Source organism: Limimaricola pyoseonensis, assembly GCF_900102015.1.
GTDB lineage: Bacteria > Pseudomonadota > Alphaproteobacteria > Rhodobacterales > Rhodobacteraceae > Limimaricola > Limimaricola pyoseonensis.
This window is the reverse complement of sequence record NZ_FNAT01000009.1, coordinates 56,050-143,526: the sequence shown is the minus strand read 5'-3', so window position 1 is coordinate 143,526 and position 87,477 is coordinate 56,050. Positions and strand designations below refer to the sequence as shown.

General features: G+C 68.4%; 75 protein-coding genes and 1 pseudogene (1 of these 76 only partly in view). 43 read left to right on the top strand and 33 right to left on the bottom strand.

Annotation, left to right across the window (positions count from 1 at the left end; all coding sequences use genetic code 11):
- The 12 genes and pseudogenes from BLT43_RS16375 to BLT43_RS16315 form a co-directional block, all read right to left on the bottom strand.
- A pseudogene (locus tag BLT43_RS16375) lies at positions 1-287 on the bottom strand (transposase); the annotation flags it as partial.
- Positions 288-505: 218 nt separating this feature from the next.
- On the bottom strand, positions 506-1,267 hold the full coding sequence (drmC, locus tag BLT43_RS16370) for a DISARM system phospholipase D-like protein DrmC (RefSeq protein ID WP_090114605.1): 762 nt from the start codon (positions 1,265-1,267) through the stop codon (positions 506-508).
- Positions 1,267-3,108: a DUF1998 domain-containing protein gene (drmB, locus tag BLT43_RS16365; RefSeq protein ID WP_090114604.1), complete on the bottom strand. Its 1,842-nt coding sequence runs from the start codon at positions 3,106-3,108 to the stop codon at positions 1,267-1,269. The genes drmC and drmB overlap by 1 nt, the downstream gene beginning before the upstream one ends.
- Positions 3,105-7,094, bottom strand: a complete 3,990-nt coding sequence (gene drmA, locus BLT43_RS16360) for a DISARM system helicase DrmA (protein WP_090114602.1) — start codon at positions 7,092-7,094, stop codon at positions 3,105-3,107. Before drmA ends, drmB begins: the two co-directional genes overlap by 4 nt.
- 2 nt (positions 7,095-7,096) lie before the next feature.
- Positions 7,097-11,350, bottom strand: coding sequence for an Eco57I restriction-modification methylase domain-containing protein (locus BLT43_RS16355; protein WP_090114600.1), 4,254 nt, complete (start codon positions 11,348-11,350; stop codon positions 7,097-7,099).
- Positions 11,347-14,463, bottom strand: coding sequence for a DISARM system SNF2-like helicase DrmD (gene drmD / locus BLT43_RS16350; RefSeq protein WP_242652322.1), 3,117 nt, complete (start codon positions 14,461-14,463; stop codon positions 11,347-11,349). The genes BLT43_RS16355 and drmD overlap by 4 nt, the downstream gene beginning before the upstream one ends.
- Positions 14,460-14,894 carry a very short patch repair endonuclease gene (locus BLT43_RS16345; RefSeq protein WP_207497624.1) on the bottom strand — a complete coding sequence of 145 codons (435 nt, stop codon included), beginning with the start codon at positions 14,892-14,894 and terminating at the stop codon, positions 14,460-14,462. The genes drmD and BLT43_RS16345 overlap by 4 nt, the downstream gene beginning before the upstream one ends.
- Entirely contained in the window at positions 14,866-15,960 is a 1,095-nt protein-coding gene (locus tag BLT43_RS16340) for a DNA cytosine methyltransferase (protein WP_090114596.1), read from the bottom strand. The genes BLT43_RS16345 and BLT43_RS16340 overlap by 29 nt, the downstream gene beginning before the upstream one ends.
- 30 nt (positions 15,961-15,990) lie before the next feature.
- Positions 15,991-16,179 (bottom strand): methylation-associated defense system helix-turn-helix domain-containing protein MAD1, encoded by a 189-nt coding sequence (mads1, locus tag BLT43_RS16335; RefSeq protein WP_090114594.1) that lies wholly within the window; start codon positions 16,177-16,179, stop codon positions 15,991-15,993.
- A gap of 577 nt (positions 16,180-16,756) precedes the next feature.
- The gene (locus BLT43_RS19485) at positions 16,757-16,957 is read right to left on the bottom strand and encodes a helix-turn-helix domain-containing protein (RefSeq protein ID WP_090114591.1); all 201 of its coding nucleotides are present in this window, start codon (positions 16,955-16,957) and stop codon (positions 16,757-16,759) included.
- Between the two features lie 603 nt (positions 16,958-17,560).
- Positions 17,561-18,457, bottom strand: a complete 897-nt coding sequence (locus BLT43_RS16320; protein ID WP_090114589.1) for a DUF305 domain-containing protein — start codon at positions 18,455-18,457, stop codon at positions 17,561-17,563.
- Positions 18,458-18,548: 91 nt separating this feature from the next.
- Positions 18,549-20,900 (bottom strand): heavy metal translocating P-type ATPase, encoded by a 2,352-nt coding sequence (locus BLT43_RS16315; RefSeq protein ID WP_090114587.1) that lies wholly within the window; start codon positions 20,898-20,900, stop codon positions 18,549-18,551.
- Positions 20,901-21,049: 149 nt separating this feature from the next.
- Here BLT43_RS16315 and BLT43_RS16310 point away from each other — a divergent pair, with 149 nt between their 5' ends.
- Positions 21,050-21,328, top strand: a complete 279-nt coding sequence (locus tag BLT43_RS16310) for a metal-sensitive transcriptional regulator (protein WP_090114585.1) — start codon at positions 21,050-21,052, stop codon at positions 21,326-21,328.
- An 84-nt stretch (positions 21,329-21,412) separates the two neighbouring features.
- On the opposite strand, the gene BLT43_RS16305 is transcribed toward BLT43_RS16310, so the two are convergent.
- Positions 21,413-22,489 carry a polyheme membrane-associated cytochrome C gene (locus BLT43_RS16305; protein ID WP_207497622.1) on the bottom strand — a complete coding sequence of 359 codons (1,077 nt, stop codon included), beginning with the start codon at positions 22,487-22,489 and terminating at the stop codon, positions 21,413-21,415.
- Positions 22,490-22,622: 133 nt separating this feature from the next.
- On the opposite strand from BLT43_RS16305, the gene BLT43_RS16300 reads away from it, so the two are divergent.
- The 9 genes from BLT43_RS16300 (at position 22,623) to BLT43_RS16260 (ending at position 29,812) form a co-directional block, all read left to right on the top strand.
- Positions 22,623-23,714: a hypothetical protein gene (locus BLT43_RS16300; protein WP_090114584.1), complete on the top strand. Its 1,092-nt coding sequence runs from the start codon at positions 22,623-22,625 to the stop codon at positions 23,712-23,714.
- Positions 23,711-24,499 carry an RnfABCDGE type electron transport complex subunit D gene (locus tag BLT43_RS16295; RefSeq protein WP_165612649.1) on the top strand — a complete coding sequence of 263 codons (789 nt, stop codon included), beginning with the start codon at positions 23,711-23,713 and terminating at the stop codon, positions 24,497-24,499. The genes BLT43_RS16300 and BLT43_RS16295 overlap by 4 nt, the downstream gene beginning before the upstream one ends.
- Complete coding sequence (locus BLT43_RS16290; protein WP_090114580.1) at positions 24,492-25,253, top strand: FMN-binding protein; 762 nt, start codon at positions 24,492-24,494, stop codon at positions 25,251-25,253. The genes BLT43_RS16295 and BLT43_RS16290 overlap by 8 nt, the downstream gene beginning before the upstream one ends.
- Entirely contained in the window at positions 25,250-25,897 is a 648-nt protein-coding gene (locus BLT43_RS16285; protein WP_090114578.1) for an NADH:ubiquinone reductase (Na(+)-transporting) subunit D, read from the top strand. Before BLT43_RS16290 ends, BLT43_RS16285 begins: the two co-directional genes overlap by 4 nt.
- Entirely contained in the window at positions 25,894-26,493 is a 600-nt protein-coding gene (nqrE, locus tag BLT43_RS16280) for an NADH:ubiquinone reductase (Na(+)-transporting) subunit E (protein ID WP_090114576.1), read from the top strand. Before BLT43_RS16285 ends, nqrE begins: the two co-directional genes overlap by 4 nt.
- The gene (gene nqrF, locus BLT43_RS16275; protein WP_090114574.1) at positions 26,490-27,701 is read left to right on the top strand and encodes an NADH:ubiquinone reductase (Na(+)-transporting) subunit F; all 1,212 of its coding nucleotides are present in this window, start codon (positions 26,490-26,492) and stop codon (positions 27,699-27,701) included. Before nqrE ends, nqrF begins: the two co-directional genes overlap by 4 nt.
- A gap of 2 nt (positions 27,702-27,703) precedes the next feature.
- Positions 27,704-28,678 carry an FAD:protein FMN transferase gene (locus tag BLT43_RS16270; protein ID WP_090114572.1) on the top strand — a complete coding sequence of 325 codons (975 nt, stop codon included), beginning with the start codon at positions 27,704-27,706 and terminating at the stop codon, positions 28,676-28,678.
- 124 nt (positions 28,679-28,802) lie between these two features.
- Positions 28,803-29,195 (top strand): CBS domain-containing protein, encoded by a 393-nt coding sequence (locus BLT43_RS16265; protein WP_090114570.1) that lies wholly within the window; start codon positions 28,803-28,805, stop codon positions 29,193-29,195.
- 155 nt (positions 29,196-29,350) lie between these two features.
- On the top strand, positions 29,351-29,812 hold the full coding sequence (locus tag BLT43_RS16260; protein WP_090114568.1) for a DUF2267 domain-containing protein: 462 nt from the start codon (positions 29,351-29,353) through the stop codon (positions 29,810-29,812).
- A 236-nt stretch (positions 29,813-30,048) separates the two neighbouring features.
- Here BLT43_RS16260 and BLT43_RS16255 read toward each other — a convergent pair whose 3' ends face one another.
- The 7 genes from BLT43_RS16255 to BLT43_RS16225 all read right to left on the bottom strand — a co-directional run bounded on the left by BLT43_RS16255 (position 30,049) and on the right by BLT43_RS16225 (position 36,452).
- Positions 30,049-30,786, bottom strand: coding sequence for a VIT1/CCC1 transporter family protein (locus tag BLT43_RS16255; protein ID WP_090114566.1), 738 nt, complete (start codon positions 30,784-30,786; stop codon positions 30,049-30,051).
- A gap of 2 nt (positions 30,787-30,788) precedes the next feature.
- On the bottom strand, positions 30,789-31,202 hold the full coding sequence (locus tag BLT43_RS16250) for a c-type cytochrome (protein ID WP_090114564.1): 414 nt from the start codon (positions 31,200-31,202) through the stop codon (positions 30,789-30,791).
- A gap of 311 nt (positions 31,203-31,513) precedes the next feature.
- Positions 31,514-32,137, bottom strand: a complete 624-nt coding sequence (locus BLT43_RS16245) for an ABC-type transport auxiliary lipoprotein family protein (RefSeq protein ID WP_090114562.1) — start codon at positions 32,135-32,137, stop codon at positions 31,514-31,516.
- 10 nt (positions 32,138-32,147) lie between these two features.
- Entirely contained in the window at positions 32,148-33,866 is a 1,719-nt protein-coding gene (locus BLT43_RS16240; RefSeq protein ID WP_090114560.1) for an MlaD family protein, read from the bottom strand.
- A gap of 3 nt (positions 33,867-33,869) precedes the next feature.
- Positions 33,870-34,643, bottom strand: coding sequence for an ABC transporter ATP-binding protein (locus BLT43_RS16235; RefSeq protein WP_090114624.1), 774 nt, complete (start codon positions 34,641-34,643; stop codon positions 33,870-33,872).
- Between the two features lie 14 nt (positions 34,644-34,657).
- A complete protein-coding gene (locus tag BLT43_RS16230) occupies positions 34,658-35,779 on the bottom strand; it encodes an ABC transporter permease (protein ID WP_090114558.1) in 1,122 nt (373 codons plus the stop codon).
- Positions 35,780-36,095: 316 nt separating this feature from the next.
- Positions 36,096-36,452: a RidA family protein gene (locus tag BLT43_RS16225; RefSeq protein WP_090114556.1), complete on the bottom strand. Its 357-nt coding sequence runs from the start codon at positions 36,450-36,452 to the stop codon at positions 36,096-36,098.
- A 98-nt stretch (positions 36,453-36,550) separates the two neighbouring features.
- Here BLT43_RS16225 and BLT43_RS16220 point away from each other — a divergent pair, with 98 nt between their 5' ends.
- The 6 genes from BLT43_RS16220 to BLT43_RS16200 all read left to right on the top strand — a co-directional run bounded on the left by BLT43_RS16220 (position 36,551) and on the right by BLT43_RS16200 (position 44,045).
- Positions 36,551-37,435 carry a LysR family transcriptional regulator gene (locus BLT43_RS16220; RefSeq protein WP_090114554.1) on the top strand — a complete coding sequence of 295 codons (885 nt, stop codon included), beginning with the start codon at positions 36,551-36,553 and terminating at the stop codon, positions 37,433-37,435.
- A 121-nt stretch (positions 37,436-37,556) separates the two neighbouring features.
- The gene (locus tag BLT43_RS19265) at positions 37,557-39,017 is read left to right on the top strand and encodes an aldehyde dehydrogenase family protein (RefSeq protein ID WP_207497626.1); all 1,461 of its coding nucleotides are present in this window, start codon (positions 37,557-37,559) and stop codon (positions 39,015-39,017) included.
- Positions 39,014-40,021 carry a membrane dipeptidase gene (locus tag BLT43_RS16215; RefSeq protein WP_207497617.1) on the top strand — a complete coding sequence of 336 codons (1,008 nt, stop codon included), beginning with the start codon at positions 39,014-39,016 and terminating at the stop codon, positions 40,019-40,021. Before BLT43_RS19265 ends, BLT43_RS16215 begins: the two co-directional genes overlap by 4 nt.
- Positions 40,022-40,069: 48 nt before the next feature.
- Positions 40,070-41,629 (top strand): BCCT family transporter, encoded by a 1,560-nt coding sequence (locus tag BLT43_RS16210; protein ID WP_090114550.1) that lies wholly within the window; start codon positions 40,070-40,072, stop codon positions 41,627-41,629.
- Positions 41,630-41,700: 71 nt separating this feature from the next.
- Positions 41,701-43,404 (top strand): hypothetical protein, encoded by a 1,704-nt coding sequence (locus BLT43_RS16205; RefSeq protein ID WP_207497615.1) that lies wholly within the window; start codon positions 41,701-41,703, stop codon positions 43,402-43,404.
- Positions 43,401-44,045, top strand: a complete 645-nt coding sequence (locus BLT43_RS16200; RefSeq protein WP_090114548.1) for a DUF3726 domain-containing protein — start codon at positions 43,401-43,403, stop codon at positions 44,043-44,045. The genes BLT43_RS16205 and BLT43_RS16200 overlap by 4 nt, the downstream gene beginning before the upstream one ends.
- 115 nt (positions 44,046-44,160) lie before the next feature.
- Here BLT43_RS16200 and BLT43_RS16195 read toward each other — a convergent pair whose 3' ends face one another.
- From BLT43_RS16195 to BLT43_RS16170, 6 genes are all read right to left on the bottom strand, one after another.
- Positions 44,161-44,838: an anti-sigma factor gene (locus BLT43_RS16195; protein WP_090114546.1), complete on the bottom strand. Its 678-nt coding sequence runs from the start codon at positions 44,836-44,838 to the stop codon at positions 44,161-44,163.
- Entirely contained in the window at positions 44,835-45,377 is a 543-nt protein-coding gene (locus BLT43_RS16190; protein WP_090114544.1) for a sigma-70 family RNA polymerase sigma factor, read from the bottom strand. The genes BLT43_RS16195 and BLT43_RS16190 overlap by 4 nt, the downstream gene beginning before the upstream one ends.
- A gap of 124 nt (positions 45,378-45,501) precedes the next feature.
- Positions 45,502-45,915, bottom strand: coding sequence for a DUF7282 domain-containing protein (locus BLT43_RS16185; RefSeq protein WP_090114542.1), 414 nt, complete (start codon positions 45,913-45,915; stop codon positions 45,502-45,504).
- 406 nt (positions 45,916-46,321) lie between these two features.
- Positions 46,322-46,783 carry a peptide-methionine (R)-S-oxide reductase MsrB gene (gene msrB / locus BLT43_RS16180; protein ID WP_090114540.1) on the bottom strand — a complete coding sequence of 154 codons (462 nt, stop codon included), beginning with the start codon at positions 46,781-46,783 and terminating at the stop codon, positions 46,322-46,324.
- Between the two features lie 72 nt (positions 46,784-46,855).
- Complete coding sequence (locus tag BLT43_RS16175) at positions 46,856-47,419, bottom strand: fasciclin domain-containing protein (protein WP_090114538.1); 564 nt, start codon at positions 47,417-47,419, stop codon at positions 46,856-46,858.
- Between the two features lie 436 nt (positions 47,420-47,855).
- Positions 47,856-48,770 carry a hydrogen peroxide-inducible genes activator gene (locus BLT43_RS16170; RefSeq protein ID WP_090114536.1) on the bottom strand — a complete coding sequence of 305 codons (915 nt, stop codon included), beginning with the start codon at positions 48,768-48,770 and terminating at the stop codon, positions 47,856-47,858.
- Positions 48,771-48,862: 92 nt separating this feature from the next.
- Between BLT43_RS16170 and BLT43_RS16165 the strand changes: the two genes are divergently transcribed.
- Together BLT43_RS16165 and fnrL are read left to right on the top strand one after the other, a co-directional pair.
- Positions 48,863-49,837, top strand: a complete 975-nt coding sequence (locus BLT43_RS16165; protein WP_090114534.1) for a sodium-dependent bicarbonate transport family permease — start codon at positions 48,863-48,865, stop codon at positions 49,835-49,837.
- Positions 49,838-50,084: 247 nt separating this feature from the next.
- A complete protein-coding gene (fnrL, locus tag BLT43_RS16160) occupies positions 50,085-50,813 on the top strand; it encodes a transcriptional regulator FnrL (RefSeq protein WP_090114532.1) in 729 nt (242 codons plus the stop codon).
- Positions 50,814-50,847: 34 nt separating this feature from the next.
- Here fnrL and BLT43_RS16155 read toward each other — a convergent pair whose 3' ends face one another.
- Both BLT43_RS16155 and BLT43_RS16150 read right to left on the bottom strand, forming a co-directional pair.
- A complete protein-coding gene (locus BLT43_RS16155; RefSeq protein ID WP_090114530.1) occupies positions 50,848-53,535 on the bottom strand; it encodes a cation-translocating P-type ATPase in 2,688 nt (895 codons plus the stop codon).
- 86 nt (positions 53,536-53,621) lie between these two features.
- Complete coding sequence (locus BLT43_RS16150; protein WP_090114528.1) at positions 53,622-54,035, bottom strand: c-type cytochrome; 414 nt, start codon at positions 54,033-54,035, stop codon at positions 53,622-53,624.
- Positions 54,036-54,173: 138 nt separating this feature from the next.
- Here BLT43_RS16150 and BLT43_RS16145 point away from each other — a divergent pair, with 138 nt between their 5' ends.
- The 13 genes from BLT43_RS16145 (at position 54,174) to BLT43_RS16085 (ending at position 69,431) form a co-directional block, all read left to right on the top strand.
- The gene (locus BLT43_RS16145; RefSeq protein ID WP_090114527.1) at positions 54,174-55,028 is read left to right on the top strand and encodes a universal stress protein; all 855 of its coding nucleotides are present in this window, start codon (positions 54,174-54,176) and stop codon (positions 55,026-55,028) included.
- A 14-nt stretch (positions 55,029-55,042) separates the two neighbouring features.
- Positions 55,043-55,870: a universal stress protein gene (locus BLT43_RS16140; protein WP_090114525.1), complete on the top strand. Its 828-nt coding sequence runs from the start codon at positions 55,043-55,045 to the stop codon at positions 55,868-55,870.
- 228 nt (positions 55,871-56,098) lie between these two features.
- On the top strand, positions 56,099-57,124 hold the full coding sequence (locus BLT43_RS16135) for a 1-phosphofructokinase family hexose kinase (protein WP_090114523.1): 1,026 nt from the start codon (positions 56,099-56,101) through the stop codon (positions 57,122-57,124).
- Positions 57,125-57,269: 145 nt separating this feature from the next.
- Positions 57,270-57,545, top strand: coding sequence for an ATP-binding cassette domain-containing protein (locus BLT43_RS16130; RefSeq protein ID WP_131802682.1), 276 nt, complete (start codon positions 57,270-57,272; stop codon positions 57,543-57,545).
- A complete protein-coding gene (locus BLT43_RS16125; RefSeq protein ID WP_090114519.1) occupies positions 57,542-58,585 on the top strand; it encodes a DmpA family aminopeptidase in 1,044 nt (347 codons plus the stop codon). The genes BLT43_RS16130 and BLT43_RS16125 overlap by 4 nt, the downstream gene beginning before the upstream one ends.
- Positions 58,586-58,885: 300 nt before the next feature.
- The gene (locus tag BLT43_RS16120; RefSeq protein WP_165612647.1) at positions 58,886-60,481 is read left to right on the top strand and encodes a GAF domain-containing sensor histidine kinase; all 1,596 of its coding nucleotides are present in this window, start codon (positions 58,886-58,888) and stop codon (positions 60,479-60,481) included.
- Between the two features lie 73 nt (positions 60,482-60,554).
- Positions 60,555-60,869: an Hpt domain-containing protein gene (locus BLT43_RS16115; protein ID WP_165612646.1), complete on the top strand. Its 315-nt coding sequence runs from the start codon at positions 60,555-60,557 to the stop codon at positions 60,867-60,869.
- A gap of 13 nt (positions 60,870-60,882) precedes the next feature.
- Positions 60,883-62,808 (top strand): cellulose biosynthesis cyclic di-GMP-binding regulatory protein BcsB, encoded by a 1,926-nt coding sequence (locus tag BLT43_RS16110; protein WP_090114513.1) that lies wholly within the window; start codon positions 60,883-60,885, stop codon positions 62,806-62,808.
- Positions 62,809-62,811: 3 nt separating this feature from the next.
- Positions 62,812-64,701, top strand: a complete 1,890-nt coding sequence (locus tag BLT43_RS16105; protein WP_090114511.1) for a glycosyltransferase family 2 protein — start codon at positions 62,812-62,814, stop codon at positions 64,699-64,701.
- Positions 64,698-66,113, top strand: a complete 1,416-nt coding sequence (locus BLT43_RS16100) for a hypothetical protein (RefSeq protein WP_131802681.1) — start codon at positions 64,698-64,700, stop codon at positions 66,111-66,113. Before BLT43_RS16105 ends, BLT43_RS16100 begins: the two co-directional genes overlap by 4 nt.
- 3 nt (positions 66,114-66,116) lie before the next feature.
- Positions 66,117-67,049 (top strand): response regulator, encoded by a 933-nt coding sequence (locus tag BLT43_RS16095; RefSeq protein ID WP_090114507.1) that lies wholly within the window; start codon positions 66,117-66,119, stop codon positions 67,047-67,049.
- The gene (locus tag BLT43_RS16090) at positions 67,039-69,066 is read left to right on the top strand and encodes a cache domain-containing sensor histidine kinase (protein WP_131802680.1); all 2,028 of its coding nucleotides are present in this window, start codon (positions 67,039-67,041) and stop codon (positions 69,064-69,066) included. The genes BLT43_RS16095 and BLT43_RS16090 overlap by 11 nt, the downstream gene beginning before the upstream one ends.
- Positions 69,063-69,431 (top strand): response regulator, encoded by a 369-nt coding sequence (locus BLT43_RS16085; protein WP_090114503.1) that lies wholly within the window; start codon positions 69,063-69,065, stop codon positions 69,429-69,431. The genes BLT43_RS16090 and BLT43_RS16085 overlap by 4 nt, the downstream gene beginning before the upstream one ends.
- Positions 69,432-69,504: 73 nt before the next feature.
- Here the strand turns inward: BLT43_RS16085 and BLT43_RS16080 are convergent, their stop codons facing one another.
- Entirely contained in the window at positions 69,505-69,726 is a 222-nt protein-coding gene (locus BLT43_RS16080) for a YdcH family protein (protein ID WP_090114501.1), read from the bottom strand.
- Positions 69,727-70,013: 287 nt separating this feature from the next.
- Here BLT43_RS16080 and BLT43_RS16075 point away from each other — a divergent pair, with 287 nt between their 5' ends.
- From BLT43_RS16075 to BLT43_RS16050, 6 genes are all read left to right on the top strand, one after another.
- Positions 70,014-70,949 (top strand): LysR family transcriptional regulator, encoded by a 936-nt coding sequence (locus BLT43_RS16075; RefSeq protein ID WP_090114499.1) that lies wholly within the window; start codon positions 70,014-70,016, stop codon positions 70,947-70,949.
- Between the two features lie 322 nt (positions 70,950-71,271).
- Positions 71,272-71,517, top strand: coding sequence for a YdcH family protein (locus tag BLT43_RS16070; protein WP_090114497.1), 246 nt, complete (start codon positions 71,272-71,274; stop codon positions 71,515-71,517).
- A gap of 221 nt (positions 71,518-71,738) precedes the next feature.
- Entirely contained in the window at positions 71,739-72,596 is an 858-nt protein-coding gene (locus tag BLT43_RS16065) for an XdhC family protein (protein WP_090114495.1), read from the top strand.
- A gap of 280 nt (positions 72,597-72,876) precedes the next feature.
- Positions 72,877-73,860, top strand: coding sequence for a TRAP transporter substrate-binding protein (locus tag BLT43_RS16060; protein WP_090114492.1), 984 nt, complete (start codon positions 72,877-72,879; stop codon positions 73,858-73,860).
- A gap of 85 nt (positions 73,861-73,945) precedes the next feature.
- The gene (locus tag BLT43_RS16055; protein WP_090114490.1) at positions 73,946-74,533 is read left to right on the top strand and encodes a TRAP transporter small permease; all 588 of its coding nucleotides are present in this window, start codon (positions 73,946-73,948) and stop codon (positions 74,531-74,533) included.
- Positions 74,530-75,789, top strand: coding sequence for a TRAP transporter large permease (locus BLT43_RS16050; protein WP_090114487.1), 1,260 nt, complete (start codon positions 74,530-74,532; stop codon positions 75,787-75,789). Before BLT43_RS16055 ends, BLT43_RS16050 begins: the two co-directional genes overlap by 4 nt.
- A 75-nt stretch (positions 75,790-75,864) precedes the next feature.
- Here BLT43_RS16050 and BLT43_RS16045 read toward each other — a convergent pair whose 3' ends face one another.
- The 4 genes from BLT43_RS16045 to BLT43_RS16030 form a co-directional block, all read right to left on the bottom strand.
- Entirely contained in the window at positions 75,865-76,335 is a 471-nt protein-coding gene (locus BLT43_RS16045; RefSeq protein WP_090114485.1) for a MarR family winged helix-turn-helix transcriptional regulator, read from the bottom strand.
- Positions 76,336-76,444: 109 nt separating this feature from the next.
- Complete coding sequence (locus tag BLT43_RS16040) at positions 76,445-77,587, bottom strand: FAD-dependent monooxygenase (RefSeq protein WP_278245676.1); 1,143 nt, start codon at positions 77,585-77,587, stop codon at positions 76,445-76,447.
- A gap of 81 nt (positions 77,588-77,668) precedes the next feature.
- Entirely contained in the window at positions 77,669-81,085 is a 3,417-nt protein-coding gene (locus tag BLT43_RS16035; protein WP_090114481.1) for a molybdopterin cofactor-binding domain-containing protein, read from the bottom strand.
- A complete protein-coding gene (locus tag BLT43_RS16030) occupies positions 81,078-81,572 on the bottom strand; it encodes a (2Fe-2S)-binding protein (RefSeq protein ID WP_090114621.1) in 495 nt (164 codons plus the stop codon). The genes BLT43_RS16035 and BLT43_RS16030 overlap by 8 nt, the downstream gene beginning before the upstream one ends.
- A gap of 175 nt (positions 81,573-81,747) precedes the next feature.
- On the opposite strand from BLT43_RS16030, the gene BLT43_RS16025 reads away from it, so the two are divergent.
- The 6 genes from BLT43_RS16025 to BLT43_RS16000 form a co-directional block, all read left to right on the top strand.
- A complete protein-coding gene (locus BLT43_RS16025) occupies positions 81,748-82,509 on the top strand; it encodes a maleate cis-trans isomerase family protein (protein WP_479724260.1) in 762 nt (253 codons plus the stop codon).
- Position 82,510: 1 nt separating this feature from the next.
- The gene (locus BLT43_RS16020) at positions 82,511-83,284 is read left to right on the top strand and encodes an alpha/beta hydrolase (protein ID WP_090114477.1); all 774 of its coding nucleotides are present in this window, start codon (positions 82,511-82,513) and stop codon (positions 83,282-83,284) included.
- 43 nt (positions 83,285-83,327) lie between these two features.
- Positions 83,328-84,359 (top strand): 2,5-dihydroxypyridine 5,6-dioxygenase NicX family protein, encoded by a 1,032-nt coding sequence (locus BLT43_RS16015; RefSeq protein WP_090114476.1) that lies wholly within the window; start codon positions 83,328-83,330, stop codon positions 84,357-84,359.
- A gap of 2 nt (positions 84,360-84,361) precedes the next feature.
- Positions 84,362-84,991 carry an isochorismatase family protein gene (locus tag BLT43_RS16010; protein WP_090114474.1) on the top strand — a complete coding sequence of 210 codons (630 nt, stop codon included), beginning with the start codon at positions 84,362-84,364 and terminating at the stop codon, positions 84,989-84,991.
- A gap of 218 nt (positions 84,992-85,209) precedes the next feature.
- Positions 85,210-86,538 carry a chromate efflux transporter gene (gene chrA, locus BLT43_RS16005; protein WP_090114472.1) on the top strand — a complete coding sequence of 443 codons (1,329 nt, stop codon included), beginning with the start codon at positions 85,210-85,212 and terminating at the stop codon, positions 86,536-86,538.
- Positions 86,539-86,683: 145 nt separating this feature from the next.
- A protein-coding gene (locus BLT43_RS16000) for an alpha/beta fold hydrolase (protein WP_090114470.1) crosses the window boundary here: on the top strand, positions 86,684-87,477 show its 5' portion. It continues 10 nt past the right edge of the window; the window shows 794 of its 804 coding nt (coding positions 1-794); the start codon lies at positions 86,684-86,686; the stop codon falls past the right edge of the window.

Here is an 87,477-nt window from a genome sequence, read left to right as displayed (position 1 = left end):
TTCCCGCCTGACGCCGGGCGCTACCATTTTTTTGCCGCGACATCCCGCAGGATGGCGTTGTCCAGCATCTGCTCGGCCAGCAGCTTCTTGAGCTTGGCGTTCTCGTCCTCGAGCGCCCGCAGACGGCGCGCGTCCGACACCTCCAGCCCGCCGAAGCGCGCCTTGTATTTGTAGAAAGTGGCCTGGCTGACGCCGTGCTTGCGGCACACCTCGGCCGTCGACAGCCCAGCTTCCTGCTCTTTCAGCATTCCGATGATCTGTTCTTCTGTGAAACGCGATCGCTTCATGTCCGTCTCCAAAGTTGAACGGACTCTACCTCAAACTGGAGGAGGAACAGGGTCTCAGGTCAACATCCCGGCCGCGACGCAACTCCTGAGCCCGCGCAACTTCATGAACAACGGCGCCACGGCGGCGGCGGTCGCATATGATTGCTCGGGCGTATATGTCGAGACAGATTATTGACTTACGTGCCAAGCAATCGTCACACTTGGCCGATTTGAATGGACTAAATTTTGCGGATGACCTTGGTTTCAATCAACGCATGGAGGTGCGCGCGAAGCCCTGTTGGCACATGCCCACCGTTGATCACGACGCCCGCTTCCATATTCTTTTCTAAGGCATGTCCAGTGAGATTTGCGCTGGTCAGAAACGCGGCTTTGCCGTCTGCTACCGCAACTTTCGCATGAACTCTCCCCTCAGTGAAAGGTGGCGGTCGCTCAGTCCAAACAAATAGCGCTGCCGAAGGCACATAACGCCGCATGGTTGCAATCGGATCTACAGATAGGCTGCCCCCGTGACTCGATGACGTTTCCAAAAGAATTTGAATGTTGACGCCGCGATTTGACGCTGCATTCAACGCGTCTACGACCGAAGAAACGTCGTAGACCACGAAGCTCACGAGAAAGAGGTCGCTTTGCGCTAGACCGATGATGTCTAGAAGGACCTGTTCGGTGCGCCGGGTAGGAACGAATGGCGTAGTCGGACCTGTCCAGACAAGCTCGACTGTACTCTCTCGCTGTGACTTCTCTCGGGCGAAAGTCGCTCCGATCAGTATTCCGGCGAGTACATCTCCTGAGATGTCGGTCTGTTCCCAAACAGCGATGAGGCGATCAAGCGCTGCTCGAGCTGGCGGAGTTGTCACAAGTTGACGCAGGCCCCCAACACTCCCTGTCGCGTCCGATTTGCGGACACGAGCAGCGAGGGCTTCAATCCTAGAGGGTGACAACAGGGTCACGAGGTCTGCGGCAGCAATTAGCAAGGCATCCATCAAATGCTCCCGAAGAATGCCGCATCGGGGTATTCGAGCGTGGATACGACAAGCGCGCGATCAAGGTGGCGGTTCCCTCGCTCACACGACGTCTCAGAGACGAACGAACAGGCGTGGCATGCTGCTCCGTGAAGAGACTGGTCCTTGCTCGGGTCGTGTTCTGCACAGAGTGGATCCGAGGCGCAGATGTGGGCGCGATCCAGGGCTTGGCGCAGAAGTCTCCCGAGATTCTCAGGCTTCCCGAGCTCCACGAGACCACCGAGAGTTCCATCCGAGTCCGCAGCGGCCGTGTAAATGAGAAACCCGGCTTGATCCCTGCCGCCATCTACGTCTGCATAAATGCGCTCACGAATACTAGCGGCATTGTATCCGCATTCCAACGCCAACTCCCGGATCAGCATGTGGGCTAGAGTGTGCAGCATGACATAGCGCACCCCTGGATAACCTTCGTTTGGATCCAGAATCCTCTTTTGGCGCCAGCCGCGATGACCTTGTCGGAGCCGCGAATCGAGAGCTTTTACAGGGTCTTTATCTGCCCAAGCCTTCAAAGCATCCGTGTCGAAGCGAATGAAAATGCCTTCACCGTGAACTTGGGTCGCGGGCACCCAATTCGGTGCTGCGCGTGCGAGAGGCGCTCGCGGGGCGGCCTGGTCTCCTGTGCCCTCGTCGGGTGACTCGATCCTCGTGAATCCAAGAAGGGCATTTACCTCACGGAGCCGCTCCAAGAGCAGCACGCGTTTGATTGCCGAACCGAAGCCCGCGGGAATTCCAACTTTCGTACTCATGAAATGGGGGTAATCGGTAGGAGGATTCTCAGCGGTGAGCACGTCCCATTCTGGTCCTTTCAGGTCACGCTGATCGACGTCCGATCCGCCGTTGCGATGGTTTTTAATAGCAGACCAGATTTGCTCGTCAGTGAACTGCTCGATGCCTGGCAACTGAGCGGTCTTTTTCAGCGTCTTGACGACAAACGCCACTTCCGCTGCTGAGGCAACGTCGTCAAAGAATGTCCAACCGTCCGCGACGAGTTGCGCAAGAGGGCTTCCGACTTGCGGGATGGCGAGGACCGAAAGCGTAACCGGAAACCAGCTGTTGGTCGCGCCTAAGAGGATGGCACGAGGATCATTGGCACAATCATCGTCGTAGCGGTCGATATGCGGGTGTCGGCCACGACAGGCTGGTAGATTGTCGCGTCCTGCTTGACCGAAGGCCTGCGACATATTTTTGGATGCACCGCAGCCATCGCATTTGACCCAGAGGTTTTCAGTCTGCAGCGAAGCTCCGCTCTCGAAGAACCTCAGTGTTGCACGGCAGGTACTGGGCCCGCCGTGAACGAACCAGTGCCAGGCAAAGTCATCCAAATGACCGGCGCGACAAGCCATCAGGAAACGCGCCGGAACAGCGTCCGCATCCCTGGCCCGTTGATCGTTGTTTGACCCCCGGCACCCTTCATGAACGAAACGCGTCAGCTCAGGACGGTATCTATTTTCCTTCAGCTTGAACAAGCCTGCGTCATAGGGCGAAAGCAAACCGCATTTGACGCAGCGAAGCCATCGAGGGAAGGGCTTAACCGGCACGCCGATCAGGGCCGCCGCCGAAAACGGGTCGGTGATTTCCCTCTCGCCCACGGGTGGCATGCGCAGCGACTCGACCTGCGGCCCGAGCACGCTTCTGACATTGGCGAGCAAACGAGCCTCTTGAATCGGCTGGCACCTGTCTTTTTCCCAGCGGTCGATCCCCATCGTGACAACCGACATATTCGGTAGGTCGATGAGGGCGCCTGGTCCATAAGTCCAAAGCAACTGGCTCGGACGAATTTCTCCTACGGGTGTCCTAATCATTGCTGATCCTCCTCGGGCTGCGTCACCCGGGGGCGCCAAGTCGGATCACTTGTCGAGCGGTCGTCTTCCATTACGAGCCGGACTCCTGGTTCGACTTCGCGCATGGACATTGGAACCGTCCAATTGGTCCAAGGCTTTGTTCCCGGCACTGACAGGAGCGGATAGGACGTGGGGCCCGCGCCATGCTTTTGATAGACGAGCGTGCGGCCACCGACGCCAGATTCTTTGGCCCATTCGTCAGCACGACTCTTCATCGCGTCTTCAGTGAGCTTCTTCTTTTGCGAGTCCTCGGTCACTTCCCACGTCCGGGCAGCGACGGCACCTACCGTCTCCAGCATTTCATTGCGACTGGGACTGTTCATTGCGCCAGCGCCGTCATTGGGTGCAAAGGGGTCATACGCGTGGCGCATGATGGAGAGCATCGCCCCTGTGAGACCGCGATCCAGAGCTCGCGGAGAGAACGGGGTTACGGACTGGGCCTCGACATGTTGATAGAAGGTCGCGTGATAATGCTCGAAGGTCTCATAGTGCGACAGATCACGAGGCCGTGCCCACGTCAGCACGGTGGCTACGAGGCCCGGCGGTGTCCGGCCAACACGGCTGGTTGCCTGAATGTACTCTGCCGTGCCCTTCGGTTGACCATTTACCACCATGACGCCGAGACGATTCACGTCGACACCGACAGACAGCATGTTCGTTGCAAGAACTGCATCGATTGGCCGGGCATCTCCGGGTTTCCTGTTGTTTACCCACTCTCCAAGTGACGGGTCGAACATGCCGTCGAAGGGGACCTCGAGCCGGTCAAGGTATCGAGGAATGTCTTGGCTAGAGACGCGAGAAGTTAGTTCGCTGATTTCCTCCACCCTACGCTGCGAAAGCCCGGGCCGGTCCACTAAGCTCATTTCGACACGGAAGGAGCGCGTTTGGACGTCGTCTTCCGCCAAACGCTTCATCCCACCGAGTTCTCGCAGCGAATTGAAGTAGCCTACGAGGGTCATGTAGGGGTCGGCAACCGGGCCGAACCGGTCAAACAGCGCCTGTGCGGCGGTGAGGAATGCCGTGTAGGTCCTGATCAGAACCGCAGGGCGGGAGCTGCCGGGTGCGCAGATTCCCATGTACCGTCGGCCCGGCTTCTCGCCGATAGATCTCTGGACCGAGAAGAAATTGTCCTCGACGTCCAGGCCGGAAGGCGGAAACACGGAAATGCGGCGCATGAACACATTACGCACCTGGTCGTCGGCCCGCCGTACGGTGGCTGTCGAAGCGACGACCTTTGGGCGGACCTTCTTGTCGCCCAGAGCCCAACTGCTCAGCTCGTCGACGGCCGTTTCGTAGAGCCCTACCATGGTGCCCAACGGACCGCTGATGAGGTGGAATTCGTCCTGGATGATCAGATCTGGCGGTCGGATTACGCGAACCGGCTTCACACTGGCAGCCGGATACATCCCCCTTGCTCTGTGCCCGGTACCACAGTCGTGACTCGGCCAGAGCAAACCATGTCGCCCGCATTCCTGCTCCACGCGGCCGAAAAGATTCCGAACCTCGGGGCGCCACGCCATCATCGCGAACTTGTCCACGGTTGCGATCATCATCGTCGGCGGGCGGTGATAGATTTCCTCATCGACGACTTTCACGGGAAGACCCGGATGGGGCTGCCCGCTGGATTTGGCCTTCGAGAAATCGCAGCTGCCAAGCTTATCGCCGCAGTGAATCAATGTCCGGCCCGCAATCCTGTCAACCTCTATGTCGCGCCCGCCTGAAATCTCCGAACCACACCAAGGGCAGCTCGTCAGCTGCGCTGGTGATGCAATGCCTGACTTGTTGCGGTCGTTGTTTCGAATGGCCTCGACAGCCTGGTGTGACGCCTCGGTAGTGCCCGGCGTAACACGATTGCCGACCCAGAGGCCGAGAGTAAAAGGTTCCTTGCCCCAGATCTTGTCGTCTGCACGACGGATGACCTCCATCGCGCAGAGCAGCGTCGTGGCCCGCTGGAATTGCTGTAGCGTCAGAAGGCGCAGTGTGTAGCGCATGATGACTGCGAGACCGCGTGAAGCGTCGAGGCCGCCTAGATCATTTTTCAATCGGCGCATGGCCATGGCGAAGGCCGCCACACCGAGATAGGCTTCGGTCTTCCCGCCACCCGTCGGGAACCAGAGGAGGTCCGCGAACGCCTCGACCGGCTTCGTCCGGTCCGGATGAGTGGGATCGGCCAGGGACGGGATCGATAGCAGCAGGAATGCCAGCTGGAACGGGCGCCACGACCTGTTCTTGGGCACGTCCAATGTGCCCACGTCGACGGTCTCGTTCCGTCGGCGCTTCAGGGCGTAGATGCTTCGGACACGCTGCATCGCCATGGAGCGGTTGGCGAAGCGGAATGCCTCCAGCGCCTTCGGATCAGCAAAGAGTGTTTCCATGCCATCTCGTAGACGACGCAGGATCTCTTGGCAGCGCTCGATGACGTCTTTACCTGGATCATCGAAGCCGGTGATCTCCGCACCCAACCGGGCATTCTGTTCGCCGATCCAAACGGCATAATCTTCAACGAGACACGAAAGGGCGTCGCGCAGCGCGTCCGGCGCCATCTCCGCCAGCCGCTTCATGTCGAGCCAGCCCTCGTCAACCATGCGTTGCATGGCTGCGCGATCCCTGGGATCGGAGCCGGGCGTTTCGGTCACGGCTACTTCGTAGCGCGGGATGATCTCGGTTCGGACGCGGTGCGCTTTCGTCGGGTCGTCTGAAGTCGTATCGGCGTGAACGGAAACGCCGTGTCCAACCGAGAACTCCAGCCGGTTGCGATAGATGAGGGCGAGACGGTCACGCTCGGGATCATCGACGATCACTTCGTTGGAGGGGCGACGCCGGAAGACCGATTTGTCATGATGATCTTCAGGGGCCTCGACGGTGATCTCGGGCTGGAAGAGCCATGCGCTATCTTTGTTGTCCTCGGGCTCCAGCTGTCCGTTCACGAGGAACAGAGTCACCAGACGCTCACCCTTGTTGTTCGTCCGAACCGTGCCTTGAAGCCGAACATCCGGCTGGTCGGGGTCGGGGATAGACGGAGGGAGCGGTCCATCGATCAACGGCAGGGGGACGACACCGCCACACGGGACGCGCTGCCATACCTTGACCTTCACCTGTTCTTCTCGGCCGGTCTGGCGATTGCGCCGGGTCTTGGTGATGTCGTGCTCAGCATTGGGGACCCGTTCGTAACGCCCCCACCGGGCGTCTACCGCCAACGATTGAACATCTGCGGCGACGCAGAAGGTCAGTCCCATGCTCGAGGGCACCAGCGATTGGTTGTTCGTCGTGTCGATCTCGTCGAGCGCGTCGTCTTCGGGCTCCACCCGGCCGGTGGCAGTCGGAAACTCCGCCCCGGGCTCGTGCAGCGGTGCGGTCCGCTCTTCCTCGAGGTCGCCAGCCTCATCGGCACCGGAAGCCGGTTCCACCTGCGTGGCCTGATCGTCTCCCGGGCGTCGGGGCGCCAACTTGCCGACGAGGTAACGATCGCGGACGCTCATGTCCTTGATCAACTCGTGCGGCCCTTCCGCGGGGCCGAGCAGGTCATCGCGCACGGAAAGCTCGAGAAGATCGCGCACGTAGGTCACGTCCTGAATCAGTGGCACCGCGTCGGGGGAAGCCGCGCCGAGCAACGGAAGGGCGCGAAGAAAATCACCCCAAGGCAGCCGTGTTGCCGGCGCGCTCGGCGCGGTCAGGCCGAGCGCGGTCAGGGGAACCGCCGGATCAACGGCCAGAGCTTGGTCGAAATAGATGGTGCGACCGCCGGTATCTGACCGAACACGCAGAATGCGTCCGACGATCCTCACCGCAGCGTCGGACCCTACGACGACTGCCCAGTCACCAGGAGCGACGGCGGTTTCGTCGGTCGGGCCGAGTTCGATCCGGAGTGCACGTCCGTTGGTGGCAGGCTCGCCGCGAATGATCCACGCAGCATTCTGGAGGGCGGCTTGTTCAATCAACTCGGTCATTTTCAATCACTCTCAGAAATGCGGTAGCGGGCGCTTCGGCGTTCGCCTTTACGTTCGACTGTACCGCGCGCCAACAAATCATTGATCGCGGCATTCCACTGGCCATCCGGTATGTCGACATAGGCAAGGATGTCTGACTTGCTCAGCCAGGAGCGACGCGCCTTGAGGTGAGACAATATCTTGTCTGCCGCGGAGCCTACGCTATTTATTGACCTCGGCCTGTTCTGCGCAGGGGCGTCGAATCCGAGCTCGGCTTGACCTGATACTTTGGGGGCTCGTGCCCGTGTAGTTCCGCTTGATGTAGTGGCTGGCGCGTCTTCAACCTCTTCATCATGGCGGCGCTTGTTCAGCTCAGAGAGACGGCGAAGAACTTCAACACGCGCGGCCTCTGAGATTGTGAAGCGAGTGCGGTCGTTTTCAGGAAGATACGGAACGTCATGGAAGCCATGGCCAAGATCAAGATCGTGCCAACCGTATGCGAGAACAACAACATTATCGAGATGGATCTGCATTTCTCGTAGCTTTACAATATCAGCGCTCACGTCGGTTTCATCATGCATCGCATTATATATTTCCGTGATGCCTAACTGTTTTGAGGCATGAATTTCTTGCCTTGCAGCGTAATATGAAACAGCAGCCTCCTCACGCTCGGCGCCCAATGCCTCAGGGAAAGGAAAGGTCTCAAAGGAGGACGAGATTGTGTATTTCAAGGTGTCGCCCAAGCGCGAGCTGGTTTGCCGCGTCCAAATGTCGTGTATGTTGCTTTGAAGTGAGCAAAACAGGGCCCAATCATCCGCTGCTACGACAACAATTGTGTCCTGAAAGACTTGGCGAGAAGGTACGCTTGCGAAGGCGAGGTGCTTCGTAGCGCGCGAGATGACGAAAACAGAATCGAGATTAAGTGATTTGGCATAAAGAGCAGGCCGCTTATCCCCATGGTGCCACCAGTATTTGCGGTGAGCCTCCCGATTGACCTCGTCCCTCTGCGGTTTAACCAACTCTCGAATGCGAGACATTAGCTCAGGCCATTTCGCCTCACAGATAGAAAGCGAGCGGTCACGAAAATCGATTGCCCATCGGCTAGCTGACTGGGTGGGCGAGGTGTTTAGATCGTTCCCGCCCAAGAGAGCCCGAATGACTTCTGAGTTTTCCTTTCTGTTGTCTAAAAATCCCTTTGCTTCAGACTCTGAGAGGATGAACCCACTGCCAACCAAAACAGAGCCCTGAAAGCAAAGACCCTTATTTTGATTCAGAACTACGGGTTCCCGCCAGTCTCCTAGATTTGACAAAGCCGTAGAAATGGAGGCGACAGGGCGACCATCGAGTAATTTTTTTCCTCGCCAGATACCCTTCCAGACAACCACCGTTGCTACAACAACCGCTGCGCTACCAGGCCACCTGAACGCAGATTGGGCCCGTATTATCGCTGCATTTTGTTCGCCAACAATTTTTTCAAGACCCGTTCGCTTCGTATCCCCCTCACCAATTGACTTCGTGGCTAGAAATCCGAAGCAACCAGCTTTGCTGACAACTTCGTTGGCGCGCAAAAAGAAGAAGGCACATAAATCGGCATTGAGGCTGGCGTCCGGTTGGTATTGAGAAAGGTAGTTGAGGAAGCCATCTCCAAATGCAGATCGCATCCTGCGTCCGCCCAAGAATGGCGGATTGCCAATTAAGGCATCAAAGCCCTTCTTCTCATTACTGAAGACCTCAGGGAACTCGAGCGACCAATGGAAAGGATCGCGTGCAAAACCATCAGGCGCATCAACGCAGAGGTCGGTCATCGCATCCCGACGAAGCCGATCCAACGCAGCCTCGGTCCCGTTTGCCGCCGCATCGGCCAGGGTCTCGAGGGCCTGCAGCCGATCCGCGCGCTCGTTCGCGCGCGCTTCCGCCAGAATGATCCCGACGAAGGCATCGGCAACGGCCTGCGGCAAGAGAAGCGCGCGTCGTGACTCGGCATCGAGCGCGGCCATCGCATCGACATCCCCGATGTCCCGGATGGGGATGGAGCGAAGACGGGTGCGCAGGTCGATGGCCCTCTCCACGGCAGCCTGAATGCTCCGCCCGAACAACCTGAGCTGCGTCGACCCTTTCGGGGACATGCTGAGTTCGGTCAATTGCCGGATATCATGGATCCCGAGGAGGCTGTCACCGCTGCGCAGGTTGTGGTCGAGGAAGCCGAAGGGCCGCCCCTTGGACATGGTGGTGAGCCAGAGCGAGAGCTTGGCCAGCTCCACGGCGAGCGGGTTCTTGTCGACGCCATAGAGGCACCGTTCCGCCACGAGGCGACGTGCGACGATCGCGCGTTCCTCGACGTCCTGCGATAGAGGGTCGAACTCCTCGGTCGCATCACCGAAGATGCGTCCCTCGCTGTCGATCCGCTTGCCGATGGCCTCGGCCGCCGCCCAGGCCTCGACCAAGCGGTCGGAGAGCCAACGGCACGCCTGCACCAGGAAGGCCCCGGAGCCCATGGCAGGGTCGCAGATCTTCAGATCCAGCAGCTCCTCGGCGTTCTTCAGTTCCCAGTCCTCGGGCGCCTTGCCTTCGGCCGGGCCGCGGTAGGCAACCGGAGTTAACGTTTCCGCGACGATCTTCTCGGTCAGGCTCTTGGGCGTATAGTGAGTGCCGCTCTCGCGTCGGTCGGCACCGAGGACCACGACGAACGCGCCCTTGTGGTGCACGAGCGGATAGCCCCAGGGATCGGTCCGCAGCAGGGGGGCATAAGGTAGAATGCGGTCGCGCAGACCAACGTCACCACGACAGACGCTTAGCAGACGTGCGGAAAGGCGGTCGTCGGCCGCCCGATCGAGGGCGTTGCGGATGGCAGACTCCGATCGTTCGCTCCGCTCCTTGAGCAGTTCGGCCACTTTGACAGCGCCATCGAGCCGCGCCGACTCCATTTCGCCGAGCGTCACACGCGGGCTCTTCGCCTTCGATCCGCTATCGAGTTCGAGTGTGACGTCATCGACGCGCTTCACCGTGCGCTCGAGGAGGCCCTCGTAGACATGCCCGATCTGTTCCACGTCGAGCGCGCGGTAGGACAGCGTGCGACCTTCGAAGATCTGGATCGCGTCCAACAGCAGGAGAACCGTGCGATCGTCGATCGGCAGTGGTTCGGCCGGATCGCTTCGCCAACTCGTGCCCTTCTTCCGCCCTTCGAGGAAAGGATAGCGATCCGGGTCAAACAGCGAACCTCCGAGCGCCGGTAGCTGCAGGGTCGGGTGATCGATCCCGCCATACACGCCGCGAAACAAAGCGAGCAGCCGCGACCACGCGGACCGACGGCGCTCGAGGATTTCCTCGGAATCCGCGCGCAGCTGCATCCGGAGGCTGGAGATGGCGTAGAAGGCGACGTAACGCGGGTCGCCGAGCAGCAGTAGGGCGCGTTCCTCGGCAGCCAGCAAGAATACGAGCCGCATCATCACGGTCAGGCCGGCCTCATAGAGCTCTCGCGGATCTACGTCACGCAAGAGTTCGCGATTTCGGTCCTGGTCGGCGCGGTCGAGAGCCTGGACGAGCACTTCGACGGCGCGGCGGACTTGTTCTCCTAGCGCTTCGGTAACTTCATCCTGATGCTTCAGGGATCGTTCATAGAGAGCCGGAAGCTTGCCGTCGTCGGGGCCAAAAAAGCGGCGGACGCCCAAAAGACTGACGAATGCCCGCAACGTTTCCGGTTCCTGCCCCCAAAGGCGCGCATACCAGCTCGCGAAGCTTGCCACGGCGCCTACGGGCGCGTGGACGAGCATCCAGCGCTCGCCATTGGTGACGACGCCAGTTGGACATCCAGTCGCCCGGAGCAGAGCGACCATCCGATCGGCCGGGGTGATCGCGAGGCCATCGAAGCGGCGCGTCGCATCAAGATCAGTATCGGGCCCGTAGACTTGGATGAGCAGGAGCGGCTCGTCGGAGTTCGTGGGGTTCACGATAGCCAGATCGGGCGCGACTTTGACCCCATGTTCCGGCAACGAGACAGTCAGCTGCTCGGGCAGCGCCACCCCCCTGCGAAGCACCGTCTTGTCCATCTCGAGCGCATTGATCAGCACATCATCTATCCAGGCCGCGTGCAGCGCGGAAAGGTCGAGATCGTCTGTGTCGACGGCATCACGCCATTCCTCGTAGGTACGACGAAGTCGCTGAGGCCGCCCCGAGGGCAGCGCCTCAAGGCTTTGCGGAAAGACGTCGCGCAGTACCGGCACCGCGAGGAAGGGCCCTGATACTTCGATCAGGTTCAGCCATTCGTGATCGTTGCTCATCTGCGCTTCTCCGTCGCGAGGGAATCCGGAACCAGCAGAACGAGGGCCACGGGGAAAGTATGGTCGACGGCATTGGAATGCCGTTCCTCGATCGCCTTCAGCTCCTGATCGCGCTCGTTCGGAATTCTGGCCAGGCGTGCTTCTAGGGCTGCAAGGTCCCGCTTGAGCTGCGTCCGTTCGTCTTCTGAGAAAAGTAAGAGCTGGACGGGTTTTTGCTCTGCGGCGATCTCGGTTTTCAGCGCCTTTTCGAGGTCGTCCAGAACTTGGCGGATGTCCTCGGCTTCCTTGCGCTTGCGGGTCTCGATCGTGTTCACCAGAAAACGGAGACGGTCCTTGGATCGAGCATCGACGGCCGCCAAAATGTTATCACGCTGCTTGTCGAAACGTGTCCGCAAGGCGTCGAACGTTGCATCCGACAGTGCCGCAGGCTGAGATTGTTCTAGCCAACGCCGAATTTCCGTGACCCCCTCACGTCGGAAACCGGTATCACGCATATAGCCGCCAGCCTCCGTGAGCTCCTCGTGCAGGCGGTGATGGTTCCCGCCGGTTACGACGAGCCGGGACATCACCACCACGGCTGGTCCTTCGATTTCCCCGTCCGGAAGAGAGCGTACGGTTGCCCGGTGGAGCTTCTTTACGTCGTCACGGGCCCAGATTTCCGCGCGCAAGAGCCGCAGGCTCATCTGAACAAGTCGATGGTTGAGGTGAATGAGGACGACGTCATCTCGTCCCTTAGCCACATCGTGGTCGAAGGTGATGGGGCGGACCTTCTGTGTATACGGGTGTTCGAGCCCCTCAAGGCAACGGGACCAGGAACCCGAGAGCGGCGGCATTCGGAAAACCGTGCCATCCGGAGCGCCCGTCAGGGAAACGGGTTCCAGGTCAGGTTTGTCCGCGAGACGAAGTGCGGTGCTGACGGCGCGCTGAATGTGGTCGGGCACGAGGCTTTGTTCACGTCGAGTCTCGCTCAGCCGTTCGTGGAGTTTTGCCACACGATCGCGAAGATCGCGTTCAGCCTTCACGAAACGGCGAGACTTCTCCATGCGTATTTCTGCTTCCCTCGTGTCCAGATCACGGAGGCGTCCTTCAAGCAAATCAGGTAGTTGCGGCGCAATGACTGGATTTACGCTGCCCATGTCGGCGCGCATCGCATCCAGCTTGCGGAGCGCGCGCAGGATGTCGTCGCCTTGGCCGCCTTCGGCATCTACCGGATGCCATATGACGACTTTGCCGGCGCGTTGCCCATGGCGGTCGATGCGGCCGTTCCGCTGTTCCATTACATTCGGGTTGTATGGGATTTCGAGGTGGATCATCAGATGGCAATGGTTCTGGAGGTCGATGCCTTCTGATGCAGCATCTGTCGCCAGCAGAATCCTGACCGGGGATTCCGAGGGGTTGGCTTGGAACGCGGCCTTCACGCTCTCGCGTTCTTTCGGGTCCATGCCGCCATAGATGAGAGCCAACCTATCGCCCCCGAAGCCGTTCGATGCGAGGATCTCCTGCATCCACTGCTGAGTGGCGCGATACTCCGTGAACAGGATCACTCGCTCATTCGTCCATCTGTCACCGTCTTTCAGGTGACTGGCCAACCAATTCAGTACGGCGGTGGCCTTGGCGTCGGCCCGACGAGCTGCCTGGTGTGCCCAGGACCGCAACCGGTCGAGCATCCGGCGTTCTTCGTCGGTCGGTGGCCGGACATGCTTGCCCGCTTCCTCGATCGCCTCAGCCTCGGCGGCGTCGCGCTGCGCGTCGTCCGCGTAGTCCTCTTCGGTCTTAGCTATCGCTCGCCGAAGAATGCGGTCATCGAATTTTTTCTGGCCGCGGTCGCTAACCGAGCGACCTTCGATCGTCGCTATATGCCGCTCCAGCGTGGCCGCGAACGCAGCAGGAGACGATGATAGACGCTTGCGCAGCAACTGGTGTACGAAGTGATCGACGGCCCGTCCTCCATCAGCACCGCCTTCGCGGCTCTTGACGTATGCGTCGAGTTGGCTCCGGGCATTCCTCTCGTCGCCCTCATATTCTACCGGCAATGCCTCAAGTTTCCGCTCGGGATAGATGTGCTTGCCGTTGGGGTCGACCAGATCGCTCTTTAGTCGACGGACCATAACGCGGGTCAACTGGGGGTCACTCGGAAGGACATTTCTCGCGAACCTCTGATCGTCGAGAAGCTCAAGGAGCGCGGTGAAGGATTCAGTGTAGCCGTCATGCGGCGTGGCTGTGAGAAACAGCTTGTGCTGGAAGTGTGGCGCGGCCAGCCGAACGAGCCGCGTCCTGAGGCTTTCGACGGCATAGCGGCCGACGGACGGGGCGACGTTGTGAGCCTCGTCGATGATGAGCAGGTCGAACTTCCTAGGATGGCTCACATGCGGGGGCAAAGCGTCCCGCAGAAGGCGCAATCCTTCGCCCTGTTTGGCCCAGTCCATTGAAGTGATCAGACGGGGAAAAGACGTCCACGGATTAGCGTGGAGGCCGCGCTCGCGGCGCAAACGCTTGACATAGTCCGTATCGACGATCCGGAACTCGAGCCCGAACTTCTCCTGCATCTCGACTCGCCACTTTTCCTGCAAGGAAGCAGGGCAGAGTACGAGTACCGTGCGGGCGCGGTGACGCAGGAGCATCTCTTGAATGACGAGCCCAGCCTCAATGGTCTTGCCGAGGCCGACGTCGTCGGCGATCAGAAGATTGGTGCGCGCCATGTCGATTGCTCGCACGAGCGGATCCAGTTGGTAATCTTCGATGCCTACACCGCTGCGGAATGGGGCCTGCAAATAGCCGCGATCAGCGTTCGTCGCTGCACCCCATACGACCGCATCAAGGAACGCTTGCAGTGTCGAAGGGTCGTCCAAGCCGGTCAAGCGAGGCAAACCGGCCTTCTCAATGACATGAGCTCCTGGCTCGAGCTCCCAGAGGACCTCAATCTCTTCGCCGAGCGCATCCTCGTCGATGGAGGCCAACCGGACGAGATGCCGTTTGGGCAAACCGGGTGCGACCGACCCGCCGTTGACTTCCGAGACCATCCATTGGCGACGACGAGCCTCGACGAGCTGGCCCGGTTCCGGGGCAGCAGAGTGAGCTACCGCGGCCATCAATTCGTCTGCTGTCATGGTCATGGTTGGGCCCCATTCTTTCTGCGTGCGCGTACGAGTTCTGCAATGCGGCTCGCGGCGTGGTTGGCATCTTCATGCTCCCAGATGCGAACCGACTCCCACCCAAGAGCCTGCAGCCGTTGGTCAGTGTCTGCGTCCCGTGAGCGATTGGTTTCGATTTTCTGGCGCCAGAAATCAGCGTTGCTCTTAGGCCAAGAGGCATGCTCGGGACACCCGTGCCAAAAGCATCCATCGACGAACACGGCAATCTTGGTCGCAGGAAACACGATATCTGCGACGCGTCTGGGCTTCGCCAGAAGTGGAACATGGAGTCGATAACGCAGGCCTTGGGCATGCAGAGCCTTGCGGAGATTCAGCTCCGCTCGCGTGCCCTTTTGCCGTACGCGCGCCATTCTACGGCTGGCCTCAGGCGACGAGGGGTTTGCATTCGCCATTGATCGATTGTCTTTCCGAATTCAGGTCGGCATCAGAAAATTTCTGAAGATGGGCAATGATGCTTCGCCCAATCACTTCTCCCAAAGTTACTGGGACGGCGTTACCAATCATTCGACCCAAGGATTTGAAATGAATAAGCTCGCCCTCAGGCACGAATGAATAGGTCGTAGGGAAGCCTTGGAGGATCGCGCCCTCTCTCAATGAAATTGCTCTGTCTTGGTCCGGGTGCCCAAATCGTCCGTTCCCGAACCCGTAATATTGAGTAGTCAGAGTCGGCGCAGGGTTGTCCCACTCCATCCTGCCGTAAACGCCAGGGTACGTCTTGCCGCTATCTTTCTTATGACACGCGGCGACCAGATGCTCTGGCCAATCACGCCAAGAACCGCCGGGCTTGGAAGCACGAATACGTTCGACGTTTAGCGGCGACAGCCGCGATGCGGTATGTAACGGGTCTGCGGCGTAACTCTCGCCATGGGAAATCGGCGGCAGATCTCCAATTGCATCACGTACACTTCGCGCATGTTCCAGATCAGGTGCGGCGGTGCGAATGGGCCCAAATTTTGAAGCAAGCAAGACCATGCGTCGTCTCGTCTGGGGAAGGCCGTATTTGATGCAGTCAATGACCTCTCTATGAACGAAGTATCCCTGACTTTCGAGCGAAGCTGAGAAATCGTCGAAGACGGCGTGTTTAGCAACGGTCGGGACATTCTCCATGGTAACGATGTCTGGACGCGTCTCTTTCACCAATCGGTCGAACTGATAGAGAAGCCCCCAGCGTGGGCTGCTGAGCACGTCGTACCTCTGTGAATATGTAGAGAAGGGCTGGCACGGAGCGCATCCGGCAAGGACCTTTACCCCGCCATTTCCGAAAAGCTCGTCGAGTCTCGCACCGGACACCTTGCTGATGTCCTCTTTGATGAAAATGGCATCATTATTAAACTCGAAAGGGTGTCGGCAACTTTCCTCGATGTCGACGCCAGCTGCGACATTGATGCCCTCTTTCTGGAGGCCGTGGGTCAATCCACCGGCACCGCAAAAAAGGTCAATGCAAGTAACGTCCTTCATTCATCTTCTCACTTTTCGCCTGGTCTGCGATCAGGCGCCTAGGTCGTCGGCGGCCTTTCCGTTTCTGACCCATTCATCGATTTCGTCGGTCTTGAATTTCCAAAGTCGACCGACCTTGTGCGCTGGCATCTCGCGCTTGGAAATCCACCCGTAAACAGTATCCTTGCTGACACCGAGATAATCAGCGATCTCCTCGACGGAGAGCCAGCGATCGGTCATGGTGCGGCCCTTCCAAGTGCAGCTTGCGTATTTGAACACAATCTTTACACCCCCCGTTGGCCGAGTAAACCGGATTTAGGCGGATTAGACCGGTTTTGTTGTGCTTGGACTCGAGCCTCCGTGCCCGGCGTCGGCACTCGCTGCGAAGAGGGCGTGCCGGATCGACCAACGCGCCCTGAGCCTCGTGGAAGCTGGCTCGGCAGTGCGATGTATCCTGCATAGGCCGTGCTATACCGATCCTGGCGTCCAGATGACGTCGGGCAATCTGTATGGTACAAGCCCCGGCCTTGTCCGGTGCGATCTCGCTGAGCTCCCGGTTTTCGAATGCCACGAGATCCTCCATCCGGTAGATAACGCGGCGTCCGATCTTGATGAAGCGAGGCTCGTCACCAAGGGAGCGCCAGTATTCGAGGGTGCTGTGGCTGATCCTCCATGGTGCTGCCAGCTCAATTTGGGTCAGACGTATGTCAAACATTTTCGTTCCCTTTCGTGCGATCTCAACCGCCGCAACGCAAATTCCCTGCGCGTCCAACACGATGCTTCGCGCAGGGTTTTCCTGACAATGCCCGCGCCGGATTCAGCGCCCGACCTTTATCTCCTCCAAGTCGCGAAGCTCTTGATTTTCGAACGCCATCACATCTTCGAGGCGGTAGATCACGCGCCCGCTGAGCTTCATGAAGCTCGGTCCTTCGCCAGTCCACCGCCACCGCTCAAGTGTCCTCGGGCTAATTCTCCATCGGGCAGCCAGATCGATTTGACTGAGGCAAATTTCTCGCATTTTCGTTTCCTTTCGAACGACCTCCATGGTCGCAAGACAACGAATGCGTAGAAAGAAAACGTATTCAAGTCAGTGTGTTGCTGGGCTTTTCGCGTTGCGGGCGCGTTCCGTCGGACGGTCGGCGCAGCAGCGAGTTTCAGGCCAGCGTCATGTCAGATCACGCAATTTCCGTCAGAACATCGCAAGACACGTTAGCCTGCCGGAGCTTCCTCAGGGGTCACAGGAGAGGGTCCAGTTGGAAGGGCATTTCCTCCGCCATATTCCCTCGCGATAGTGTTCTCCCGGTTTTCGAGGGTTGTCAGGTTCGAGCTGAACACTGTTCGTTTCTCGGGGTAGCCAGAATCGTTCCTCTTGGCGCCGTATCCTCTGAGCCGCATGACTACGCCGAATGGAGACAGGGTTTGTAGGCCCTCAATATCTCTCGGCTTTTCGTGCTGACTATCCGAGCATCTCCGACGCTACTCGCGCTCGCCAAGATGGAACGGAGATTGAACCCTTGTCGTTGCGGCCGTTCGATGCGGGCGCGCGGTCAACGCTGCGCCCGCGAGCCAGATGGACGAGAGGGCGGAGAGCGGCCAATCTCTGCGCTTTACGCAATGTCAGTCATGCGGCGCAGTCCAGAAATCCTCGATAGCCCACCCGCAAGCCCTGCTCGAGATGGAAGGTCATCTCGGCCTCGGCGCGGCGCAGGCTGTCGTCGGTGTCGGTCCAGTCGGCGCCGGGGTCGGGCCTGACGGAGATCTCGATGTCCTCGGCGGCGAGCCGGATGCCGTCGTCCAGCGCCTCGACCGCGACAGGCGCGCCGGCGGCGAGCGGGATCAGCACGCCCGACAGCTTGATCGCACCGCTCTCGCCGGCCATGGCGAGCACCGGCTCGCCCTCTTTGGTGCGGCGGAAGGCGCAGGTCGCGTCGCTTGCCAGCGCGGTCTCGATCTCCTCGGATGTCAGCCCTGCCGGGTCGAGGCTGGCCAGCTGCGCGGCGCCGAGCGCCTCCTCGACCGTGCCTTCCTCGGCGGGGGCCTCGGATTCGCCCAAGGCCGGATCGTTGGCGATGCCGTTCTCCTCGATGTCGGCGATCAGGTGGCGCATCTCGCCGATCTCCTTGCGCTGCGCGGCGATGATCTCGTCGGCGAGCTTGCGCACCCGCGGATCCTCGATCTGCGCGCGCTCCGAGGTCATGATCGCGATGGAATGGTGCGGGATCATCGCCGCCATGTAGCTGGTGTCGTCCACCGTCTCCTGGCTGCGGATCAGCCACAGCGTCACGCCGAAGACCGCGACGGCGCCGGCGTAGATCGCGATGTTGATCGCAGTGCTCGTATACATCGACAGCATGAAGCTGAGCATGATCACCGCCATCACCGCGCCCATCAGGAGCGCCATGTAGGTCCGGGTCTCGCTGAAGAAGACGTGCTCGAAGGCGTAGGTGTTGAGATACATCAGCCCGAACATCACCACCGTCGAGGTGGCGATCATCGCGGCGAAGCGCCAGTAGGACATCGGTTTCTCCTTTCACTGCCGGACCGGGGAGGGCCCGCTTGCATGCGAAGGGGCGCCGCCGGACCGGTGGTCCGGCGGCGCCCCGGGTGGTTCAGTCCGTCTCGAAGCCGACCCGCGCGGCGCGCAGCCTGAGCGCGTTGCCGATCACCGAGACCGAGGACAGGCTCATCGCGGCCGCCGCGATGATCGGCGAGAGCAGCAGCCCGGTGAACGGGTAGAGCAGGCCGGCCGCCACCGGCACGCCGAGGCCGTTGTAGAGGAAGGCGAAGGCGAGGTTCTGCTTGATGTTGCGGACCGTCGCGCGGCTCAGCCGCCGGGCGGTCACCAGCGCCGTCAGGTCGCCGCGCACCAGCGTGATGCCGGCGCTCTCGACCGCGACGTCGGCGCCGGTGCCCATGGCGATGCCGACATCGGCGGCCGCCAGCGCGGGCGCGTCGTTCACCCCGTCGCCGGCCATCGCGACGGTGCGGTCCTCCGATTGCAGCCGCCGGATCGCCGCCTGCTTGTCGGCGGGCAGCACCTCCGCGATCACCTCGTCGATGCCGAGATCGGAGGCCACGGCGCGGGCCGTGACTTCGTTGTCGCCGGTCAGCATGACGATCCTGAGGCCCTCATCGTGCAGCGCCGCGATGGCGCGAGGCGTGGTTTCCTTGATCCGGTCGGCCACGGCGACGAGGCCCGCCGCACGGCCGTCCGCGGCGACGAGGATCGCCGTCTGTCCCTTGCGGCGCGCGGCATCGGCGCGCTCGGACAGGGTGGTGGTGTCAGCGCCCGCATCCCGCATCATGGCGAGGTTGCCGATCGCGACGCTGCGGCCCGCGACGCGGCCCGAAATGCCCTTGCCGGTGGTGCTGTCGAAGCTCTCGACCTCGGGCAAGGAAACGCCGCGCGCCGCAGCGCCCTCGACGATGGCGCGGGCGAGCGGGTGCTCGGAGCGCGCCTCGAGCGCCGCGACGAAGCCCAGCAGCTCGTCCTCTTCCATGCGCTCGGCCACCACCTCGACCAGCGCCGGGCGGCCCTCGGTCAGCGTGCCGGTCTTGTCCACCACCAGCGTGTCGACGGCGGCGAAGCGTTCCAGCGCGGCGGCGTTCTTGATCAGCACGCCGTAGCCCGCGCCCTTGCCGACGCCGACCATGATCGACATCGGCGTCGCGAGGCCGAGCGCACAGGGGCAGGCGATGATCAGCACAGAGACCGCCGAGACCAGCGCGAAGGCCATGGCCGGATCGGGGCCGAAGATGCTCCAGACCACGAAGGCGAGGATCGCCACGCCGACCACGGCGGGCACGAAGTAGCCCGAGACCTTGTCGGCGAGCTTCTGGATCGGCGCCTGGCTGCGCTGCGCCTCGGCCACCATGGCGACGATGCGGTTGAGCATGGTCTCGGCGCCGACCTTTTCGGCCCGCATCACGAAGCTACCGGTCTGGTTCAGCGACCCACCGGTGACCGGATCGCCCTCGGCCTTCTCGACCGGGATCGGCTCACCGGTGATCATGCTCTCGTCGATCGAGGAGCGGCCCTCGACCACCACGCCGTCGACCGGCACGCTCTCGCCCGGCCGCACCCTGAGCCGGTCGCCTGCGCGGACCATGTCGAGCGGCACGTCGCGCTCGCCCCGCGCGTCGACCAGCCGCGCGGTCTTGGGCGCGAGGTCGAGAAGCGCGCGGATCGCGCCGCCGGTGCGCTCTCGGGCGCGCAGCTCCAAGAGCTGGCCCAGCAGCACCAGCGTGACGATCACCGCCGCCGCCTCGAAATAGACGCCGACCTCGCCCTCGTGGCCGCGGAACTGCGGCGGGAAGAGCTGCGGCGCGACGGTGGCGACGACCGAGTAGGCATAGGCCACGCCGACGCCGAGCGCGATGAGCGTGAACATGTTGAGGCTGCGGCGGACGATCGACGCCCAGCCGCGTTCGAAGAAGGGCAGCGCCGCCCAGAGCACCACCGGCGTGGCGAGGATCAGCTCGATCCAGTCGAGCATCGGCGCGGAGATGATGGCGAAGGCGTGCGGTGCGAAGTGCCGGCCCATGGCGATGATCGCCAGCGGCACGGTCAGCGCCGTGCCCAGAACGAAGCGGCGGCGGAAGTCGAGATACTCCTCGCTCGGCCCCTCGGTCATCGGAATGCCCTTGGGCTCCAGCGCCATGCCGCAGATCGGGCAGGAGCCGGGGCCGACCTGCTCGATCTCGGGATGCATCGGGCAGGTGTAGATGACGTCCTCGAGCTCGGGCGGCGCGGCCTTCAGCGCCGGGTCGAGGAAGATTTCGGGCCGCGTCTCGAACTTCTCGCGGCACTTGGCCGAGCAGAAGTAGAAGGTCTCACCCTCGTGCTCGGACACATGCTTCGCGGTCTCGACATCGACCGACATGCCGCAGACCGGATCGGTCGCGGTGCGGTCGGCGGGCAGGTCGTGGTGATGCGCATGCGCATGGCAGCCGTGGCCCATGGCGCGTCCTCCTGTGCTCCCGAGGCGCCGACTCGGCGCCTCGATGCCCGAACATACCCCCTATGGGTATATGCCGTCGAGATACCCATATGGGGTATGTCCGCAACGGGCCGGGCGACGTATGGTTCCATGAGCCGGAGGTGCGAGAGATGCAGGAGAGGCGGAACAAGGCGGCGATCCAGAAGCGGCTGGCGCGGCTCGAGGGCCAGATCCGGGGGATCTCGCGCATGGTCGAGGCGGACCGCTACTGCGTTGACGTGCTGGCCCAGACCGCGGCGGTGCGCTCGGCGCTGAAGGCGGTCGAGCGGCTCCTGATCGAGGACCACGCCGATCATTGCATGGAGGCGGCGATCCTCTCGGGTCACCCGGACGAGCAGCGCACCAAGTTCCGCGAGATGGTCGCGCTGCTCGAGAGGGCGCGGCAGTAGGTCAGCCGCCGGCGCCGGTGCGGCCGGCCCTCGAGATCGGCGCCTTGGCAGGGCACGCAGTTGTCGAGGTAAGGCTGGCGGCTATCATGGCCGCTCGACTTCCAGCTCTTCAGCCAACACGCTCGACAGATCGGCGAGGCTGTCGATGACCAGCTGCGCCGCGTAGTGCGGATTGTGGGCATAGGCTCCGTGGTCCTTGGCGACGAACTGGTAGTTGTAGGCCGCCCGCAAGAGGCGCGGCGTCCATGCGGCGTAGGCGTTTCCTCGCTGCAGCTCATCCTCGTCGCCGATGCCGTCGCCGTCGAGATCGGCGAAGAAATAGGGATAGGCCGCCGGATCGTAGAGGATCGGGCGATCCGAGATCTCGGCCGCGTAACGCGTGATCGCGGCGCCGAGACGATCGTGCAGGGCTGCGAGTTCGTGGCCGATGCCGGTGTCGGCAGTCCCGTCCCCGTCGAGATCTTGGGCGGTCGTGCGAATGTCGTCGAACGCCCGGATGCCGGCATGGCAGTCCGTGCAATCGGCGATCTCGAGGCTCGTGTCGTGCGGGCCGTGGCATCCGACGCAGCTTTCGAGCCCCGGCACGTGGTTGAAGCGGCCGGCATAGTCCCGGTCGGGATATTCGTATCCGCCGGCGACCTCGGACCCCATCTGCGTGGTGGCGGCCGCCGAATAGTGCACGTTGATGAACGACAGCTCGGGCACGACCTCGTCGGGCGGCATGTTCGCGGTCGCGGCATCGACATCCCCGCCCCAGGCCCGACCCTGGTGGCAGATCGCGCAGGCGGTCGATGTTCCGAAGCTGGCGGTATCGCCCGAGGGAAACAGCACCTCCTCGATCCTAGAGACGGCCGGGTCATGGCAGCTCTCGCACTCGACCAGTGAGCCGGTCGGCACGGGGTGATCGATCCGGCCCGGCGATTGGCGCGGGCCGTTCGCATAGGCGACGAAACCGGGCGTCGAGTGGCACACGGCGCAATGGCCGGGGATCTCGCCTTCGGCATCCCAATGGCGGAAGGCTTCCGCCGCCGTCTTTGCATGGGCGGAACCGAGCCAGTCCGAGACGATCTGCTCGGGGCTCGGCGCGGCGTCCTGAGCGGCCGGGGGCGAGCCGAGCCCACCCGCGGCGATGACGATGACCGTGATCGTGAGCCGTGACATGACCTGACCCTCCACGCTGCGATCGCGGTTTCGAATCTAGGGAAGCCGTCAGGCGCGGCCTTGACCTGAATCAAGGCGCGTGCAGCGGGGTGGGGGAGATACTCGTCGGAACGGTTTCCGGGCGGGAAGGCCGATGTTTCACGAGCACCCGAATCCACGCGACGCTGCCACGACGCAGTTCGACCGCTCCGCGGCGCCGGATCTGGTCCTCGACGCCTCGGCCCTGCCCGGATTGCGGCTGCGCTGCGATCTGCAGGCGGGCGATCGCATCGCGATCGGCGACGAGATCGCGCATGACAGGTTGCAGCCCCGATTGCGCCTGGTCGCGCCGGCGACCGGCCGGATCACCGATCTGAGGCGCGGCCTCGGACGGCGGTTGGAGCGCGTGGTGATCGAGGTGGATCGCGACGCGCCGACCGAGGTTCGGCTCCGACCGGCCGAGGACCCGCGCGAGGCGTTGCTGGCCAACGGGCTGTGGCCGGTCTTCCGCCGCCGTCCCTTCGGTCGCGTGCCCGGCGTCGAGGATGTGCCGGACGCCATCTTCGTGGATGCCCTTGGCGGGCCCGAGGCCGCCGGCGCCGCGGCGATGCGGGCCCGTCCGGACCTGCTCGAGCCCGGCCTTGCCGCGCTCGGCCAGCTCTCGTCGGGGCCGGTGTTTTTCTGCCGCGATGCCGGCGCGGGCAATCTGCCCATCGGGACGGCGCGGGCCGAGACCGGCGCCGGCGCCACCATGGGACACCGCGTGGCGCGCCGGCACAGCGTCGCGCGGCAGGGCGCGGTCTGGACCGTGCCGGTGCAGTCTGTCCTGACGATCGGCCAGCTCGTCTCGCCGGGGCGGCTGGACTTCTCGCGGTTCCGGGCATGGCCGGGGGATCGTGCGCCGCGCCGCGTGCTGCCGGGGGAATGGTGCGGGCGCGAAGCAGGGCGGGTGCCGTGGTTCGAGTCCCCTCACGGCGCCGATCCGGGGCGCGTGTCGCCACCGGGCAGGCAGGTGCCGCGGCCCATCGTTCCCGTTCCGGCGCTGGATGCGGCCTTGCCACGGCAGCTGCGGGCGGTTCCGCTGCTGCGCGCGCTGTCCGTCGGAGATGCGGAGGCGGCGCGGCGGCTCGGATGCCTCGACCTGCTGGAGGAGGACATGGTCGAGGCCAGCGCGATCTGCGCCAGCGGGTCGGATTACGGGCGCCTGCTGCGGCGCGTGCTCGACCGGCTGGAGGCGGAGGGATGACATACGCCGCGCCCCTGGCGCTGCGGCGGCACGCGGCGCGGTTCGAACTGCGGCTGCGGCTTGCCGCGCTGCTGCCGCCGGTCGCGGTGCGGCTTGCCGTCGAGCCGGGCGCGGCTGCGGCGCTGCTCGTGGCGGTGACGGTCGCGCTGGGCTGCGACCTGGTTTTCGCCGAGCTGCGCCGCAGGCCGGTGCGCGGCAGCGGCCTCGTCGCGGCCCTGATCCTGGCGCTGCTCGCGCCAGCCGAGGCCGGGCTGGGCGAGATCACCGTCGCGATGGCGCTGGCCGTTGTGCTGGGCGAACTGGTCTTCGGCGGGGTGGGGTTCGGCTTCGTCAGCACCGGCGCGCTGGCGCTGGGCATCCTGTCGCTGTCGTTCCCGCATCTCGCGCCGGTGGCGCCGCCGCCCCCCGCGCTCTGGGCCGCGCTGCCCGGCGCGGCGCTGCTTCTCTGGTGCGGGCTGGCGGCGATGCCGGTCGTGCTCGGCATGGGGGTCGGCGTGGCCGTCGCGGGCGCGGTGGCGGGCTGGCCGGGCTGGCCTGCCGCCGCAGTGCTGGCCTTCGGCGCGGTCTTCCTGGCGGCCGATCCGTTCGGCGGGCCCGTGACCGCGCTCGCCCGCTGGCTCTTCGGCGCGGCGGTCGGGGCGCTCGCCCTGCTGCTCGCCCCGGCCCAGGGCGCCGTCGCACCGGCGCTGGTCTTCGCCGTCCTGTTCGGCAATGTCGCGGCGCCCTTGGCCGATGCGGCCGTGCTCGCCGTCGACGATCTGAGGCGGGGAGGGCGGCATGGCTGAGACCCGAGGGATCTGGGGACGCTTTCTCGACCGGCCGAACGAGGACCCGGTCAAGGCGATCGGCATGGCCGGGATCGTGGCGCTCTGCGCGGCGCTGGTCCTGTCGACGACCGCGATCCTGCTGCGGCCGTTGCAGGAGGCGCATCTCGAGGCCGCCCGCGCGGCCCGGATGGAGGAGATGCTCGACACGCTGCCGGGCCTGCGCGACCTGATGCGCGAGGCCGGGGTGGACGCGCTGGAGACCCGTCTCGTCGCGCTGTCGGACGGCCGCTTCGTCGCGGTCGGGGACGGCGCGATGGAACCGGTGCCCGAGGCGGAGGACATCGCCGGGCTGGGCGAACGCCCCGCCGTGGTCCCGGTTCACCTGCTCGAGCGCGACGGGCGGCTGGCACTGGTGGTGCTGCCGGTGAGCGGTCAGGGCTACCAGTCGCGGATCGAGGCGCTGCTGGCGCTCGAACCCGACCTCAACACCGTCGCCGCGCTCGCGATCACCGCGCAGGGCGAGACGCCCGGCCTCGGCACCCGCATCACCGAACCCGACTGGCTCGCGCTCTGGCCGGGCCGCGAGATCGCCGACGAGACCGGGGCGATCCGCATCGCCGTCACCCGAGGCGATGCCACGGGGCCGCACGAGGTCGACGGCATCTCGGGCGCGACCCGGACCGGCAACGGCGTCGCGAACATGGTGCGGTTCTGGATGGGGCCATGGGGCTACGGCCCGTTTCTCGACCGGCTGCGGGAGGGGGCGGCATGAGCGCGCGCGACCGCCTGGTGTCCCCGCTGATCCGCGACAACCCGGTGACGCGGCAGATTCTCGGCATCTGCTCGGCCCTTGCCGTCACCACCTCGATGACCACGGCGCTGACCATGAGCGCGGCGCTGGTCTTCGTGCTTTGCACGGCCGCGGCGCTCATCTCGGCGATCCGCCGGCACATCCCGCGCGCGATCCGGCTGATCCTGCAGATCACGATCATCGCCACGCTGGTGATCCTCGTGGACGAGCTGCTGCGCGCCTACGCCTTCGCGCTGAGCGAGCGGTTGTCGATCTTCGTCGGGCTGATCGTCACCAACTGCCTCGTGCTGGGCCGGGCCGAGGCCTTCGCGATGCATCACCCGGCGGGCGCGGCCGTTCTCGACGGGCTGGGCAACGCGCTGGGCTACGGCCTCGTGCTGATGGTCGTGGCGGCGATACGGGAACTGCTCGGCACCGGGGCGCTGTTCGGCCGGACCGTCCTGCCGCTCGCGGAGGAGGGCGGCTGGTTCGCGCCGCTGCGGCTGATGCAGCTCGCCCCGGCGGCCTTCTTCGTGCTCGGCCTGCTGGTCTGGGCGATCCGGAGCGCCCGGCCCGAGCAGGTCGAGCGGCCCGAGCATCGCCTCGCGCCGGAGGCGGAGCCATGAGCGGCATCCTCTTCGACGCGATCTTCGCGGACAATCTCGCGCTGAGCTTCTTCCTCGGCATCTGCACCTTCCTCGCGGTGTCGCAGAAGCTCTCCACCGCGGTCGGCCTCGGCCTGGCGCTGATCGCGGTGCAGGGCGTCACCGTGCCGCTGAACGCGCTGATCTACCACGCGCTTCTCGCGAAGGGCGCATGGGGCTGGGCCGGTCTGCCGGAGGTCGATCTCACCCATCTGCGGATCATCGTCTTCATCGGCGTGATCGCGGCGGTGGTGCAGGTCTTGGAGATGGCGCTCGACCGCTTCGTCCCGGTGCTGCATCGCGGCCTCGGGATCTTCCTGCCGCTGATCACGGTGAACTGCGCGATCCTCGGCGGCAGCCTGTTCATGGTCGAGCGGCGCTACGACATCGCCGAGGCCGCCATCTGGGGGATCGGCAGCGGCATCGGCTGGGCGCTGGCCATCGCCGCGCTCGCCGCGATCCGCGAGCGGCTGCGCTATGCCGACATGCCCGAGGGGCTGCAGGGGCTCGGCGCCGCGTTCATCGTCACCGGGCTGATGTCGCTCGGCTTCACCGCCTTCGGCGGGCTGGCGCGATGAGCGCCCTGGCCGGAGCGCTGCTGCTGACGGCGCTGCTGCTCGCGCTCTCGACCGCCGTGCTGCTCGCCCGGCGGCTGCTGGTGCCGCAGCGGGCGGTCCGTGTCTCGGTCGAGGGTGGCCCGGGCTTCGAGGCCAGCACCGGCGAGACGCTGCTTGCCGCGCTGGAGCAGGAGGGCATCGACCTGCCGGCCGCCTGTGGCGGTACCGGCACCTGCGGGCTGTGCCGGCTCAGGGTGACCGAGGGCGGAGCCGATCCGCTGCCGACCGAGACCGCGCGGCTGAGCCGGGCCGAGCTGCGCGAGGGGGCGCATCTCGCCTGCCAGGTGGTGCTGCGCGGCGACCTGACGGTGGCGCTGCCCGAAGGGCTCGCCCCCGTGGCGCGGCTCGACGCGGTGGTGGCCGCGACGCGGATGCCGAGCCCGCTGATCCGCGAGATCGAATTGGCGCTGCCCGAGGGCGAGGCGCTCGACTGCGAAGCGGGCGCCTTCGTGCAGGTGACGGCGCCGCCATTCGCACTCGACTTTGCCGAGATCGCGGTGCCTGACCGCCACACCGAGGCTTGGCGCGGGTTGCGCGGGCTGAGGGTGTCGACGGATGTGCCGGTGACGCGCGCCTACTCGGTGGCGGGCCGCCCCGAAGACGCCGCCGCGGGCCGGATCGTCCTGATGATCCGCCTCGCGCTGCCGCCGCCCGGCCTGCCGGGCGTGCCGCCGGGCGTGGTCTCGTCCTGGCTGATCTCGCGCCGCGTCGGAGATCGCGTGGCGCTGTCGGGGCCGCATGGCGGGTTCCGCGCGCGCGAAAGCGGGCGCGAGATGGTCTTCGTCGGCGGCGGCGTCGGACTGGCACCGCTCAGGGCGATCATCCACGACCGGCTGACGCGCGCCGGCGACAGACGGCAGATGAGCTTCTTCTACGGCGCGCGGGGGCCGGGCGACCTGCTGCATGCCGACGAGTTCGAAGCGCTGGAGCAGGGCCATCCGAACTTTTGCTACACGCCGGTCCTGTCCGAGCCCGAAGCGGGATGGGCCGGCCCGGCCGGCTTCGTCCACGAGGCGCTGCGGGACCGCTTCCTCATGGATCATCCGGCGCCGGAGCGCTGCGACTACTACCTGTGCGGCCCGCCCCTGATGACGGCGGCCGTGCGGATGCTGCTCGAGGAGGCGGGCGTGCCGCCCGGGCAGGTCTTCAGCGACGATTTCGGAGTTTGACCATGCAGATGACGCGCAGATCCATGCTCGCAGGTGCGGCGATGACGTTCCTCGCGGGGCCGGCCTTCGCACGCGATGCGAGGGTCATCGGCGGGCGGGCCTTCGGCAGCTACTGGCGCTGCGTTCTGCCCGGCGGCGCCGATGCCGGTCGGGCCGCGCGTGGTCTGCGCCGTGAGTTCGACCGCATCGACAGGGCCTTGTCGCCCTGGCGCGCCGACAGCGCGGCGAGCCTGCTGAACACCGCGCCCGGAGGGCGGTGGATCGAGACGCCACCCCTGCTCGATACGGCGCTGCGGGAAGCGGAGGCCGCCCACGACGCCAGCGGTGGCGGTTTCGATGCCCGCCTCGGCCCGGCGGTCCGGCGCTTCGGGTTCGGACCGATCATGGGCCGGGTGGAGACGGGGTGGTTCGAACTGCGGGGCGACGCGGCGCGCAAGTCCTTCGGCCTCCTGACATTCGACGCCTGCGGGCTGGGCAAGGGGCTGGCGCTCGACCTCGCGATCGCGGCGCTGCGGCGCGAGGGATGCGGGCAGGCACTGCTCGAGATCGGCGGCGAGGTGAGAGCCATCGGCCGCCATCCCTCCGGGCGGCCATGGCAGATCGCCGTCGAGCGACCGGGCGGCGGCGTGCAGCGCCTTCTGCAGACCGGAGACTTGGCGCTCGCCACCTCCGGCCATGCGCCCAACGGCGTGGCGGAGCTTAGGCTGGGCCATGTCATCGACCCGCGCAGCGGCCGCCCGGCGGAGCCGCGGCTGGCGCAGGTCTCGGTCCTTGCCGAGACCGGCGCGCGGGCCGATGCGCTGGCCACCGGCCTGCTGGCGCTCGGGCCGGTCGCGGGGCCATGCCAGGCCCGCAAGACCGGCATCTCGGCGTTGTTCCTCCTGCGCAGGGAGGACGGTTTCCGGGAGATCGTCACCGGCGGCTTCGACGCGATGCCCGCGGATCGGGAGGGCCTGAGATGGCGGTCTTCGCTCTGAGCCTGCTTCTCCTGCTCGGCGCGATGGCCGGGCTGGCCATCGGCCTCCTTGCCGGCCGGGGCGCGCCGCGCGCGGGCTGTTGCGGCGGCGCCTGCGATGCCTGCCCGAAAGGAGGGCGAGGCTGATGCGCCGGGTCGCGGACATCATGTCGCGTGACGTCGTGAGCTTCGCGCCCGAGACCGAGATCCTGCGCGCCGTGGAGGTGCTCGTGGCCCGGGGCATTTCCGGAGCACCGGTGGTCGATGCCGATGGTCGCGTGCTCGGCATGCTGTCGCAGAAGGATTGCCTCCGCGCGGCGATCGAAGGCGCCTATCACCGCGAATGGGGCGGCCCGGTCTCGGCGGTGATGAGCCGGGACGTGAAGAGCCTGCCGCCGGATCTCGATCTGCTGGGGGCCGCGCGGGTCTTCGCGCAGGACCCTTACCGTCGCTACCCGGTGGTCTCGGACGGCCGGCTCCTGGGCATGGTCAGCCGCAGCGACGTGCTGGCAGGCCTGTTGGCAAGCTGGGCCGAATAGGAATCCGGCCCGCATTCGCCTTCGCGCGGCGGTCCGATGGCTTCTCGACCGGCCCGAACGGCCTGATCCGGCCGGCGGCGCTTGATCAGGATCAAGGTCCGGCCCGGCCGCGGGGGTCATGCTCAAGGCCATCCAGACAGCGAGGAGGGGGAGCCATGACGACGACGGGAATCACGGCCCTGGACCACGGACCGCAGGTGGTGGCCGAGTGGCTGAACGAAATCTGCCGGGATCTCGACTGGGACGGCCGCAAGCCGCGCGCCTACATGCTGTTGCGCGCGACATTGCACACGCTGCGGGACTTCCTGCCGCTCGACGAGGCGGTCGATCTCTCGGCCCAGCTGCCGGTGCTGGTGCGCGGGATCTATTTCGAGGGCTGGGACCCCTCGAAGGCGGTGCCGCGCCCGCGCGACAAGACCGAGTTCCTCGACCGGATCGGCGCGCATTTCACCAAGGAGGCGCTGGACGACCCGGAAACGGCTGTCCGTGCCGTCTTCGGGCTGCTGCGCCGCAAGACGTCCGCAGGCGAGATCGATGATGTGGCCCACGCGATGCACAAGTCGCTGCGCGAGATGTGGGAGGTGTCGAGTCGCCCGGTCGCGCTGGGCGGGGCCTAGAGCGCGGCCGGTCGGTCCGGACCCGTGCCGAGTCAGGGGAAGGGCGATGAGCAATGGGGCCATCGCGGCCCGCCTCGCCCTGATCCGGGCCACCTCCGATCTCGAGGCCGAGATCGCGGCAGTTGCGAGGGAAGAACGCACCGGTCACGAGATCCTCCGACGGGCGCTCAACGCGTTCTCGCCAGATCGCCGAGAACGCGTTGGTGGATGGAGGGGTGCTGGTAGCCGGATCGCTTCTAGCCGATCCCGCGGAACAGCGATCCGACCAGGTAAGCGATCGCCGCCGCCGTGCCGCCGATCGCCAGCGTCTCGGCGCCAGAGCGCCACCACGGCGCCAGCGACCAGCGGCTCTTCAGCGCGCCGATCGCGAAGAAGGCGGCCGCGGTCATGGCGACCGACAGGCCGAAGGCCGCGTCGAACCCGAGCGCGAAGGGCGCGAGCGGCACCAGACCGGCGACGAGGAACGCTGCGAAGGTCACCAGCGCGGCGGGCAGGGGGGCCGGTGTCTTCGGGCTCAGCCCGTATTCGTCGACCAGCATCAGCTCCACCCAGGCGCGGCGGTTGCGCGAGATCGCGGTCACCGCGCGCTCGAGCACCGAGCCGCCGAGCCCCTTGGCCGCGAGGATCTGGCGGATCTCCTCGCGCTCGCCCTCGGGGTAGAGGTCGATGTGGCGTTCCTCGACCGCTCTGAGCCGTGCGGCGTCGTCGCGCTCGGCCTTGGTGCCGGAATAGTTGCCCGCCGCCATAGAGAAGCCGTCGGCCAGCAGGTTGGCCGCGCCCAGAGCGAGGATAATTTTCGGAGACAGCCCGGCGCCCTGCACGCCCGCGACGATGGCGAATGTGGTCACGGCCCCGTCCATCGCGCCGTAGATCGCGTCCTTCAGGTGGCCGCCATGTCCGGCGCGCGCCAAGCGCTGCGCGATCTCGGCGCGGCCATGGCCATGATCGGCGGGAGGCCTGCCGAAGCTCAGCATGGTCAGCCCGCAACCTGGATGGTTTCGAGCCAGTGGATCAGGTCGGTGATCGACTGGCTGGTCAGCACCGGCTGGCCGGACTGGGCGGAAAGCGCCCCGAAATCGCTGTCGAAGACCGGCCCGAAGATCGGCATCTCGCCGCCATGGCCGGGCAGGGGGTCGCGGCCGTCGATCTGGCGGGTGGCGCGGGCGACCGGGAAGCGGCCGCCATTGCGCTCGGACAGCCGGGTGAGGTCCGGCGGCGCCTCCTTCAGCACCTCCGCGAAGGGCCCGTCGCCGCGCGCCTCCGCGCCGTGGCAGGACTGGCAGAACACCATGTAGAGATCGTGCCCGGCTTGGATCGAGAGCGGGTCCTCGACCTCCTGCGCCTGCGCCGCCCCGGCGATGAGCAGGATGATGGGGAGAAACGGTCGCATGATCGGCTCCTGTGTTGCGGCCCCAGCTTCGCCCGGGACCGCGCCGCCCACCTTGACCTGCATCAAGCCGGAGAGGGGGGCCTCGGACCGGCCGAAGGCAGGGGCGGTGTGGGCCGCAGTCCGAAGGTCGCCGGCATGAAGCGGATACTGGTCGTGACGGATCTGACGGGGCAGCGCGCCCGCAGCGCTGGGGCGGTCGGCGGTGATCGGTCGCAGCGAGGCCATGCTTGCGCCTACGACTTCGTGCCCGGCACCGTGACCCGGGGTCTCCTGCGCGGTGCGAAGCGAACCGTGCCGTTCTGCAAGAGACCTCAGCTGCCGGCGCCCACAGCGCCGAGCAGCCAGCCGGTGAACTCCCCGAGCGCGGCGCGGCTGGCCCGGTCGAAGGCCGCGGCCAGCGCCGGGCTGTCGGTCGAGGGCGCGTCGGCCCCGGCCTCGATCCGGCGCGTCGCGACGACCGCAGCGTCGCTTTCGCGCACAAGCCGGACCAGCAGCGCGACCTCGATCCGCGCGCCTTCGGCCGCGAAGGCTTCGGCGTGGAAACCGGCGATCTCGGTCAGCACCGCATAGTCGCCGCCGACCCCCAGCGGGCGGCGCCCGGCATAGCGCAGCGCGCCGCTGTCGCCGAGACTGCGCACCATCAGCGTTTGCATCATCTCGGGCACCGGGTCGGCCCAGCGCGCGTCGGGAAGGTACTGCGCCCTGAGCGGGTCGGGGCGGATCATGATCCGGTCCGTCGCGATGCTGCCCCCGGCCTCGGGCAATTCGACGATCACGTCCAAGGGCAGCGGCGCGGTGGCGGTCGCCGCGATCTCGGGCGGGCGGAGGTCGTAGACCTCGAGCGGCGCCGCGGCCCGGTCGAAGACATCCAGAGCACCGCACCCGGTCAGCATCGCCATCAGCCCGAAACCGGCCACACCTCGAACCCAGCCCATCGCCTTCCCTTCACCTGCGGAAGGCCGGGGCCCGGTCGTCCAGCAGGAAGCGGGCGGGGTCCCGATCCATCCGGCCGACCATGCGGTCGATATTGCCGACCAGGGCGCGCGCCTCCTGTGCCAGCCGAGCATAGCCCGGGAGCGCCTCGGCCGTGAAGCCGTCCAGCGCGGCCCCCGACCGCGCCACCGTGGCGGCGAAGGTCTCGAAGGCCAGCGCCGCGGCGCGGCTCGCGACGCGCAGATCCTCGCCGATCCGGGGCAGTTCCGCCGAGACGGTGCCGATGGCGGCCTCGAGGCCCGACGCGGCGCTGCGGACATCCGCGACCAGCGGCGCGATCTCCTCCTCCGCGATCCGGGCGGTTTCGGTGAAGGTGCGGTCGGCCGAGGCGAAGGCGGCCTCGCCACGCTGCATCGCCGTGTCGAGGGACCGCATCGCGCCTTCGGCCGCCGCCAGCCCGTCCGCCGCCCCGGCGACGAGGCTCTCGGCCGAACGGGCGAGCCGGCTGGCGCTTTCCGCCGTGCTCGCGATGTCGGGTCCGAGTGCCGCCACCAGATCGCCCATGGCCTGCCCGGTGCCGCGCAGCTCGGACAGCATCGGGGCTAGTTCCTCGTCGACCAGCCGACCGGTGCGCGCGATCAGCTCTCGGGCGGATCGCGACAGGGCCGCGATCTCGCGGTCGGCGACCCCCTCGATGGCGACCGCGGCGCGCTCGGCGGCCTCGACCGCGGGGCCGATCCGGGCCAGGGCGCCCGCCGTGCCCTCCATCAGCCCGGCGGCCTCGTCGAGGCGGGTCCGGGCCACGTCGCCCGCCGTGGCGAGGCTGTCGATCATGCGCCGCGCTTCCGGCCCGAGAAGCCCTATCTCGGCCCGCAGGTCCTCGAGCATCAGCCGCAGCGCTTCGCTCGCCGCGCTCGCCTCCTCGGCCATGTAGCGGTCGGCCTCGTCCACGAGGTCGCCCACCGCCTGCAGGGTGTCCGAGCCGCTGTCCAACGTGGTCCCGGCGGCATCCGCCAGCGCCTCGATCCGGGTCATCGTGGTCTCGGCCCGGTCGGACAGGGCCACCAGCCGCCCGGCCAGCGCCTCCCACGCGTCGTTGAAGCGCCGGGCCTCGTCTGTCACGCCGGTGATCGCCTCCGCCGTGCCGGACAGGTCGTCGAGCGTCTCTGCCAGCGCCGCGCTGGCGCTTTCGGTGTTGTCGAGGATGCGCGCCACACGGTCGCGGTTCGCCTCGCCCAGAAGGTCGTCGAGCCGCTGCATGACCGAGAGCGCCTCGTCCATCAGCTCGGGCGCGCCGCGCGTCAGCGATTGCAGCATGGAGGGGCCGGCAATGATGCGGGGCGGCGCCTCGCCCGGATCGGCGGAGAGCAGCGGCGCGTCGAATGACCCGGCCTCGATCGCGACGTAGGACACGCCGGTCACGCCCAGCGCCTCGATCCGGGCGACGCTGTCGCGCCGGACCGGGGTGTCGGCCTGCACCTGCACCACCACCCGGATCGCGCCCGACTGGTCGGGCGCCAGTGCGAGGTCGGTGACCTGGCCCACGAGCAGCCCGCCGAAGCGCACCTCCGAGGCGCGGCCCAGCCCGGAGACGCTGTCGAACTCGATCTCGTAGGTGGCGAACTGCCGGTCCAGCTCGATCCGCGCGAACCACAGCGTGAAGAGCAGGATGCCGACAAGACCCGCGAGGGTGAAGGCGCCGACCAGCACGTAGTTGGCCTTGGTTTCCATGCCTCACCTCCCTCCCGGTCCGGATGGGGCGCGGCGGGCCGCCCGTCCGCGGGGCCCGTGGAAATAGTCGCGCACCCAGGGGTGCTCGACCGCCAGCATGTCGTCGAGCGTGCCGGTCGCGAGCACGCGGCGTTCGGCCAGAACCGCCACGCGGTCGCACAGCGCGTAGAGCGTGTCGAGATCATGGGTCACGAGGAACACGCTCAGCCCCAGCGCCTGCACGAGATCGCGCATCAGCCGGTCGAAGGCCGACGCGCCGATCGGGTCGAGCCCGGCGGTCGGCTCGTCGAGGAAGACGATCTCGGGATCGAGCGCCAGCGCCCGCGCGAGGCCCGCGCGCTTGCGCATGCCGCCCGACAGCTCGGCGGGGTAGGTATCGGCCGCGTCCGGGGGCAGGCCGACCATGGCGATCTTGAGGTCGGCCAGCGCGCGCCGCGTCTTGGGGTCGAGCCCGTCGATCGCGCGCAGCGGCACCTCGACGTTCTCGCGCAGCGTCAGCGAGGAGAACAGCGCCCCGTCCTGGAACATCACCCCCCAGCGCGCCGCGATGCCGGCATGGCGGGTCTCGTCGATGCCGGTCATGTCCTCGCCGAACACCTCGATCCGCCCGGCGCTGGGCCGCCTGAGCCCGACGATGCTGCGCAGTAGCACCGACTTGCCGGTGCCCGATCCGCCGACCACGCCCAGCACCTCGCCGCGCCGCATGTCGAGGTCGAGCCCTTCATGCACGACATGCGGCCCGAACCGGTTCTCCAGCCCGCGGATGCGGATCACCATGTCGGCCGCGCCGGTCACAGCCCCACCTGCGCGAAGAGGATCGAGAACAGCGCGTCGGTGACGATGACGGCGAAGATCGCGGTGACCACGGCGCTGGAGGTCATCCGGCCGAGCGACTCGGCGCTGTTGCCGACCTGCATGCCGGCGCGGCAGCCGACGATGCCGATGATCAGCGCGAAGACCGGCGCCTTGACCAGCCCGACCACGACATGGATCGGGTCGGTGCCCTCGATCAGCCGGGTGCGGAACATCGCGGGCGAGATGCCGAGCTCGGCCCATGACATGAGCGCGCCGCCGATGAGGCCGCTGACATCCGCCACCAGCCCGAGGATCGGCAGGGTGATCACCAGCGCGACGAGCCGCGGCAGCACCAGCGCGTCGGCCGGGTCGATGCGCAGCGTCCGCATCGCGTCGATCTCCTCGCGCATCTTCATCGAGCCGATCGCGGCGGTGAAGGCCGAGGCGGTGCGCCCCGCGACGATGATCGCGGTGAGCAGGATGCCGAGTTCGCGCAGGATCGAGATGGCGATCAGCTCGACCACGAAGATCTCAGCGCCGAAGGGGCGCAGTTGCGTCGCGCCTTGGAAGGCGAGCACGACGCCGATCAGGAAGGCCATCAGCGCCACGATCGGCACCGCGCGCAGCCCGACCTCCTCGCAGTGATGCACGAGCGCGGTCAGGTGGAAGCTACGTGGCCGCCGCAGGGCGTTCGAGAGCCGGGCCGCGAAGAGCCCGAGATATTGCAGCAGATCGCGCAGGAAGGCGCCGGCATCGGCCACGCGGCGACCGATCCGGTCGAGCAGCATCGCCGGGGAGAGCGGGCGGTGCGGCTTCGCCTCCGCCCCGTCGAGATTGGCCCGCACCGCCTCGATCAGCGGCAGGGCATGCGGCGGCACCGACGCGATGACGAGTTCCGTTCCGGCCTGCCGCAGACGCTCCTGCTCGGCCAGCAGCAGCCACGCCGCGGCGCAGTCGAGCCGTTGCAGCCCGGCCAGCGAAACGGTGGCGCGCGGCGCCCCGCCGATCCCGGCGAGCAGCCGCCGGAGACGATCGAGGTCCGTCAGTCCGATCTGGCCGTCGAGCGCGAGGACCGGACCCTGGGGGTGTTCTGGTTCGACCGTTGCCAATATCGAGATCCTTCGGGGCCGCCCGGCATGGCCCGCGCCGGAATGCGGGACCGAGCGGGGCCTCGATGGCGATGATGGCGCGGGGCTTCGCGCGGGCCTTGATCCAGATCAATTGCCGGAAAGGTGCGCCGGAATGTTCACGGTCGAGGCTCCCTTCGCCCTCGCCATCCGCCGTCGCGAAATCGATCGCCCGAGCAGGCTGCGGTCGACGCAGCGCGCGAAGGCATTTCGACCTCCCCTGTATCGCACGACAATGCGATGGTACGCGTCGTCGGCCCTGCGCGCGGATCCCACCCATCGAGGCGGGATGCCGCCCGATATCCGGTCAACGCTCCGCGGCGATGGCCAGCACCTCAATGCGGTAGTGCGGCTGCGCCATGCGAGCCTCGACGCAGACCCGCGTCGGCGGCGTGACGGAGGAGACCCACTCGTCCCAGACCGCGTTCATGCCGGCGTAGTCGGCCATGTCCGAAAGCCAGATCTGCACCGAGATCAGGTCGTCGCGGCCGCAGCCCGCCTCCGCGAGAAGCGCGTCGACCTTGGCGAGGACGTCGCGCGACTGCACCGCGATGTCGCCGTCCTTGAGCTGCGACACCTGCCCGGCGAGATGCACCTGGCCATTGTGGACCGCGATCGCGGAGAAGCGGGATGAGCCGCCGATTTTCCTGAGGGTGCCGGTCATGTCTCGCTCCTTGCAGCTGGCATCTGCCGGTCTTGTAGACAGCCCCATCCGCTTCAGGCAAAGTTCATTATCTGAAATCTACTTCAGGGAGTCTGAAGTTGGCCATCAAGATCGAGATGCTGCGCTGCTTCTGCGCGGTGGTGCAGCAGGGCAGCCTGAACGAGGCCGCCAACCAGCTCGGCCGCACTCCATCGGCCGTCTCCATGATGCTCAAGCAGTTCGAGGAGCATGTCGGCGCCGCCCTGTTCGAGACGGCGCGCAAGTCGCGCCTGACGCCACTGGGCGGGATGATCTACGGCGAGGCCCGGCGCGAGATCGAGCATTTCGGCCGCACGGTCGAGGCGATCGAGGGGCTGTCGCGCGCCGAGGCGGGGCAGGTGCGGCTGGCAGTCACGCCCTCGGTGGCGACGGCGATCCTGCCCGCGGTGATCCGGCATTTCCGCCGCGATCATCCGAAGGTGCGCATCGACATGCGCGACATGGACAGCGCCTCGGTGCAGCGCGAACTCGAGAGCGAGCGCGCCGATATCGGCCTCGCGAGCATCGCGGCGGCGCCGGGTTTCGAACGAAAGCTGCTGTTCTCGGACCCGTTCGGCGTGGTCTGCACGCCGGGCGACGCGCTTGCCGCGCGCGGCGACGCCGTCGGCTGGGACGATCTTGCCGGGCGCGACTTCATCGCCAACGGGCTGTGCCGGCTGATCGAGGACGCGGCCTTCGCCCCGATCCTCGACGGCGCGCTGATGTCGGTGCCGAACACCGCCTCGCTGCTGGCGCTGGTGCGCGGCGGCGTCGGTCTGACGCTGCTGCCCCGCCGCGCCGTGCCGCGGGACGACGAGGGGCTCGCCTTCCTGCCGCTCGCCGAAAGCGAGGCGCGCCGGCATCTCTACCTCGTGTCGCAGCCGCGCCGCCTGCTGCCACCGGCGGCCCGCGCCTTCCTGCGGGTGCTCGAGACCGAGACGGCGGATCTGCGCGACGCGGCCTGAATTCAGTTTGGCTGAAGAAAATTCAACCTAATCGCGTTTGATTGAATCCGCCCGCTCGGGCCTACTGTCTCCAGCCACGTCCGGGACGCCCGGTCCAGACAGGAGACAGCAGATGAACGCGATGACCGACCTCAACCGCAACTACATCGCAGGGGCCTGGGTCGCCGGGGTCGGCGAGATCGAGAACCGCAACCCGTCGGACCTGTCCGAGCTCGTCGGCCGCTATGCGCAGGCCAGCGCCGCGCAGCTCGACGAGGCGCTGGCGGCGGCGAAGCGGGCGCAGGCCGTCTGGGCGAGCTATGGCCCCGAGCGGCGGCACGACGTGCTGATGGCCATCGGCACCGAGATGATGTCGCGCGCCGCCGAGCTGGGCGAGCTGCTCTCGCGCGAGGAGGGCAAGCCGCTGGCCGAGGGCAAGGGCGAGATCCACCGCGCGGGCCAGTTCTTCACCTATTACGCCGCCGAATGCCTGCGCCAGATCGGCGACACCGCCGACAGCGTGCGCGCGGGCGTCGAGATCGACGTGCGACGCGAGCCGGTGGGCGTGGTCGCCGTGATCAGCCCGTGGAACTTCCCGACCGCGACCGCGAGCTGGAAGATCGCCCCCGCGCTGGCCTTCGGCAACGCCGTGATCTGGAAGCCCGCCAACCTCACCCCGGCCTCGGCCGTGGCGCTGACCGAGATCATCTCCCGCCAGGACATCCCCGAGGGTCTGTTCAACCTCGTCATGGGGGCGGGCCGCGAGATCGGCCAGGCGCTGGTCGAAAGCCCCGCGCTCGACGCGATCTCCTTCACCGGCTCGGTGCCGGTCGGGCGCGGCATCGCCCGCGCGGCGGTCGAGAACTTCACCAAGATCCAGATGGAGATGGGCTCGAAGAACGCGCTGGCGGTGATGGACGACGCCGATCTCGACCTCGCCGTCAGCCTCGCGCTCGGCGGCGCCTTCGGCGGCACGGGGCAGAAATGCACCGCCTCCTCGCGGCTGGTCGTGCACGCGGCCGTGCACGACGAGTTCGTGAGAAAGCTGGTCGCCGGCGCCAAGGCGCTGAAGGTCGGCCACGCGCTCGAGGCGGGCACGCAGATCGGCCCGGTGGTGAGCGAGGCGCAGCTGCAGGCCAATCTCGACTACGTCGCGCTGGGCCTATCCGAAGGCGCGACGCTCGAATGCGGCGGCGAACGCCTCAGCCTCGCGACCGAGGGCTACTACATGTCGCCCGTCGTCTTCACCGGCACGACCAACGACATGCGGATCAACCGCGAGGAAATGTTCGCCCCCATCGCCTGCGTCATCAAGGTCAACTCCTATGCCGAGGCGCTGGAGGTGGTGAACGACACCGAGTTCGGATTGACCTCCGGCATCGTCACCCGCTCCATCGCGCGGGCCACGCATTTCCGCCGCAACGCCCGCACCGGCTGCGTGATGGTCAACCTGCCCACCGCCGGGACCGACTACCACGTCCCCTTCGGCGGGCGGGGCAATTCCTCCTACGGCCCGCGCGAGCAGGGCGCCTACGCGGCCGAGTTCTACACCACGGTCAAGACCGCCTACATCGCGGCCGGCACGCCGGAGGAGTTGAAGTGAGCCACCGGATCGACGGCCTGCAATACGCCAACTGGTCGGAGAAGATCTTCCGCCAGATGCGCGCGGGCGGCGTGGACGCGGTCCATGTCACCATCGCCTATCACGAGAACTTCCGCGAGACCGTGCTCAACATCGAGGCCTGGAACCGCCGCTTCGAGGCGTTCCCCGATCTGATCTTCCAGGGCCGGACCGGCGACGACGTGCGCCGCGCGAAGGCCGAGGGGCGCACCGCGATCTTCTTCGGCTTCCAGAACCCCAGCCCCATCGAGGATGATATCGGCCTGGTCGAGATCGTCCACACGCTGGGCGCGCGCTTCATGCAGCTGAGCTACAACAACCAGTCGCTTCTGGCGACGGGCTGCTACGAGGCCGAGGATCCGGGCCTCACCCGCATGGGCCGCGAGGTGATCGGGGAGATGAACCGCGTCGGGCTGGTGGTCGACATGAGCCATTCGGCCGAGCGCTCGACGCTGGAGGCAATCGAGCACTCCGCGCGCCCCATCGCCGTCACCCACGCCAACCCGGCCTTCTGGGCCCCGGCGCGGCGCAACAAGAGCGATGCGGTGATCCGGGCGCTGGCCGAGACCGGCGGCATGCTCGGCTTCTCGCTCTACCCGCATCACCTCAGGGACAAGTCGGACTGCACGCTGGAGAGCTTCTGCGAGATGATCGCGCGCACCGCCGACATGGTGGGGCCGCACTGCCTCGGGATCGGTTCGGACCTGTGCCAGGACCACCCCGACAGCGTGGTCGACTGGATGCGCATGGGCCGCTGGACCAAGCGGGTCGATTACGGCGAGGGCTCGGCCGCCGCGCCCGGCTTTCCCGACATGCCGGCCTGGTTCGAGGACAACCGGCATTTCCCGAACATCGAGGCGGGCCTGCGGGCCGTGGGCTTCGATGCGGCGGAGGTGGCCGCGATCATGGGTGAGAACTGGCTGCGCTTCTTCGACACGAGTTTCGGCGCCGCGGGGGAGGCGGGGCTGAGGGCGGCGGCGGAATAGCGCCGCCGGACCAGAACGGACCTGCGAAATTCCTTCAGGGAGGATGGAATGACGGACCAGACCCAGAGCCCGGCCGCGGCGGCGACGCCCGGCCCCGGCCATATCAACAAGCCGCTCTTCGCGATCACCGGCGGCTTCATCGCCGTCTTCTGCCTGATCGCGCTTCTCGACCTCGAGCTTCTGTCCTCGATCGTGGATGCGAGCTTCGCCTTCTCGGCCAGGTATTTCGGCCTCTACTGGCAGGTCCTGCTGCTGGCGACCTTCCTGATCGGCCTCGTCCTGATCGTGCTGCCCGGCGGGCGGGCTATCATGGGTGGCCTCGCGCGGCCCGAATTCTCGGTGTTCCAGTGGGGCGCGATGATCATGTGCACGCTGCTGGCCGGCGGCGGCGTGTTCTGGGCGGCGGGCGAGCCGATGGCGCATTTCCTGTCCTCGCCGCCGCTGTTCGGCGCCGAGGCCGGCACGGCGGAGGCCGTGGCCCCGGCGCTGGCGCAGAGCTTCATGCATTGGGGCTTCCTGGCCTGGGCGATCCTCGGCGCGCTCTCGACCGTGATGCTGATGCATTACCACTACGACAAGGGCCTGCCGCTGGCGCCGCGCACGCTGCTCTACCCGCTGTTCGGGGACCGAGCGATCCGCGGGCCGATCGGGCTCGTCGCCGACGCGTCCTGCATCATCGCCGTGGTCGCCGGGACCGTCGGACCGATCGGCTTTCTCGGCCTGCAGGTCAGCTACGGCCTCAACGCCCTGTTCGGCATCGCCGACGGCTTCTTCACGCAGGCCACGGTGATCGCCGGGCTGGTCACGCTCTACACGCTGTCGGCGATCTCGGGCCTGACCCGCGGCATCCAGCTCCTGAGCAAGATCAACGTGATCCTCGCCGGTGCGCTGCTGCTGTTCATGCTGGTCTTCGGCCCGACCGTCTTCATCTTCCAGAGCTACTTCGCGGGCTTCGCCGACTACATCGGCAACTTCTTCGGCATGGCGCTCCACCGCGGCGAGGCCGGGCTGTTCGGCGAGCCGGGCTGGCTCGGCTGGTGGACGGTGTTCTTCTGGGGCTGGTTCATGGGCTACGGGCCGCTGATGGCGATGTTCATCGCCCGGATCTCGCGCGGCCGCTCGATCCGCTCGATCGTGATCATGCTGTCGCTGGTCGCCCCCGTCATCACCACCTTCTGGTTCACCATCATCGGCGGCTCGGGCATCGCCTTCGAACTGGCCGAGACCGGCTCCGTCTCGACCGCCTTCGAGGGGTTCAACCTGCCCGCCGCGCTGCTGGCGATCACCCAGCAGCTGCCGATGGGCTTCATCGTCTCGCTGCTGTTTCTGGTGCTGACGACGATCTTCGTGGCCACGACGGGCGACTCGATGACCTACGTGATCTCGGTCGCCATGTCGGACGAGGACCGCTCCTCGATGCCGGTGCGGGTGTTCTGGGGCATCGGCATGGGGCTGATGGCGATCATCCTGATCTCGCTCGGCGCGGGCGGCGTCGGCAAGCTGCAGAGCTTCATCGTGGTGACGGCGGTGCCGGTCTCGCTGGTGCTGCTGCCCTCGCTCTGGGACGCGCTCAGGATCACCGTCGCCAAGGGTCGCGAACGCGGCTGATCCGGTCGCCGGGCGGCCCGCGCCGGGCCGCCCGCACCGATACGTGGTAACATGCGAAGAGGAGGCGCGTGATGAAACTCGACCAGCTGAGCCCCGACCACGTGGCGCTGCGTCGGCCCGAGACGGTGATGCGGCTGGCGCGGATGGGCTCGTTCCACCAGTCGCGGCTGTCCTTCATGCGGGTGCTGCTGCGGCGGCTGAAATCCGAGAACTGGCGCTTCGAGCGCCGCGCCTTCGAGATCGACGCGCGGGGCGTGGGGCACGCCGTCTACACCATGCACGGCCCCGCGCGCAGCTACAGCCTCGTGGCCTTCGCCCAGGACCTCGCCCCCGAGCAGCGCTCGGACCGGGTCATCGCCACCGCCTGGGACGCCACCTTCACCCTGTTCGACGGGCTGCCCTCGGCCGCCGACATCGCGCGGCTGTCGCGCAACGTGCCCCTGCAGGAGGCCGGCCGCGTCACCGCGCGCGAGCTGACCGTGTCCCGCGCCAACCGCTCGGTGCGGCTGTTCGACCACGTGGTCGACTGCCTGAGTCGGGGCGAACAGCCCGAGGCGGGCCGGGTCGACGAGGTGGGCTACCTGATGCGCACCACCGCCGTCTACGGCTCCGGCAAGCTCGGCGCCGCCGATCGCGAGAGCATCTGCGACCGGCCCGAATTCGCGGCGCCGTTCCAGGCCGAGATGCTGACCGTGTTCCTGATCCGGGGCTTCGTGCTGGACCTCGTCGAGCATCTCGCCGCCCTGAGGGGCGGCGACCGCGCGGTCGCGCTCGACCCGTCACTGCGCCGCCGCATCGGGATCGGCAACTCCACCGGTCTCGGCATGGCGCCTTTCCTGCTCAACCACCCGATCCTGCTCAACAACTGGATCGAGGCGCGCGAGACGGCGCTGGCCCGGATCCGGGCGCTGCCCGCGATCTCGCCCGCCGAGGCGGCCGCCTTCCGGGTCATGCTGCGCCGGGGCCGACGCAACATCGACGACTGGCATTCCGAGCACCCGATCCAGCGCGACAAGATCTCGGGGTTGAAGGCCGATCTCGACCGGCTCGACGCGCATGTCGAAAGCGGGGCGCTCGAGGGCGCGTCGCCCTGGGACCGCCTCTACCTCTGGTCCGAGACCGCCTTGGGCCTCGAGGGGCAGGAGCTTCTCGTGGCGCTGATGATGGAGCCCTACGGCGCGCTGGTCGACGATCTGCCGATGCGCATGAGCGCGGATGAAAGCGCGGGCTTCCGGATCGATGGCGGCATGAGCGTGGCGCGGCTGCGCGACATCCTCGAGCGCGACTACGCCTGGGTGCTCGGGATCGACTGGAACAGCCCCGAAGCGCAGGCCCGCGCCTGGTACGTCTCGGCCGAGAAGCTCGAGCCGCGCCTCGGCGAGCGCCATCTGGAGCCGGTCGCGGCCTACGAGCAGCCGCTTGCGCCGGGGCGCGACGCGGCGCTGCTGTTCGCGGCGCTCGGGCGGGAGGCCAGCGACGCGAGGGTCGCGGATTTCCTGCTGCGCCACCCCGAGCATCGGCACATCCTGCGCCGGGTGCAGATCGCGGCGCGCCATCCCTATGCCGAGATCCGCGACAACACCGTGGGCGCCGAGGTCCTGCCCATCGATCTGTTGCGCGCGAAGCTGTCCTTCTTCGGCGCCTGCCACTTCGACCCCCGCTCCGATCGCTGGGTGCGGATCAACATGTTCCGCAACGCGCCGTTCCCGCACGAGCTGGCCGAGATGGAATTCGCGGGCTGGACCTATCCCGCGCTGCCGGAGGCGCTGTCATGATCTGTTCGCTCAACGAGATCGAGGCGCTCGCCCGCAAGGCGGCGCGCGGCGCCGGCATGAGCTGGGGCCTGGCCGAAGAGGCGGGCAAGGCGGTGCGCTGGCTCAGCGACCACGGGTTTCCCGGCCCGGACCTTCTCGCCGAACTTCTGCGCCGAAACGACGGCAAGCCCTATTCCGATCTTGCGCCGCGGCAGCTCGACGGGGTCTGGCGCGCCCGGCGCGGCCCGCTCTGTCCGATCGTCGCGGGCGCGCTGATCTGCGACCGGGCCGACGAGCTGGGGCAGGGGGCGACACTGCGCCTGGGAGAGATCGCGGTGCCGCTCCTGCTGGCCCCGTTCGCATACGAGGCCGCCCGCACCGCCGGGATGACCGTGGCACTGGAATGGCAGGGCGTATCGCTCGTTCTGGGCGGTGCCGCCCCGAGACTTGCGGGCGACGAGACGGCGCTGGTCGTGGCGGACGCGGGATCGGTGGCGTTGTTTCCGGCCGATGACCGGGCGACCGCGTCGGTGCGGACCAGCGCGGGTCGTCAGGTGTCCGCCGAGACCATGCGCGCACTGGAAGGCTTCGCGACGCGCACCTACGCCCCCGCCACCGAGGCCAGCCGTGCCGGGGCGGGCGCCGGTCGGGAGGGCGACTGACGGCGGCCGTCCTTCGCTGCCCGTCCTCGAAGGTTTCGCAGGGCCGGGCAACGGTCCTCGAACCCCTGCACTCGGGCCGTCGCGGAGCAGTGGCTGACAGGCCGCTCGGGGCCGGTCAAAGGGAGGCGAGACGCGCGGTCGCCACCACGGCCCCCGTCGGCGCGCCGGTCGGGGATCCGCCCGGCGGCTCCTCCGACACGGCAAGCACCCCGGTCGGCACGCTCGGGGCGAGGGCCGCGGGCAGGGCAAGTCGCGTGGTCCGCCCGGCTTCCAGAACGCCGAGGGACACCGGCGCCTCCGCCCCTTCGGCAATCAGCCAAAGTTCGAAGACGTGACCTTCGGGTGGCCTGCCCGAACGCTGTTCGACGACGATCTCCTGCGTGTCGGCCGCGACGCCCGCGACAAGCACGACCGCGCCGTCTTCGCTCACGAGTTCTGCCGTCAGCCGGGGCTGGCCCGACGGCTCGAACAGGCCGCCGCCGAAGATCAGGATCGCGGCGAGGCCCGCGGCGGCGAGCCCGCCGAGAAGCATCGCCCAGAACCCGGGCCGCCGCGCGCTTGAGGGCGAGACCGCCTTGAGGACGCCCGCCTTGACGCGTGGCGGCGGCGCGATCTCCTCGACCTCGTCCGCCATCCCGGCGAACTGCGCTTCCCAGTCCAGGACGAGATCGCGAAGTGCGGGCTCGTCCTTCAGGCGGGCCTCGAACGCAGCCCGGTCCTCTTCGCTCAGAAGACGCAGGACGTACTCTGCCGCGAGGGCCTCGTCGTCGTTTCTGTCTTCCGCGTCGCTCATCGGGTCAGGCAATCCTTCAGTTTCAGCAGGCTGCGCCGCAGCCACGTCCGCATGGTGTTCAGCGGGACATCGAAGCGATGCGCGAGATCGGCATAGGTCTCGCCCTCGAGATAGGCGCGCCGCACGGCCTCGGCCCGGTCGGTGTCGAGCGTCTCGAGACAGGCCTTGATGGCCGCCCGTTCGGAGCTTGCGAGCGCGGCCTCTTCCGGTCCGGGCCGGTCATCGCGGATCTCGGCGGCTTCATCCATCTGCCCGCGCGGCTGCCTGCGTGACCGCAGCCTGTCGATGGCGAGGTTGCGGGCCACCGTGATCAGCCACGTCATCGGGCTGTGGCCGGTGACCGCGTATCTGTCGGCCTTGCGCCAGACCCGGATATAGACCTCCTGCAACGCGTCCTCGGCCTCGGCCCTGTCCTTCAGGACACGCAGGCAGACGCCGAAGAGTTTCGCGCTGGTCGCATCGTAGAGATCGGAGAACGCGGACGTGTCGCGCAATGCGACGCGCGCGATCATTGCCTCGATATCCGCGGGTGTTGTCATCGCGCCAGCAGAACCTGCGCCCGGATGGCGTGTCAACTCCGGGGCCGACACACGCCATGAAGGGACCGCGCCCCTGTGCTCTCGGGCCAGCGGCGCGGTCGCCATTGGTGAAGACGGCGCGGCGCTACTGCGCGGTGATCACGTTCATCACCAGCTCGCCATCGACACGGACGGGGCCGTCTTCCTTGGCGCCGAGCGTGTACTCGAAGATGCCGGTCGCGACGCCGCCGTCCTCGGCATGCACCATGAGCATCAACATGTCTCCGGGCGCGACCGGCTCGGTCAGGATGGCCGCGACGTCGAGGTTTTCCCCCTCGCGGAGCGGCGCGTGCCCGACCACCACACCGGGCGCCATCTCGGCATCGGTGCGGTGGACGACCAGCCAGCCGTTCTCGCCGGCAACGACCGTGTCGGCGCTCACGGTCCCACCCGCGACGGATTGGTCTTCGGCCTCGATCATGGGCGCCATCGCATGACCTGCGGCCAGCGCCGCCGAGGCCGTCATCGCAAGACATGTGGCGAGGATCACTGTTTTCATCGTCTCGTCCTTTCCGATTGCAGATCCCGTCGTTCGGATCGGAAGAAGCCACGAGACGCGCGCCGCCGGAGTTTCAGAACGGCCCTCTTTTTCGTGGCGCGTGTCCGGGTGGGGGTGAAGGGCACGCACGCCATGTCGCGGGTGCCGATCGAGATCGGGGTGAAGGAGCGATGTGGCGGGGCGGTATCTCGCCAAGGCGATGGCGGCCCAGACGCGCTTATCTCCGGCCAAGTGAATGAGGCCCGCCATAAACCTGAAACCCATGGCGGGCCTGACCAGTCGGACCTGTGCGCGGCAGGCAGTGCTCGGCCGTCACCCGGAGGCACGGCCGGCTGCGCAGTCCCTCAAAAGAAAGAGTAGAGCGATCAGCCCAGAGCCGACATGGACCCGCCCGACATCGCCGCGATCATGCAGGCTTGAAGACGAGGCTGACCCCGTTGAGACAATGCCGCTTGCCCGTGGGCTGCGGCCCGTCGTCGAAGACATGCCCCAGATGGCTGCCGCAGCGGCGGCAATGGACCTCGGTTCGGGTCACGAACAGGCTCCTGTCCGGGCGCGTCCCGATCGCGCCGGGCAGGCTTTCCCAGAAGCTCGGCCATCCCGTGCCGCTGTCGTATTTCGCATCGGACGAATAGAGCGGCAGATCACAGCCGCGGCAGTGATAGGTGCCGGCCCGTGTCTCGGCATCGAGGGGGCTGCTGCCGGGGCGTTCGGTCGCGTGCTTTCGCATCACCCGGTATTCGGCATCGCTCAGACGCGCCCGCCATTCGGCCTCGCTGCGCGTGATCTCGAATTCACCCGTGGCCGCCGCCGCGCGGAGCGGGAGGAATGCGGCGGCACCGGACAACAGGAATGTTCTGCGTTTCATGGCGAGGACCTCTCCCGTATCGGGTCGTCGCCGGCGGCGACGACCCCGTGTTCACTCTCCAGGCGCTGCAGATTACTGCGGCAGCAGCACCGTGTCGACGACATGGATGACGCCGTTCGACTGGTTCACGTCGGCGATCGTCACGCGACCGGCATTGCCGCTTTCGTCGTAGATGTAGACGTTGCCGCCGCGCACCTGCGCCGAAAGCGCGTCGCCCGACACCGCGTTGAAATGGTAGAAGCCATCGCTCGACGCGCGCGCCTGCTTCATGATCTCGGCGGCCGAGATGTCGCCGGCCACCACATGCGCGGTCAGGACCTTGGTCAGCATGCCCTTGTTCTCCGGCTGCAGCAGCGTCTCGACCGTCCCGTCGGGCAGCATCTCGAAGGCCGCGTTGACGGGGGCGAATACCGTGAACGGGCCGTCCGACTGCAGCGTCTCCACGAGGTCCGCGGCCTGAACCGCGGCCACGAGCGTCGTGTGATCGGCGGAATTGACCGCGTTCTCGACGATGTTCATTTCCGGGAACATCGCGGCGCCGCCGACCATCGGGTTGCCGGTCTCGGCGTGGCTTTCGGCATGCGCGGCACCCGCGGCGAGCAGGGCGATGGCGGCAAGTGTCTTGGACAGTGTCATTCTCTCGTTCCTTCCTGTGCGGCGGTGTGTTCCTGCCGCCAATGCCCAAGACACGGACCGGCGCACGAAAGAGTTTCAGGGAATTTTTGGAGCGTCGGATTGCAGTGAAGGTCGACGGAAACGCGGAAGATTTTCCACGGTGGGCCGACCGTCCTGGGGGAGGCTCGGACTCTCCGATCGGGATGTAGACGGCGGTCCAGCGCATTCGGGTGACGCTGTCGAGCATTGCACCCTTGGCAGAAGCCCTGGGCGGGAACGCCCTGGCCAAACATCTTGAACCTCGGATGACAGGGCGCGACTGAACGGACCCCGAGGCGGCAGGCCCTCGGGTGTCGCGGTCAGGTTCGAGAGGCCCGATGCCGGAGCTGCCTCATCTCGACAAACCGGCGCGCGCGCCACGAGGCCGGGCATCGCGCTCCGTGAAACTTCCAAGCCCCTACGGTTCGGACACCGCCAGATCGAGCGACCTCGCGGCGTCCCGGATGGCGCCGATCAGGTGGTCGTGGCTGTCGTCGGCGGGCTGGTCCCTCGGGAACAGCAGGCTGATGCCGCGGTTCGCATCCGGCATGACCAGCGGCCTGACGACGACCTCCTTGCGGTGGACCGCCTGGCGGCGGGCGAAGAGATCGGGCAGCACCGCGACACCGGCGCCGGTGGCGGCCATCAGCAGGATGGAATCGAGGCTCGTGCCCTCGTAGTCGTCCGACACGATGCCGCCGCTGAGGCCCGCGAGGCCGTAGACGATCCGCGCCAGCCGATGCCCGGTGTCGAGCGTCAGCAGGCGCTGGCCGGCCAGGTCGGCGGCGCCGACGCACTCGAGCGCGGCGATCGGGTGATCCGTCGTCACCGCCACCCAGAGCGCCTCGGTGAACAGCGGGTGCTGCCAGGTGTTCGGGTGATCCTCCGGCGTCGAGATGATGGCGTCGAAGCGCCCGTTGCGGATGCCCTCGTCGAGGCTCAGGGTGTTCTCCTCGCGCACGACGACGCGCAGATCGGGCTGGTCGCGGTGCAGCGAGTGCATCACCTGCGGCAGAAGGTAGGGCCCGATCGACGGCAGCACCCCGAGCCGCAGCCGCCCGCCGAAGGGCAGGGCGGAGGTCAGGACGCTGCGCAGGTTCTCGACCTCGGCCAAGATGCGCCGCGCCCGGTGGACGCATTCGAGCCCCTTCGCCGTCGCCTGCGTGCCGCCGCGCCCGCGCTGGAACAGCCGCACGCCGAGATCGGCCTCCACCGCCGCGACCTGGCTCGAAAGGCTGGGCTGGCTGACATGCAGCGTGTCCGCGGCCAGGCTGAAGCTGCCGAGCTGGTGCACCGCGACGATGTATTCCAGCTGGCGAAGGGTCGGCCTCATCCATAGCTCCAGGCTATATATAATGCTGTTACAAAGTATTTAAGCTATGCGGATTTCTGCGGCAATGGGGGCGAAACCGAAAGGAGCTCGCCTTGTCCGCCGTCCTCGACACCCTCACGGGCAACCTCATGGTGCCCACCATCCTGTTCTTCGTGCTCGGCCTGATGGCCGCCTTCGTGCGCAGCGACCTGTCCATTCCCGAGGGCGCGGCGAAGTTCATGTCGCTCTACCTGCTTCTGGCGATCGGCTTCAAAGGCGGCCATAGCCTGGCCGAGCACGGCCTGCGCAGCGAGCTGCTGGTCGCGATCCTGGCCGGGCTGCTCCTGTCCTTCCTGATCCCCTTCCTCGCCTTCGTGCTGCTGCGGGTCATGGCCCGGCTCGACGCGATGAACGCCGCGGCGGTGGCCGGGCATTACGGGTCGATCTCGATCGTGACCTTCGTCGCCGCCACCAGCCTGCTCGAACTGTCGGGCGTGGCGTTCGACGGCTACATGGTCGCGGTGGCGGCCAGCATGGAGGTGCCGGCGATCCTCTCGGCGCTGTGGATCGCGCATCGGTATTCCGGCGACAGGGAGGCCACCGGCAGCGTGCCGGCCCGCGAGCTCTTCGCCAACGGCTCGGTGCTGCTGCTCACCGGCGCCTTTGTGATCGGCGCGGTCACGCAGGACAAGGGCATGGAGATGATCGCCCCCTTCGTCGTCACGCCCTTCGTCGGCATCCTCTGCCTGTTCCTGCTCGACATGGGGATCTCGGCGGGCCGGAGCCTGTCGGCCAACCGGCACATGCTGAACCCCGGCCTGTTCTCCTTCGGGCTGGTGATGCCGCTCACCGGCGCGCTGCTGGGCTGGGCGGCCGGGTCGGCGATCGGGCTGCAGACCGGAAGCCTGTTCCTGCTGATGGTGCTGGCCGCCTCTGCCTCCTACATCGCGGTCCCGGCCGCGATGCGCATCGCGCTGCCCAAGGCCGAATCCGGGATCTACCTGACGCTGTCGCTGGGCGTGACCTTCCCCTTCAACATCACGGTGGGCCTGCCGCTCTACCTCTGGCTGGCCGGCTTCGGGGCGTGATCTCCGCGCCTTGGCCGGCCGACATCGGATGTCTCGTGATCGGCCCGGATGCGGCGGCGCGTTCGGGCCGGGCCTGGCCGGCGAGCGTGAAGGGCATCGGGCCATGTCGCAGGGCTTCGGCCTGAGCCGCCGCTGACCCTTTTTCCGCTCGTTTCATTCTGCAGGCCGGGCGTGATGACGCCCGGCCTGCATTTGCCTTCGGGTGGATGCCGGTTCGTGCTAGCGTCTGTGGCAGGGAGACGTTGCCATGGCCCGGGATCCGCTCAGCCCGCGTTGCGCCGATTGCGGCATCCGCCACCGGGCGGTGTGCTCGCGCTGCGACGCGGCCGAGCTGGCGCGGCTCGAACAGGTCAAGTTCTACCGCAGCTACGAGGCCGGGCAGCGCGTCGTCTGGGCCGGCGACGAGATGGCCTTCGTGGGTTCGGTCGTGACCGGCGTCGCCACGCTGTCGCACAGCCTCGAGGACGGGCGCGTGCAGGTGGTGGGGCTGCTGATGCCCTCGGATTTCGTCGGCCGGCCGGGGCGCGAGACCGCGCCCTTCGACGTCACGGCGGCGAGCGCGCTAACGCTGTGCTGCTTTCGCCGCGCGCCGTTCGAGCGGTTGATGGCCGAGATGCCGCATGTCTCCGAGCGGCTCCTCGAGATGACGCTGGACGAGCTCGACGCGGCGCGCGACTGGGCGGTGGTGCTCGGCCGCAAGTCCGCGCGCGAACGGGTGGCGAGCTTTCTCGCCTCGGTGGCGCGGCGCGAGGCGAAGCTCGAACTGGTGCCGCCGCCGCGGCCGCAGCGGCTTGCCCTGCCGCTGACCCGCGAGGCGATGGCCGACCATCTCGGGCTGACGCTGGAGACGGTGAGCCGACAGCTCGGCGCGCTGGCCCGGGCCGGGGCGATCGCGCTCGACGCGAAGCGGCGGATCTCGATCCTCGACCCCGCCCGGCTCGCCGCCGAGACCGGGGACGACGCGACGGCCGCCTGAGCGGGGCCGAGCAGAGGCCGGCGCAGGATCGGGTTCATGCGACCGGGACGGTGCGGCCGCGGCGGCGCAGCAGCTTCTCGGCCTCGAGCACCACCAGAAGCACCACCCCTATCCCGAGCACCACGGCCCCGTCGGCCAGCGACACCGGCCGGCTGCCGAACACCGCCTGCAGCGGCGGGGCGAAGGTGAAGAGGAGCTGCGCGACCACCGCCAGCGCCACGCCGAACCAGACGGCGCGGGTGCCGAGCAGCCCGGTCCGGGTGACGGAGGTCATGTGCAGGTAGCGCACCGAGAAGAGGTAGAAGATCTCCATCACCACCAGCAGGTCGACGGCCAGCGTCCGCGCATAGGCGAGATCCGCGCCGCGCGCCGCGACCCAGGCCGAAAGCCCGAACACCGCGAGGCCGAACAGCACCGAGACCAGCGCCACGCGCCAGATCATCTCGCCGTCGAGCAGCGCGGCGCCGGGGCGGCGCGGCGGGCGCTGCATCACGCCCTGCTCGGGCGGCTCGAAGGCCAGCGTCAGCCCCAGCGCCACGGCGGTCACCATGTTGATCCACAGGATCTGCACTGGCGTGATCGGCAGCGGCAGGCCGATCAGGATGGCGAGGATGATCACCAGCGCTTCGCCGCCATTGGTCGGCAGGTTCCAGGCGATCACCTTGCGGATGTTGTCGTGGATGGTCCGGCCCTCGCGCACGGCGGCGACGATCGAGGCGAAGTTGTCGTCGGTGAGCACGACGCGCGCCGCCTGCTTGGCGGCCTCGGTGCCCTTGATGCCCATGGCGATCCCGGCATCGGCGCGCTTGAGCGCGGGCGCGTCGTTCACGCCGTCGCCGGTCATCGCCACGACATGCCCCTCGGCCTGCAGCGCCTCGACCAGCCGCAGCTTGTGCTCGGGCGCGGCGCGGGCGAAGACGCTGGTCTCGCGCGCCATGCGGCGCAGCTCGGCCTCGCTCGCCGCCGCGATCTCGCCCCCCGTGAGCGCGCCGCCCTGCGTGTCGAGGCCCAGCTCGGCCGCCACCGCCAGCGCGGTGAGGGCATGGTCCCCGGTGATCATCTTCACCGCGACGCCGGCGCGGCGGCAATCGGCCGCCGCCGCGATCGCCTCGGGCCGGGCCGGGTCGATGAACCCGGCAAGACCGAGCAGCGTCAGCCCGGCGATGTCGGCATGGCCGATCCCGTCCGGCCCCTCGAGAGGTTTCGCGGCGAAAGCCAGCACGCGATGGCCGCTGGCGGCGAGCGCCTCGATCCGCGCGGCCCAGGCCGCGCGATCGATCGGCACCGGGCCGTCGGGGCCGGATTGCCGCGTGCAGTGCGGCAGCAGCCGGTCCGGCGCGCCCTTGACGTGAAGCGTCGTGCCGCCCGGGCCCTCGGTCGCCACGGCCATGTAGCTCCACGCGGCGTCGAAGGGGATCTCGTGCCGGCGGCGATGCGCGGCGCGCTCGGTCTCGGCGTCGAGCCCGGCCTTGGCCGCGAGCGCCAGCAGCGCGCCCTCCATCGGGTCGCCCTCGACATGCCAGGCGCTGCCGTCCGCGCGCAGATGGGCGTCGTTGCACAGCAGCCCGGTCCGCGCCAGCGCCGCGACGGCGCTGCGGTCGCCGGTCACCGTGCCGTGCGGCGCGTAGCCCTCGCCGCCGATCTCCGCGGCCGGTCGGTCCGGGGCGGTCACGACCTGTCGCACGACCATCTCGTTCAGCGTCAGCGTGCCGGTCTTGTCGGTGCAGATCACCGTCACCGCGCCCAGCGTCTCGACCGCCGGCAGCCGCCGCACGATCGCCCGCCGCGCCGCCATGCGCTGCACGCCCAGCGCCAGCGCGATGGTGATCACCGCCGGCAGCCCCTCGGGGATCGCGGCGACCGCCATGCCGACCATCGCGAGGAAGGCCTCGTCCCATTCGTAGCCGCCGGGCCCGACCGCGTAGCCGAAGACCAGCAGGCAGACGGCGAGGATCACCGTCGTCAAACGCCGCGCGAAGCGGTCGATCTGGCGCAGAAGCGGCGTCGCCGTGGTCTCGACCGCGCCGAGCAGGGCGCCGATCCGCCCGATCCGGCTGCCCGGGCCGGTGGCGACGACCACGCCGGTGCCGCGCCCGGCGGCGACCAGCGTGCCCGAGAAGGCCATGGAGCGGCGGTCGCCAAGCGGGGCGTCGGGCGGGACTGGGTCGGTGTGCTTGTCGATGGCGGCCGACTCGCCGGTCAGCGCGGCCTCCTGCGTCCGCAGCCCGCGCGCCTCGATCAGCCGCAGATCGGCCGGCACCCGGTCGCCGGGCTCGAGCAGCACGATGTCGCCCGGCACCAGATCGGCGGCCGCTATGCTGTCGCGCCGGCCGTCTCGGCGCACCGAGGCCGTGTCGGACAGCAGCCGCCGCACCCCGGCCAGAGCGTTCTCGGCGCGGCCTTCCTGCCAGAGGCCGATCGCCGCGTTGAGCACCACCACGGCGAGGATGACGCCCGAGTCGGTCCAATGGCCGAGCAACGCGGTGACCGCGCCCGCCGCGATCAGCACGAGGATCAGAAGGTTCTCGAACTGGCCGCGGAGCCGGGCGAGCAGGCCGCGGCCGGGGGCCTCGGGCAGGCGGTTCGGACCGTGCCGCCGCAGCCGCGCTGCCGCCTCGCCCGATGACAGCCCCTCCGGCCCGACACCGGCCCGCGCCAGGGCCTGCCCGGCGTCCAATGCATGCCATGGCGCCGTGCCGTTCGCCGCGTCCTTCAAGCGCACGTCATGCCCGGTGGGTGCCAATGGCCGCGCGCTTCCGGCGCGGCCATGGGCGTGATCGCGGCGGCGCTGGCCGAGACCGGGCATGGTCAGCCCGAAACCTGGATGGTTTCGAGCCAGTGGATCAGGTCGGTGATCGACTGGCTGGTCAGCACCGGCTGGCCGGACTGAGTCGAGAGCGCCCCGAAATCGCTGTCGAAGACCGGCCCGAAGATCGGCATCTCGCCGCCATGGCCGGGCAGGGGGGCGCGGCCGTCGATCTGGCGCGTGGCGCGGGCGACCGGAAAGTTGCCGCCGTTGCGCTCGGACAGCCGCGTGAGATCCGGTGGCGCCTCCTTCAGAACCTCGGCGAAGGGCCCATCGCCGCGCGCCTCCGCGCCGTGGCAGGACTGGCAGAACACCATGTAGAGATCGTGGCCGGCCCGGATCGAAAGCGGGTCTTCGACCTCCTGCGCCTGCGCCGCCCCGGCGATGAACAGGATGATGGGGAGAAACGGTCGCATGATCGGCTCCTGTGTTGCGGCCCCAGCTTCGCCGGGGACCGCGCCGCCCACCTTGACCTGCATCAAGGCGGCCCCGGCGGCGGCGGCCCAGACTGGTCGGCAGCAAGGGGCGCGTATCGCCCCGTGGAGGTCGCCGGCATGGAGCGGATACTGGTCGCGACGGATCTGACGGAGCAGGGCGCCCGCGCCTTGGGCCGGGCGGCGATGCTCGCCGAGGCGCTGGGCGCGCGGCTCGAGATCCTGCACGTGCTGCGCGACGACCTGCCGGCCGACCTGCGGGCCGAGTTCGAGCGCGTGGCGGGCGCGCGCCTTTCGCTGGAGGCCGAGGGCCTGCGCGCGAGGCTCGGTGACCGGGTCCGCGGCCGGCTCGAATTCGGCACGCCATGGATGGCGATCCTCGCCGCCGCGGCGGAGGCGGACCTGCTGGTGATGGGCGCGCATCGTCATGCCGGGATCGCGGAGCTGTTCCGCGGCACCACGGTCGAGCGTGTCGCCAGGGCCTGCGACACGCCGCTGCTCGTGGTCCGCCGCGACGCGGTGAAGCCCTACGCGTCGCTGCTCGTGGCCACCGATTTCTCGCTCGCCGCCCGCGCCGCGCTCGAAGCCGCGCTGCACCTCGCGCCCGGTGCGGCGACCCGGCTGCTGCACGCCCACGACGTGCCGTTCCGCTTCCTGCTGGGCGGCGAGAGCCGGCGTTCGCTGCTGCATGCCGAGCGCCGGCGCCAGCGGGAGGCGGCCGGGCGCGACATGGAAACCTTCCTCGGCGGGCTGGAGCCGCGGCTCGCGGGCGCCGAGCGCATCCTGCTCGACGACCGGCCCGGGGCCGCGATCCGCCGCACCCTTTCGACCGCGCCCGCGGACCTGCTCGCGGTCGGCACGCATTCGCGGCCGCGGCTTTCGGAGGCGCTGCTGGGCAGCGTGGCGCGCGGGCTGATGGCGGATCCGCCCTGCGACCTGCTCGCCGTGCCGCCGCCGTTCCGCAGCACCGTATAGAAGGAGACCGAGACATGACCATCAGGACCATCGCGCTGTGCTTCACCGACGCCACCCGGGCCGAGACGCTCGCGCGCGCCGGGGCGGCATTGGCGCGCGAGAAGGGCGCGCATCTGCTCGGGCTCTACGTGATGCCCGACCCGCAGATCTACCCGGCGGTTTCGCTGCACATGACCGGAGAGATCCTGTCGCAGATCCGCGACCGCCAGCGCGACACCGCGCGCGAGGTGCAGGCCGTGTTCGAGGCGCGCGTCGCGGCGGAAGGCGTCGCCGGCGAGTGGCGCGGTCTCGAGGCGAAATACATCACCCCCGCCGAGCGGATGGTCGAGAGCGTGCGCGCCGCCGACCTCGTGATGCTGGAGCGCCCGGAAGGGGACCGCACCGGCCGGGGCGAGGAGGAGATCATCCGCGCCTCAGGCCGGCCGGTGCTGATGATCCCGCCGGGCTGGGAGCCGGCGCCTCTGGGGCGGTCTGCGGTGATCGGCTGGAGCGAGACCCGCGAGGCGGCGCGCGCGGCGCATGACGCGATCGACCTGCTCGATGAGGGCGCGGAGGTGACGCTGCTCAGCGTCGCCATGCTGCCCGACCGCGACGCGCATCATTACCCGGCGCAGGACATGGCCACGATGCTGAGCCGGCACGGTCTCTCGGCGACGGTGGTGCATCGCGACGCCGGTTCGTCGAAGATCAGCGAGATTCTCGAGCGCGAGGCGTTCCGCACCGGGGCAGGGCTGATCGTCACCGGCGCCTTCGGCCATTCGCGCGCCTACGACTTCGTGCTCGGCACCGTGACATGGAGCCTCCTGCGCGGTGCCAAGCGGCCGGTGCTGTTTTCCAAGTGATCTCAGCTGGTGATCTCGCCGGATCGGTCGATGGCTGGGTTGCCGCGCTGCCGGGTCGCGGCCGGACCCGCTCATTTCGTCGCGAAGGCTGATTGGCGGGGTCTTCCGGCCGAGGGTCCGGCAAGCGGGCCGTAACGCAGCCGAGCGGCGCCAGCGGCAGGTCGCTGGCATGGCCCCGAACCGACGGGGCCGAGCTGCCGGCTGAAACGCCGGCCGGACGGTGCTAACATGCAAGTCGTCCCGTTCGGCCCGGACCCGGGCCCGCTGCCGGGACGACTTGCCGACGAGCCCGCCATGCGCGAGATCCTGACACTGACGCTGAACCCCGCGCTCGATCTCGCGACCGAGACCGAGGCGATGGTGCCGGGACGCAAGCTGCGCTGCGCGCCGCCGCGGCTCGACCCCGGCGGCGGCGGGGTGAACGTGTCGCGCGCGATCGCCCGGCTGGGCGGCCGCTCGACCGTGATGGCCGCGCTGGGCGGCGCCACCGGCGAGGCGATCGCGACGCTGCTCGCGGCCGAAGGGATTGAGGTCGTGGTTCTGCCGCTTCCAGGCTCGACCCGCCAGTCCGTCGCCGTCACCGCCCGCGACAGCGGCGCGCAGTACCGGCTGGTGCTGCCCGGCCCCGACTGGCCGCCGGAGGCGACCGCGCGGTTGTTCGAGGATGTCTCGGCCCGGATCGGCGCGGGCGACTTCCTCGTGGTGTCCGGCAGCCTGCCGCCGGGGCTGAGTGGCACGACCCTCGCAGGACTGTCCCGCAGGTGTCACGACATCGGGGCGGAGCTGCTGCTCGACACCTCCGGCGCCGCGCTGTCTGACGCGCTGGAGGCGACCGCGGGCGCGCCGTTCGAGCTGCTCCGGACGGATGGCGAGGAAGCCGCGCAGCTGGCCGGGCGCGCCTTCGACGAGCCCGAGGATCTGGCCGGTTTCGGCCGCGACCTCATCGCATCGGGCCGGGCGCGGCGGGTGGTCATGGCGCTGGGCGCGCGCGGCACGGTGGGGGTGAGCGCGACCGAGGCGTTCTTCTGCCACGCGCCGCAGGTCGAGCTCGTCAGCGCGGTCGGGGCCGGCGACAGCCTGCTGGGGGCTTTGGCGCTGGCGCTGGCGCGGGGCCAGACCTTCCGGACCAGCGTCCGCGCCGGCACCGCCGCCGCGGCGGCGGCCGTCACCACCCCCGCCACCCAGCTGTGCGACGGCGCGTTGGCGCGGCGGCTGGTGGACGAGGTGCGCGTGGTCGATCTGGGCGAGCCCTGACCGGGACGGGCAGCACAGGCTTGGGGCGGTTGACCTCCGGGTCGATGCGCCTGCCACGCTACGGGCTGGTCTGCCAGATCTCTCGGCCTTCTCTTCGAGGCGCGTGCTGGTCCCGACCGCCCGTCGGGCCACCACCGCCAGGGCGATGAGCACACAGCCGGCGCTGCTTCATCTCGATGAGATCACCGCTGCGCCCGAACCAGAGTTTGCAGCCACCTCCCACGACCGCGCCGCCGGCGGCATGACCATGATCTCCGCCACCGACGTGACGGGCGTCGCCCGCGAGCTTGCCGTAAAGGGCTCTTTCCTGCAGGGAGGCGTGGTGCACGAGGAGGGGCCGCCATTGCAGATCTTCAGCCATCCGCCGCGCAACCGCCGGCTGCCGTTCCACGGGCGCACCCTGGACGCCGGCCGGCCATGACGGCGCGGCCGGTCGTCGAGCTGTTCCCCGATGCCGCGTGGGGCCGCAGCGGGGCGTCGAATTCTATCACCGACGTCGCGGGCGTCTCTGTCGGGCATTGCACGCTGCGCGAGGGCGGCATCAACACCGGCGTCACCGCGGTGCGGCCGCATGGCGGCAACGCCTTTTTGCGCAAGTCAGTCGCCGCGGCGCATGTCATCAACGGCTTCGGAAAGTCGGTCGGCCTGCCGCAGATCCGCGAACTGGGCCAGCTCGAGACGCCGATCCTGCTGACCAACACGCTGAGCGTGCCGGCCTGCAGCGAGGCGCTGATCCGGCAGGCGATCCTCGAGAACCCCGAGATCGGGCGGAGCCTGTCGACGGTGAACGCCGTGGTCGGCGAGTGCAATGACGGGCCGCTCAACGACATCCAGCGGCTCGCGGTCCGGCCCGAGCATGCCTGCGCGGCGCTCGCCGCCGCCGCGCCCGGCCCGGTCGCGCAAGGCAGCGTCGGCGCCGGGACCGGCATGACCTGCTTCGGCTTCAAGGGCGGGATCGGCACCAGCTCGCGCATCCTCGACCTTGGCGGCCGAAGCTACACGATCGGCGGCCTGGTCGTGTCCAATTTCGGCAAGCCCGGGGCGTTGATGCTGCCCGGTGCGCGCCGGCCGGCGCTGCCGCCATCCGAAGGCGCGGTCGAGCGGGGCTCGATCATGATCGTTCTCGCGACGGACCTGCCGCTCGATGCGCGCCAGCTCGAACGGGTCTGCGTCCGGGCCGGCGCCGGGCTGGCGCGGCTGGGGTCGTTCTACGGCAATGGCAGCGGGGATTTCGTCATCGGCTTCAGCACGCAGAACGCCGTGGCGCATGACGACACAGAGGTGCTGCGCGAGATCACGCGGTTCAACGAGAGCCTCATCGACCCGGCCTTCGAGGCCACGGCGGAGATCGTGCAGGAAGCGGTACTGAATTCCATGCTGATGGCCGAGGCCTTCATGGGCTTTCGCGGCACCCGCCGCCCGTCGCTGCGAGATGCTCTCGACGGGTCGGCGTTGCGCTGAGCCTCGTCGGATGCTCCGTCGCCCCGGCGCAAAAGCATTTCGGGGCAGGGGGGCGATGCCCGAGCCGGGGGGACGGCAGGAGACCCGGTTCGCGGCGCCGCCCGCCGAGGCCGCGAGGTCAGGCATATCGGGTACAGGTCCGCCTAGGTCCGTCCCGCGACGGGGCGTCACCCCTTGCACCGAGGGCGGAACATAAGATTACCACAAAGTCCCGGCACCGTCGCAGTCGGGAGCCAATACCTCGCCGGCCGAGGGTATTGGCTTCGGCGACGAAACTGACAGATGGGTAAGGCAGAACGCATGCTCGAGACTTCGCCGATTTCCGAAGCGGATCCCGGTACCGCGCCCGTGCCCGAGAGCTATCTCGGGCGGCTCTACTACATCGCGGCGGATCCGGACAAAACCTTCGAGACGAAGGCGAACGAGCTGCTCGAGATCGGCTGCGCCGCCCTCGGCCTCAGCCTCGGGATCATCAGCCGGGTCGAGGGGCGGCGCTACGAGGTGCTGCACAGCCACAGCCGCGGCGACGCGCCGCCCGAACCGGGCACGGCCTTCAACCTGTCGGACACCTATTGCTGCCACACCTTGGTGGCCGAGGACGTCACCGGGTTCCACCATGTCGGGCAGTCGCAGATCGCGAGCCATCCCTGCTATGCGAATTTCGGCCTGGAAAGCTATATCGGCACGCCGCTGGTCGTGAACGGCGAGGTCTTCGGGACGCTCAACTTCTCCGCCGCCGAGCCGCGCCACGTGGCCTTCGGCGCCGAGGAATGCGAACTCGTGCGCTTCTTCGGCCGCTGGTTCTCCAAGGAGTGGGAACGTGCAATCGAAAGCGCCGAGCTCGAGCGCAAGACGACGCTGCTCGAGGCGATCTTCGAGGCCATGCCGGGATCGGTGATCGTCGCCGACCTCGAGCGCCGGATCACCATGACGAACCGGACGGTCCGCGAGATGTTCGGCTTCGCGCCAGAGCATCTTGAGGGGCGGCAGACCTCGATCCTCTACTCCGATTTCGAGCAGTACAACCAGACCGGCGCGCAGCGCTTCAACGCCGCCGCCACCGGGGCGCTCGCGCCCTACGAGATGAGCTACCGGCGGCAGGACGGGCAGGATTTCATCGGCGAGACCCACGCGACCCGGATCACCACGCGCGACGGCAAGCGTCTCGGCTATCTCGCCGTGATCCGCGACATCACCGAGCGCAAGCGCGTCGAGCGGCAGAGGGACCACGCCATCTCGGTCATCAGCCACGAGATCAAGACGCCGGTCTCGACCGTCGCGGGTGCGCTGCAGCTTCTGGGCCGCGTCTCGGAGCACCTGCCGGAACGGGGCCGGCAGCTTCTCGACATCTCCACCCGCAACACCGAGCGGCTGAACCTACTGATCGACGACATCCTCGAATCCGGCCGGCTGCGCTCGGGCCAGTTCTCGATGAGCACGCAGGACACCGACCTGGGCGAGCTGCTGCACGGATGCGTGCAGGATCACGCCGTCATCGCCAGCGAGAACGGGGTGAAACTGCGCATCGTCGGCGACCTCGAGCCGGTCACCGTCACGGCCAACCCGCTGCGCCTGACGCAGGTCATCAACAACCTGCTCACCAACGCGATGAAGGCCTCGCCGCCCTCCGGCACGGTCGAGCTGGGCCTGCTGCGCGACCCGGCCGGGTTCTGGATCAGCGACAGCGGTGTCGGTATCCCCGAAAAGCTCCGGCCGGTGCTGTTCGACCGCTTCACCCGCAGCGAGACCGAGACCTTCCGCTTCGGCGGCGGCAGCGGCCTGGGGCTGAGCATCGTCAAGGCGATCGTCGACCAGCACCGCGCCGAGATCACCTTCGACACCGTGGAAGGGGAAGGGACGACCTTCCGGGTCGTGTTCCCCGATGACGCGGCTTGACGACGGCGCAGCGCCCGCGGCCTTCGCGCCCCGCCGCGCCAGATCCGTAACGAAACATGATGGGACGCCCGAATTGACCGACTACGCCGACAGGGTCCGGCAGATCCGCGAAAGATTCCTCACCGGTCTCGAGGACCGGCTCGAGGCCATCAACACCACGATCAGCCGGCTGGAGCAGGGCGAGCCCGGCGCGGTCGACGACCTGCACCTGTCGCTGCACGACCTGACCGGCAACGCCGCGATGCTGGGTCTCGACGACATGGCCGCGGAGTCGCGCCGCGGGCTGGCGATGCTGGAGGAGGGGCGGCTCGAGACCGGCGCCGACGATCCCGCCGCGCTCGCCGACATCCGCGCCTCGGTGGCGCGGCTTTACGAACTGAAGACATGATGCGGACGATCCGATGAAACCTGTCAGCCTCAGAGCGCTGCTCGTCGCCCTTGCGATCCCGACCTTCGGCCCGGCGCAGGCGGCCGTTCCCGATGACGGTCTTCTGCGGACGATCGACCTGACCGAGATCGGCTACCCCTCGGGGTTGGAGTTCGAGAAGCTGTCCGGCGAGGCGGTCGCCTTCTTCCCCGTCGGCGCGCGGGAGGCGATCGAGGGGATGACGCTGCGGCTCGATCTGGTGCACGGGCAGACCGTGAGCGTCGCGACGCATCTCAAGGTGCTGGTGAACGACGCGATCGCGCATAGCGAGGCGCTGCCGGCCGATCGCGGGCGCAGCACCATCGTTCTGGACCTGCCGCCCGAAGCCGCGCGCGACGGCTTCGTCAAGATCGGCCTGTCCTATGCCGGCGCCAGCTCCGACAGCGTCTGCTTCGACGAACGCTCCTCTGGCGACTTCCTGCGCATCCTGCCGAGCTCGTCGCTGGCGCTCGCGCTCGACCGCGCGGCGCTCGACACGATCGACCGTGTCGCGCAGGTGATGCCGCCGGCCAAGATCCTCGCGGCGGCCGAGGACGTGCCCGCCGACCGGGCGCTGCCCTTCGCTCTGCGCGCCGCGGCGCTGTTCGACGCGGAATACGGGCTGGTGAGCATCGGCGCGTCGGGCCAGGACGACGCGGATGGCTGGGACAGCATGAGCTTCTCGCTCGGCGCGACCGGGACCGGTGCCGGCGACGAGGCGGGCTCCGTCGCGCTGTCGGGCGCGGCCGAGCCGGGGCTGGTCTTCGGCAGCGACGACCCCGAGCTGGGTCTGGCCTTCGCGGCCAGCCAGTGGCGCGGGCTGGGCGGGGCCGAGGGCGGCGCGACGCGCATCGCCGCGCCGCTGAACGGCACGCGGGACGCCGTCACCTTCTCGGCGCTGGGCGCGCCGCAGATGCAGCAGATGGTGATCGGCAGCAGCACCTTCGAGTTCGGCTTCGCCGCCGACGACTTCGCCACCGGCCGGCTGCCGACCGGGGTGGAGCTTCTGGTGGGGGCCGCGCGCTCGCCCGAAGGGCACGGTGTGACGGTCTCGGCCTATCTCAACGGCGCGCTGCTGGGCAGCCGTCCGCTCGATGCCGACGAGCCGGTCTGGATGCAGTTCGCGATCCCGCGCGGGCTGGTCGGGCGCGACAACCAGATGCGGATCCTCGTGCAACGCCAGGCCGAGGGCGGCAACTGCCTGTTCAAGCCGCAGGGCTACCCGGCGCAGATCCTGCCGCAAAGCCGCTTCGTTCTGGGCGACGCGCCCGAGGCGGCGGGCGATTTCTTCCTGATGCGTCAGGCCTTCTCGCGCGGCGTCGAACTGGTCGCCGGCCCCGAGGCCGAGATCGGGACCTACCTGCCCTGGCTGCTGCCGGTCGCGGGCACGCTGCTGCCGGAGACGGCCGACGTCACCATGCCCGGGGCGGACCTCGCGGCCGAGGAGGCGGACGCGACCCGGCCGTTCCTCTATGTCGGCCGCACCGCGCCCGAGGGGGCGACGCCCGGTCTGCGCTTCGACCAGGGCCGGGTGGAAATCCGCGACGCGGCCGGCGAGATGCTCTATTCCGGCGCCACGATGGACGAGGCGACGGTGGTGCAGATCGTCGAGGTCGGCGACCGGCCCGGCATCTGGCTGCGCCCCGGCACCGGCCCCGCGCCGCGCCCGACGCGCGAGACGCCGCTGCTGCTCGACCGCGGCGACCTCGCGGTGATCGACGAGGACGGCCTGGCGCTGGTCGCCTCGACCCGGCGCGGCGACCTGGTCGACATCGCCTATCCCGACCGGCTCGACGTCATGCAGGTCTTCGCGCGCTACCGCCCCTGGATCATCGGCGCGGCCTGGCTCGCGCTGACCCTGGTGGTCGTCCGCTCCCTGCAGGGCATGTATCGCCGCTCCCGGGCGGGCAAGGACGGCTGACCGGTGGCGCTGGACGGCGACAGCGCGGCGATCGGTGATCTGCTGCTCAGCCGGGGTCTCCTGACCCCGGCCCAGCTCGACGAGGCGACGGCGCGGGCCGAGGAGTGGCGCGTCGGGCTGATCGAGGTGTTGCAGAGCCGCCGCTGGCTGAAGCCGGGCGAGCTCTACCGCGCGCTGGCCTTCTACTACGACCTGCGCATGGTCGACCTGTTCGAGACGCCGCCCGACGCCGATCTGGTGCGCGAGCAGGACGTGACGGCGATGACCGACGCGCTCACCATCCCGCTGCGCCGCACCGCCGACGGCACGCTGGTGGTCGCGACGGCCCGGCCCGGCCCGCGGACGCTGCTGCACATCCTCGAGACCTATCCCGGCGAGGTCGAGATCGTCGTCGCCTCGCAGCTCGACATCTCGTGGGCGCTGCAGACGGCGTTCCGCGAGGAGCAGATGCACCGCGCGGTGTTCGGCCTGGCCGACACCGACCCGGTCATGTCCGCAAAGAGCGTCATCACGCCGCCGCAGGTCGTCGTCATCTACCTGATGCTCACCGTGCTGCTCGTGGGGCTCGCCACCGCCCCCGTCGCCAGCCTGATCGCGCTCAACGTGGTCATGACGCTGTTCTACACCGGCAACTTCCTGTTCAAGGCGGTGCTCGTCTGGGTCGGCGGCGAGGTGCAGGAACGTTCCTCGCGCTCGATCGCGGCCGAGGCGGCGGCGATGCGCGACGACGACCTGCCGGTCTACACGGTGCTGGTGCCGATGTTCCGCGAGCCCGAGGTGCTGCCGATCCTGACCGCGGCGCTGCGCCGGCTCGACTACCCGCTGGCCAAGCTCGACATCAAGATCGTGCTCGAGGAGACCGACGACGAGACCATCGCCGCCGCCCGCGCGCTCGAACTCGAGGGCGTGTTCGAGATCATCCAGGTGCCGCAATCGCACCCGCAGACCAAGCCCAAGGCCTGCAACTACGCGCTGCAATACGCGCGCGGCGACTACCTCGTGATCTTCGACGCCGAGGACAAGCCAGAGCCCGACCAACTCAAGAAGGTGCTGGCCGCGTTCCGCCAGCGTTCGCCCAACACCGCCTGCATCCAGTGCCGCCTGAACTACTACAACGCGCGCGAGAACTGGCTCACGCGGATGTTCACGCTCGACTACTCGCTGTGGTTCGACCTGATGCTGCCGGGGCTGGAGCGGCTCGGCGTTCCGATCCCGCTGGGCGGCACCTCGAACCATTTCCGCATGGACGTGCTGCGCGAGTTGAACGCGTGGGACCCGTTCAACGTGACCGAGGACGCTGATCTCGGGATCCGCCTGACGCAGAAGGGCTACCGCGTCGGCGTGATCGACAGCACCACCTACGAGGAGGCGAACGTCTCGATCCCGAACTGGATCCGGCAGCGCAGCCGCTGGATCAAGGGCTACATGCAGACCTTCCTGGTGCACACGCGCCGGCCGGTGCACCTGTATCGCAGCGTCGGTCTGCCCGGCGTGATCGGCTTCGTCTTCTTCATCGGCGGCACCGTCCTGTCGGGCCTTCTGAACCCGATCTTCTGGGCCACCTTCCTGATCTGGATGCTGCTCGGCGCCGATATGATCGAGCCGTTCTTCCCGCCGATCCTGCTCTACATGTCGCTTCTGAACCTGCTGGCCGGCAACGCGCTGCTCATCTACCTCACCATGGTCGCGCCGTTCCGCCGCCGCTGGACCGACCTGGCACCCTGGGGGATCAGCGTGGTCGGCTATTGGGTGCTGATGACGATCGCCTCCTACAAGGCGCTCAAGCAGCTGATCAGCAACCCGTTCTACTGGGAGAAGACCCAGCACGGCCTGTCCAAGCAGACCGCCGACGAGCTCGACGCCGCCAAGAGCGCGGGCGAGGTGGCGACATGAGCCGGCCCTTGCGCTTCGGACTCGCGGCGGTGCCGCTCTTCGGGGTCCTGCTGGCGCTGCTGGCCTGGGTCGAGATGCACGGCTTCGTCTCGGGCGCGGTGGTCGAGATGTGGGCCAAGGCGATCGTGCAGGTGGAGGGGCCGCAGGCCTTCCGCGCGACCGATCCGTTCTACCCGCCGCTGCCCTACGTCCTGTCGCTGACGCTGCAGGCGCTGGTTCCGGGCACCGGCGTGCCGGCGCCCTCGCTGCTCTCGGCGGCGATCGGCGCGGTGCTGCTCCATGCCTGGTTCGGCAACCTGCGCGAGCGCGGCGCCTATGACCGGGTCTCGGCCGTGCTGATCGTCGTGCTCATGGCGATGAACCCGTTCTTCCTGCGCGCGCTGGCCGAGGGGCCGGGCACGATGCTGCTGCTGCTGGGCTTCTGGATCTATGCGCGCGGCCTTCTGAACCTGCGGCTGAACGGCACCGCGCCCGACATGATGAAGGTCGCGGTCGGCCTGCTGATCCTGCCGGTCGCGCATGGCTACGGTCTGCTGCTGGCGCTCGGCACCTTGCCCTTCATCGTCATCGCCGCCCGGCCGAGCATGCTCGCCGCCTCGTCGCTGGGCTACATCGTGTCGATGTTCTTCCCGGTGCTCGCGGCGGTCGGTTCGCTGGTCTTCGTGGCCACCGTGCTCGACACCGGGATCTTCCCGACCGACCCCGCCGCCGCCGTTGCGCCGGCCGGCGCCGCCGCGATCCTGCCGACGCTCTGCGCGATGATCCCGGTCGGCGCGGCGCTGATCCGCACCGCCCGCATGCCGCGCTTCGTGCTGCCGCTGCTGGCGGGTGGCTGCAGCCTGATCGGCGGTGCGGTGCTGAACATGGGCTACGGCCTCGAGCCGGACCCGGCCGTGATCGCGGCCCCCGCGCTCGGCCTCGTCGTGGTGGCGATCCGCGCTTGGCCGCCGAGCGGGCTGCGCGCCCCGATGATCGCGGCGCTGCTTCTGGTGTCGGCCCCGATGGCGCTGTGGTCGATCCGCGCCGCGGGCGGCGAGGAGAGCCAGAGGCTGCTGCAGGCGGCGGCCGGCGCGCAGGTCGCGGACCAGCGCGCGGCCGACCGGGCGGCGGCCGAGTTCCTCGAAGGGCGCGACGGGGTTCTCGTCGATGTCGAACGCAACCCCGGTCTCGTCACGGCGCTGGGCGGCACCGGCGGGCTGCTGCTGGCCGGGCAGTCGGCCTACGACATCACCATGCTGGGGGGCCGGCCGCGCGGGGCCTGGGTCGCGCTGCGCCACGACCCTGATGCCATCGTGCAGCGCGACCGGCTGCTGCGCGCCTTTCCGCAACTTGCCAAGGGCACCGCGCCACCTTTCACGCTACGGTTCACGCGGGGGCCATGGCGAATCTTTGAGATCACTGAGCAGGATTGAACGATGTCGAGAAAGATTGTGGCGGTTGATGACTCGGACATCGCGCGGGAACTGGTCGTCGCGACCCTAGCGGATTTCGGCTACGACACGGTCGAGACCTATTCGGACCCGCGCCAGGCGCTCGAGATCCTGTCGTCGCGGAACGAGACGCCCGATCTCGTGCTGCTCGACATCATGATGCCGGGCATGGACGGGATCGAGCTCTGCGCGCGGCTGCGCCAGGTCGAGGCCTGGCGCGACGTGCCGATCGTCATGCTGACCAGCCGCACCGACAAGGGGTCCCTGTCGCGCGCCTTCATGGCCGGCGCCAACGACTACCTGATGAAGCCGTTCGACCGGGTCGAGTTCCAGGCCCGGCTGAAGGCGCAGCTGCGGCTGAAATCGGAGCTCGATCGACGAAAGGCGCCACAGGAGACGGCCGGCCGGACCGCAGGCGGGGTGCGCCGGTCGCATGTGCCGGGCCTGCTCGGCGACCAGCACACGCTGCTTGACGCGCTGACCACGCTGGACGGCACCGAGGCGCTTTGCGTCTACGCGCTGTCGATCGACGCGCTGTCCTCGAACATGGCGGATTTCACCCCCGAGGACCGCGAGGCGATCATCGCCGAGGTCTCGCGCCGGCTGGCCGCGATCGAGATGCCGGCCGGCGACATCCTGGTGCGCTGGGAGGACGAGAGCTTCTGCGGCGCGAGCCTGGGCCGCAGCGCGGCCGAGATGACCGCGCGGCTGGAGCGGATCTCCGAGCAGGTCGAGGCGACTCTGGCGGGTATGGGCAGCCGGCTGAGGGGCGGCGAGACCACCCTGAGCATCGCGCTCTCGGTCGGCGGGGCCGGCAGCCGCGCCTCCGAGGTGCTCGGCGACGCGTTCAGGGCTCTGGAAGGCATGCGGGGCGAGGCGACCGGCACCATCCGCGTCGCGGAGCGCCATGACGCATAGGTTGAGCCTGCGCCGGATCACGATCTTCGATCGGATCTCCCATGTCGTGACCGGGTCGTCGCGGCGCATGCTGCTGCGGACCTGCGGCCTGACCTGCGCCTTCGTGCTGTTTCTCGGGGCGCTCATCTATCTCGACTACCTGCGGACGATCGAGGCGAGCCGCCAGCGCCTCTCGCATGTGGCCTCGCTCTTCAACCAGACCTTCCTGAGCTCGCTCGACCTCGCAACCGCGCAGATCTCCGGCGTGACCGAGGAGCTGAGCCGCAGCGACCTCGACGACATCGAGGATTTCGAGCAGACCTACGGCGCCCGGCTGCAACGCATCGCGCGCCAGTCCCAGCAGATCGGCATCATCGCCGTCATCGGGCCCGAAGGCACGGTGCGCTGGTCCACCATGCAGAGCTTCGTCGGGGTGGAGGTCGCCGACAGGGCCTATTTCAAGCGGGCCATCGAGCTGAGCCCGGGCGGCTACACGCTGGGCGAGCCGATCATCGCGCGGCCGACGGGGATGCGGGTGACGCCGGTCGCCTGGCCGATCGTGGCCGATGGCCAGCCGGTGCGCGGCATCATCGCCTCCTCGCTCGACGAGGCGTATTTCGAGGCCCTGCTCGCGGGCACCCGTTTCGACCCCGACATGGTGGTCGAGATCTCGTCCGATGACGGGCACACCGCCTTCAGTTCGGCGCCCGACGCCGCCGCCATGTCGCAGGGCAGGCTGGAAAGCCGGGCCCGGATCAGGGGCTCGAACCTCTCGACCAGCGTGTCCGTGCCGCGCAGCACGGCGCTGGCCGGCCTGGTGGTGCGCTCGGCCTCCTTCGCCACGATCTCGGCCATCCTCTACGCCTGCGCCATCGCCGCCGCCTTCGTCGCGGAGAAGCGGTCGCTGGCGCTGGCCGCCGCGCTCGAACGCTCGCGGATGGAGGCGCTGCGCGCGGTCCAGGCCCGCAACCAGTTCCAGGCCATCTTCCAGAACGTCGATGACGGCATCGTGGTCTTCGACGAGCGGGGGCGGGTGGAGAACGCGAACCGCCGCGCCCGCGACCTGCTCGACGTGCCCGACACCCGGTCGGCGGTCGCGATGCTGCGGCCGATGCGCCCCCGCAGCGACGCCGGCACGGCGGCCGCCTCGGATGCGCGTTGCACCGTGCGGCTCGGCACCATGAAGAACGGCCAGCGGCGCGAGATCCGCTGCCGGATCAGCCGGGTCGATCACATTCTCGGGCAGGCCTATTACTGCCTGCTGACCGATGTCAGCGCCGAGGAGCGGCTGACCAACACCCGCATCCAGTTCATCGAATCGATCAACCACGAGCTGCGCACGCCGCTGACCTCGCTCAGCGGCTCGCTCAACCTCTATCTCGACCGCTACGACGACAGCCTGACGCCGAGCGGCCGCAAGCTGATTGGCATGGCCAAGCGCAACGCCGACCGGCTGCTGATGCTGGTGAACGACGTCCTCACCCTGCAGGCCGTCGATCACGAGCGGCTGGTGGTCAATCGCGAGCCGCTGGCCACGCGTGAGGTCGTGCGCGAGGCCGTGGCCGGGATGCGCGGCTATGCCGACAGTTTCGGCGTGCAGCTCGGAGCCGCCGAGGAGGTCGCCGACGTGCCGATCCTCGCGGATGAGCGGCGCCTGCAGCAGGTGCTCGCAAATCTCGTGTCGAACGCGGTGAAATACTCGCCGCGCAACGGCCGGGTCGAGGTCGGCGCCACGGCGCATGACGACGGCAGCGTCGCGATTTGGTGCCGCGACGAGGGGCCGGGCATTCCGGCCCATGCGCGCGACTCGATCTTCGAACGCTTCGCACCGCCGGCCCACGAGCCGGCCGTGCAGGCGACCGGCACCGGGCTCGGGCTCGCGATCTCGAAAGAACTCGTCTCCCGGCAGGGGGGGCGCTTGGAACTCGACACGATCCATGTCAACGAGCCGGGCGGCGAGAGCGCGCATGGCACGACCTTCCGAGTCGTCTTCGAGATCGACCGCGGAAGGGCTGAAGGAAAGGCGGAAGAGACATGAAGATCCTGTTCGTGGACAACGAGGAAGACATCGTGTCGCTGGTCGAGATCGCGCTCGAGATCGAGGACGACATCGAGCTGACGACCGCCACCTCCGGCGAGGCCGGGCTCGACCTGATCGACAGCCGGGAGTTCGACGGCTTCGTCTTCGACCTGATGATGCCGGAACCGGACGGCCGCGCCATGCTCAGCCGGGTGCGCGGCTCAAAGGCGAACGGCGACAAGCCGGTCATCATGTGCACCGCGCGCGCCGAGGCGAGCGCCGCCGACGACCTGCTGCGGGCCGGGGCCACGGAAGTCATCGCCAAGCCCTTCGATCCGCTGAGCCTGGCGCGGACCATCCGCCAGGTGATCGTCGCCGCGTGAAGCTGCCGCCCGCGGCGACGCGGGCGGTTTTCGAGGCCGGCGGGACCCCGGATCGCTCCGGGGCCGTCTTGGGTCAGGCCGGGCGCGGCCCGCGCGCGAGGGTGCGCACGATGCCCTCCAGCGTGCGGATCTCGTCGCGCAGCCGCAGCTTGCGGACCTTCAGGCGGCGCAGCTGCACCGTGTCGGGCAGCGGCCGGCTGTGGATCTCGCCGATCTGCGCGTCGAGCGCCGCGTGCCGGTCGCGAAGCGCCTTGATCCTGGCGCCGAGCGCCTTGGCCCTGTCGGTCAAACCCATGATCGTCTTTCCTTTCCCAGTTGACGCGTGGCGGTCCGTCCGGCGCGCCGTGGAAGGGCTTTCGAAAAGCCCGTCCGGTCGCGTGACGCCGGTCGGCCGGTGGTGCTCCGGCGCGGCCCCCGGTCTCTCGGCCCGCCTCGGGGCGGGGCGAAGAGCGTTCGGAGATGGGCCGACTTGGAACATGTCATGGAAATTGGCACTCTGACCGCGGGGAAAGAAGGCGATCGATCCGATATCAGAGATCGGCTTTTCCTATGAACCGCCGCCAGCACCGGGGAGCTCATGCCATGGACCGAACGCCGCGCCTGCGCCAGCTGCGCTACTTCGTGGCTCTCGCCGAGGAGGCGCATTACCGGCGTGCGGCCGAGCGGTCAGGCGTCAGCCAGCCGACCCTGAGCGAGCAGATCTCCGCGCTGGAGCAGAGGCTCGGCGCCAAGCTGGTGGAGCCGGGGCGCGGCGCGCGGCTCACCCCCGTGGGGCGCGAGGTCCTGGCGCGGTCGCGGACCATCCTGGCGCAGCTCGGCGATCTGGTGGAGGCGGTCGACGAGGTCCGGTCCGGCGCGCGGGGGACCTTGCGGCTGGGCGCCTCCTCGACGCTCGGCCCCTATTTCCTGCCGAGGGTTCTGGCGCGGCTGCACGCGGCCTGCCCCGAATTGCGCCTTGTCGTGCGCGACGCCTCGCCGCGCCGGCTCATGGCCGAGCTGGAGGAGGGCCGGCACGACCTGATCCTGGCGCAGCTGCCCCTGCGTGCCGCCGACCTCGTGGTCGAGCGGCTGTTCCGCGAGCCTCTGCACCTCGTCGTCGCGCGCGACCATCCGCTGGCCGTGCGGGGCGAGGCGACCGACGCCGATCTCGAGGGGCTCGACCTTCTGGCGCTCGAGCCGGACTACCCGCTCTATGCCCAGATCGCCGAGCACGCGGCGCGGACCGGGGCGATCCTGCGCCACGAATACGAGGGCACCAGCCTCGACGCGCTTCGGCAGATGGTCGCGATGGGGCTGGGCGCGGCGTTCCTGCCCGCGCTCTATACCCGCTCGGAGGTCCGCGAGGCGGATGGCGACGTGGTCGCGCTGCGATACCGGGACGGGCGGTTCACCCGATCGGTCGGCGTGGCCTGGCGCCATCGCGCCGGCCGTGCGGCCGCGACGACGAACTTCGTCGAGACCGCCGTGCAGGTGGCGCGGGACGAGCTGGCCGGCGTCATCGTGCTGGAAAGCCGCTAGGCCCTAGCGCGCCGACACGCCGCCTGGCGTCGCACGGCCCGCCATTCGATCGGAAAGACCGATCTTCGATATCGGATGGATCGCCTTCTCTTTGGTGTCCGACCGGCCCATCTTCCCATTGTGCCTCGGACGGACCGATGCCGGGCCGCCTTCTGACCTCCGGGAGGGCTGGCCGCGCTGGCAAGGGGTCCGTCCGGCATGACGGCCCCCGGCCGGTGCCGCCGGAAGCGGCGCGAAACGCGACCGGAGCCGAGGACGCCGAGCTTCGGCGATCCGGCCGGGGCAGCAACGCGACACTCAGGAACGGGAAGGAGAAACGACCATGGGTTTGGCCAACAGGACGGGGCGGCCCGGCGCGCGGATCAGCGCGCTCAACATGCGGATCAGCGCGCTTCGTGCGCGGCACGCGGCGCTCGATGCGCGGATCGGCGAGCTGCGCGGCCAGGCCTCGGTCAATCCGATGCGGCTCAGCAACCTCAAGAGCCGCAAGTCACGCCTGCGCGACGAGATCCGCGCCTGGGAGGACATGGTGCGCGTTCTGGCCGGCGGGGCCCGCCCGGCGGCATAGTTCGGGGCCGCACCCCGACCGCGCGGCCCGCATCTCTAGCGGGCTGCGCCCTGCACGGCCGGCTGCGTGGGGGCAGGGCGGCCGTGCTTCGCGTCGTCGCGGCCCCCGGGGAGGCGGGCCTTGCACTCGCGGCGAAACCTCTGTCTCTTCGCCCGGCCGGTGCCGCGGTCCGTGATCCGCGCCACCGGCGGCACGAGCCGAGGCAGATCGAAGGAAGCCGCATGTCCAGCCCGACAGCCGACACGGCGCGCAGCCGCCCGGCGCTTGCGCCGCTCGCGGCGATTGAGGCCGTGGCGCCGCTGCAGGCCCTCGCGGCTCGGGGCGGCGTGCTCGCGATGCTCACCGGAACCGAAGGCAGCTATTACCGGCCCTGCGGGGCGATGATCGCCTTTCCCGAGGGGGCGGAGCCGGTCGGCCAGCTTTCGGGCGGCTGCATCGAGGGCGACCTGGCGCTGCACGCGGCCGAGGTGGGCCGCAGCCGACAGCCGCGGCAGCTGCGCTACGGCCGCGGCTCGGACTTCGTCGACATCCGGCTGCCCTGCGGTGGCGGCATCGACGTGACGCTGGTGCCGGTCGCGCCCGGGTCGGCCATCGCCGCGCCGCTGGAGAGCCTCCTGGCCCGGCGCGAGACGACGCTGCGCATTGAAGGTCTGCCCGCCCTGCCGCTGTTTCCGGACCCCATGGCCTACGTGCTCGGCGAAGGCGCCGAGGCCGAGGCGTTCTTGCGGGTGGCGCAGGCCGCCGGCTACCCGACGCGGCGGGCCGAGCGGGTCGATCCGGCGGAGATCGACCGCTTCACCGCCATCGTCCTGTTCTTCCACGATCACGACCGCGAACCCGAGCTGCTGCTCGCGGCGCTCGACAGCCCCGCCTTCTGGATCGGGGCGCAGGGCAGCCGCCAGGCGCAGGCGCGCCGGCGCGCGGCGCTCCTGGCGGCCGGCTGCGATGCGGCCGCGCTCGATCGACTGCGCGGGCCGATCGGGCTGATCCCCGGCGCCCGGAACGCGCGCATGCTGGCGGTCTCGGTCCTGGCCGAGATCGTCGAGACCGCCGGCCGCGTGATGGCGCCCGGCAGCTAGGCGCCGCCGCTTCCGAGTCGGCGCCGCGACCGGGTCGCGCAATCCCCGCGCGATGGCGGGGCGTTCGCGCTCCGCTCAAGTCTTGGGCGCCCGAAGACCGGCCCCTGATCGGAATGTGACAAAATCTTTGCAGATTTCAGGTCGTTCCGGCGGGGCGGGCCGGCCGCTGTCTTAAAGTCATTGACACTGAAGTGAACAGCTTGTTTCATTTGTGTACGAACAAAAAGACGCCCGGTGCCCCCAAACCCGCCGGCTTGCACAACAGGAAACGAGGTCCGCAATGTCCCTGAGAAATCTTGCCCTCTCCACCGTCGCCCTGTGCGCGGCGCTGCCGAGCCTGCTGCACGCGCAGGAGCGCGAGTTCCGCCTCGGCCTGATCACGCCGCCTGTCCATGTCTGGAACGAAGAGGCCCGGGCGCTGGGCGAGACCCTGTCGGAGATGTCCGACGGCCGGCTGTCGGTTGCAACCTTTCCCTCGGGCCAGCTCGGCAGCGAAAGCGCGATGCTGCAGCAGCTCCAGACCGGCGCGCTCGACATGGCGTGGCTCACCACCGCCGAGGTGACGACCCGCGTCCCCGACATGAGCGCGCTGCACGCGCCCTTCCTGGTCGACAACATCGCCGATGCCGCCCGCGTGCTGCGCTCGGACGAGGCGCGCGAGATCCTCGACAAGCTGCCCCGCGCCACCGGCACGGTCGGCCTGTGCTACGCGATGACCGGCATGCGCCAGCTCATGACCAAGGAGCCGGTCGACTCGGCCGAGGATCTCGCCGGCATGCGCTTCCGCATCACCCCGGCGCCGCCGATCAAGTCGTTCTTCGAGATGCTGGGCGCAGCACCCGCGCCGATGCCGCTGACCCAGGTCTATGACGGCCTCGCCAACGGCCAGATCGACGCCATCGACATGGATCACGAATCGATCATCAACTTCGGCTATCACGACCACGCGTCGCACATGATGGAGACCAACCACCATCTCTTCGGCATGGTCGCGCTGGTCTCCGGCCGGGTCTGGGCGCAGCTCTCGGACGAGGACAAGGCGCTGCTGCAGGAGGCCTCGCAGACCCATTGCGACCAGACGATCGACCGCTTCGTCGCCGAGGAGGACGGCAAGCTGGCGGCGCTGAAGGAGATCGACGGCCTGACCATCTCCGAGGACATGGACCCGGCCTTCTTCGGCGACATCGTCACCCGCTGGGACGCCGAGTGGGCCGAGCAGACGCCCTATGTGCAGAAGATGCGCGACCTCGTCGCCTCGTTCTGAGCGATGCGGCGGGGCGGCCCCTTGATGGGCCGCCCCGCACCCTGACGCAGCCGCCCCCTCCCACCCGCGTAGCAACGGACACGAGATGACCATCGGACGCATTCTATACCGCATTTCAGCAGGCCTGGCCTGGGTCGAGCGCCTGATGCTGCGCTGCCTCATGCTGGTCATCGCGACCTTCGTGCTGCTGAACGTTCTGTTGCGGCTCTTCGGGATCACCATCGCCTGGGCCGACGAGCTGGCCGTCTACTGCATGATCATGTCGGGCTTCGTGGGCGCATCGCTGATGCTGCGCGCCCGGATCGACCCGGCGGTGCTGCTGGTGCACGAGGTCGTGCCGGCACCGGTCGCGCGCGGGCTGCGCATGCTGGTCTCGGCGCTGTCGGCGGGCTTCGGCATCACGCTCTTCGCGCTGTGCTGGCGCTGGTTCGACCCGGCCGCGCTGATGCAGGCCGGCTTCGACGTCCCGACCTTCGAGGTCGAGACCTTCAACTTCATCTACACCGACACCACGCCGGTCATGGCAATGCCGGCCTACTGGTTCTACCTCATCATGCCATGGTTCGCCCTGACGCTGAGCGTGCACGCGCTGGCGAACCTCGCTGAGGATGCGGGGCTGGTCGCGCGCGACATCGATCCCGCCGGTCTCGACCTGCAGGAGGCGCCGCTGTGACCATCGCCGTATTCGCGTCCTTTCTTCTCATCGGCATGCCGATCGGCCTGATCCTGGCCTCGGCGGCGCTGACCTTCATCCTGACCTCCGGCAACACGGTGCTGCTCGACAGCTTCGCGCTGCAGATGTTCAACGCGCTGAACAATTTCGGCCTGCTCGCGATCCCGCTCTTCGTGCTGATCGGCGAGCTGATGAACGGCTCGGGCATCACCCAGCGCCTGATCCGGCTGGCCTCGGTCTTCATCGGCAACCTCAAGGGCGGGCTCGCCTATGTGAACCTCTTGGCCAACATGATGGTGGCCTCGATCCTGGGTTCGGCCACCGCGCAGATCGCCATGATGACGCAGGTGATGGTGCCCGAGATGGAGCGGCAGGGCTATCGCCGCGACTTCTCCACCGCCGTGACCGCGTTCGGCGGCCTGCTGGGGCCGATCATCCCTCCCTCGATCGTCTTCGTGGTCTATGCCGTCCTCGCCCAGCTCGCGGTGCGCGACATGCTGGTGGCGGGCATCATCCCCGGGCTGATCCTGACCTCGCTGTTTCTGGGCACCATCGCGCTTCTGGGCCGCAAGTTCGCCTATCCGCAGGCCAAGAGCCTGAGGTGGCGCGACCGCCTGCTGGCGCTGCGCGACGCGCTGCCGATGCTGACCATCCCGGCCATCATCATCGGCACCATCGTCGGCGGCTTCGGCTCGCCCACGGAGGCGGCGGCGCTGGGCGCGTTCTGCGCGGCGCTGCTGGGGCTCTTCGTCACCAAGACGCTGAAGCTGTCGGACATGGGGGCGATCCTGCTGCGGACCGGCATCAACTCGGCGCTGGTGCTGTTCCTGGTGGCGGCGGCGGGGGTGTTCTCCTGGGTGCTGGTCTTCGGGCAGGTGCCGCAGACCGTGGCCGCCTGGATCGAATCCGTGGCCACCACTCCGGTCAGCTTCATGCTGCTGGTGATGCTGGTGCTGCTTCTGGTCGGCACGATCATCGACGGCATCCCGGCGCTGATCATGGTGGTGCCGATCCTCCTGCCCATCGCCACCGATGTCTACGGGATCGACCCGGTGCATTTCGGCGTGGTGGTCTCGGTCAACCTGATCCTCGGCCTGCTGTCGCCGCCGGTGGGGATCGGCCTCTACGTCGCCGCCAACGCGGCCAATGTCAGCCCGATCTCGGTGATCAAGGTGTCCTTGCCGTTCTTCCTCGTGACCTGCGTGGCGCTGGTCCTGCTGGCGGTGCTGCCGCAGCTGAGCCTCGCGCTCCTATAGGCACTCCCGGCCTCAGGACATGGAAAACCCGGCCACGCGGTGGCCGGGTTTTTTCATGCGCCGATGGCGGCGCGCTCAGCTGATCTTGTTGAGCAGCTTCAGCAGCCGCTGCTGGTCCTTCTCCGACAGCGGCGCCAGCGTCAGCTGCGTAATCTCGGAGGCCAGCGGCAGCACGCGGGCCAGCACGCGCCGGCCCTCCCGCGTCAGGTCGAGCCCGATCATCCGGGCGTCGGTGCTCGATCTCTTCTTGCTGATGAGCCCGCGCTTCACCATGCGCTGGACCACGCCGTTGATCGTCGACTGGTCCATCGAGGTCTGGCGGCCCAGCGCGTTCTGCGAGGTCTCGCCGATCTCGCTGAGCTTGGCGAGAACCGCGAATTGCTGCGCGGTCAGGCCCTCGGCCATGTGGGTGTGGAAGATGCTGAGATGGCGCTGCTGGGCGCGGCGCAGCAGGTAGCCGATCTGCCCGTCGAGCGCGTAGCCCCGGCGCGGGGAGGTCTCGCCGTCGGCCGGTGCCGCTCCCTCGGTCTCGTCGTCACCGGTCATGGCGTGGTACTCCGTTTCCACTCAAACAAAAAAGGCCCACCCCGCTTAGCACAAGCGGCAGGGGGCCCGAAATCCCCAAAGGCGAGGCTGCCCTTGGGGAAGATCCCGATCAGGTCGCGAGAGGGGCGTGGATCGGGTCGTAGGCATAGACCCAGGCCGGATCCTCGGGGTCCTTGAGCCAGGTGTTGGCGTTCGAGATGGTCTGCACCTTGGTGGCGCGGTCGCGGCGCGTGCGCTCGTAGACGTCGAAGGCGGCGCGGTAGTCGCCGATCCCGGTCTCCGACAGGCAGCGGACCAGGACGGCCGCGTCCTCGATCGCCATGCAGGCGCCCTGCGCCATGTGCGGCCGCATCGGATGGCAGGCGTCGCCCAGCAGGCACAGCCGCCCCTGGCTCCACAGGCTGAGCGGGTCGCGGTTCCAGAACGGCCACTTGGTCACCGTCTCGGTGGCGTCGATCAGCGCGTTCACCACCGGGTGGGAGTTGCCGAAGATCGCCTCCATCTCCTCGCGCGAGCTGTCGACCCAGCCCGCCTCGTGCGGCCAGGAATCCACCGGCACGCCGGTCACGTAGTAGTACTCGGACTGGTCGTTCTTGGTGGCGTAGGCCATGATGTGGCGCGACTGCTCCCACCACCATTTCACGCAAGGCTCGAAGTCGAGGCCCGAGGCCCTGAGCTTGTCCATGTTCACCAGCGCGCGGTGGCCGACCCAACCCGAGAAGCGCGGCTTTTCCGGGCCGAGCAGCTTTTCGCGGATCATCGAGTTGATGCCGTCGGCGCCGATCACCAGCCTGGCCGCCACGCGGTGCCCGTTGGCGAAGGTCAGCAGCACGTCGCCCTCGCGCTCCTCAAGATCGACGAGGCGGTGGTCGTAGTGGATGCGGTCCTGCGGCAGCGCCTCGACCTGCTCGGCATGCATGTCGCCGCGATGGATGGTGATGTAGGGGGCGCCGTATTCCGTCTTGGCGAAATCGCCGAGCTTGATCTTCGAGCGGTAGTCGCCGGTGCGGCCGTCGCGTGAGAACCAGTAGTCGGGGTGCGATCCGATCTCGGCCAGCCGGTCCTCGAGGCCGATCTCGCGGAAGATCTTCATCACGTTCGGCCCGACATGGATGCCGGCGCCGAGCCGCGAGAAGGCCTCGGCCTGTTCGAAGACATGCGCGTCGAAGCCGCTCTTGTCGAGAAGGGCCATGGCCGCGGCTCCGCCGAGACCGGCGCCGATCACCGCGATGTCGATATGGGTCGTTTCCAAGGTAACCTCCATTCCGTTTGTTTGTACACTAACAAATAAGACGACGCTGTCCAGCTTGTTTCTACACAAACGATCATCGGATCACGGTTCCGGCCAGGCCGGCAGGTCGGGCGCGTAGCGGGCGCGCAGGTAGCGCGCGAGGTCGGCGATCTGCGTCTCGCTCAGCTCCGCGGCGAAACCGGGCATGTCGGCCAGATCGAGCGCGTCGGGCGCGCGCAGCCCTTCCCTGATGACGATCTCCGCCGTCTCGGGGCTCGGCGCGCGCACCGCCATCGACTGGCCGAGCGGCACCTGCGCCGCGGTGACGATCCCCTCGAGCGCCGGCTCGTGGCAGACCGCGCAGGCGTTCTCGAACAGGCGATGCGTCGCGGTGTTCAGCATCGGGGCAGGGGCGGGCTCGGGCGCCGGCCGAACGGGCGCGGCATCCGCGGTGAGGCTCGCGAGATAGGTCGCCATCGCGTCGAGATCGGCGCTCTCGACCTCCTGCAGATTCGCCACCACATCGGCCATCGGCCCGGCGGCCGAGGCGATGCCGCTTGCGTGCCCGCTCTTGAGATAGGCGGCGAAGGCGTCCTTGTCCCAGCCGCGGGCGGCGGCCTGCGGCCCCGCGATCGGCGGCGCGTACCAGCCCTTGACCATCGCGCCGGTCAGATGCGCGGCGCCGTCCTTGGTGGCGGCCAGCGCGTTGCGCGGCGAATGGCAGGCCGAGCAGTGGCCCACCGTCTCGACCAGGTAGCGGCCGCGATTCCACTCCGCGCTCTGCGCCGGGTCGGGCTCGAGCCTGCGGTTCTGGTGGAACAGCAGGTTCCAGCCGGCATTGGCGAGCCGCAGGTTGGTGGGGGCGAGCATCTGCGGCTTCGGCGTTTCGGAGCGGACCGGCTCGAGCGTCTGCATGTAGGCGTAGAGCGCGAACATGTCCTCGTCGGACATGCCGGCGAAGGAGGTGTAGGGAAAGGCCGGGTAGAGGTTGCTGCCGTCGCGGCTGATCCCCCGGCGCATGGCCCGGTCGAAGGCGGCAAAGGACCAGCGGCCGAGGCCGGTTTCGGGATCGGGGGTGATGTTGGTGGTCCAGATCGTGCCGAAGGGCGTCTCGACCGCGAGCCCGCCGGCATTGGCCGCGCCGCCTACGGCGGTGTGGCAATGGCTGCAATTGCCTGTGGCGAAGACCTGCCGGCCCTGTTCGAGCAGCTCGGCCGAGAAGCTCGAGGCCGGCGGCGGGGTCACCGGCGGCAGGCTGCGGGCCGTGGGGATGCCGACCGCGCCGACCGTCAGCGCCGAGCCGATCGTGCCCAGAGCCAGCGCCGCGCGCCGCCACAGGCCGCGGCGCGGGCGCGGCGCGGGGGCCGCGTCCACAGCGACGGCGTCGTAGCCGGCCTCGCGCAGCGCCGCGCGCATCCGCTCGGGCGTGAAGGGCGCCTCGCGCATCCGCACGCCGGTGGCGTCGAAGATCGCGTTCGAGATCGCGGCGGCCGAGGGCACCGCCGCGCTTTCGCCGACGCCGAGCGGCGGCTCGTCGGGGCGCTCGATGAGCAGCGTCTCGACCTCCGGCACCTCGTCCATCCTGATGACCGAGTAGTCGGCCCAGCTCTTCTGCGTCGGCGTGATCGCGTCGAAGCTCACGCTTTCGTTCAGCACCCGCCCGGCGGTCTGGTGCACGTTGCCGTGGATCTGCTGGCGCACGCCGTCGGGGTTGATGACGAGCCCCTGGTCCTGCCCGACGAAGACGCGCGACAGCGTCACCTCGCCGGTCTGCGTGTCGATCGCGACAGCGCAGACCCAGGCGGCGCTGGCGGCGGCGGTGCCGGGGAAATCGCCATGGACATAAGTGGCGAAGGCGAAGCCCTGGCCGTAGGCCATGCGGCCCTCGCGCCGCAGCCGCGGCCCGGCCTGTTCGGACCAGCCGGCCTTCTCGGCAGTCTGGCGGATCAGCTCCGCCTGCCGCGGATCGGCCACGTGCTTCAGCCGGAAGGCGACCGGGTCCGCGCCGGCCTCGGCCGCCATCTCATCGATGAAGCATTCATGCGCGAAGGTGTTGGGCAGGGCGGAGACGCCGCGCATCCAGGCCGCGCGCACGATCGGCGCGAGGTCGTGCACGGTGATCCGCTTGTTGGGGATGCTGTAGGGCGGCACCACGGTGCGGTCGCCCATCGGCACCGGGCGCGGCTCGTTGCCGATCGCGCCGGTCAGCAGCAACGCGAGGTTCGGCCCGCGATTCGACGGGTACCAGGTGTCGAGCCTGTAGGCATGCAGCGCGCCGTCCTTCAGCCCGCCCTCCACGTCCATGATCTGGCCCGCGCCCTTCGGCTCCCACAGCGTCTCCTGCGCGCGGGTCAGCTGCACCCGCACCGGCCGGCCGACCGCGCGCGACATCAGCAGCGCGTCGCCGCCGACATCGTCGGCGCAGTTGCGGCCATAGCAGCCGGCGGCCTGGTGGCGGCGCACGTCGATGCGCTCGGGCGGCAGCCCGGTCAGCGTGGCGAGGTCGCCGCGCAGCATGTGCGGGTTCTGCGAGCCGGTCCACAGGATCGGCGCGCCGTCGTTCCAGTCCGCGACGCTGCAGGACGGCCCGATCGAGCCGTGCAGGTGGTAGGGCCAGACATAGCTGCGGCGCAGCACGCGGTCGGATGCGTCGAGCCCCTTGTCGATGCTGCCGGTGGTGTCGAGCACGCGCGGCGTCGCCGGCTGCGCGCGGATCGTGCCCGCCAGGTCGCCCATGTCGGGCAAGGGCGGCGGCATGCGCCATTGCACCGGCAGCGCCTCGGCGATCGCCCGGGCCTGGTCGGACCTTTCTGCCACCGCGCCGAGGAAGTCGCCCTCGCGCACGATGGCGATGAAGCCCGGCATGTCGGCGACGGCGGCCTCGTCGTAGCCGATCAGGCTGGTGCCCACGAAATCGCCGCTGTCGCGCCCGGCATAGGGCGGGCGGACGACATGGCCGTGCACCATGCCCGCCACCACGACGTCGTGGATGAACTCATGCGCGCCCACGAGCTTGTCGGGCAGATCGCGGCGGCCGGTCTTTTGGCCGACGAGCCGGAACTCGGCGGCGGGCTTGAGGGGGGCCTCCGGGTCGATCTCGAGCCATTCGCCGGGCGTCTCGATCAGGTCGCCATAGCCGAGGCAGCGCTCCGCGTGGTGGATGCGCCCGGCCTCGATCGCCAGCGCCTCGCGCGGGGCGTTGAGCCGCAGGCGGGCGCGGTCGAGCAGGGCGGCGCGCAGCGTGGCCGCGGCCTGGCGCAGCGGGACCGACGAGACCTGGATCGTCTCGGAGGCGATGGTCGGCCCCTGGTCCGGCGTGCGCGATGTGTCGCCCAGCACCATCGTCACCCGTTCGAGCGGCAGGTCCAGCTCCTCGGCGACGATCTGCGACAGCGCCGTCTGCACGCCGGTGCCGAGATCCACATGGCCGCAATAGCCGGTCACGTGCCCCGTGGCGTCGAGGCTGAGGAAGGTGCGGCCGGAGGCGTCCCGGACCTCGAGGGGGGCCGTTTCAGGCATTCCGGTCTCCCATGAGCTCGGCCGCGCGCCGGGCCGAGGCGATGATTTCGGTGTGGGTGCCGCAGCGGCAGAGGTTGTGGCGCAGGGCGTCGCGGATCTCGGCCTCGGTCGGGGCGGGGGTGTCGGCCAGAAGCGCCAGTGTCGTCATGACCATGCCGTTCAGGCAGTAGCCACATTGCGCGCCCTCGCATTCGAGGAAGGCCTGCTGCACCGGGTGCAGCCTGCCATCCGGTTCGGCCAGCCCCTCGAGCGTGGTGATGTTCCGGCCGGCGACCCTGCCGGTCCGCAGCACGCAGGCGCGGGCGGGCCGGCCGTCGACCAGCACGGTGCAGGCGCCGCACTGCGCCATGCCGCAGCCGTATTTCGCGCCGGTCAGGCCCAGATCGTCGCGCAGCACGTCCAGCAGCATGCGCCCGTCGGCGCGGTCGATCCGGTGCTCCGCGCCGTTGATCGTCGTGGTGATCGTCGTGGCGACCGGACCTGTCATGCTGCCTCCCATCTCTGCGAAATTCCTTCTTTGTAGACCAACGATCAAGAAGGAGCGTAGTCCGTCAAGACCCCATCGGAAAAGGGCTCATGGGGCAGGGTCTCGATTTTTTCTCCTTGACTTATTGTTTGTGTACGAATGACATTCGGGCAAGTCAATCGAGAAGGAGACCAGGGTGAGGACGTTCCGCATAGGCCAGATCGTACCCAGTTCGAACGTGACCATGGAGACCGAGATCCCGGCCCTGCTGAGGTCGCGCGAAAGCATCGCGCCGGAGCGTTTCACGTTCCACTCATCGCGGATGCGGATGAAGAAGGTCACCAAGGAAGAACTCGAGGCGATGGATGCCGACAGCGACCGCTGCGCGCTCGAGCTGAGCGACGCGCGGGTCGACGTGATGGGCTACGCCTGCCTCGTGGCGATCATGTCGATGGGCCATGGCTACCACCGCGTCTCGGCCGACCGGCTGACCAACCGGACGGTGGAGAACGGCAACCCCGCGCCCGTCACGACCTCGGCCGGGGCGCTGGTCGAGGGCATCCATGCGCTCGGCGCCAAGAAGGTCGCCGTGGTGGCGCCCTACATGAAGCCACTGACGCAGATGGTGGTGGACTACATCCGCAGCGAGGGCATCGAGGTGGTCGACCACCGCGCCCTCGAAATCGCCGACAACCTCGCGGTCGCCGCGCATGACCCGATGAAGCTGCCCGGCATCGCCAGCGAGCTCGACCTGTCGGATGTCGACGCGGTGGTGCTCTCGGCCTGCGTGCAGATGCCCTCACTCGCCGCGGTGCCGCTGGCGGAGGCGATGACCGGCAAGCCGGTGCTGACCGCCGCCATCGCGACCACCTGGTCCATGCTCAACGAACTTGGCCTCGACACGCGCGTTCCGGGCGGCGGAACGCTGCTGTCGGGGGCCTACAACAGGAAGGCCTGACATGTCCCTCGGATACAATCTCAACGCCAACGGCATCCGCCAGCACCTCATCCACTACGAGGGCACCGGCCCGAAGCTGCTCGTGGTGCCGGGGATCACCTCCCCGGCGATCACCTGGGGCTTCATCGCCGAGCGCCTGACCCGGCATTACGACGTGCACGTGCTCGACGTGCGCGGCCGCGGGCTGAGCCAGGCCGGCGATCTCGACTATTCGCTCGACGCCATGGCCGACGACGTGGTGGCGCTGGCCGAGAAGATGGGCGGCGAGCCGCTGGTGGTGCTGGGCCATTCGATGGGCGCGCGCACCGCGATCCGGGCGGCGCGCAAGGCGCCGGGCCGCTTCGCGCGGCTCTTGCTGGTCGATCCGCCGGTGAGCGGGCCGGGCCGGCGCGCCTATCCCTCGCCCTGGCCGTGGTACGAGGATTCGATCCGCGCCGCCGAGAAGGGCTGCAGCGCCGAGGAGATGCGCGCCTTCTGCCCCAGCTGGACCGAGGAGCAGCTCGCGCTGCGCGCCGAGTGGCTGCACACCTGCCAGCTCGACGCGATCCGCACCGCCTATGACGGCTTTCACACCGACGACATCCATGCCGACCTGAAGACGCTCGAGCTGCCGATGCGGCTCGTGGTGGCCGGGGCCGCGCCGGTGATCGGCGAGGAGGACATCGCCGAGATCCGCGAGCTGGCCCCCGGCATCGAGGTCCGGACCGTCGAGGGCGCGGGGCACATGATCCCGTGGGACGATCTCGACGGCTTCGTCGCGGCCGTGACCGACTGACCCCAGCGCAACCTGGAACTTTCCGAAAATTGGAGACTGCCCGATGGATCATGCAAGCTTTGCCGAGATCTGCCTTCACCAGCTCAAGATGTCGGGCGTTCGGGAGGGCGAGAAGCTCGTCGTCCTGACGCAGGGCAACGAGCGGCTCGACTATGCCGATGCCTTCATGGCGGCCGGCGCGCGGCTCGGCGCGAAGATGTACCACATGCGCCTGCCGGCGCCGCCGGTGGTCGGGCAATGGGCGGTGGGCCAGACCGGGCTCGCGGCGATGCCCGACGCGGTCGAGGCGCTGAAGGCCTGCGACATGCTGATCGACTGCGTCTTCCTGCTGTTCTCGCCCGAGCAGTTCGCCATCCAGGAGGCCGGCACCCGGATCCTGACCGCGGTCGAGCCGCCCGAGCTTCTGGCCCGCATGCTGCCCACCAAGGAGCTGCGCGAGAAGGTCGAGATCGCGGGCGAGATGCTGGCCCGCGCCAAGGTCATGCGCATCACCTCGCCGCATGGCACCGACGTGACCTACAAGCTCAACACCTACCCGACGGTCTGCGAATACGCCTGCACCGACGAGCCGGGCCGCTGGGACCACTGGCCCTCGGGCTTCGTTTTCACCGGCGGCGACGATGACGGCGTCGACGGTCAGATCGTCGTGGCGCCGGGCGACATCCTGCTGCCGCAGAATATGTATGTGCGCGAGCCGATCACCTACACGATCGAGAAGGGCTGGGTGACCGACATCCGCGGCGGGCTCGATGCCGAGCTGGTCAAGTCCTACATGGCGGCCTTCAACGACAAGCGCGGCATGGGGATGAGCCATGTCGGCTGGGGCATGAACCCCAACGCCCACTGGCACGGCATGACGCCGGGCGAGTTCCCGGGCGGCATGGGCATGGAGCCGCGCAGCTTCTACGGCAACGTGATGTTCTCGACCGGGCCCAACAACGAGCTCGGCGGCCCGAACGACACCGCCTGCCATCTCGACATCCCGATGCGGAACAACTCGCTGTTCCTCGACGACGAGCCGGTCGTGATCGACGGCGACATCGTCGTGAAGGACATCCAGATGCAGCGGCACTGAGCATGGCGAGCCAGGCCCAGACATATGCCGAGGCGGGCTTCGGCCAGCGGGTGCCGCGCGGCACCCGCCCGGCGCTGCTCGTGGTGGATTTCTCCTACGGCTTCACCGACACGGCCTATCCCACCGCGGCCGATTACGGCCCGCAGATGGCCCGCACCGCGAAGCTGGCCGAGGCGACCCGCGCGCTCGGCCGGCCGGTGATCTACACCACCATCGCCTTCGACCCGGCCGAGACCGGGTCGCTGGCCTGGCTGCGCAAGTCGGGCGGCATGGCGGCGCTGACCCGCGGCTCGCGGCTGGTCGAGATCGACCCGTCCTCGGGCTACCGGCCGAGCGACGGGCTGATCGAGAAGAAGGGCGCCTCGGCCTTCTTCGGCACCAACCTCGCGGGCCTTCTGGCCTCGACGCAGACCGACACGCTGATCGTCACCGGCGCGACCACATCGGGCTGCGTGCGGGCCTCGGCCGTGGACGCGGTGCAGGCCGGCTTCAACGTGCTGGTGGCCGGCGATTGCTGCGGCGACCGGGCTGCCGCCCCGCATGACGCCAGCCTCTACGACATCGACCAGAAATACGGGGATGTCACGGATAGCGACGATCTCGCGCGCTATCTGGGCGGCCTGGCCGAATGACGGGCCGGGTCTGACAGCCGGGGGAGGCGTCGCGGACGCCTCCTCTCCAAAACGGATCGGCGGGAAGGCTTGCCCCGCCGCCCGGCCTCTCGCACAAGTGGCGCGACGACCTGGCGCAGGGTGAGGCCGGCAATGATGCTCATCGATATCTCGTTCCGCCCGGCGCGCGCCGCCGCGGCGCATGGCCATGACCGGACCCCCGGCACGGGCGGGCGGAGATGAGCGCCGACGCGCCTGCCGCGGCCGAAGCGCCCGCCGCCGCGATCCCGTCCCTGTCCGAGGCCGCCCGCGTCTGGTGGCGCATCGGTCTACTGTCCTTCGGCGGCCCGGCGGCGCAGATCGCGCTGATGCACCGGATGGTGGTCGAGGAGCGCGGCTGGCTCACCGAGCGGCAATATCTCGACGCGCTGTCCTTCTGCATGCTGCTGCCCGGACCCGAGGCGATGCAGTTGGCGACCTATGCGGGCTGGCGTATGCATGGCGTCCGCGGCGGCCTCGTCGCCGGCGGCCTGTTCGTGCTGCCCGGCGCCATCCTGATCGCCTGCCTCGCCGCGCTCTATGTCCGCTTCGGCGATCTCGCCGTCACCGGGGCGCTGTTTCTGGGCGTCAAGGCGGCGGTGCTGGTGATCGTGATCGAGGCGCTGCTCCGCGTCGCCCGCCGGGCGCTGGTGGGGGGCGAGCCGGTGGCGATCGCGGCGCTCGCCTTCCTCGCGCTGTTCGTCATCGCGGTGCCCTATCCGCTGGTCGTCGCCGCCGCGGCGGTCTGGGGCGCGCTGCGCCTCAGGGGCGGCGCGGTGGGGCAGGGGACCGCCGCCACCGCCGGTCCGCGCGCCGGGCGGCGGCTGCGCGACACGCTGGTGACGGCGGCGATCTGGCTCGGCGTCTGGATCCTGCCGCTCGCGGCCGTCGGCTGGCTCGCGCCGCCGCTCTTCGGGGAGATCGCGCGTTTCTTCTCGGTTCTGGCCACAGTCACATTCGGCGGCGCCTACGCGGTGCTGGCCTACATGACGCAGGAGGCGGTCGCGACGCAGGGCTGGCTCGACACGGGCGAGATGCTCGACGCGCTGGGGCTGGCCGAGACCACGCCGGGCCCGCTGATCCTCGTGACCGAGTTCGTGGGCTTCCTGGCCGGGCACCATGCCGCGCCCGAGGGCCGCTCGGCGCTGGCCTGGGGCCTGGGCGGCGCGGCGGTGACGCTCTGGGCGACCTTCGCGCCGTGCTTCCTATGGATCTTCGCGGGCGCGCCCTGGATCGACAGCATCGCGGCGCGGCCGGCGCTGCGCGCGGGGTTGAGCGGCGTGACCGCGGCCGTGGTGGGCGTGATCGCCAACCTCTCGGCCTGGTTCGGGCTGCATGTGCTGTTTCGCGAGGTCGAACCCTTCGAGGCCGCGGGCGTCAGCATCGCCCTGCCGGATCCCGCGACGCTCGACTGGCGCAGCGCCGCCATCGTCTTGCTGGCGGCGCTCCTGCTGCTGCGGTGGCATCGCGGCGTGCCCGTCACGCTGGCGGCCTGCTCGGCCGCCGGTTTGGGGCTGCTGCTGGTCTAGGAGCGGGCGGTCCGGCCGGTCGCGACGCCCCGACCCCGAAATGCCGCGTGGCGGTGGCTTGCCTGCCGCCAAGAGTATCCTATGAAATTCGGCCGAGCCGGAGCAATCTGGAGAAGACCGCGCCAGGGCAGCGGGGAGGGAACGCATGATCGTCGAACGCAACAATGTCGTCACGTCCGGCCGCGCGGACGGCCGGCCGATCGTCTTCGCACACGGGTTCGGTTGCGACCAGTCGATGTGGCGGCAGGTCGCCCCGGCCTTCGAGGACCGGCATCACGTCGTCACCTACGATCTGACCGGCATGGGCGGGTCGGACCTCGCTGCATACGACATGGACCGCTATGCCGATCTCGAGGCGCATGCCGCGGATCTGAACGCGATCCTCGAAGAGCTCGATCTGGAGGACGCGGTGCTGGTCGGCCACTCGATCGGTGCCACCATCGCGTTGCTGGCGGCCGAGATGGCCCCGAACAGGGTGTCGCAACTCGCGCTCGTGTCGCCCACGCCCTGTTTCCTCGAGGATGACGGCGGCGATTATCATGGCGGCTTCCGGCGCGAGGATCTGGAAGAGCTGGTGCACTTCCTCGACGAGAACCACCTCGGCTGGTCGGCCCAGATGGCGCCCACCATCGCGGGGCAGTCGGCAGGCGAGCCGGCGGCCGAGGAGCTGACGCAGAGCTTCTGCCGCACCGATCCCGCCATCGCGCAGCATTTCGGCCGGGTGACCTTCTTCGCCGACCGGCGGGCCGAGTTCGCGCGGGTCGCGCAGCCGGTGCTGATCCTGCATTGCGACCAGGATGCGCTCGTGCCGATGCGGGTGGCGGAGTGGATGCGCGACCGGGTGCCGCGCAACCGGCTCGAAGTGCTGAACGCCACCGGGCATTGCCCGCACATGACGGTGCCGTCCGACGTGGTCGCCGCGATGCGGGATTTCGTCGG

Bases quoted from the DNA above. Each gene is read 5' to 3' on its own strand.
- chrA (WP_090114472.1), top strand. From the start codon at position 85,210: ATGAGCGCCGACGCGCCTGCCGCGGCCGAAGCGCCCGCCGCCGCGATC.
- BLT43_RS16255 (WP_090114566.1), bottom strand. From the start codon at position 30,786: ATGCTGAGCTTCGGCAGGCCTCCCGCCGATCATGGCCATGGCCGCGCC.
- BLT43_RS16260 (WP_090114568.1), top strand. From the start codon at position 29,351: ATGACGACGACGGGAATCACGGCCCTGGACCACGGACCGCAGGTGGTG.
- BLT43_RS16225 (WP_090114556.1), bottom strand. From the start codon at position 36,452: ATGACCGGCACCCTCAGGAAAATCGGCGGCTCATCCCGCTTCTCCGCG.
- BLT43_RS16135 (WP_090114523.1), top strand. From the start codon at position 56,099: ATGCAAGTCGTCCCGTTCGGCCCGGACCCGGGCCCGCTGCCGGGACGA.
- BLT43_RS16185 (WP_090114542.1), bottom strand. From the start codon at position 45,915: ATGAAAACAGTGATCCTCGCCACATGTCTTGCGATGACGGCCTCGGCG.
- BLT43_RS16130 (WP_131802682.1), top strand. From the start codon at position 57,270: ATGAGCACACAGCCGGCGCTGCTTCATCTCGATGAGATCACCGCTGCG.
- BLT43_RS16095 (WP_090114507.1), top strand. From the start codon at position 66,117: ATGTCGAGAAAGATTGTGGCGGTTGATGACTCGGACATCGCGCGGGAA.
- BLT43_RS16030 (WP_090114621.1), bottom strand. From the start codon at position 81,572: ATGACAGGTCCGGTCGCCACGACGATCACCACGACGATCAACGGCGCG.
- BLT43_RS16055 (WP_090114490.1), top strand. From the start codon at position 73,946: ATGACCATCGGACGCATTCTATACCGCATTTCAGCAGGCCTGGCCTGG.
- mads1 (WP_090114594.1), bottom strand. From the start codon at position 16,179: ATGACCGATCGCTGGCTCTCCGTCGAGGAGATCGCTGATTATCTCGGT.
- BLT43_RS16310 (WP_090114585.1), top strand. From the start codon at position 21,050: ATGCAGGAGAGGCGGAACAAGGCGGCGATCCAGAAGCGGCTGGCGCGG.
- BLT43_RS16265 (WP_090114570.1), top strand. From the start codon at position 28,803: ATGCGCCGGGTCGCGGACATCATGTCGCGTGACGTCGTGAGCTTCGCG.
- fnrL (WP_090114532.1), top strand. From the start codon at position 50,085: ATGGCCCGGGATCCGCTCAGCCCGCGTTGCGCCGATTGCGGCATCCGC.
- nqrE (WP_090114576.1), top strand. From the start codon at position 25,894: ATGAGCGGCATCCTCTTCGACGCGATCTTCGCGGACAATCTCGCGCTG.
- drmD (WP_242652322.1), bottom strand. From the start codon at position 14,463: ATGACCATGACAGCAGACGAATTGATGGCCGCGGTAGCTCACTCTGCT.
- BLT43_RS16315 (WP_090114587.1), bottom strand. From the start codon at position 20,900: ATGGGCCACGGCTGCCATGCGCATGCGCATCACCACGACCTGCCCGCC.
- BLT43_RS16340 (WP_090114596.1), bottom strand. From the start codon at position 15,960: ATGAAGGACGTTACTTGCATTGACCTTTTTTGCGGTGCCGGTGGATTG.
- BLT43_RS16200 (WP_090114548.1), top strand. From the start codon at position 43,401: ATGATCTGTTCGCTCAACGAGATCGAGGCGCTCGCCCGCAAGGCGGCG.
- BLT43_RS16210 (WP_090114550.1), top strand. From the start codon at position 40,070: ATGACGGACCAGACCCAGAGCCCGGCCGCGGCGGCGACGCCCGGCCCC.
- BLT43_RS16085 (WP_090114503.1), top strand. From the start codon at position 69,063: ATGAAGATCCTGTTCGTGGACAACGAGGAAGACATCGTGTCGCTGGTC.
- BLT43_RS16175 (WP_090114538.1), bottom strand. From the start codon at position 47,419: ATGACACTGTCCAAGACACTTGCCGCCATCGCCCTGCTCGCCGCGGGT.
- BLT43_RS16235 (WP_090114624.1), bottom strand. From the start codon at position 34,643: ATGGTGATCCGCATCCGCGGGCTGGAGAACCGGTTCGGGCCGCATGTC.
- BLT43_RS16290 (WP_090114580.1), top strand. From the start codon at position 24,492: ATGGCTGAGACCCGAGGGATCTGGGGACGCTTTCTCGACCGGCCGAAC.
- BLT43_RS16125 (WP_090114519.1), top strand. From the start codon at position 57,542: ATGACGGCGCGGCCGGTCGTCGAGCTGTTCCCCGATGCCGCGTGGGGC.
- BLT43_RS16145 (WP_090114527.1), top strand. From the start codon at position 54,174: ATGGAGCGGATACTGGTCGCGACGGATCTGACGGAGCAGGGCGCCCGC.
- BLT43_RS16205 (WP_207497615.1), top strand. From the start codon at position 41,701: ATGAAACTCGACCAGCTGAGCCCCGACCACGTGGCGCTGCGTCGGCCC.
- BLT43_RS16100 (WP_131802681.1), top strand. From the start codon at position 64,698: ATGAGCCGGCCCTTGCGCTTCGGACTCGCGGCGGTGCCGCTCTTCGGG.
- BLT43_RS16240 (WP_090114560.1), bottom strand. From the start codon at position 33,866: ATGGAAACCAAGGCCAACTACGTGCTGGTCGGCGCCTTCACCCTCGCG.
- BLT43_RS16065 (WP_090114495.1), top strand. From the start codon at position 71,739: ATGTCCAGCCCGACAGCCGACACGGCGCGCAGCCGCCCGGCGCTTGCG.
- BLT43_RS16305 (WP_207497622.1), bottom strand. From the start codon at position 22,489: ATGTCACGGCTCACGATCACGGTCATCGTCATCGCCGCGGGTGGGCTC.
- drmA (WP_090114602.1), bottom strand. From the start codon at position 7,094: ATGACCGAGTTGATTGAACAAGCCGCCCTCCAGAATGCTGCGTGGATC.
- BLT43_RS16300 (WP_090114584.1), top strand. From the start codon at position 22,623: ATGTTTCACGAGCACCCGAATCCACGCGACGCTGCCACGACGCAGTTC.
- BLT43_RS16015 (WP_090114476.1), top strand. From the start codon at position 83,328: ATGGATCATGCAAGCTTTGCCGAGATCTGCCTTCACCAGCTCAAGATG.
- BLT43_RS16270 (WP_090114572.1), top strand. From the start codon at position 27,704: ATGCAGATGACGCGCAGATCCATGCTCGCAGGTGCGGCGATGACGTTC.
- msrB (WP_090114540.1), bottom strand. From the start codon at position 46,783: ATGAAACGCAGAACATTCCTGTTGTCCGGTGCCGCCGCATTCCTCCCG.
- BLT43_RS16150 (WP_090114528.1), bottom strand. From the start codon at position 54,035: ATGCGACCGTTTCTCCCCATCATCCTGTTCATCGCCGGGGCGGCGCAG.
- nqrF (WP_090114574.1), top strand. From the start codon at position 26,490: ATGAGCGCCCTGGCCGGAGCGCTGCTGCTGACGGCGCTGCTGCTCGCG.
- BLT43_RS16120 (WP_165612647.1), top strand. From the start codon at position 58,886: ATGCTCGAGACTTCGCCGATTTCCGAAGCGGATCCCGGTACCGCGCCC.
- BLT43_RS19265 (WP_207497626.1), top strand. From the start codon at position 37,557: ATGACCGACCTCAACCGCAACTACATCGCAGGGGCCTGGGTCGCCGGG.
- BLT43_RS16070 (WP_090114497.1), top strand. From the start codon at position 71,272: ATGGGTTTGGCCAACAGGACGGGGCGGCCCGGCGCGCGGATCAGCGCG.
- BLT43_RS16250 (WP_090114564.1), bottom strand. From the start codon at position 31,202: ATGCGACCGTTTCTCCCCATCATCCTGCTCATCGCCGGGGCGGCGCAG.
- BLT43_RS16080 (WP_090114501.1), bottom strand. From the start codon at position 69,726: ATGGGTTTGACCGACAGGGCCAAGGCGCTCGGCGCCAGGATCAAGGCG.
- BLT43_RS19485 (WP_090114591.1), bottom strand. From the start codon at position 16,957: ATGCGAGAAATTTGCCTCAGTCAAATCGATCTGGCTGCCCGATGGAGA.
- BLT43_RS16245 (WP_090114562.1), bottom strand. From the start codon at position 32,137: ATGGGCTGGGTTCGAGGTGTGGCCGGTTTCGGGCTGATGGCGATGCTG.
- drmC (WP_090114605.1), bottom strand. From the start codon at position 1,267: ATGGATGCCTTGCTAATTGCTGCCGCAGACCTCGTGACCCTGTTGTCA.
- BLT43_RS16140 (WP_090114525.1), top strand. From the start codon at position 55,043: ATGACCATCAGGACCATCGCGCTGTGCTTCACCGACGCCACCCGGGCC.
- BLT43_RS16090 (WP_131802680.1), top strand. From the start codon at position 67,039: ATGACGCATAGGTTGAGCCTGCGCCGGATCACGATCTTCGATCGGATC.
- BLT43_RS16045 (WP_090114485.1), bottom strand. From the start codon at position 76,335: ATGACCGGTGACGACGAGACCGAGGGAGCGGCACCGGCCGACGGCGAG.
- BLT43_RS16195 (WP_090114546.1), bottom strand. From the start codon at position 44,838: ATGAGCGACGCGGAAGACAGAAACGACGACGAGGCCCTCGCGGCAGAG.
- BLT43_RS16110 (WP_090114513.1), top strand. From the start codon at position 60,883: ATGAAACCTGTCAGCCTCAGAGCGCTGCTCGTCGCCCTTGCGATCCCG.
- BLT43_RS16345 (WP_207497624.1), bottom strand. From the start codon at position 14,894: ATGGCGAATGCAAACCCCTCGTCGCCTGAGGCCAGCCGTAGAATGGCG.
- BLT43_RS16190 (WP_090114544.1), bottom strand. From the start codon at position 45,377: ATGACAACACCCGCGGATATCGAGGCAATGATCGCGCGCGTCGCATTG.
- BLT43_RS16320 (WP_090114589.1), bottom strand. From the start codon at position 18,457: ATGTCCTACTGGCGCTTCGCCGCGATGATCGCCACCTCGACGGTGGTG.
- BLT43_RS16075 (WP_090114499.1), top strand. From the start codon at position 70,014: ATGGACCGAACGCCGCGCCTGCGCCAGCTGCGCTACTTCGTGGCTCTC.
- BLT43_RS16035 (WP_090114481.1), bottom strand. From the start codon at position 81,085: ATGCCTGAAACGGCCCCCCTCGAGGTCCGGGACGCCTCCGGCCGCACC.
- drmB (WP_090114604.1), bottom strand. From the start codon at position 3,108: ATGATTAGGACACCCGTAGGAGAAATTCGTCCGAGCCAGTTGCTTTGG.
- BLT43_RS16060 (WP_090114492.1), top strand. From the start codon at position 72,877: ATGTCCCTGAGAAATCTTGCCCTCTCCACCGTCGCCCTGTGCGCGGCG.
- BLT43_RS16170 (WP_090114536.1), bottom strand. From the start codon at position 48,770: ATGAGGCCGACCCTTCGCCAGCTGGAATACATCGTCGCGGTGCACCAG.
- BLT43_RS16285 (WP_090114578.1), top strand. From the start codon at position 25,250: ATGAGCGCGCGCGACCGCCTGGTGTCCCCGCTGATCCGCGACAACCCG.
- BLT43_RS16020 (WP_090114477.1), top strand. From the start codon at position 82,511: ATGTCCCTCGGATACAATCTCAACGCCAACGGCATCCGCCAGCACCTC.
- BLT43_RS16295 (WP_165612649.1), top strand. From the start codon at position 23,711: ATGACATACGCCGCGCCCCTGGCGCTGCGGCGGCACGCGGCGCGGTTC.
- BLT43_RS16355 (WP_090114600.1), bottom strand. From the start codon at position 11,350: ATGAGCAACGATCACGAATGGCTGAACCTGATCGAAGTATCAGGGCCC.
- BLT43_RS16010 (WP_090114474.1), top strand. From the start codon at position 84,362: ATGGCGAGCCAGGCCCAGACATATGCCGAGGCGGGCTTCGGCCAGCGG.